This is a genomic window from Algoriphagus winogradskyi (assembly GCF_900182815.1).
Lineage (GTDB): Bacteria > Bacteroidota > Bacteroidia > Cytophagales > Cyclobacteriaceae > Algoriphagus > Algoriphagus winogradskyi.
In genome coordinates, this window is the sequence record NZ_FXUA01000002.1 from 346,029 (window position 1) to 461,371 (window position 115,343).

General features: G+C 40.0%; 118 protein-coding genes (1 of these 118 only partly in view). 54 read left to right on the forward strand and 64 right to left on the reverse strand.

Annotated features, from left to right (window positions below; all coding sequences use genetic code 11):
- Positions 1 to 94 precede the first annotated feature (94 nt).
- The 10 genes from QOL76_RS05835 to QOL76_RS05880 all read right to left on the reverse strand — a co-directional run bounded on the left by QOL76_RS05835 (position 95) and on the right by QOL76_RS05880 (position 11,061).
- Positions 95 to 1,477, reverse strand: coding sequence for a sensor histidine kinase (locus QOL76_RS05835; protein WP_283412092.1), 1,383 nt, complete (start codon positions 1,475 to 1,477; stop codon positions 95 to 97).
- Between the two features lie 139 nt (positions 1,478 to 1,616).
- A complete protein-coding gene (locus QOL76_RS05840) occupies positions 1,617 to 2,684 on the reverse strand; it encodes a DUF3500 domain-containing protein (RefSeq protein WP_283412093.1) in 1,068 nt (355 codons plus the stop codon).
- Positions 2,685 to 2,742: 58 nt separating this feature from the next.
- Positions 2,743 to 2,934, reverse strand: a complete 192-nt coding sequence (locus QOL76_RS05845; RefSeq protein ID WP_283412094.1) for a hypothetical protein — start codon at positions 2,932 to 2,934, stop codon at positions 2,743 to 2,745.
- 60 nt (positions 2,935 to 2,994) lie between these two features.
- Positions 2,995 to 4,302 (reverse strand): APC family permease, encoded by a 1,308-nt coding sequence (locus QOL76_RS05850; RefSeq protein ID WP_283412095.1) that lies wholly within the window; start codon positions 4,300 to 4,302, stop codon positions 2,995 to 2,997.
- A 165-nt stretch (positions 4,303 to 4,467) separates the two neighbouring features.
- Positions 4,468 to 6,165 (reverse strand): gamma-glutamyltransferase, encoded by a 1,698-nt coding sequence (gene ggt, locus QOL76_RS05855; RefSeq protein ID WP_283412096.1) that lies wholly within the window; start codon positions 6,163 to 6,165, stop codon positions 4,468 to 4,470.
- Between the two features lie 113 nt (positions 6,166 to 6,278).
- Positions 6,279 to 7,025, reverse strand: coding sequence for a DUF2490 domain-containing protein (locus QOL76_RS05860; RefSeq protein WP_283412097.1), 747 nt, complete (start codon positions 7,023 to 7,025; stop codon positions 6,279 to 6,281).
- A 126-nt stretch (positions 7,026 to 7,151) separates the two neighbouring features.
- Positions 7,152 to 7,514, reverse strand: a complete 363-nt coding sequence (locus QOL76_RS05865) for a cupin domain-containing protein (protein WP_283412098.1) — start codon at positions 7,512 to 7,514, stop codon at positions 7,152 to 7,154.
- Positions 7,515 to 7,518: 4 nt separating this feature from the next.
- The gene (locus QOL76_RS05870; RefSeq protein WP_283412099.1) at positions 7,519 to 7,896 is read right to left on the reverse strand and encodes a nuclear transport factor 2 family protein; all 378 of its coding nucleotides are present in this window, start codon (positions 7,894 to 7,896) and stop codon (positions 7,519 to 7,521) included.
- A gap of 48 nt (positions 7,897 to 7,944) precedes the next feature.
- Entirely contained in the window at positions 7,945 to 9,939 is a 1,995-nt protein-coding gene (locus tag QOL76_RS05875) for a heavy metal translocating P-type ATPase (protein WP_283412100.1), read from the reverse strand.
- 9 nt (positions 9,940 to 9,948) lie between these two features.
- A complete protein-coding gene (locus tag QOL76_RS05880; protein ID WP_283412101.1) occupies positions 9,949 to 11,061 on the reverse strand; it encodes a DmpA family aminopeptidase in 1,113 nt (370 codons plus the stop codon).
- Between the two features lie 317 nt (positions 11,062 to 11,378).
- On the opposite strand from QOL76_RS05880, the gene nth reads away from it, so the two are divergent.
- From nth to QOL76_RS05900, 4 genes are all read left to right on the forward strand, one after another.
- Entirely contained in the window at positions 11,379 to 12,050 is a 672-nt protein-coding gene (gene nth, locus QOL76_RS05885) for an endonuclease III (RefSeq protein WP_283412102.1), read from the forward strand.
- Positions 12,050 to 13,825 carry an asparagine synthase (glutamine-hydrolyzing) gene (gene asnB, locus QOL76_RS05890; RefSeq protein ID WP_283412103.1) on the forward strand — a complete coding sequence of 592 codons (1,776 nt, stop codon included), beginning with the start codon at positions 12,050 to 12,052 and terminating at the stop codon, positions 13,823 to 13,825. The genes nth and asnB overlap by 1 nt, the downstream gene beginning before the upstream one ends.
- Positions 13,822 to 15,045: a glycosyltransferase family 4 protein gene (locus QOL76_RS05895; RefSeq protein ID WP_283412104.1), complete on the forward strand. Its 1,224-nt coding sequence runs from the start codon at positions 13,822 to 13,824 to the stop codon at positions 15,043 to 15,045. The genes asnB and QOL76_RS05895 overlap by 4 nt, the downstream gene beginning before the upstream one ends.
- Positions 15,046 to 15,270: 225 nt before the next feature.
- Entirely contained in the window at positions 15,271 to 16,227 is a 957-nt protein-coding gene (locus tag QOL76_RS05900; RefSeq protein ID WP_283412105.1) for a fasciclin domain-containing protein, read from the forward strand.
- 99 nt (positions 16,228 to 16,326) lie between these two features.
- Here QOL76_RS05900 and gldB read toward each other — a convergent pair whose 3' ends face one another.
- From gldB to QOL76_RS05935, 7 genes are all read right to left on the reverse strand, one after another.
- Positions 16,327 to 17,343 (reverse strand): gliding motility lipoprotein GldB, encoded by a 1,017-nt coding sequence (gene gldB, locus QOL76_RS05905; protein WP_283412106.1) that lies wholly within the window; start codon positions 17,341 to 17,343, stop codon positions 16,327 to 16,329.
- 63 nt (positions 17,344 to 17,406) lie between these two features.
- Entirely contained in the window at positions 17,407 to 18,783 is a 1,377-nt protein-coding gene (locus QOL76_RS05910) for an alkaline phosphatase family protein (protein ID WP_283412107.1), read from the reverse strand.
- Position 18,784: 1 nt separating this feature from the next.
- Positions 18,785 to 19,996, reverse strand: coding sequence for a metabolite traffic protein EboE (gene eboE, locus QOL76_RS05915; protein WP_283412108.1), 1,212 nt, complete (start codon positions 19,994 to 19,996; stop codon positions 18,785 to 18,787).
- 24 nt (positions 19,997 to 20,020) lie between these two features.
- On the reverse strand, positions 20,021 to 21,175 hold the full coding sequence (locus QOL76_RS05920) for a 3-dehydroquinate synthase (RefSeq protein WP_283412109.1): 1,155 nt from the start codon (positions 21,173 to 21,175) through the stop codon (positions 20,021 to 20,023).
- Between the two features lie 69 nt (positions 21,176 to 21,244).
- The gene (eboC, locus tag QOL76_RS05925; RefSeq protein ID WP_283412110.1) at positions 21,245 to 22,156 is read right to left on the reverse strand and encodes a UbiA-like protein EboC; all 912 of its coding nucleotides are present in this window, start codon (positions 22,154 to 22,156) and stop codon (positions 21,245 to 21,247) included.
- A 3-nt stretch (positions 22,157 to 22,159) separates the two neighbouring features.
- Positions 22,160 to 23,065, reverse strand: a complete 906-nt coding sequence (locus tag QOL76_RS05930) for a TatD family hydrolase (protein ID WP_283412111.1) — start codon at positions 23,063 to 23,065, stop codon at positions 22,160 to 22,162.
- Positions 23,066 to 23,103: 38 nt separating this feature from the next.
- The gene (locus tag QOL76_RS05935) at positions 23,104 to 23,985 is read right to left on the reverse strand and encodes an EboA domain-containing protein (RefSeq protein ID WP_283412112.1); all 882 of its coding nucleotides are present in this window, start codon (positions 23,983 to 23,985) and stop codon (positions 23,104 to 23,106) included.
- 293 nt (positions 23,986 to 24,278) lie between these two features.
- Here QOL76_RS05935 and QOL76_RS05940 point away from each other — a divergent pair, with 293 nt between their 5' ends.
- The 4 genes from QOL76_RS05940 (at position 24,279) to QOL76_RS05955 (ending at position 26,549) form a co-directional block, all read left to right on the forward strand.
- Positions 24,279 to 24,923, forward strand: coding sequence for a transmembrane-type terpene cyclase (locus QOL76_RS05940; protein ID WP_283412113.1), 645 nt, complete (start codon positions 24,279 to 24,281; stop codon positions 24,921 to 24,923).
- A gap of 107 nt (positions 24,924 to 25,030) precedes the next feature.
- Complete coding sequence (locus tag QOL76_RS05945) at positions 25,031 to 25,327, forward strand: type II toxin-antitoxin system HigB family toxin (RefSeq protein ID WP_283412114.1); 297 nt, start codon at positions 25,031 to 25,033, stop codon at positions 25,325 to 25,327.
- A gap of 6 nt (positions 25,328 to 25,333) precedes the next feature.
- Entirely contained in the window at positions 25,334 to 25,702 is a 369-nt protein-coding gene (locus tag QOL76_RS05950; protein ID WP_283412115.1) for a helix-turn-helix domain-containing protein, read from the forward strand.
- Between the two features lie 337 nt (positions 25,703 to 26,039).
- Entirely contained in the window at positions 26,040 to 26,549 is a 510-nt protein-coding gene (locus QOL76_RS05955; protein ID WP_283412116.1) for a hypothetical protein, read from the forward strand.
- An 85-nt stretch (positions 26,550 to 26,634) separates the two neighbouring features.
- Here the strand turns inward: QOL76_RS05955 and moaA are convergent, their stop codons facing one another.
- The 13 genes from moaA to QOL76_RS06020 all read right to left on the reverse strand — a co-directional run bounded on the left by moaA (position 26,635) and on the right by QOL76_RS06020 (position 36,898).
- Positions 26,635 to 27,648 carry a GTP 3',8-cyclase MoaA gene (gene moaA / locus QOL76_RS05960; protein WP_283412117.1) on the reverse strand — a complete coding sequence of 338 codons (1,014 nt, stop codon included), beginning with the start codon at positions 27,646 to 27,648 and terminating at the stop codon, positions 26,635 to 26,637.
- Positions 27,632 to 28,549, reverse strand: coding sequence for a bifunctional molybdenum cofactor biosynthesis protein MoaC/MoaB (gene moaCB / locus QOL76_RS05965; RefSeq protein ID WP_283412118.1), 918 nt, complete (start codon positions 28,547 to 28,549; stop codon positions 27,632 to 27,634). The genes moaA and moaCB overlap by 17 nt, the downstream gene beginning before the upstream one ends.
- Positions 28,550 to 28,584: 35 nt before the next feature.
- Positions 28,585 to 29,208 (reverse strand): hypothetical protein, encoded by a 624-nt coding sequence (locus tag QOL76_RS05970; RefSeq protein ID WP_283412119.1) that lies wholly within the window; start codon positions 29,206 to 29,208, stop codon positions 28,585 to 28,587.
- 7 nt (positions 29,209 to 29,215) lie between these two features.
- Positions 29,216 to 29,644: a molybdenum cofactor biosynthesis protein MoaE gene (locus tag QOL76_RS05975; RefSeq protein WP_283412120.1), complete on the reverse strand. Its 429-nt coding sequence runs from the start codon at positions 29,642 to 29,644 to the stop codon at positions 29,216 to 29,218.
- Positions 29,625 to 30,659 carry a HesA/MoeB/ThiF family protein gene (gene moeB / locus QOL76_RS05980; protein WP_283412121.1) on the reverse strand — a complete coding sequence of 345 codons (1,035 nt, stop codon included), beginning with the start codon at positions 30,657 to 30,659 and terminating at the stop codon, positions 29,625 to 29,627. Before moeB ends, QOL76_RS05975 begins: the two co-directional genes overlap by 20 nt.
- A gap of 1 nt (position 30,660) precedes the next feature.
- Positions 30,661 to 30,897 (reverse strand): MoaD/ThiS family protein, encoded by a 237-nt coding sequence (locus QOL76_RS05985; protein ID WP_283412122.1) that lies wholly within the window; start codon positions 30,895 to 30,897, stop codon positions 30,661 to 30,663.
- A gap of 28 nt (positions 30,898 to 30,925) precedes the next feature.
- Entirely contained in the window at positions 30,926 to 31,738 is an 813-nt protein-coding gene (gene cobA, locus QOL76_RS05990; protein WP_283412123.1) for a uroporphyrinogen-III C-methyltransferase, read from the reverse strand.
- Positions 31,735 to 32,319 (reverse strand): molybdenum cofactor guanylyltransferase, encoded by a 585-nt coding sequence (locus tag QOL76_RS05995; RefSeq protein WP_283412124.1) that lies wholly within the window; start codon positions 32,317 to 32,319, stop codon positions 31,735 to 31,737. The genes cobA (QOL76_RS05990) and QOL76_RS05995 overlap by 4 nt, the downstream gene beginning before the upstream one ends.
- A gap of 25 nt (positions 32,320 to 32,344) precedes the next feature.
- Positions 32,345 to 33,520 carry a molybdopterin molybdotransferase MoeA gene (locus tag QOL76_RS06000; RefSeq protein ID WP_283412125.1) on the reverse strand — a complete coding sequence of 392 codons (1,176 nt, stop codon included), beginning with the start codon at positions 33,518 to 33,520 and terminating at the stop codon, positions 32,345 to 32,347.
- Between the two features lie 182 nt (positions 33,521 to 33,702).
- Positions 33,703 to 34,509, reverse strand: coding sequence for a TPM domain-containing protein (locus tag QOL76_RS06005; protein WP_283412126.1), 807 nt, complete (start codon positions 34,507 to 34,509; stop codon positions 33,703 to 33,705).
- A complete protein-coding gene (locus tag QOL76_RS06010) occupies positions 34,487 to 34,924 on the reverse strand; it encodes a TPM domain-containing protein (protein ID WP_283412127.1) in 438 nt (145 codons plus the stop codon). Before QOL76_RS06010 ends, QOL76_RS06005 begins: the two co-directional genes overlap by 23 nt.
- Before the next feature lie 11 nt (positions 34,925 to 34,935).
- Positions 34,936 to 35,526: a LemA family protein gene (locus tag QOL76_RS06015; protein ID WP_283412128.1), complete on the reverse strand. Its 591-nt coding sequence runs from the start codon at positions 35,524 to 35,526 to the stop codon at positions 34,936 to 34,938.
- Positions 35,527 to 35,644: 118 nt separating this feature from the next.
- Complete coding sequence (locus QOL76_RS06020; protein WP_283412129.1) at positions 35,645 to 36,898, reverse strand: aspartyl protease family protein; 1,254 nt, start codon at positions 36,896 to 36,898, stop codon at positions 35,645 to 35,647.
- A 211-nt stretch (positions 36,899 to 37,109) separates the two neighbouring features.
- Here QOL76_RS06020 and QOL76_RS06025 point away from each other — a divergent pair, with 211 nt between their 5' ends.
- Positions 37,110 to 37,580 carry a Fur family transcriptional regulator gene (locus tag QOL76_RS06025; protein ID WP_283412130.1) on the forward strand — a complete coding sequence of 157 codons (471 nt, stop codon included), beginning with the start codon at positions 37,110 to 37,112 and terminating at the stop codon, positions 37,578 to 37,580.
- Here QOL76_RS06025 and QOL76_RS06030 read toward each other — a convergent pair.
- The 13 genes from QOL76_RS06030 to QOL76_RS06090 all read right to left on the reverse strand — a co-directional run bounded on the left by QOL76_RS06030 (position 37,577) and on the right by QOL76_RS06090 (position 51,205).
- Complete coding sequence (locus QOL76_RS06030; RefSeq protein ID WP_283412131.1) at positions 37,577 to 38,011, reverse strand: SRPBCC family protein; 435 nt, start codon at positions 38,009 to 38,011, stop codon at positions 37,577 to 37,579. The genes QOL76_RS06025 and QOL76_RS06030 overlap by 4 nt on opposite strands.
- Positions 38,012 to 38,017: 6 nt before the next feature.
- Positions 38,018 to 38,632: a cytochrome c oxidase subunit 3 gene (locus QOL76_RS06035; protein WP_283412132.1), complete on the reverse strand. Its 615-nt coding sequence runs from the start codon at positions 38,630 to 38,632 to the stop codon at positions 38,018 to 38,020.
- A 243-nt stretch (positions 38,633 to 38,875) separates the two neighbouring features.
- Positions 38,876 to 40,048, reverse strand: a complete 1,173-nt coding sequence (locus tag QOL76_RS06040; protein ID WP_283412133.1) for a DUF4221 family protein — start codon at positions 40,046 to 40,048, stop codon at positions 38,876 to 38,878.
- Between the two features lie 60 nt (positions 40,049 to 40,108).
- Complete coding sequence (locus QOL76_RS06045; protein WP_283412134.1) at positions 40,109 to 41,257, reverse strand: DUF4221 family protein; 1,149 nt, start codon at positions 41,255 to 41,257, stop codon at positions 40,109 to 40,111.
- Positions 41,250 to 42,368, reverse strand: coding sequence for a DUF4221 family protein (locus QOL76_RS06050; RefSeq protein ID WP_283412135.1), 1,119 nt, complete (start codon positions 42,366 to 42,368; stop codon positions 41,250 to 41,252). Before QOL76_RS06050 ends, QOL76_RS06045 begins: the two co-directional genes overlap by 8 nt.
- A complete protein-coding gene (locus tag QOL76_RS06055) occupies positions 42,361 to 43,536 on the reverse strand; it encodes a DUF4221 family protein (RefSeq protein ID WP_283412136.1) in 1,176 nt (391 codons plus the stop codon). The genes QOL76_RS06050 and QOL76_RS06055 overlap by 8 nt, the downstream gene beginning before the upstream one ends.
- Positions 43,529 to 44,677: a DUF4221 family protein gene (locus QOL76_RS06060; protein ID WP_283412137.1), complete on the reverse strand. Its 1,149-nt coding sequence runs from the start codon at positions 44,675 to 44,677 to the stop codon at positions 43,529 to 43,531. Before QOL76_RS06060 ends, QOL76_RS06055 begins: the two co-directional genes overlap by 8 nt.
- Before the next feature lie 6 nt (positions 44,678 to 44,683).
- Positions 44,684 to 45,811, reverse strand: coding sequence for a DUF4221 family protein (locus tag QOL76_RS06065; RefSeq protein WP_283412138.1), 1,128 nt, complete (start codon positions 45,809 to 45,811; stop codon positions 44,684 to 44,686).
- 4 nt (positions 45,812 to 45,815) lie between these two features.
- Entirely contained in the window at positions 45,816 to 46,949 is a 1,134-nt protein-coding gene (locus tag QOL76_RS06070) for a DUF4221 family protein (RefSeq protein ID WP_283412139.1), read from the reverse strand.
- Positions 46,950 to 46,958: 9 nt separating this feature from the next.
- Positions 46,959 to 48,098, reverse strand: a complete 1,140-nt coding sequence (locus tag QOL76_RS06075; RefSeq protein WP_283412140.1) for a DUF4221 family protein — start codon at positions 48,096 to 48,098, stop codon at positions 46,959 to 46,961.
- Positions 48,099 to 48,103: 5 nt separating this feature from the next.
- Positions 48,104 to 49,246 carry a DUF4221 family protein gene (locus QOL76_RS06080; RefSeq protein WP_283412141.1) on the reverse strand — a complete coding sequence of 381 codons (1,143 nt, stop codon included), beginning with the start codon at positions 49,244 to 49,246 and terminating at the stop codon, positions 48,104 to 48,106.
- Between the two features lie 5 nt (positions 49,247 to 49,251).
- Positions 49,252 to 50,394 carry a DUF4221 family protein gene (locus QOL76_RS06085; protein WP_283412142.1) on the reverse strand — a complete coding sequence of 381 codons (1,143 nt, stop codon included), beginning with the start codon at positions 50,392 to 50,394 and terminating at the stop codon, positions 49,252 to 49,254.
- 505 nt (positions 50,395 to 50,899) lie between these two features.
- Positions 50,900 to 51,205, reverse strand: a complete 306-nt coding sequence (locus tag QOL76_RS06090) for a DUF4286 family protein (RefSeq protein WP_283412143.1) — start codon at positions 51,203 to 51,205, stop codon at positions 50,900 to 50,902.
- Between the two features lie 111 nt (positions 51,206 to 51,316).
- On the opposite strand from QOL76_RS06090, the gene QOL76_RS06095 reads away from it, so the two are divergent.
- From QOL76_RS06095 to QOL76_RS06140, 10 genes are all read left to right on the forward strand, one after another.
- On the forward strand, positions 51,317 to 51,985 hold the full coding sequence (locus QOL76_RS06095) for a carotenoid biosynthesis protein (RefSeq protein ID WP_283412144.1): 669 nt from the start codon (positions 51,317 to 51,319) through the stop codon (positions 51,983 to 51,985).
- Between the two features lie 72 nt (positions 51,986 to 52,057).
- The gene (locus tag QOL76_RS06100; protein ID WP_283412145.1) at positions 52,058 to 52,495 is read left to right on the forward strand and encodes a sterol desaturase family protein; all 438 of its coding nucleotides are present in this window, start codon (positions 52,058 to 52,060) and stop codon (positions 52,493 to 52,495) included.
- A gap of 5 nt (positions 52,496 to 52,500) precedes the next feature.
- Positions 52,501 to 53,391, forward strand: a complete 891-nt coding sequence (locus QOL76_RS06105; protein WP_283412146.1) for a MerR family transcriptional regulator — start codon at positions 52,501 to 52,503, stop codon at positions 53,389 to 53,391.
- A 210-nt stretch (positions 53,392 to 53,601) separates the two neighbouring features.
- Positions 53,602 to 54,114, forward strand: a complete 513-nt coding sequence (locus tag QOL76_RS06110) for an RNA polymerase sigma factor (protein WP_283412147.1) — start codon at positions 53,602 to 53,604, stop codon at positions 54,112 to 54,114.
- 4 nt (positions 54,115 to 54,118) lie between these two features.
- Positions 54,119 to 55,597 (forward strand): phytoene desaturase family protein, encoded by a 1,479-nt coding sequence (locus tag QOL76_RS06115; protein ID WP_283412148.1) that lies wholly within the window; start codon positions 54,119 to 54,121, stop codon positions 55,595 to 55,597.
- Between the two features lie 22 nt (positions 55,598 to 55,619).
- Positions 55,620 to 56,462 (forward strand): phytoene/squalene synthase family protein, encoded by an 843-nt coding sequence (locus QOL76_RS06120; protein ID WP_283412149.1) that lies wholly within the window; start codon positions 55,620 to 55,622, stop codon positions 56,460 to 56,462.
- A 2-nt stretch (positions 56,463 to 56,464) separates the two neighbouring features.
- Entirely contained in the window at positions 56,465 to 57,160 is a 696-nt protein-coding gene (locus QOL76_RS06125) for a lycopene cyclase domain-containing protein (RefSeq protein ID WP_283412150.1), read from the forward strand.
- An 18-nt stretch (positions 57,161 to 57,178) separates the two neighbouring features.
- Positions 57,179 to 58,024 carry a 4-hydroxy-3-methylbut-2-enyl diphosphate reductase gene (locus QOL76_RS06130; RefSeq protein WP_283412151.1) on the forward strand — a complete coding sequence of 282 codons (846 nt, stop codon included), beginning with the start codon at positions 57,179 to 57,181 and terminating at the stop codon, positions 58,022 to 58,024.
- A gap of 23 nt (positions 58,025 to 58,047) precedes the next feature.
- On the forward strand, positions 58,048 to 58,761 hold the full coding sequence (locus QOL76_RS06135) for a fatty acid desaturase (RefSeq protein WP_283412152.1): 714 nt from the start codon (positions 58,048 to 58,050) through the stop codon (positions 58,759 to 58,761).
- A gap of 27 nt (positions 58,762 to 58,788) precedes the next feature.
- Positions 58,789 to 61,191 carry a TonB-dependent receptor gene (locus QOL76_RS06140; protein ID WP_283412153.1) on the forward strand — a complete coding sequence of 801 codons (2,403 nt, stop codon included), beginning with the start codon at positions 58,789 to 58,791 and terminating at the stop codon, positions 61,189 to 61,191.
- Here QOL76_RS06140 and QOL76_RS06145 read toward each other — a convergent pair.
- The 3 genes from QOL76_RS06145 to aqpZ form a co-directional block, all read right to left on the reverse strand.
- Positions 61,188 to 61,646 carry a DUF1905 domain-containing protein gene (locus tag QOL76_RS06145; RefSeq protein ID WP_283412154.1) on the reverse strand — a complete coding sequence of 153 codons (459 nt, stop codon included), beginning with the start codon at positions 61,644 to 61,646 and terminating at the stop codon, positions 61,188 to 61,190. The two genes, QOL76_RS06140 and QOL76_RS06145, sit on opposite strands and share 4 nt — an antisense overlap.
- Before the next feature lie 32 nt (positions 61,647 to 61,678).
- Entirely contained in the window at positions 61,679 to 62,131 is a 453-nt protein-coding gene (locus QOL76_RS06150) for an outer membrane insertion C- signal (RefSeq protein ID WP_283412155.1), read from the reverse strand.
- A gap of 62 nt (positions 62,132 to 62,193) precedes the next feature.
- Positions 62,194 to 62,877, reverse strand: coding sequence for an aquaporin Z (aqpZ, locus tag QOL76_RS06155; RefSeq protein ID WP_283412156.1), 684 nt, complete (start codon positions 62,875 to 62,877; stop codon positions 62,194 to 62,196).
- Between the two features lie 267 nt (positions 62,878 to 63,144).
- Between aqpZ and QOL76_RS06160 the strand changes: the two genes are divergently transcribed.
- Complete coding sequence (locus QOL76_RS06160; protein WP_283412157.1) at positions 63,145 to 64,188, forward strand: zinc-binding metallopeptidase family protein; 1,044 nt, start codon at positions 63,145 to 63,147, stop codon at positions 64,186 to 64,188.
- Between the two features lie 10 nt (positions 64,189 to 64,198).
- Here QOL76_RS06160 and QOL76_RS06165 read toward each other — a convergent pair whose 3' ends face one another.
- The 4 genes from QOL76_RS06165 to zwf all read right to left on the reverse strand — a co-directional run bounded on the left by QOL76_RS06165 (position 64,199) and on the right by zwf (position 68,494).
- Positions 64,199 to 64,567 (reverse strand): DMT family protein, encoded by a 369-nt coding sequence (locus QOL76_RS06165; protein ID WP_283412158.1) that lies wholly within the window; start codon positions 64,565 to 64,567, stop codon positions 64,199 to 64,201.
- A 59-nt stretch (positions 64,568 to 64,626) separates the two neighbouring features.
- Complete coding sequence (locus tag QOL76_RS06170) at positions 64,627 to 65,952, reverse strand: rhamnogalacturonidase (RefSeq protein WP_283412159.1); 1,326 nt, start codon at positions 65,950 to 65,952, stop codon at positions 64,627 to 64,629.
- Between the two features lie 241 nt (positions 65,953 to 66,193).
- Complete coding sequence (gene pgl / locus QOL76_RS06175) at positions 66,194 to 66,922, reverse strand: 6-phosphogluconolactonase (protein WP_283412160.1); 729 nt, start codon at positions 66,920 to 66,922, stop codon at positions 66,194 to 66,196.
- Positions 66,923 to 66,967: 45 nt separating this feature from the next.
- Positions 66,968 to 68,494, reverse strand: a complete 1,527-nt coding sequence (gene zwf, locus QOL76_RS06180; protein ID WP_283412161.1) for a glucose-6-phosphate dehydrogenase — start codon at positions 68,492 to 68,494, stop codon at positions 66,968 to 66,970.
- 195 nt (positions 68,495 to 68,689) lie between these two features.
- Here zwf and gndA point away from each other — a divergent pair, with 195 nt between their 5' ends.
- Positions 68,690 to 70,102, forward strand: a complete 1,413-nt coding sequence (gene gndA / locus QOL76_RS06185; protein WP_283412162.1) for an NADP-dependent phosphogluconate dehydrogenase — start codon at positions 68,690 to 68,692, stop codon at positions 70,100 to 70,102.
- 273 nt (positions 70,103 to 70,375) lie between these two features.
- Here the strand turns inward: gndA and QOL76_RS06190 are convergent, their stop codons facing one another.
- Positions 70,376 to 70,966: a carboxymuconolactone decarboxylase family protein gene (locus QOL76_RS06190; protein ID WP_283412163.1), complete on the reverse strand. Its 591-nt coding sequence runs from the start codon at positions 70,964 to 70,966 to the stop codon at positions 70,376 to 70,378.
- Between the two features lie 76 nt (positions 70,967 to 71,042).
- Positions 71,043 to 71,600 (reverse strand): peroxiredoxin, encoded by a 558-nt coding sequence (locus QOL76_RS06195; RefSeq protein WP_283412164.1) that lies wholly within the window; start codon positions 71,598 to 71,600, stop codon positions 71,043 to 71,045.
- Between the two features lie 101 nt (positions 71,601 to 71,701).
- Between QOL76_RS06195 and QOL76_RS06200 the strand changes: the two genes are divergently transcribed.
- Complete coding sequence (locus QOL76_RS06200; protein WP_283412165.1) at positions 71,702 to 72,631, forward strand: hydrogen peroxide-inducible genes activator; 930 nt, start codon at positions 71,702 to 71,704, stop codon at positions 72,629 to 72,631.
- A 16-nt stretch (positions 72,632 to 72,647) separates the two neighbouring features.
- Here QOL76_RS06200 and QOL76_RS06205 read toward each other — a convergent pair whose 3' ends face one another.
- On the reverse strand, positions 72,648 to 73,151 hold the full coding sequence (locus QOL76_RS06205) for a hypothetical protein (RefSeq protein ID WP_283412166.1): 504 nt from the start codon (positions 73,149 to 73,151) through the stop codon (positions 72,648 to 72,650).
- Positions 73,152 to 73,347: 196 nt separating this feature from the next.
- Positions 73,348 to 73,914: an LOG family protein gene (locus tag QOL76_RS06210; RefSeq protein WP_283412167.1), complete on the reverse strand. Its 567-nt coding sequence runs from the start codon at positions 73,912 to 73,914 to the stop codon at positions 73,348 to 73,350.
- A gap of 270 nt (positions 73,915 to 74,184) precedes the next feature.
- Between QOL76_RS06210 and QOL76_RS06215 the strand changes: the two genes are divergently transcribed.
- The 11 genes from QOL76_RS06215 (at position 74,185) to QOL76_RS06265 (ending at position 84,077) form a co-directional block, all read left to right on the forward strand.
- Positions 74,185 to 74,760, forward strand: a complete 576-nt coding sequence (locus tag QOL76_RS06215; RefSeq protein ID WP_283412168.1) for a non-canonical purine NTP diphosphatase — start codon at positions 74,185 to 74,187, stop codon at positions 74,758 to 74,760.
- Between the two features lie 37 nt (positions 74,761 to 74,797).
- The gene (locus tag QOL76_RS06220) at positions 74,798 to 75,415 is read left to right on the forward strand and encodes a uridine kinase family protein (protein WP_283412169.1); all 618 of its coding nucleotides are present in this window, start codon (positions 74,798 to 74,800) and stop codon (positions 75,413 to 75,415) included.
- Positions 75,416 to 75,527: 112 nt separating this feature from the next.
- Complete coding sequence (locus QOL76_RS06225; protein WP_283412170.1) at positions 75,528 to 75,884, forward strand: hypothetical protein; 357 nt, start codon at positions 75,528 to 75,530, stop codon at positions 75,882 to 75,884.
- A 93-nt stretch (positions 75,885 to 75,977) separates the two neighbouring features.
- Entirely contained in the window at positions 75,978 to 78,950 is a 2,973-nt protein-coding gene (gene secDF, locus QOL76_RS06230; RefSeq protein WP_283412171.1) for a protein translocase subunit SecDF, read from the forward strand.
- A 146-nt stretch (positions 78,951 to 79,096) separates the two neighbouring features.
- Entirely contained in the window at positions 79,097 to 79,492 is a 396-nt protein-coding gene (locus QOL76_RS06235; protein ID WP_283412172.1) for a molecular chaperone DnaK, read from the forward strand.
- 2 nt (positions 79,493 to 79,494) lie between these two features.
- Positions 79,495 to 80,274, forward strand: coding sequence for a histidine kinase (locus tag QOL76_RS06240; RefSeq protein ID WP_283412173.1), 780 nt, complete (start codon positions 79,495 to 79,497; stop codon positions 80,272 to 80,274).
- Between the two features lie 78 nt (positions 80,275 to 80,352).
- The gene (locus QOL76_RS06245; protein ID WP_283412174.1) at positions 80,353 to 81,111 is read left to right on the forward strand and encodes a histidine kinase; all 759 of its coding nucleotides are present in this window, start codon (positions 80,353 to 80,355) and stop codon (positions 81,109 to 81,111) included.
- Positions 81,098 to 81,853 (forward strand): sensor histidine kinase, encoded by a 756-nt coding sequence (locus tag QOL76_RS06250; RefSeq protein ID WP_283412175.1) that lies wholly within the window; start codon positions 81,098 to 81,100, stop codon positions 81,851 to 81,853. The genes QOL76_RS06245 and QOL76_RS06250 overlap by 14 nt, the downstream gene beginning before the upstream one ends.
- Before the next feature lie 55 nt (positions 81,854 to 81,908).
- Positions 81,909 to 82,535: a response regulator transcription factor gene (locus tag QOL76_RS06255; protein WP_283412176.1), complete on the forward strand. Its 627-nt coding sequence runs from the start codon at positions 81,909 to 81,911 to the stop codon at positions 82,533 to 82,535.
- A 2-nt stretch (positions 82,536 to 82,537) separates the two neighbouring features.
- A complete protein-coding gene (locus QOL76_RS06260; RefSeq protein ID WP_283412177.1) occupies positions 82,538 to 83,584 on the forward strand; it encodes a Gfo/Idh/MocA family oxidoreductase in 1,047 nt (348 codons plus the stop codon).
- A 55-nt stretch (positions 83,585 to 83,639) separates the two neighbouring features.
- Entirely contained in the window at positions 83,640 to 84,077 is a 438-nt protein-coding gene (locus QOL76_RS06265) for an outer membrane insertion C- signal (RefSeq protein WP_283412178.1), read from the forward strand.
- Between the two features lie 72 nt (positions 84,078 to 84,149).
- Here the strand turns inward: QOL76_RS06265 and QOL76_RS06270 are convergent, their stop codons facing one another.
- Positions 84,150 to 84,824 (reverse strand): hypothetical protein, encoded by a 675-nt coding sequence (locus QOL76_RS06270; RefSeq protein ID WP_283412179.1) that lies wholly within the window; start codon positions 84,822 to 84,824, stop codon positions 84,150 to 84,152.
- A gap of 131 nt (positions 84,825 to 84,955) precedes the next feature.
- On the opposite strand from QOL76_RS06270, the gene QOL76_RS06275 reads away from it, so the two are divergent.
- Positions 84,956 to 86,422 (forward strand): glycine--tRNA ligase, encoded by a 1,467-nt coding sequence (locus tag QOL76_RS06275; protein ID WP_283412180.1) that lies wholly within the window; start codon positions 84,956 to 84,958, stop codon positions 86,420 to 86,422.
- A gap of 269 nt (positions 86,423 to 86,691) precedes the next feature.
- Here QOL76_RS06275 and QOL76_RS06280 read toward each other — a convergent pair whose 3' ends face one another.
- Positions 86,692 to 87,786, reverse strand: a complete 1,095-nt coding sequence (locus tag QOL76_RS06280; protein WP_283412181.1) for a hypothetical protein — start codon at positions 87,784 to 87,786, stop codon at positions 86,692 to 86,694.
- A gap of 407 nt (positions 87,787 to 88,193) precedes the next feature.
- Positions 88,194 to 88,532 (reverse strand): hypothetical protein, encoded by a 339-nt coding sequence (locus QOL76_RS06285; RefSeq protein ID WP_283412182.1) that lies wholly within the window; start codon positions 88,530 to 88,532, stop codon positions 88,194 to 88,196.
- A gap of 104 nt (positions 88,533 to 88,636) precedes the next feature.
- Here QOL76_RS06285 and crtD point away from each other — a divergent pair, with 104 nt between their 5' ends.
- Positions 88,637 to 90,103 carry a 1-hydroxycarotenoid 3,4-desaturase CrtD gene (gene crtD / locus QOL76_RS06290; protein WP_283412183.1) on the forward strand — a complete coding sequence of 489 codons (1,467 nt, stop codon included), beginning with the start codon at positions 88,637 to 88,639 and terminating at the stop codon, positions 90,101 to 90,103.
- A gap of 258 nt (positions 90,104 to 90,361) precedes the next feature.
- Here the strand turns inward: crtD and QOL76_RS06295 are convergent, their stop codons facing one another.
- The gene (locus tag QOL76_RS06295) at positions 90,362 to 90,877 is read right to left on the reverse strand and encodes a regulatory protein RecX (RefSeq protein WP_283412184.1); all 516 of its coding nucleotides are present in this window, start codon (positions 90,875 to 90,877) and stop codon (positions 90,362 to 90,364) included.
- A gap of 72 nt (positions 90,878 to 90,949) precedes the next feature.
- Here QOL76_RS06295 and tpiA point away from each other — a divergent pair, with 72 nt between their 5' ends.
- From tpiA to QOL76_RS06325, 6 genes are all read left to right on the forward strand, one after another.
- Positions 90,950 to 91,711 carry a triose-phosphate isomerase gene (gene tpiA / locus QOL76_RS06300; RefSeq protein ID WP_283412185.1) on the forward strand — a complete coding sequence of 254 codons (762 nt, stop codon included), beginning with the start codon at positions 90,950 to 90,952 and terminating at the stop codon, positions 91,709 to 91,711.
- 6 nt (positions 91,712 to 91,717) lie between these two features.
- Entirely contained in the window at positions 91,718 to 92,545 is an 828-nt protein-coding gene (prmA, locus tag QOL76_RS06305) for a 50S ribosomal protein L11 methyltransferase (RefSeq protein ID WP_283412186.1), read from the forward strand.
- A gap of 71 nt (positions 92,546 to 92,616) precedes the next feature.
- On the forward strand, positions 92,617 to 92,805 hold the full coding sequence (locus tag QOL76_RS06310; protein ID WP_283412187.1) for a hypothetical protein: 189 nt from the start codon (positions 92,617 to 92,619) through the stop codon (positions 92,803 to 92,805).
- Positions 92,806 to 92,908: 103 nt separating this feature from the next.
- A complete protein-coding gene (gene recJ / locus QOL76_RS06315) occupies positions 92,909 to 94,633 on the forward strand; it encodes a single-stranded-DNA-specific exonuclease RecJ (protein WP_283412188.1) in 1,725 nt (574 codons plus the stop codon).
- Between the two features lies 1 nt (position 94,634).
- Positions 94,635 to 95,372 (forward strand): LPS export ABC transporter ATP-binding protein, encoded by a 738-nt coding sequence (gene lptB / locus QOL76_RS06320; protein ID WP_283412189.1) that lies wholly within the window; start codon positions 94,635 to 94,637, stop codon positions 95,370 to 95,372.
- Complete coding sequence (locus tag QOL76_RS06325; RefSeq protein WP_283412190.1) at positions 95,372 to 96,907, forward strand: GH3 auxin-responsive promoter family protein; 1,536 nt, start codon at positions 95,372 to 95,374, stop codon at positions 96,905 to 96,907. Before lptB ends, QOL76_RS06325 begins: the two co-directional genes overlap by 1 nt.
- 96 nt (positions 96,908 to 97,003) lie before the next feature.
- Here the strand turns inward: QOL76_RS06325 and ccsA (QOL76_RS06330) are convergent, their stop codons facing one another.
- The 4 genes from ccsA (QOL76_RS06330) to ccsA (QOL76_RS06345) all read right to left on the reverse strand — a co-directional run bounded on the left by ccsA (QOL76_RS06330) (position 97,004) and on the right by ccsA (QOL76_RS06345) (position 100,994).
- Entirely contained in the window at positions 97,004 to 99,526 is a 2,523-nt protein-coding gene (gene ccsA / locus QOL76_RS06330) for a cytochrome c biogenesis protein CcsA (protein WP_283412191.1), read from the reverse strand.
- Between the two features lie 27 nt (positions 99,527 to 99,553).
- Complete coding sequence (locus QOL76_RS06335) at positions 99,554 to 99,970, reverse strand: cytochrome c maturation protein CcmE domain-containing protein (protein ID WP_283412192.1); 417 nt, start codon at positions 99,968 to 99,970, stop codon at positions 99,554 to 99,556.
- A 12-nt stretch (positions 99,971 to 99,982) separates the two neighbouring features.
- The gene (locus tag QOL76_RS06340; RefSeq protein ID WP_283412193.1) at positions 99,983 to 100,225 is read right to left on the reverse strand and encodes a CcmD family protein; all 243 of its coding nucleotides are present in this window, start codon (positions 100,223 to 100,225) and stop codon (positions 99,983 to 99,985) included.
- 94 nt (positions 100,226 to 100,319) lie between these two features.
- The gene (gene ccsA / locus QOL76_RS06345; protein ID WP_283412194.1) at positions 100,320 to 100,994 is read right to left on the reverse strand and encodes a cytochrome c biogenesis protein CcsA; all 675 of its coding nucleotides are present in this window, start codon (positions 100,992 to 100,994) and stop codon (positions 100,320 to 100,322) included.
- Positions 100,995 to 101,213: 219 nt separating this feature from the next.
- Between ccsA (QOL76_RS06345) and QOL76_RS06350 the strand changes: the two genes are divergently transcribed.
- On the forward strand, positions 101,214 to 101,408 hold the full coding sequence (locus QOL76_RS06350; protein WP_283412195.1) for a type II toxin-antitoxin system VapB family antitoxin: 195 nt from the start codon (positions 101,214 to 101,216) through the stop codon (positions 101,406 to 101,408).
- Positions 101,405 to 101,797 carry a type II toxin-antitoxin system VapC family toxin gene (vapC, locus tag QOL76_RS06355; RefSeq protein WP_283412196.1) on the forward strand — a complete coding sequence of 131 codons (393 nt, stop codon included), beginning with the start codon at positions 101,405 to 101,407 and terminating at the stop codon, positions 101,795 to 101,797. The genes QOL76_RS06350 and vapC overlap by 4 nt, the downstream gene beginning before the upstream one ends.
- Before the next feature lie 39 nt (positions 101,798 to 101,836).
- Here vapC and QOL76_RS06360 read toward each other — a convergent pair whose 3' ends face one another.
- Entirely contained in the window at positions 101,837 to 102,502 is a 666-nt protein-coding gene (locus QOL76_RS06360) for a heme exporter protein CcmB (protein WP_283412197.1), read from the reverse strand.
- Positions 102,503 to 102,678: 176 nt separating this feature from the next.
- Here QOL76_RS06360 and htpG point away from each other — a divergent pair, with 176 nt between their 5' ends.
- From htpG to metK, 11 genes are all read left to right on the forward strand, one after another.
- Positions 102,679 to 104,565, forward strand: coding sequence for a molecular chaperone HtpG (htpG, locus tag QOL76_RS06365; protein WP_283412198.1), 1,887 nt, complete (start codon positions 102,679 to 102,681; stop codon positions 104,563 to 104,565).
- 377 nt (positions 104,566 to 104,942) lie between these two features.
- The gene (locus QOL76_RS06370; RefSeq protein WP_283412199.1) at positions 104,943 to 105,578 is read left to right on the forward strand and encodes a hypothetical protein; all 636 of its coding nucleotides are present in this window, start codon (positions 104,943 to 104,945) and stop codon (positions 105,576 to 105,578) included.
- A gap of 330 nt (positions 105,579 to 105,908) precedes the next feature.
- Positions 105,909 to 106,325, forward strand: coding sequence for an RrF2 family transcriptional regulator (locus QOL76_RS06375; protein WP_283412200.1), 417 nt, complete (start codon positions 105,909 to 105,911; stop codon positions 106,323 to 106,325).
- Between the two features lie 75 nt (positions 106,326 to 106,400).
- The gene (locus tag QOL76_RS06380; protein ID WP_283412201.1) at positions 106,401 to 106,673 is read left to right on the forward strand and encodes a DUF2061 domain-containing protein; all 273 of its coding nucleotides are present in this window, start codon (positions 106,401 to 106,403) and stop codon (positions 106,671 to 106,673) included.
- Complete coding sequence (locus QOL76_RS06385) at positions 106,648 to 107,352, forward strand: phosphoadenylyl-sulfate reductase (protein ID WP_283412202.1); 705 nt, start codon at positions 106,648 to 106,650, stop codon at positions 107,350 to 107,352. The genes QOL76_RS06380 and QOL76_RS06385 overlap by 26 nt, the downstream gene beginning before the upstream one ends.
- A gap of 151 nt (positions 107,353 to 107,503) precedes the next feature.
- Positions 107,504 to 108,403, forward strand: coding sequence for a sulfate adenylyltransferase subunit CysD (cysD, locus tag QOL76_RS06390; RefSeq protein WP_283412203.1), 900 nt, complete (start codon positions 107,504 to 107,506; stop codon positions 108,401 to 108,403).
- 136 nt (positions 108,404 to 108,539) lie between these two features.
- A complete protein-coding gene (locus tag QOL76_RS06395; protein WP_283412204.1) occupies positions 108,540 to 109,796 on the forward strand; it encodes a sulfate adenylyltransferase subunit 1 in 1,257 nt (418 codons plus the stop codon).
- A 95-nt stretch (positions 109,797 to 109,891) separates the two neighbouring features.
- Entirely contained in the window at positions 109,892 to 111,991 is a 2,100-nt protein-coding gene (locus QOL76_RS06400) for a nitrite reductase (RefSeq protein ID WP_283412205.1), read from the forward strand.
- The gene (gene cobA / locus QOL76_RS06405; RefSeq protein ID WP_283412206.1) at positions 111,988 to 112,758 is read left to right on the forward strand and encodes a uroporphyrinogen-III C-methyltransferase; all 771 of its coding nucleotides are present in this window, start codon (positions 111,988 to 111,990) and stop codon (positions 112,756 to 112,758) included. Before QOL76_RS06400 ends, cobA (QOL76_RS06405) begins: the two co-directional genes overlap by 4 nt.
- Positions 112,759 to 112,885: 127 nt before the next feature.
- Positions 112,886 to 113,461, forward strand: a complete 576-nt coding sequence (locus QOL76_RS06410) for a precorrin-2 dehydrogenase/sirohydrochlorin ferrochelatase family protein (RefSeq protein WP_283412207.1) — start codon at positions 112,886 to 112,888, stop codon at positions 113,459 to 113,461.
- Positions 113,462 to 113,568: 107 nt separating this feature from the next.
- Entirely contained in the window at positions 113,569 to 114,822 is a 1,254-nt protein-coding gene (gene metK / locus QOL76_RS06415; RefSeq protein WP_283412208.1) for a methionine adenosyltransferase, read from the forward strand.
- A 128-nt stretch (positions 114,823 to 114,950) separates the two neighbouring features.
- On the opposite strand, the gene QOL76_RS06420 is transcribed toward metK, so the two are convergent.
- Positions 114,951 to 115,343: the end of a D-alanine--D-alanine ligase gene (locus QOL76_RS06420; RefSeq protein WP_283412209.1), read on the reverse strand. 597 nt of this gene lie beyond the right edge of the window; only the last 393 of its 990 coding nucleotides appear in the window; its start codon lies beyond the right edge, outside the window; the stop codon is at positions 114,951 to 114,953.

Genomic DNA, 115,343 nt, shown 5'->3' on the forward strand with positions numbered 1-115,343 from the left:
TTACTTATTTCAAAAAGTTTGGGTATAAGTTGAAATTTGAAAAGTCCAATTTTGAAAAAGTTAATGGGAAGTTTGTTTTGTACTTGTAGGTCTTTTAATTGGTTAAAGAAATGAAAAATTCTGTCCAAGACTCCTGTCCGGTTTCCACCCCACTTGCCTGACTAGTTACTGCCAATTCTCCTCCATGGGCTTTGACTATATCATAGCTCAAGGAGAGGCCTAAGCCAGTTCCAAGTCCAGATGGTTTGGTCGTAAAAAAAGGCTGAAATATTTTTTCCTTAATAGAGTCTGGCATTCCGGTACCATTATCTTTCACTCGGATCTCTACTCCATTGCTTATTCGTTTCGTACTCACCCAAACCGTAGGTTTGTAGCTCTTCGCCAGTTCTGTATCCTCCAAGGTGCCTAATATCTTTTTCTTCTCAGATACAGCATAGAATGCATTGTTCACCAAATTTAGAATCACTCTTCCTATCTCCTGAGGTATGACATCCACTGTTCCCACTTCTTCATCAAAATCAGTCTCTATGCTTGCATTGAATGACTTATCTTTTGCTCTCAGTCCATGGTAAGAAAGGCGTAGGTATTCATCAGCCAGCTCATTGATATTTGTAGGTTCTTTCACTCCAGTACTGCTGCGGCTATGTTGGAGCATTCCCTTTACAATGGCGTCTGCACGCTTTCCGTGATGAACTATCTTCTCCTCATTCGCCTCCAGATCACTTACAATAAGCTTTATTTCATCCAGATCTCCCTTAGCCAATTCTACTTTTAATTCTTCCAGAAGTTCCTTATTTAGCTCAGAAAAATTGTTGACAAAGTTCAAAGGGTTCTGAATCTCATGAGCAATTCCTGCTGTCAGCTCACCTAGTGATGCCATTTTTTCAGAATGTACTAATTGTGATTGTGCTGCTCTGAGTTCGTGTAAGGTCTTTTCCAACGACTCTTTTTGGGCAGTGATTTCAGCTGTACGTTCAGCCACTTGGATTTCCAGAGCGTCTTTTTGTTTTTGGGACTTCTTGAATTCAAGCTCTTGGGCTGCAGCTTTAATACGCTCAAGCTCTAAGGCCTTTCTTTGCTTCCTATTAATAATGAATTGAGCGACAAGCCATATCCAGCCAAAAAGTGCAGCAGTATCAAACCAATTTTCCCAACTGTGATAAAAATCGCTTGCAACCAGCTTAGTGAAATCCTGAATTACATGAATCAATACTACAGGTAAGAATGCGTATACGTAAGGCTTAAGCGGCGAGAACACATTCCTGTTGTAGGCTGCATAAATAACATAGAGGTTGAGGGAATGAGCAACCCAACGCATCAAAATATCTGTTGAGTTGAAAATTACTTGGATAGCCAAAAAACAACTTACAGCTATCAGACCTTTCAAAAATAAGCTTTGCCATTCGGGATAAAGCTCCTTGGTTTGCGCATGCGTTTGAAGAAATCTAAAAGCAATGATCAGAAGTATAAAATCCATAGAAACTGGGCTAGCATTAAAAAAGCGGGACTAAGCAAGAAGCAAAATAAGAATAATTTCAGTAGAAGAAGTGATAGCTACAACAAGTTCAAGATTACCCTAGTAAATGACCTGCAAGAAATGACAGAAAAGGAACCCACTAATGTTGATGTGCGAGACGATGTTGCTTTAAGATATCCTCGCCAAAGTCATTTCCATTTTCCCTCCAAATAGTATGAATGTGATTGGCATTGTCAAGAAAGCCTACATTGTCATACTCGATGATGAAATCTGGACTATGAATCATATAATAATGAGCTTTCATGGGTTCATAGCTGCCGATCCAGCTGAAATAAACTTCATCCATTCCTCGCGCATGCAGGATGGCAAGATACTCCTCAGCTTTAGGGTGGTCTAGATTATTAACGTATTCCTCGATGAGGTAATGAAGGATTTTCTGCTGGTCGGAACTTAGTTCTGCCCCTTTGATTCCCTTAAATTCCTTGATCCATTGATCTCGACCAGGGCTGGTAAGTATATCTCCAGGGACTTTTTCGCTTAATGTCGCTTTAGTTTTCTGCTCTTCATTGAGTGTATTTACAAACCAAAAACCATAATCTTCTTCCTTACTCAAAGGTCTTAACCCTGCATATTGTGTTACTTCAACCAGTGCAGGATCAGAGCCAAGGAACATAGGCGTCATGGAAAATTTGTCTCCTGAAACAGTCAGATTGAGAGAAAGATGGTGTCCTTCGAATTTCAACCCCCAATTATCATCCTTACTCGGATTACCTAGAATGGCAAGAAAATAATTGCCATAGTCCCAATCCAAGGTTCGGATCATTTTGATAGTATTTTCATTCATCTGACCTTTCTGATAGCCGATTTCCATGATTTCATGCAGGATATCATCTACCTGCATAATTGAAAAAACTTTCAAATAGCCTTGAGAACTTAAAATTGTGCTCAATACCCGATGAAATTGAATCTTGCTTTCATCCGAAAGATCACCAAACCGAACACCACTTCTAGGAGCTAATCCTAAAGGCAAATTGGTCCACGTGGTTCTCAAACTATCAGAAAAGTCAAACTTCACAGCTAATTTCTGCTCTTCAGGCAAGGTCTCTACAAAGGAAACAGCTACGTCTTTTAGAGCTTTGACATCCTGAGCAAGCGCAAGGCTAGAGGTCAGTAAAAATAGAAGGAAATAGAAACTTGATCTATACATGGTCATTTGGGCTAAGTCTCACTAGATATTCTAAGATAGAGTTTTCATCCTAGAAAAATCACCCTATTCTTCCATCTCCATCGATGTCCCTACCAGATTGCTCTTCGAGGATTTTAAGTGTTTTGATTAATAATTCTCTAGTATTTGCTAGTTCCCATTCTAAGTTTCTGACTCTGACCTCGAGTGTTTCAGCTTTTGCTTTATGGTCTTGAATTTGACTTTGCTGGATTAGATCCCAAAATAGTCCCATAGGTAAATCTGTTTTAATTATTAGCTAGTTCTAGCGTATGTTAGATGATTCTTACTCTGGCTATTCTGATTTTAATTTTCCTTTTGAAACTGCTTTTACCAAGAAGTAAATCAGGGTAAGGGAAGCTATAAAAATAAGAATTCCTGTTTTTTCATAGCCAGTCAAATTGGATAGGAAAAAGAGGATAATTCCAGCTGCCAGAATTGGAACTGTATATCCAAATGGAATTTTGAAATCTCCTGAATTAGCTGGTTGCTTCCTCCTAAATTTGATCACAGATAAGGCTACACCAAAATAAACCAATAGCATACTCGCTGATGCAATTACAGCTAGCTGTCGAAATCCGCCAATAGCTGCAAGGGTAAACCCAATTCCCCCATAAAGCAAGATCGAAATATAAGGAGTCTTGAATCTAGGATGGATGGCAGCCAATTTATCCATAGGAATCACCCGATCACTAGCCAAACCAAATAGCACTCGTGGCAAATTTAGAATTTCCCCACTCAGCATTCCAAACATAGAAACTCCCGCTGTAATTAACAGTAGCGTGTAACCAAAGGGACCAAAAACAACATTTGCCACAGATGCTAAAGGAGCTTCTTTGAATTCTGGCAATTGATCTCCTAAAACTCCCTGAGAAATAGTTTGAATTAGAACATAAAGAATCAGTACAAACGTGATTCCTATGAAAATAGCTTTTGGAACAGTCTTTTGAGGGTTTTTGATCTCACCACCGACGGTTAATCCTGCATCTCCACCTTGAAATGCAAAAAATAAAATCAGGGAAGCCGCTCCAAAATTCTTAAATGAGGAGGCATTTTCTATCATCAGATTGGAAAAAGTAACATCTTTCCAGCTGAATAGAATCAGCAAGAGTAGAGGAGTCAATTTTGCAACCGTATTGATTTTCACCAAACCAATTCCTTGCTTGACGCCTATCACGTTTAGAAAGCACAAACCCCCAAAAACCAAAAACAATAATAACACACGGATGTATTGATTAGCGAAAACCGGAAAAGCCAGACCAATTAATTCTATCAATGCATTAGCTACAGCGGCATCTGAAAATGCGCTGCCCATCACCATAAAAACAGCAGCTAAGAATCCTGTATATGGACCAAAAGCCGTTTCAACATAGGCATAAGCTCCTCCGGATCGAGTGACTTTACTCCCTGCCTCTGCAAAACACAGCATGACCAAAGCAATCAGAAATCCACAAAACAGGTAAACAAAGATGCCTGCGGAACCCATGATCTCAGCAACAATCGCTGGCAAGACAAAGATGCCCGCGCCGACAATAATATTAACAATGTTGGCTGAGAGACCCCATACACCAATTTCTCTTAGTAAGCCTGTATCTTTTTCCACAATTATATTTTATCTGTAATTCTTCTACTAAAGAGACTAAATCATTATTGAATTGAAAATTCTGTTGATATCGAGGCTTGTTACACCATGATGTTACTTCTTACATCTTATCCTTAAAGCCATACACTTTTCACATTTACCCTTTTACCACTTACAAAATACACCTTAATAACCTCTCGCTCCACCATCTTCGCTGGAAGAATCAGAAGCTCCGGTATATAATTTTTTGGAAGCATCGTAAGTGATTCCCATCAGTACACCAATATTAGTTGTTGGCGTAAGTGAATGCCCCATTTTTTCAAGCGCTTCTCTTGTATCTGGAGAAAGTAAATTTACCTCATACAAAATTCGATCTGGAAGCCATTGATGGTGGATTTTCATCGCCTCGATAGCCCGATCAATTCGCATATCGTAAGCTAGCACATTCAAAACCGTCTGAAAAACAGTGTTGATAATCGTTCTTCCACCTGGGCTACCAATTACTAAATAAGGTTTTCCATCCTTTGCCACAATCGTGGGAGTCATGCTTGACAACATTCTTTTTTCAGGTGCTACCAAATTGGGATCAGATCCAATTTGTCCAGTAGTAGTCGTTTCCCCGGGAACTGGATTAAAATCCCCCATTTCATTATTGAAAATGAAACCAAGTTTGGAAGAACCCATTTTTACGCCATAAGAATTTTCCAGGGTGTATGTCAGAGAAATGGCGTTGCCGTCTTTATCAACTACCGAAAAATGAGTGGTATTATCTCCTCCATATGGGTGACCAAATTGTGCTGGATCAGAGATAGAGGCCTTGGTCATATCTAGATTTTCAAAGCGAGTTTTTGCAAATTCCTTTGAAAGCAATCTATCCAAAGGCATATCCAAATTGAAATCTGGGTCTCCTAAAAATTCAGCTCTATCTGCGAAAGCTCTTCTCATTGCTTCAGCTACCAAATGCACATAAGCAGTAGAGTTGAATTCCACTTCAGAGATATTGGCTTCCTCCATGAGATTCATCATTTCGATCAAAGCAACTCCGCCTGAACTCGGAGGCGGCATGGAATAAATATCATAGCCATTGAAAGTTCCTTTCACTGGCTCGCGCTCTACGGCTTCATATTTCTCCAAATCTTCCTTAGTGATAATTCCTCCATTGGCTTTCATGTAATCTTCGATCTCCTGCGCTACCCAACCTTTGTAAAACCCATCTCTACCGTGTTTTTGGATTTCTTTAAGGGTTTTTGCCAAAGCAGGTTGCTTCCAGGTTTCCCCAGGCTTAACGATTTGTCCATTTTCCCCTCTGAAGTAATTTTTCATAATGTCCTCCGAAGGATCACGGTCAGTCATTCTTACTGCCGCATTATACAAGCCATAGCTCATGGTAAAGCCTTCTTTGGCTAATTCTACGGATGGTTTTACCAAATCAGCCCAAGGTAATTTTCCGTATTTTTGATGGGCTTGATAGAGGCCAGCGACTGTCCCAGGAACTCCTACAGCCAATAAACCTTGGTGGTTGGAGTTATTTTTGATTTTTCCATTTTCATCCAAAAACATGGTTGGGCTTGCTGCCAAAGGGGCTTTCTCACGAAAATCAAATGTGGTAACCTCGCCTTCTGAGTTTAAATAAACGATAAACCCTCCACCGCCGATATTTCCAGCTTCCGGATGAGTTACTTCCAAAGCAAAAGCGGTAGCGACAGCAGCATCGATGGCATTACCTCCTTTTTTGAGAATATCTACTCCAACTTGAGAAGCTATCACATTGTCAGAGACAACCATTCCATTTTCAGCATAGGTTTGAGCTTGGGTGGTACTGACGAAAAATAGAAGAAGGACTGAGCAGCCTATCGCTACCTTCTGAATAAAGTTAGTTTTCATTGAGTATTAAGGTTGGTAAAGTGTGGTTTGAGTAAAAATAAGAGAAAATACCAGATCATTGGTAAGAGTTCTGATAAGTGGAAAAAATGGAAGTTATTAGATTAGCTCCCTTACTATTTAACCCCCAGACGGTGATTCACTGTAAATCTGACAATATCCCGATTGTAATAGCCACCCGTCTGACGTTGATTGATCCATTTTTGATAGGCAAGCTCCACGTTTAATGCTTGCGAAAAAGTAAAGTTTAACCCTGTTATCAATCGGTTTTGATCAAATGTATATTTCACTTTTTCCCCAGCTTGGACCATCAGCTCATCACCTGCTATTACTTTTAGAAGTTGATTTTCCTTGATTTTCCAAATGGGATAAGAGGCCATAATACGATAACGAAATCTAAAACTCCCGAAAAAATAGCCATCTGCTAACTCTGTTTCATCTAAGTTTAGATTATGAAAAAAGCGGGCCTCTGTTCTGTATCTATGATCAAGAGTGAGTTTGTTGAGCTTTTGTTTATACGCCATTTCTACATGCGCTCTAAGTTCTGGCTCTATCAGATCCAGCTCTGAACGAGGATTATTTGGGCTTTGAAAAAATGAAGCGAAACCAGTTGTGGCGGTCCACCCGCTTTTACCAAGTTTACGATTCAAATGAGCTCTTACAGAGAGTTGATGCTGCGCAAATGGATTTACAAAATGCCTCTCCTGAACTTCCGCCATTATTGACCAATTTTCATCAATCGGCAGCGTGAGAAAGTAGCCATACCAGATGAGTTGCTGGTGGGTAACATCCTTCTGAGCAAAGGTTAATTTTGGCCAAAAACTTAGAAATAGGAAGAGGGAGGAAAATGCAACTGCTTTCAATAGGGCTAATTAAGCTGCAATTTTACGGTAAATCCTAGTAATTTAATAGGGTAATAATTAATTATTTTATTGAGGAAAAATGAAAACTATCGCTAACCTTACTGGTTTTCAAATTAATACTTAACCCTATATTTTTTCAAACTTATCCACAGTCAAATCTGATCTGACATCACCAGTGTGTTTGGTGCTTTGTGGTTCAAAAAGTAGGACCCAGGCTTCCTCTTCGGCTATTGGTCTGTGTTCTACTCCCCGCGGTACGACTACCATTTCCCCTTCGTTCAGAGTGACACTTTCTCCCTCAAAATCAATTTTTAGAGATCCCTTCACAATCAGAAAAAGCTCGTCTTCATCTGTGTGATTATGCCAAACGAATTCACCTTTTACCTTGGCCAACTTTACGTCCTGACCGTTTAGCTCTCCGATTATTTTGGGAGTCCAAAGCTCCTTGATCAAGCCAAATTTCTCGTTAATATTTACCTTTTTTATCATCTTATTAATACATCGTATTCCCATTCGCAGAAGTTGCTGGGATTTGCTGAATAGCATCCCAATGCTCTACGATCTTTCCATTCTCATCAAATCTGAAAAAGTCCATGGTCACATACTGATCATTTCCCGGCCAAGTTTGATGTGTATGAAGAGCAACTAAATCTCCTTCTGCTATTGCTCTGACGAATGAGATTGACTTGTCTGGATATTCGTTTTGCATTCGCTCGAAGTATGAAATGAATTCCTCTTTTCCGTCACCTACGGCTGGATTGTGCTGAATGTAATCTGCTCCTGTGAATAACTCTACAGCTTTACGCGGATTACCTTCATAGGCAGTCTTATAAAAAGTGATCGCGTTCTCTTTATTTTTGGAGGAGTTCATTGTTAAGTTAATTTTCACCGGTCATCCGGCACACTACATCCTACTTTTTCAATCAAACTTCATTTTCTGTATTCTTATCGCATTCAAAATTGCAAGCAATGCCACGCCCACATCTGCAAAAACTGCTGCCCACATGGTAGCCATACCCAATGCACCGAGCACTAACACCACGACTTTTATCCCAAAAGCGAACCCTATATTCTGCCAGACAATTCTTTTGGTCTTTTTCCCAATAGAAATCGCCATCGGAATTTTACTTGGCTTATCATCCTGAATCACCACATCCGCAGTTTCAATTGTAGCATCGCTTCCCAAACCTCCCATTGCTATTCCTACATCAGAAATGGCAACAACGGGAGCGTCATTTACTCCATCTCCAATGAATGCAACTGTTCCTTTTTGAGCTTTGATCTCTTTGACTTTGTTTACTTTATCTTCAGGAAGTAAATCTCCAAATGAATTTGGGATGCCTAATTTGTTCGCTACAAAATTGACCACATTGCTTTTATCCCCACTAAGCATCGTGATACCGACTCCCATAGATTTCAATTGTGCTATCGTGAGCAGAGCGTCGGCCTTTATCCTATCCGCAATGGTCAAATAGCCAGCAAATTTCCCTTCATAGGCAATTGCCACCAAGGTGTAAACTATGCCGGAAGGATCGATAGAATAAGGAATCGAATACTTGTCCATCAACTTGAAATTTCCGACTAGTAATTCCTTGCCTTCTACCTGAGCTTTCAATCCATGTCCAGCAATCTCTTCTACATTTTCCAAGGCAATGCTAGAATCAATCTCGCCTACGTGTTTTTTAATGGCTGTTGCAATTGGGTGGGTACTTTTGCTTTCTAAGGCATTGGCAAAATCAAGAATTCTGGATTCAAGGAATTCAGGCTGAAGATGGACTTCTTGCACATCAAAAACACCTTCAGTCATCGTTCCGGTTTTGTCCATCACTACCTGACTGATCTGAGCAATACTGTCCAGGAAATTACTTCCTTTGAACAGAATACCGTTTTTACTCGCTGCACCGATTCCCCCAAAGTATCCTAAGGGAATACTGATCACTAATCCACAAGGGCAGGAAATCACCAAGAAAATCAGTGCACGATAGAGCCAATCACTGAATTCATAATTGTCCACAAATAGGAAAGGAAGAAAGCAAATTCCAATTGCCAGAAAAACTACAATTGGAGTATAGATTTTCGCGAATTTCCGGATGAAAAGTTCGGTTGGAGCCTTTTGGGCAGTTGCATTTTGCACCAATTCCAGAATTCTGGAAAGCTTACTGTCTGTGTAAGCAGTAGTCACTTTGACTTGGGAAACAGTATTCAGATTCACCATTCCTGCTAGTACCTCTTCTCCTTTTTCTTTGGAATCTGGCTTGCTTTCTCCAGTCAAAGCGGAGGTATTGAAGGAAGCTTTTTCAGATAGCAGCTCTCCGTCCAATCCTAACTTTTCTCCAGCTTTCAATTGAATTATATCGCCAATCTTGGCATTTGCAGCTTTGATAGTTTTGGTCGTATTTCCTTCCACAATCGTCACCTCATCCGGCCGCTGATCGAGTAAAGTTTTGATGTTGGTCTTTGCCCGGGTGACTGCCATGGCCTGAAATACCTCCCCAACAGAATAAAAAAGCATTACTGCCACGCCTTCTGGGTATTCTCCGATTGCGAATGCACCCACCGTGGCAATTCCCATCAGCAGGAATTCTGAGAAAATATCTCCTTTCCGAATACTTCCCCAGGCTTCTTTCAATACTGGTAAACCAACAGGCAAATAGGCTACTAAATACCAACCAAACCGTACCCATCCTTGGAACCATTCCTGTGGAAAAACATAGTCAAAACCTAGACCTAGCATCATGACCACAAAAGAAAAAATCGCTGGGGCAAAGAATCGGAGCATGCTCTCGCCTTCAGGCGCATCGTGGTCGTGATCATGCCCATCTTCTTGGGAATGCCCATGATTTACTTGTTCATCCACAGCGCAGCAATCTTTGTGAGTTGCTTCCAATTGGTTTTTCTGATCAATACTCCCCATGTTTTTGGTTTAATTTTCTTTCATCAGCTTCATCACCTGATCGATAGGTAATTGCTCCACACGGTGCCCGTCCTTTCCTTCCAGAGATTCAGCAGCAAATAAAGAGTTTATAATTGCCTCTTCTGTAGCTTCGATCACTGCCATAAATAAGGAACTCATATCGTCATTTCGAATGAATTCGGCATTTTCCAACGTTCCCGATTTAGCTGAATAGGGAATCCGAAGTCCCTCAGCGGTACTAAAAGCCACCACATAATCCCCAGATCCATTGGAAGCTATGCCTCCTGTTTTTGCCAGGCCCATCATGGCGCGTTTTGCCATTCGTTCCAGATTTCTTTCCAGCACAGGAGCGTCAGTAGCCACAACTATCATGCAGCTTCCATCCGATTTTTCCATCGCGTCCCGAAACGGATACTTACCCATTTTTTCGCCCACGGCAACTCCATCTATTTGCAGGTTTCCCCCGAAATTGGTTTGGACTAGGATGCCGACAGTATAGCCCCCTAGGCTTTCAGGTAGTTTTCTCGAGGCAGTTCCAATTCCTCCTTTCCACCCAAAGCAAACAGTACCCGTACCAGCACCTACATTTCCTTCCTCGACTTTGTCCGATTTAGCAGATTTGATAGTTTGGATGACTTCTTCAGGAGAAATGTGCATCCCACGAATATCATTGAGGTAGCCATCATTCGTTTCGCCTACTACAGCATTTACCGATTGGGCATTTTCATTTTGCTCCAAAGAATATCGAACGGTTCCCTCGATTCCGGCAGCCACACTTAGTGTGTTTGTGAGAATAATAGGAGTCTCAATGTTCCCGAGTTCCTGCACTTGGGTCACGCCAGCGAGCTTGCCAAATCCATTTCCCACGTAAATGGCCGCAGGGACTTTTTGCTGAAAAATATTACCGCCATGAGGTAAAATAGCAGTAACTCCTGTACGGATATTGTCGCCTTCGATTTTAGTTAAATGCCCGACTTTAACACCCGGCACGTCGGTGATGGCATTCAATGTTCCCGTTGGAAGTACTCCAAATATGATCCCTTTTTCCCGTGGTCTCTCTTGTGGAAAAGCAGTAGAAGTCGATAAAAAGAAAAGTACAAATAAGGTTTTGAGGTGTCGCATAGCTGGTGGTTTCCCGAATTTAAACTTTATGTCTTCACCAAAAAATTACCATGGCTATCAATCTGACTAAAACAGCGTATTCTCATTATTTAAGAATATTATTAAACCTATTTCTTGACAAAAATGGGATTGGTCTGCGCATCTTATAAATTAGCATTCCGCTCAGAGGATAGTTGAGAGTTAGACTTCGCTTTGTCTGACTTATAATGTGATCTAAAATTCACTAGTGTTGCGTCAATTTATTTTAAAATAACACTTTATTATAGTGCTCTCCGCGTAAATCTCAGTGTTCCTCTGCGGTTAAAAAAAGAATAAAAATGCTGAAAAAAGAACGATACGAAGCCATCATCAATCACTTCCGTGAGAATATGCCCATTGCTGAAACTGAACTTCAGTATGAAAATCCTTTTCAGCTTTTATGTGCTGTGGTTCTTTCAGCGCAATGCACAGACAAGCGGATCAATATGGTGACGCCGGCCTTATTTGAGAAATTCCCAGGGCCGGAGTTTTTGGCAGCTTCCAATTTTGATGAGCTTTTTCCTTACATCAAGACGGTGTCTTATCCGAACAATAAGACTAAGCACCTTTTAGGTTTGGGAAAAATGTTGATGGAGGATTTTGGTGGGGAGGTGCCTTCCACCGTTCCTGAGTTGATCAAGCTACCTGGAGTGGGTCGAAAAACTGCCAATGTGATCACTTCAGTTGTTTGGAATCAGCCCAATATGGCTGTGGATACGCATGTTTTCCGAGTTTCAAAAAGACTCGGCTTAGTCTCCCAAACTGCCAAAACTCCACTGGAAGTAGAAAAGCAACTTATCCGACATATCCCCAAAGAATATGTGCACATCGCACATCACTGGCTGATTTTGCATGGTCGATATGTTTGTTTGGCACGTAGACCAAAGTGTGAAGAATGTACGCTGACACATTTATGTAAGTATTTTGAGAAAAATCAAGGGAAAATCACAAAACTAGAAACAGAAAAATAATGTGCGGAATCCATCTGATTTGGGGAAAAGGTGCAAATGAAGCAGCTATCAATGCTATGCTTCAGGTAAGTCAGCATCGTGGTCCAGATCAGCAAGGGAGTTTCAGCCCTTGGCCAGGGCTATGGATAGGAGTGAATCGCCTGAAAATTCTTCACAAGGGATATGAAGCAGACCAACCTTTTTGGTCTCCTGATGGAAGATCCTTATTGATTTGGAATGGAGAGATTTACAATTATAAGGAGCTTAGGAAGCTATTGCAGCAGATGGGTGTCATCTTCATCACGCAGTCGGATACGGAGGTAGTTTTGCATTTGTTGCGAGCTTTTGGCGCGGAAGCCCTAGCAAAACTCAATGGTATGTTTGCGTTGATTTATGTGGATTTGATCGAGAAATCTGTCCTCGTTGCCCGGGATCAAACTGGTGAAAAGCCTCTTTATTATGCTCAGAACCCAGATACTCTTATTCTTTCTTCCGAATGCAGAAGCATCCAAAGCTTAAAGTCTTCTGAGCTAAATACTAAGCAATTTGAAAACTATTTCTACCTGAGAGCACCTCATTTGGGAAGTACTTTTTTCCACGGGACCCATGAATGGAAGCCTGAGCGCTACACCAAGATATTAAGTCACACCGCATTTCGATGGGATCAAATCTCAAGTAAGGCTAAATCATCTATTGAACCAACTTTCGACTCATTTAAAACTACGCTAAATGAAGCCGTTCTGAATCAATTTCATGCCGATGTCCCTGTAGGCATGCAGCTCAGCGGCGGAGCGGATAGTTCATTACTTTACTCGATTTGGTATAAGCAAACAGGAATTCCATTACCTACTTTTACCATTCAAGTTGAGAAAAAATACCGAAAGAAATATGCGGACGGAGATGCTGCAACTCGCTTTGCAATCCAGTTTCCGGGCAATCCTCATTTGATAGAAATCAATCAGAAAGTATTCTGGGATAATTGGGAAGCATACCTAAAAAGTGTTGATCAGCCTATTGGGGATTCTGCAGGATTTCTCACGTGGATGATTGGCAAGGAAGCAAGGAAATCTGTTAAAGTATTGATCTCAGGTGCTGGGGCCGATGAGCTTTTTGGTGGATATCAGCGACATAATGCGTTTGATATTTATCAGAAGAGGAAAGATTTGCTTTTAAGATTTCAGGAGATTTTAAAAAAAATGCCTGTAGGAAGAACCTACCAAAAATTCATATTAGGAATTGATACAAGTCCACAGAAGACCTTTCTAAATTTCTCTGGCTTAGAAAATATTCCTGACGAATTAGGAGAGGATTACGATAGGGTTTTTGACAAAAATCTGCCTCTATATTCTCAAATGCTCGATTTTGACAGGCAAGTCTATCTTGTGCAAGATGTGTTGAAGATTCAGGATAATGCCTTGATGGCGCATAGCCTTGAAGGAAGGAGTCCTTATTTAGATGCTTCACTGCTGACATTGTGGAGGAACGTTAACGATGAGAAATCGCTAAAAGGCAAGCCATGGATCAAGCAGTATTTAACTGAGTTGGGGCTTAACTGGATTTCTAACCGGAAGAAATTTGGATTTGGGTTGCCTTTACAAGAGTGGTTTTCTGAAAATGGAGAATTTTCTATGAGAGTTTTCAATTCAATTAAAATGTTCGAAAATTCTCACGGAGAGCTTTTTCCAGATAGAATGCGGGAAATTGTCTCCAGACCTGAGCATTTCGTGAAGCAACATTTTTTAATTCTTTATAACCTGTTCCTTCTTGCAGAATGGGTGAAATTGCACAGGCTATGAGAATTATTTATATCCATCAATACTTTAAAACCCCCTCTGAGGGCGGGGCCGTGCGTTCTTTTCATTTGGCTAAAGGATTAGTGGATGCAGGTCATGAGGTAGAAATGATTACTGGCGGGTCTAATTCCGGCTATGATCAGCGATGGATTGAGGGAATTAAGGTGCATTATTTGCCAGTTCAGTACGAGCAGAAATTTGGATTTTTTAAACGTGTTATGGCTTTCATAAGCTATGTGCGCCAAGCTAAAAAACTGATTAGGAAACTACCTAGGCCAGACTTACTGTATGTTACTTCCACTCCTCTTACCACCGGATTGCTTGGGCTTTGGGCAAAAAAGACCTTGGCAATTCCTTATATTTTTGAAGTACGCGATCTCTGGCCGCAGGCACCGATTGAAGTTGGAGCGATAAAGAATCCTGTGTTGAAAAGCAGTTTGAAGAGGTTGGAGAAAAAGATTTACCTACACGCTATGAGTTTGGTTGCGCTTTCTCCAGGAATCGCATCTCATCTTAGAAAAGTTACTCCTCCACAAAAGATTCACTTGATTCCGAATTTCTCAGATTTAGACAGGTTTTATCTGATGGAGAAACGAAAAGAGATCCTTGATAAGTATGAGTTGACCAATAGTCTGACCATTGCCTATACTGGAGCTTTGGGAAAAGTAAACGCAGTAGAGGAGCTTTTAAAGCTTGCTGAAATGGCTCAAAACCGAGGTAAAAACTGGCAATTTTTGATTATGGGAGAGGGTAGCCATGAAGCTCAATTGAGAAAAATAGCCTCGGAAAAATCTCTTGAACAGGTTCGGTTTATTTCCTTTGGTTCTAAAGAAAAGGTGAACGAAGTTCTGAGTTTGGCAGATTTTGCCTGGATTTCCTTCGCGCATTTACCCGTTCTTAAAACGAATAGCCCAAATAAATTTTTTGATGCCTTGGCAGCTGGTAAAGTGATTTTGGTGAATCATAAGGGCTGGGTTTATGACTTGGTGAAAACCCATCAGCTGGGTATTACCTGCCTTCCATCTAAGATTGAGTCGGCCTTTATTCGCCTTGAAATTTTAGAAAGTAATCCTGAACAACTGGTAAAAATGCGAAAAAATTCGCGCAGGTTGGCTGAGCTACATTTTACTAAAGAGCTAGCGATTGCTCATTTGAAGCAGGTAATAAGTACAAATAAGGATCTCTCATCATCCAACGAGGAATTCATAAGATTGACTAGTTGAGAGGCTTCAGTGTGCGCTTTTTTATATAAAACTTTGGTTTCTAAAGTTTGCAATAGCTACCTGCATCATTTTACCAATATCGTGATTATTTAGTCTTGGAGGGGTTTGTAATTCAAGGTTGGATAATTGGGCAGTATAGGAAAAGCAAGAACTTCAAAAACAATATAGGCATGGGTTAGTTGTTTACGTTGAACTGATTTCCAACTAATAACTAACTAAATAAAAATGAAAAACTTGCAATTAAACACAAAGCGGCTACTAACTGTAGCACTTTCAATCTCAATGCTTGCTGGATTTTCTTCCTGCGATGACGATGACGATGATCAAATGCCAACTTCACAGAATGTTGTTGAAGTAGTAGTAGCTGACGACAATTTTTCAATCTTAGAGACAGCAGTAGTTACTGCAGGATTAGATGACGATCTTAGTGCTACTGGCCCTTTTACAATCTTTGCTCCGACGGATGCAGCATTTGGAGACTTCATTACCGAAAACAATATTTCAGCAGCAGATCTTCTGGGTAATTCAGACTTAGCGAATATTTTAAGCTATCATGTAGTTTCTGGCAATATAACCTCTGCTAATGTAACTGCTGGACCTGTAACGGCACTGAATGGTGAGATTTTCTACGTGAGTGTCGATCCCAATGGAGGCGTCTGGATTAATGGCAACACCATGATTACAGCTGTAGATAAAATGGCTAGCAATGGCGTGATCCATACATTAGATTATGTAATCACCCCGCCTACAAAAAGCATCGCTGAAATAGCAGTTGAAACTTCCACTGCTTCTTCCCCAGAATTTACTCAATTAGTTGCAGCCCTTTCACGTGCAGGACTAGTAGATGCGGTAAGTGGTGGTTCAAATGATAATTTGACGGTTTTTGCACCTACCGATGCTGCTTTTGAAAATTTATATGATGCTCTAGGTGTGAGTGGAGTCGATGAAATTGATGTTGATTTATTGACAGATGTACTTCTATACCATGTAGTGCCTGCAAGAGCATTCTCTCAGGATTTAAGAGATGGTGCGAGCTTGCCTACCTTATTGGAAGGAAATAATTTATCTGTTGATCTTGCAGGTTTGAGTATAAATGAAAGTGGATTAATTCCTTCTATGTTAAACATTCATGCAACTAATGGAGTTATTCATGTAATTGACCAGGTCATCGTACCGGAGTAACAATGAAATTGAGTACCACAATTTTATAGGATAGGGTTTATTGGTGAAAAACGAGTCTAGATTTAGACTCGTTTTTTTTGTCCTAGAGGCAATGAATCCTTATTCAGTTGGCTTCCTGGGCCTGTATGCTGATTCTCTAAAAATTTTCTCAGCATCAGGTTCTGCCATCAAGATATCCAGAGGTACATCCTGATTGAACTGGTAATCATCCACAATATTCCATCCCAACCATCTTCCTAATCTGCCAGGAGCTTTGGTACTAATGGCATCAGTAAATGGCGCTTCTCCTATGTATTTTCTGATTTCAAAAGGATTTGTCTCGTATAGTAATTCATTTTCCACAAAGTGGGACCAAATCAATTCCTCATTATCAAAACTCTCAGAAATAGCCTCCGGTGTATACCCGATGATGTATTGATCTGAGGTACAAGGCAAAATTGCTTTAGTGAAATGGTAAGTTTTACCGTAATAAATCATTTCGGCTAGCAATCTATTATCCTGAGGATTAGTTACGTTATACCGAGCAGAAATTGCCATGACGATCATCGGTACGATGTACGGTTTATCGTAGCGCTCAGCCATATAGCGTGGTAATTCTGGCTGAAAAGAATGCGTGGGTGGCAAAAAGTAGTCTAGTCCAATTACAATCACATCATCTGTGACAATCAGGTCAGAATTAAACCCAGAAGTGAACGTGTAAACCTTTGGGATTTTAAATTGAGGAAAGTAATATTTGATTGCTTTAAACGCATTTTCAAGATCTTTTTCCACATCAGAGAAATCGCTGAATATCACCTGCACTGAATCATATAGTACTCGCATGGAAGAATCTTGGTGAATAGCCAACAGCTCAGCTGCCAGCGTATCAGGACTTGGATAAAGGTCCATTTGCAAGTATTCAGCAGTAAATTCCGGGTTTTCTTCAAATAGATATTTGAATTCCTCAATGGATTTGGCTTCGAAAAAATCCTTTTCTAATCTTATAATATTGACCGTCAGATCTTGGTCTAAAATTTCAGGTGAAAGCTCACAGCCTTCATTTTCTTTTTTGCCGCAAGCGAAAGCTAAAATCAAAAAAAGAGAAAGGGTTATTTGTCGATAGCTGGAAATACGCATGAATGAATTTTTTTCAAAAATAGGAATTGAAATGGTAACAGAATCAACGAAATACTTGACAGACTATTTTCCCCTCACTGCTTTCAGGATTAATTCATAGACATCAGTAGGCTGTATGGTGTCCGCCTTCACCAAGTTTTTATCCTGAGACACAAGGAGAGGCTTATCTAAGTCATCTTCGCTTAATCTCCCATGCGCACCTTTTACCAGAGTGGCATCCAATGGAATGACGTCCATCAAGTAGCGGAAACCAAGCTTTTTCTTCAGGACTTTGGAACCTACTGTGAGCAAAGGTATCTTAATAGCTGGATCAAGTATTAACTCCACCGGATCATAGCCTGGCTTTTTGTGGATATCTACACATCGTGCATAATCTGGAGCTTTAGCATCGTCTAGCCAGAAGTAATAAGTAAACCATGACTCCTTATCTGCCATTACCACCAAATCTCCAGATCGCTCGTGGTCTATATGATGCTCCTTTTTCCCTTCTTTATCAAGGACCAGTTCTACTCCAGGAGTAGCCTCAAGAAGCTTTTTGACCTGAGGCAAAATGCTTAAGTCGTTTACATGAATATGGGCAACTTGATGATCTGCCACGGCAAAAGCTTTGGAAGTTCCGGCGTCTAAGGTTTCCAATCCCTGCTCATCTTTTACCTGAATCCAGCCTTGTTCTCTAAAAATCCTATTTAAATGAATTGGCTTACTCACAGTGGTAATCGCATATTCTGACAGCAAAATCACCTGAGTCCCTTGCTTTTCGAAGTAGGTAATCAGATCCTCTGCAAGCTCATCTACTTCTTTCAAGTATTTTCCGATTTTGTCAAAATCTATCCCGTACTTCTGAAGAGAGTAATCCAAATGCGGTATATAAATCAGATTTAAAGTCGGGTTGTGCCATTCATCTACCTTTTTGGAAGCCTCGGCTATCCATTTACTTGAGGCAATGTTTGCATTTGGTCCCCAAAAAGAGAAAAGAGGAAATTGACCCAGTTCTTTTTGAAGTCGATCACGTAACCCCATAGGTTGGGAATGACAATCGGGTTCTTTTCTGCCATCAGCAAGATAGAGTGGTCTTGGGGTGACTGCATAATCCACACTGGAGTACATGTTGTACCACCAAAACATATTGGCTACAGTAAATTCGGAGTTTTCTTCCTTGAGTGTTTCCCACACTTTCGGTGATTGTACCAGCTTATTAGATTGGCGCCAAAATTTGATTTCACATTCGTCTTGGAAGTACCAGCCATTTCCTACAATCCCGTTTTCAGTAGGCCATTTTCCAGTCAAATATACAGACTGAGCGGAGCAAGTAACTGCTGGTAATACAGGTTCTACGACTGCGCGTTTTCCTTTTTCTATCCATCTTTTCAAAAAAGGAGTATGCGCTCCAATCACTCGTGGAGAAAGTGCAACTATATCTAAGACAACTGTCTTTTTCATTTTAATTCAATTTTTCGATTACCCATGCCAGCTCCCTAGAAATGGATTCGCCTAAGTTTAAGCGTGTATCTTCCGGTAATACTTCCCAAGTATAGGTTTCCACTTCAAGATGGTTAGCGATTGAAGGGTTTTTTAAAATTTCATTGAGTACAATTGAAATTTGATCCTGTGTGGATGCCAAAGCCCCGTAATTATCTAAAAAAACAGGCACATGAAAATGGATTCTCCATTCCTCTTCATCTGTAGTGTCCAAGACTTTGAGAGCCTCAGGCAAATCAGAATAAGAATTCAACGTACCATCTTTCCTTTTAGCAACAACTTGATGTAGGTAGGTCGATTCTTCGAAAGGTAGTAGGTTCACCTTGAGCAAATCTCTAGCTGCTGGCTCATGAGGGATGAGCACTCGTAAAGCTGCAGAAATTTGGATCTTACCGATGTTGATTCCAGCCTTTTCAAATTTGGCAAAGGTATCGGCAGGCTTTTCATAAACGATTGCAAAGTGGCAAACATCATAGCAAACTTGGATATGCTCTTTGATTCTATTTTCAGCCTCATCTTCAGAAATTCCTAATTTTTCAGCGAGCCAAGGTTTACCAATTGGCAGAAGCCAGTCCGAAAATAGCCAGATCATCTCGTCAGAATTTTCCAAAATCCCATCTGGTTCTGGCTCTATATCCAAATGCATAGACTTGCCTGTTTGTTTTTTGATTTCAACAAGTTCCTCGACTACTTCCAACAAGTGTTGGGTGGCGGTTTTCATTCCAGCATTTAATGCTGATTCGGATTTGAACCAATGTCTATAAGAAACTGGAGAAGTTGAGATTCCTCCATCAATGCTTTCTGGTAATAATTGCGCAAGAATTTTGAAAGATCTGACAGTGTAATCTCTTCGGTCAGTTGTAGTCCAATCAGGAAAATGAACCTGGTCTTTTACAGCTGTTCTATGGAAATCACCGTAAGGAAAGCCATTTAATGTAAAAACATATGCGCCCTCTGCTTCAAGCCAATTCTTAAATTCAGCCAGTTGTTCTGGTTTTTCTAGAATGAGACTTGCTTCATTAGAAAGCCTGAGGCCTATACCAAAGGGCTTATCTACACTTAATCGATTCTTTACTTCAGGAATATATTTTGTTAAGTTTTCAAATGTTGCTTCCCAGCTCTCTCCGGGGTGAATATTGCTGCAGTAACTGAGTTGAAATCCTTTGATTTCCATGAATAAAGTTGATTTTGTTCTGAATTAACTTGTGACCAAATTTTGTGTTTGGTTGTAACTTTTGAGCAGATCTATAGCCTGATGGATTAGCTGATGATCCATTTCATGCACTTCTTCTCCTTTGCCCAATGCCTTCAAAAGCATGATGGTTAGTTGACCTCCTAAGTGCTCTTGGAATTCTTTCAAGCCTTTGATTAGGTTTTCTCCGCCTAGCTCAGGAGCAAAAAGGTCAAACCCTAAGGTTTTAAATACGGAGATTATTCTTACCAGATCGTCTTCTGTAATCCATCCTTTCAAAAATGAATATGTTGAATCCAAGGCAATACCGATTGCTACAGCTTCTCCATGACGAATTCGGAAGTCACTTAAATGCTCCAATTTATGAGCCGCCCAATGGCCAAAATCCAATGGCCTTGATGAGCCAAACTCAAAAGGATCTTTTCCGGATATATGATCCAAATGCATTTGCGCACAGCGGATAATCAGCTCCTGCATGGGAGCCATTTCTCTCCCGGCTAGAGCCGAGGAATTATCCTCAATCCAGGAAAAGAAAGTTAAATCCTTAATTAAGGCCACTTTTATCGCTTCGGAAATCCCGGACCTCCAATCTCTATCATCTAGCGTTTTTAGGAAATTGAAATCGTTTAGAACTGCATATGGTGGAGTAAAAGTGCCTAGGTAATTCTTTTTCCCAAATAGGTTTACAGAGTTTTTCACCCCGACTGCTGAGTCATTTTGGGAAAGAACTGTAGTGGGAATACGAATTAGGCGAATCCCACGGTGAGATATAGCAGCTGCGAAACCCACCATATCTATCACAGCACCACCACCTATCACGGCGATGTATGAATGTCTGTCTATTCCATACAGATGGGTTGCTTTAACAATTTCATTATAAATGGCATCATCATTTTTAGATGCTTCTCCACCCACTACTACAATAGGGTCCGATGCTAGTGTAAATGATTCCGAATGTGCTTGTGAATAAGCTTTCAGTTGGCCTAACAGGTTTGGGTGAGCATTTTTAACCCCTTTGTCCACTACGAAAAGGACTTTGGACTTTCTTTCTTTAGAAAGTATATCGACAAATAACTTATTCTCAGGAGTGAAAATTTCTTCTGAAAAACAGACTTGATATTTGAAGGGTACAGAAAATGATTGTTCAATAATCGTATTCATAATCAACAGGGTATGGGCTTAAGCTGCTAGCTGGAATAAATACAATTCCGAGCCCCTTTTAGTTCTTTGTTAGGTAACTGCGAATTTCTTGGCTAGCCAAAGAGAAATTGGCAACAACAATAACACAAATAATCCAATCTGCCATCCTGCAAAAGCCGAAGCTAATGAGGCATTGACAATTATTAGGGAAATAACGGCAGCTTTCACGGATTTGCCTATGAGTTTTGGGTTTTGGCTACGAATAGCTCTGATCAAAGGCGGGAAAATCATGTAGCATAGTAAGGCTATGAATGGAAGTACTTCCCAACTATTAGTATTATGTAGGAACGGAATTGAGCCTATTACTGCGATGACAATTACGTACATTAACAGCCCACCATACAACGCATTCCTGTTTTTTCCATGAACTTCACCACGGCTGATCATGGTGATCGCGGCTACAAATATTAGTGGGATCAGACCTAAAGGCCAAAAAGTAGATAGTAATTCTGGAGTTACACTGACACCCAAAAGCAAATTACCAGAACGGCAAAGTCCCATATTTATTGGGCCTATCAGATTCTGGTGCTTTCCCCAGTAATCATACAATACTGCTAGAAGGGCAACCACCGAAGCTATTCCAGCGGAAATCAAATTTACTTGAGCTGCAGCTAGTACTCCAATGAGGAGAAGCGTGAAAGACATCCATGCGGCTCTACTTTTAGATACTCTACCACTAGGAATGGGTCTTTCCGGCCTCTCAATTGCATCAAGTTCGGCATCGAATACATCATTGAAGGCAACACCTCCAGCATACAATCCAATTGTACTCAATGAAAGCCAAGCTAGTTTGGTAAGTAGTATGTTTCCTCCTTGCCCACCTTCCAATAGATAAAACCAAGTGCCTGAGATAGCAAAACCCGCCCAAATGTCAGCTATTGCTGTGACTACATTTGCTGGGCGGGTAAGTTGTAAATAGGCGAAAAGCCGAGTAGTTCGCATTTATTAATTTTCTACAATATTTGATTTACCTTCCACTCGTGGAGTTTGTCCACCACGAAGAACAGAATTACCACTCATTTTTTTGGTTTGGTCCAGCGGTGCAGCATTCAACCAATCCTGCTCATCCATTTGTCCACTTTGCCCAAAAGCAGTTAATGCATTTTGATAAGTTACCAATTTGATATGTTCTTCTGGGATTCCAGATTTACGCATGAGGTCAGCTGTTTTTGGCACAGCCAAAGGGTCTGAAATTCCCCAATCTGCAGCGGAATTGACGATTATTCTTTCTGGCCCGTATTGCTTCACGATTTCTACCATGCGCTCAGAACCCATTTTGGTATGTGGATAAATGGTAAATCCAGCGTAATAGCCCCGATCCAACACTTCCTTTACGGTCTCTTCATTGTTATGATCTACGATCACCATTTTCGGATCCAACCCATGCTCTTCGGATACATCCATACTGCGAATTGTACCTTTTCTTTTGTCTCTGTGAGGAGTGTGGATAAGCACAGGGAGATCCACTTCTTTTGCCAGTTCCAACTGAAGTCTATAAAACTTGTCCTCAGCTTCAGTCTGATCATCGTACCCTATTTCGCCTATTGCCACCACACCTTCTTTGCCCACATATAAAGGCAAAAGCTCCATTACTTGTTCAGCTAATGGTTCATTGTTCGCTTCCTTAGAGTTTAACCCCATCGTGCAGTAATGTACAATGCCGAACTGACTGGCACGAAAACGCTCCCAACCTACGAGCGTGCTGAAGTAATCTTTGAAGCTTCCAACTTCTGTTCTTGGCTGTCCTAGCCAAAACGCTGGCTCAATGACGGCAACAATTCCAGCTTTTTGCATGGCTTCATAGTCGTCAGTAGTACGGGATACGACGTGGATATGTGGATCTATATACATGATTATTTATTTTAGAAAGGGTAATGTAAAATTAGGGATTAAACGCGAGTTCGCTGAAACTCCGAGCCAATGCTTTCCCAAGCTATGGCATCCATATCAAGAGCGGCAACTTGGTCAGGGTAAGATTCGAGCAAAGACTTTGCCTCTGTAAACGCCGATTCCCTTAAGGTCAATAATGCTGCTTTTACTTGAAGATCATCTCCAGTTGCCAAAGTTTTTTTCAGATCCTCTAAATACATTTCATTGACAAAGGGAGCAACTAGTCTCCATATTTCTGGCATCACCTCTCTGCCTGCTGCCCAGCGCTCATGAGCAAAATCCCTTGCAATCGCTGCCAAAGCTAGGTTTCTTCTCCCCTCTAATCCTTGAATTCTATAAAGTGGGCGTTGCATAAATATTGCTTTAAGAACCATTTGATTCCAATTGGCTTCCGGGAAATACTTTGCTGGAAAAGGATTGTTTAAAGCAATCGCATCAAAAACAAGGGAAATATTAGTACGAAGGCCATCAATGGCTCTAGGAATTAAATCCTCCTGAAAAGGCATAAGTGGTAAAGCCGCGAAAAGTGCTTGATGCTCATGCATGTCAGCCGTTTCAAAAAGCTGATTCATTGCTGCAAACCAAGCTACTTTTTCCTGTGGATAACTTAACATCAATACAGTTCTGGCAGTTTGTAATTCATCCCAATGCTCAGGTTGAAACCCTGTGGCCAGTTCGTTTGCTTGAGCAAGTTTATCCTGTGAAAGCGTGAGTTTTTCCTTTTTGAAGAATCTGGATGCTTGGCTGAAGGCGAGAAAAAACTTCGAAGGAGTTCCTTCGGAGCTGATCTTTTCAACTTGTTTATTGAGCCAATCCAAGCCTTTATGATTAGCTGAGGTATCTAGCAGTTGGGTTAGATAGCTTATTAATTGATTTTTCATAATGAAGAGTTGCCGTTTAGGGCTTAGCGTCAACTTTGCTTTTATTTTATAAAATACGCTGAAATCTACCAGAATATCCACTTAGATAATGCTCAGCGGTAGGAAAAAGTGCCCTACCTGACAAAAATCACTTTCTTACATAATCAACCCTCAGATATTTTCTTTTTCCTTAACTTGCCAGCCTTTTAGAAGGAGATTTGCCCGTCAAAAAGTAGCTTGGGGCACTATTTTGTGGGTATTCATCCTCAATTTCTACCTAGAATGAGTTTCATGTTCGTGATTAATAATTCTTTATGACAACTAGTACCATCCTGCTTTCTATCTGTGGAATAGGCTGGATTATTACATATATAGAGGCTTTAAGGGTAGGGTATAAGGACAAGTCCTATGGTATTCCTTTTATAGCACTTGGTCTTAATTTTACTTGGGAGCTGTACTATACTGTTCCTGGCTTCTTTGAGTTTGGGACCCATGTGTCTAGCTTTTTCAATGCCTTCTGGTTACTTCTGGACTGTGGTATTCTGTACATGTATTTTAAGTATGGAATTAAGGAAGTATCTACCAAAAAGAGCACTTTTTATATTCAGGCAATAGTATACCTAATAGGCTGCCTAGTCTTACAGCATTTCGTTTTTCAATGGGTTGGAATAGTACTTGGAGCACTTTACATGGGTTTTCTTCAGTGTATTTTGATGTCCTTCCTATTCATTAGAATGTATTACCGAAGACCTGGTTTGCAGGGGCAATCCCTAACCTTGGCGATTGCAAAATTTATTGGAACCCTGCCATTAACGATATTATTTGGAATAATCGGTTCTAATAGAGGCGGAGGCGTACATGAACCAATTCTTTATATAGGTTCAGTCATTTTTGTTTTGGATGTGGCTTATATCTACCTAGTGGCGAAAAGGAGAAGCGGTAAGAAGGCAGCAAGGTGAAACCCTAACCTTATGCATATGACTAAGAAATAGGGAAATATAATACTTTCCGAAATGTTCTCGTTTTACGAACTTTGGTTTTATTTTTGTTATTCTAACACTATTCAATGGAGAGGATTTTTGCAAAACGAACCTTACGCGAATTTTGGGAAAAGCATGCTGACTCAGAGCAATACCTAAAGACATGGTATGAAACAGCAATGGGAAGTAGTTGGAAAACGCCCAACGATGTTAAGAAAAGTTATGCAAATGCAAGTGTTCTTAAAAATGAAAGAATAGTCTTCAACATTAAAGGAAACTCATATCGCCTAATTGTAAAGTTCAACTTTGAAAAGCAATGGATTTTTATTCGCTTCATAGGTACCCACGCAGAATATGACAAAATAAATGCTGATACAATCTAACTAGCCATGACTCTAAAACTCATAAAATCCGAACATGAATATCAAACCGCTCTAGCACGACTTGATCAACTTTTTGAAGCTAAAGAGGGGACAGCAGAAAGTAATGAAGCTGACGTATTAGCCCTACTTATTGATGAGTATGAAAAAACTAATTTCCCAATTGAAGCTCCAGATCCTATAGAGGCTATTAAAATACGAATGGAAGAAATGGACTTAAAGCAAAAAGACTTAGTTGGAATAATTGGAGGTAAAAGTCGAGTTTCTGAAGTGCTGAATCGTAAGAAAAAATTGACCGTGGAGATGGTCAGAAATCTTGCAGTCCATCTCAATCTCTCTACTCAACTTCTGATAAACGATTATAAATTAGTGAAATAACTTGTTCAAATCATGACTCCTACAGTAAAACATATCTAAGAAATAACAGAACTACTTGACTGTGGCATGCTCTATTTTTACCCTATTTAAACTGGAGCAATAGAATGTGTAATAGTTAGTGAAAATGGAATTAAAGTAGAAGTTACAAAGAACTCTGTGCCCCAAGTCTGTGTCTTCACAAACCGGAATATGGAGCACTTAAGTCCCGTGAGGACACAGGCCACGAAAACAATTGGGTTTTAATAAAAGCCAATCAAACCATGTACAATTGAGTATTGACGAAATTAGTAGAGTGGTTTGGTAGGGGTAAGTATGACTGTTGATAAGAAGCATAAAAATGAGATTACCCGTAACAATTATTATTCTTATTTTGAGCTTTTTGTCTTGTAAGGAGAAGAGGGAAGGAAAATTTGAACACAATAAAGAAGTCGATTTAGCAAGGGTTCCTGACTCATTGGAATTGGTAGCTAATACATTCTTAAAAGGAGATTTTAACGGTGATAATATAATAGATTTTGCTTCTCAAGTAAAAAACAAAAACAATCAAAAGAATGGGATTTTAATAATTCATAATTCAGAGAATCAAGAAACCTATGTTTTCGGAGCTGGTAAAGAAGTCGACAATATGACTGACTTAAAATGGATTGAAATATTTGAAACAATTCCAAAAGGTGAAATAGTAGCGCCTGAATTAGTTGATGAAGAAACCGGAGATTTGCTCGGACCTGACGAATCTCAAAATTTCAAACTTACTGGAGACGGAATTTATATGAGTGTAACTGAAACTCACGGTGGTGGAATTATATTCTGGAACGGTAAAAAATATCAATGGTATCACATTGAATAAAAGGCAAATTGCTAACGATTTATAAACAAAAATTTCAAAGACTTTAACTAATCAAAATCAAAAAATTGCTCATCTAAAATCGTCCTCACCCCCCAATCGCAATCATACTTCTATTATCAGAATGAAGTGTTGGGTCGGAGATTTTTTCCATACTATCCATTCCTGCACGCACAGCCTTTTTATTTAGGATGGATTCTAAAATCAGCGTTTCCACATCTTCCCCAGCACGCATAGCTGCTAATAAGTCAGTTTCCTGATTTGAAAAAAGACAGTTTTTGATACGACCATTCGCCGTAAGTCGAATTCGATTGCAGGTGCCGCAGAATGGGTTGGTAACGGAAGAAATGATTCCAAAATCTCCTTGGTAGCCGGATATCTTAAATTTACGAGCGGTGAAATTGTCCTCATTTGGAAGAGCAGAAATCTTCTCGGCACCGAAGTAGGAACCTAGTTGGCTGAGAACTTCCTTCTCTGAAACCATCTTGGAGCGATCCCATTGATTGCCATCAAATGGCATGAATTCTATAAAACGAACCGAAACCTGATAGTCCTTGGTCATTTCCACAAAGTCAATTAACTCATCATCATTGATGCCTTTGATCAGTACAGCATTAATTTTCAGATCGAAGCCATTGTCATGAAGTAGTTCAAAGTTGTCTAGGGTTTTTTGGAAACCTGTTCTTCTGGTAAGTTCTTGAAAGCGTTCTTCCTTCAGTGTATCCAGACTGAAATTGATCTTTTTAATACCTAGTTTTTGGAAGTTATCCACATGTCTATCGATCAATAATCCGTTGGTTGTAATCGAAAGATCCACGGGCATTTTTGAAAGTCCATCGAGTATCACCCCGATATCTTTCCGAAGCAGAGGCTCTCCGCCAGTGAGTCGAATTTTATTCACTCCTAAGCCTACAAAGATCCGGGCAAATTCCAGCACCTCATCAGCACTCATCAAGTGAGCTTTTGGACTTAAGGGAATTCCTTCAGCGGGCATGCAGTAGCTACAGCGCAAATTGCACTTCTCAATTAAGGAGATCCGCAGGTAATTGTGGATCCTCCCAAATTTGTCTTTTAGCTCCTGAATATTACCCGATTGGGTCATGATTAGCTCCTTTTAGTATTTTAAAAACATGCAATAAATGTGGAAAAACCGCATCCATTGATTCTTTTGCGCCATTCGTAGATCCTGGTAAAGCCAAGACTATGCTATCCCCAATAGTGCCAGCCACCGATCTAGAGAGCATAGCAAATGGCATAATCCTCTGTCCATAGCTACGAATTGCTTCCTCCACACCTGGTATTCTTCTCTCCAAAATCGGCTCTAAGGCTTCCGGTGTAACGTCTCTTTGGGAGAGTCCAGTTCCCCCAGTAAAAATCACTAATTGATTACTCTCTGTAAGTTCAAAAGTCCGGGCCCGGATCAGTTCCAACTCATCAGGAATTACCTCATAAGAAGTCACGTTCACACCATGCGTCTTCAACTTATCCACAATAACTTTTCCTGCTTTATCTTCCTTGATTCCCTTAGAAATGGAGTCAGAGCAAACCACGACAGCAGCTTGGATTTCTTTCGGGTTTTTGTCTTTGAAACTTGATTTTCCACCCGTCTTTTCCACCAAACCAATTTCCCGAATTACAATTCCCTTGTCAATGGGCTTCAACATATCATACATAGTAAGCGCAATCACTGAAGCTCCATGCATGGCTTCTACCTCTACTCCTGTTTTATATACAGTCTTTACCGTGATAAAAATCCGTATTTCCAATCCATCAATCTCGTATTCCACTGCGGTATATTCCACAGGAAGTGGATGACAATCAGGAATAGTAATGTGGGTGTTTTTCACTGCGAAAAGCCCCGCCACTTTAGCCATTTCGAACACATTGCCTTTTGGAACCCGGTTTTCCACCACAGCTGCAATGGTCTCAGCTGAACTGACATGTACAATCGCCTGAGCTTTTGCCGTACGAAGTGTGGTGACTTTATGTGTGATATCTACCATTTGTTTCTTTTAATCTTATTCTTCTGGTAATTAAGTTATTTCCAATAATGACTGAACCTAATTCTATATGTTTGATTACCAAATATCAAGTTCAGTTTTGAGTATGTCCTTTTGTTCTCCCAAATCGTTTCCTTAGAATAAGTAGGTGTATCAGAGTAAGAAGGTGTATCATTTTTTTTCTTAACCTCTAGAGGAATTTCATCATAGAAGGATGGAATACCCAGTTCACCCATTAGTTCACTTTTGATTTTTTCGTATTCAAAAACATATAAATCAAGTTTTTTACTCTCTATTTTCCACATTTGAGATTTCTGCTGATAACTACTGTATCTCTCTTTCTCCCAATCATAGCTTATGTACCTAAGAATAGAATCTTTTTCTGAAAAGAAGTATTCTGTATGTAGAGTTAAAAACTCATTATTACTTCTTTTAAAAATTAAAGGTTGAGCAATCTCGAATTCATCGATCTTTGGAAAAACACTTTCAGATAGAAATGCTATTTGTTCTATTTTTTCAACGGATCGTGTTATAGATTTCTCGAAATTAAATGCGTCGCTAACTTTTGACTGATTCAACCAATATTTTCCAACGACTCTTTTCTCACAACTTAATAAGGTCAAAATAAGTAGTGAACCAATTAGGGAAATAACACTCTTCATTTAATGTTCAACTATTTACCTTCCACTGATGATCTGCATTATCAAGAATCTCCTTGCCGAAAATCGGAACATGCTCTTTCACTTGATTCACGAGCCATTCTGTGGCCTCATACACTTGCTTTCTTCGTGGAGAGGAAACGAAAACAAAAATGCAAATATCTCCGACTTTCACCTCACCCAGACTATGATAAATGTGTAGGCAAGTCAAATTGAATTTCTCGAAAGCCGCTTCTCGGATTTCATACAGCTTTTCATTTGCCATTTCCTCATAAGTCGTGTATTCTATGGCAACCACTTTATTATCACCAACTTCATCTGCACGAACCTGACCAAGGAAAATGTTATGTGCACCAATGCTATGCTTGCCTTGATGCTTCGCAATAGAATCAGCTATAAATTCAGGAGAAATCGCTCCTTCAAGAAATACTTTTTTCATATTCAATCAATTTCAATATATCTTTTGCTCCACCTCTGACGGCTCTAATTTTATTGAATCCTGCTTTTTGAAGCAATCTTCCAGCTTGAATCGCTCTTCCTCCAGCTTGGCAGAACAACGTAATTTCACTCTCCTTATTTAATTCGGAAAGCCTACTTTCCAGCTCAGAAAGAGGGATATTTAAGCAAAAACCGGAAGGGATTTCGGGTTGCTCCCCAGCTTCCCTCACATCAAGCAGTAATCCTTCTTGTATCAAAATAAGCTCTGGATCAGTCAAAACCACCTGTGCAGATGCAGTGTTTTTTGCATCTCGAATTGGCTCATCCGCCAAGTGGAATATCTGCTGATCATTAGTGAGCATGTTATAAACCAAGATTTTCCCTGAAAGTACCTCACCAATTCCGAGTATGATTTTCAGCGCTTCATTTGCCTGAATCATTCCTATCATTCCTACAGTAGTTCCTAACACACCAGCTTCTTCACAGTTCAAAACCACTTTGTCTTCCTGTGGAAATAGGCTAATATAAGAAGGACCTCCTTGAAAATTGAAAACTGAAACCTGGCCCTGAAATCTGAATATAGACCCATAGATCATAGGCTTGCTGTGGCGGATACATGCAGCATCTAAAGTATAGCGCACCTCAATTGTATCCGTTGCGTCGATGACCAAATCATAGGATTCAAGCAAGCTATCCACGTTCTCTTCAGACAGAAACTCAGGAACTATCTCAAACTGAGTGGTAGAATTCAATCCCAATAGAGCCTTCTGAGCCGATTCTACTTTTAGTGAACCAATAGAATTCTCTTGATATAAAACTTGCCTGTGAAGGTTGCTTTCTTCTACACGATCTCCATCCACAATCCCAATTCTCCCTACCCCGGCAGTAACTAAATATGGTAAAACCGCACAGCCCAAACCACCTGCTCCCACCACCAAAACGCTACTTGACTTAAGCTTTTGCTGACCGGAAGTTCCGATACCTGGAAGAATGATTTGTCGCTGATATCTTTCCATTTTATCCTCCTGCAAATGGTGGAAGTAGTGCTACTTCGTCTGAATCAGAAATATTCAGAGCTTGTTGCTTCGAGACAATTTTTCTATTGACTGCTACCTGAAAAGGGAATTGGGCTATGGAATATTTAGAGTCTAACAACTCAAGCAGATCAACCAAACTCATAGAGTCATGGTCCAAAGTCTCCGAACTGCTCTGCGCTGCTTCTGCGATATTTCCAAAATAATTCACTGTAATCATAGCTTCAAGTTAATACAGATCGATCGTATTAATTACTAAACGGCAAGGTATTCAGGTTTTGGAAAATAAATTCGTCTTCTAAAACCCAGTCTTCTTTCAATTGTTTTTTCACTCGTGCCAGATGCACCACTTCGCCAATGACAATAACGGCAGGCGCTGCTATTCGTTGGTTCTCGCTGATTTCTACGATGTTTTGAATAGTTCCTACCACTTCTTTTTGCTCCGATTTGGTACCGTTTTGTATGATGGCTATAGGTAAATCCTGCTTGCTAAAGGAAGTATAAATCGCAGCTATTTCTTTCAGTTTGCTCATACCCATGAGTACCACCACTGTTGCTGAGGATTGGGCGGCTAGGGTCAAATCATGTGATAGCTCCCGATTGCTAGTGGTGCCGGTAATCACCCAGAAGCTTTCGGCCACTCCACGCGCGGTCACTGGAATTCCTACCGAAGCAGGAACGGCCACACTGGAAGAAATTCCTGGAATCACTTCTACTTCAATTCCATGTGACAAAGCATAGTTTTCTTCCTCTTTTCCTCTTCCAAAAACAAATGGGTCACCACCTTTTACCCGGACTACATGCCCAAATTCAGTTGCATAATTCACGATGAGCTCATTGATCTCGTCCTGTGTATGGCTGTGATTACCTTTTCTTTTTCCCACAAAAACCAACAATGCCCGATTGGCATGTTGTAGGATTTCCTCATTAACCAGCGAATCATAAAGCACCACATCTGCATGGCATAGCGCTTTCACGGCTTTTAACGTAAGTAGCTCTGGATCGCCAGGGCCAGCACCAATTAGCGTAAGTTTCGGCGATTTGCCAGTGATAGTTTTCATAGGTCTAGTAGGTTGAGCGCATGTAATTCTGCTTTACTATTGATATTCTGAACGAGTGACTTTTCTTCAGTATTGATTATGATTTTATGATGCGAGATCGAATTCACCAGCGGACAGAGCTTCAATTTTTCTGCTGAAATAGCATCAGAAAATGTTTTTAAGGCCTTTTTTTTATAAACACCAATCAAAGGATAATCATTTTTGTCATCGCTAAGAAAGGTGATCAGTGCATCTTTTTGTTTTGATTCTGTGGTTAGTTTTGCGAGAAGGCTAGTTGTAATCTTAGGCACGTCACAGCTGAGAATTAGATTTTGCTCGGTATCTGTATGATTGAGAGCGGTAAAAATCCCTCCAACAGGGCCTTTGTCTGCATAGGTATCTTCTATCATCGGCAATCCCATAAAGGTATAATCCCCATTACTCGTGACTAAGATGATATTGGACGTGATCGGCATGATTGCTTCGACTATCCATCGTATAAAAGGTTTCCCTTTGTAGAGGACGAGTCCTTTTTCAGACTGCATTCTTGTGCTTTTTCCTCCACAGAGTACGTAAGCCGATATGTTTGCTGAATTTTTCATTCCTCGATTCTCTATAAATCCCTTGCTAATGTCTGTTTATCGGTAAGTAAAGAACAGACTCTCCAGCTTCAAGGATTTCTTTTTCTGCCGGGACAAGTACTAACGCATTTCCCAAAGCATAGGAAATCAACATGCTAGAGGCTTGTTTTGGATATATATCCAAATCCCCATTTTTCTCTGTTCCAAGTATAAAAAGAGTCTTTCCAAACTTGTTATATGTACGATGCTGTAGCACTCCAGACTGGAAGTTTAAGTCGTAATCAGGGTCGCCTGACATGATTTTCAGCGCCGAAAGAGCATAAATCAAAAAGCAAGTAAGTGAGGAAGCAGGATTCCCTGGCAAAGCAAAAACCAATGTTTTATCTGACCGGCCAAACCATAGTGGTTTTCCTGGCTTTTGGTTGATTTTATAGAAAATTTTCTGAACTCCATTTGCCTGCAAGGCCTCCTCGACAAAATCGTAATCACCAACTGATATACCTCCTGAGATCAACAACAGGTCACTCTCGAGCCCAGACTTAATAGCTCGTTTGGTCGCCTCCAGGTCATCAACGACTTTTAAAAGCTGCACTGAATCATATCCTCTTGATTTCAGTGCAGCTTCAAGCATGATCGCATTGCTCTCGTAAATGGCCCCGGGCCTGAGAGGGCTTCCTGCCTCCTGAAGCTCGTTTCCCGTAACGATCAGCGTAATTTTGGGTTTGTTAGTGACTAAAACCTCTGTGATCCCAAAACTGGTCAAAAAACCAATGATGGATTCGGTGATTCTGGTCCCGGCTGGCAATACTTGTTCGCCAGCTTGAATTTGTTCGCCTATTTCCCTCACATTTGTGGATTTTTCAGGCATTTTTTGAATGGCTATTTTAGGTCCATTCACTACCACATGCTCTTGCATGATTACTGTATCTGCTTGGTCAGGCACACGAGCTCCAGTGAAAATGCGCACGGCTTGATCTGCTAAAATCTCAAAATCGGTCGCATCTCCTGCCTTGCACTCACCCACCACTTCTAGCTCTTCTATTTCTCCTCTTCGAAAGGCATAGCCATCCATGGCAGACTGACGAAATGTAGGCAAACTGATCGGAGCTAAAATTTCTTCTGCCAAATAGCAGCCATAAGAATCCCTAAGGTGCCTTTTTACACTAGGCAACTGGCTAGTGTGAGTTTTGATTAATTCTAAAGCTTCAGAAACTGAAATCATCTTGCTGTGGTATCTTGGCTAAACTTATGAAAAAATACGTATTAATACTTACTTTACTACGTAATTTATTCTCTTGTTAAGTGTTTTTATGATCAAAAGCACTTTCTTCGATGAAGCTCTGCCATTTTTGGCGCAAAAAAAAACGCTAATCAAAGCGTTTTTTAAAATCTCAATTTCTATCCTTACCAGCTTCCTCCAGCTCCACCGCCGCCGAAGCCGCCTCCTCCGAAGCCGCCGAAGCCTCCGCCTCCGCCGCCACCAAATCCTCCACCGCCGCCGAAGCCGCCAGAAGATCTACCACCGCCACCTAGCATGTTAGCGAGCATAATCGTAGTCCACAGGTCTACTCCTCCGCCTCTGCCTCCCATATGATTGTTATTGTCGTTGCGATTTTTCAACATTGGAAGAATTACAAAAATGAAAATGAGGAATAAAATCATAAAAATTGCTCCTCCGCCATTTCCAGTCGATTCAATATCCTCAGCCTTATATTCTCCTGAGGCGAGTTTGAAAATCATATCTGTAGCCTCATTGAGACCTTCATAATAGGCTTCCTTCCGGAAATTGGGAAGGATCAAGTTTTCCACAATTCGCTTTGCCAATGCATCAGGAACTGCTCCTTCCATTCCATATCCAGTAGCTATGAAGACTTTTCGATCGTCCATAGCAGCAAGAATCAAAATCCCATTGTCATTTTCTCCTCCGCCAATTCCCCAAGCTTGTCCTAGGCGAAAAGCATAATCAGAAATGTCGTATTGCCCCACAGATCGCATCATCACGATGGCTATCTGCGTGGAAGTGCTGTCATTGTATGCGACTAGTTTACTCTCTAACTGTCCTAGTTCGGAAGCAGAAAGTGTGTTGGTGAAGTCGGTCACTAACCTAGGCGGGTTAGGTACAGGAGGGAAGTCCTGCGCCTGAAGGCCAAGTGAGAATAAAAGATAAAGTAAGGTGATAGGTAGGATCTTATGATCCAAAAGAAATCTCATCAGGAAGTTCGTTTATGTCTGAATCCCCCTGATAGGGGAAATGCGCTCCAAGTTGCTCACCGGCCATGTGGATGCCGTCGATCAGACCTTGTGTAAATTGACCTTGCTTGAATAAGCCGGTCATGTGTTCTTTTATTTTTTCCCAGAAATCCTCCGGAACTACTTCGTTGATGCCTTTGTCACCGAGAATGGCAAAGCGCTTATCGACAACAGCCAAGTAAAATAGTACGCCGTTTCGATCTTTGGTCTGGTGCATTTTGAGGGTGTCAAATACCTTCACCGCGCGATCGAGTACCTCGCCTTTGCATCGACTTTCTATATGCACTTGAATTTCTCCAGAGGTGGAAACTTCAGCAGACCGGATCGCATTAACTATCGCTTCCCGATCTGCTGTTGAGAATAATTTCTCAGCCATGATGAGTTGTATTAAAATTGAACGGAAGGTGCATTCTCAGCTCCTGCGGATGCCTCGAAGTAACCTTTCTGCTCAAACCCGTACCAACCTGCAAAGATGTTGTTCGGGAAGGTTCGAAGATTTGAATTGTAATCCTGAACGGACTGATTGAAATTACGTCTGGCGACAGCAATTCTATTTTCTGTGCCTTCCAGCTGAGCCTGAAGCTCTAAGAAATTTTGGTTTGCCTTTAATTCAGGATAGCGCTCCACACTTACGAGCAATCTGCCCAAAGCGCCGGAAAGGTTGTCCTGTGCTCCTTGGAATTCAGCAAGTTTTTCAGGAGTAAGAGTAGAAGCATCCACATTCATAGAAGTTGCTTTAGCTCTTGCTTCGATAACTGCTGTCAAGGTTTCCTGCTCGAAATCTGCATAGCCTTTTACCGTATTTACCAGGTTAGGAATCAAGTCAGAACGACGCTGATATTGAGTCTCTACCTCAGCCCATTGGCCGTTGATCACTTCCTCTGTTTGCACAAAAGTATTATAGGTTCCTACAGCCTTGGTGTAAATGAAAATACCGAGCACCAACAGGATACCAATAGGAATAAGAAATTTTTTCATGTGTTTATATTGATTTTTAAAACTAGAATACTCACGTAATTGTGACTGGGAGGTTTGACTTTTTCACCTTCCTTCTCTCAAAATTACCGCTTTTATCTTAATGGAACCAATTAGGACCTTAAATCTGCTGCCTGAGAATCAGACTGAACTTTAGATCTTTGTATTTAGTAAGGTCATCTGACTCATATCTACGAATCTCCAGTTCGATTTTCTTCCCAGGTACAGACCTGAGCAATTTGTTAATTTCTGACAGTTCCCAGATGAACGTTGGAACTTTATTAATAACAAGTATTTCATCATAGGCTTGTAAGCCAGCCCGACCTGCAGGAGACCCTGCACGTATCTCAGAAATATAAATCCTATTATCATCATCTATTATTTTTTTCAAAGACATCCCGCTCATATCAAATTGGAAGGGAGCGTAAAAATTATCTGCCTTCCGAACGAGTAAACGGTTTCTTTGATAATCAAAAATAAGTCTGGTGCGTCCTAGCACCTCTGCACCCAAGCTTCCCGAACGTCCGGATTCTTTGATCACATAGCTGTAGGGGGTTTCATTTGGATAGGATGTGAGCACTTCGTCTAGTTTGAAATTTGCCAGCTTCATGTAATCTACCCGACCAATGAAGCCGTAGAGTACTCCCCCGAGACTTTGCCCCAATGCAGATTCTATAAAAAGCGGAGGCATGGTAATGTTTTCGGACGTTTCACGGTTTAGCAAAAGACCGTGATTTGCCCCCGTATCGATGAGTAGTTTTGGTTCCAGTATAGAGCCGTCCTTTTGTTTTACCATTACATTGATGTAGGGCTTATTATCTTGAACTTCCATGTTTAGCTTTCGGTAGAAAAGCGGTCTCCACTTTAGTGCGCCGGGCTCATAAAAAATTATTTTTCCGTCGTCGTAATTAATTTTCACTGGGTTATACTTGAAAAACTCGTAACCCAAGATCCCGTAAACTGGCACGCCGATCACAGACTCCAGCTCCAAAAACTCCTGTTCAAGCACAAGTAAACTTTGAAAAATTCCTTCAATTGGGCCTAAATCAAAGTTGTTTATTGGAGATACTGAAGCCATCAAATCTTCAGCCCCGTCAGCACCAACCAGTTTTATCCTACGTGTATATTCCAGATTAAGCGCGTCTCCTAGGGTTTTGCTAAATAGAATATTAGATCGTACCCCAGTATCAACCAAGAAATTTAATGGTGTATTTCCATTGATTGATACAGGGATTATGATCAGGCTATTTGAAGAATAGAAAGGTAAGGTCACCTTGCGTTTATCCTCTTTCATGAAAAAACCAGGCACCTGACCATTACACAGAAGCTGCGCAGCTAGCAAAAATATAAGGAGTAAGGGTAAGCGTTTATACATAGAATATTGAAAACCCGGATCGTTCTAATAAGTTAATCTGTTTTGTGAATATTATAAGGAAACTTACAAAAACAACCAATTTAACTGGATCTGTATACGGATTATATCGGTATTGTTTTAATTAGACTGAAACCAAATTACTGACTTTAGTCAATCCTGTTTGTCAAAAAAATGAGAATGACTCATCTTTAATTTAAATTATTTTGACCCCATGGCAGACAAGGCCCTCATAGAAAAGGCTAAGAAAATCTTCGAAAATTTTCTAACCAAGCAAGGAAGTAGGAAAACGCCCGAGAGATTTTCAGTAATAGATGAATTGTACTCTCTTCCAGAAGACGAGCATATGGACGTGGAAGGGCTTTTTTTGAGTATGAGAAACAAAGGCTATACCATCAGCCGAGCCACTATTTATAATACGCTGGATCTATTGGTGGAAAGTGGACTCGCTGTAAAGCATCAGTTCAAAGACAAAGTAGCACTCTACGAACAAGCACTTACTTACAAGCATCATGATCATCATGTATGTAATCAATGCCGTAAAATCCGGGAATTTTCAGATCCTAAAATCAATGAGATCAAAGAGGAAATAGGCAAAACTTTTAAATCAGCTATCAGAACGCATTCTCTTGTTCTTTACGGGGATTGTGAGATTGAAAACTGTGAAAACCTTCCGGTGATCTAAGCAAAAATCTTTTTGTAGATGGGTTTGCGGTACAAAAACTGTAAATAAATCGCTGGATATAAAAGCACAGTAGCCAGACCAAAAGGTGCTGAAAACTCGATTTCATCCCGGATAATCGAATTATTACCCTCTTTGATTATTCTGTGCTTATGTCGCCATTTCTTCAGGAAAAAAGGAAGTTGTGTCCCAATATCCACAAAGTAATATTCCGTGGCGGTAGTTTGGCTCTCTGAGATTTCGCTCGTCCATTGTTGCTTGAAAAGTAAAAAGTCCAATTCCAGTGACACCAGATCCCCAACCTTAGATCCATCGAATCTCGCCAGTTTCACAGGTGGAAATGGCGGACTTAGTTTCGAGAAAAGGGTCTCGTCAAAGCCGTTTTTCACAGACAGGTAGTCTTGGTTGACTTGAGTGGATAGGTTTATTTTCATGATTTGTTAGAAGCTAAGGACGAATAAAAGAAAGAGAATCAACCAAATTCCATCCATAAAATGCCAATAAAAAGTAAACAGGCGGACACGCATTTTCTCGAAGGGATTGGTGTGAATTATTAACTTTTTTATTTCATCGGTTCTACTTTTTTCAAGTTGAAAATAAAGAATCAAGCCAAAAATCATGGCTCCTAATAGGTGGAAAATATGGATGCCACTGAGCACATATAGAAAACTTCCACTAGGGATCCCTGTAAATTCTATGCCTTTTTCTTTCAACTCAAACCAACCGATTACTTGCAGGATCGTAAAGGCGGATCCTAATAATACCGTATTTCTAAGGGTGCTGAGTAACTTTTCAGTGTTTTCTTCCTGATAAGCGATTCGTATAGATGTAGCCGAAAACCCACTCAATACCAATAAAAAAGTAGAAACAACAAAGGCTACCGGCACTGTTTGGTTCATTCCAGAGAGGAGATTTCGGGAAGAGACCAAAAACGCAAAAGTCAGAAACAGAAATATAAGTCCGCTACCAAACATTCCCAAGTAGAGCATGGTCTCATAGGGATGAAGTCTTTCAATCCGCTGAAATAGGGTGAGTTGTTGCTTGGACGTTCTCATTATTCTGAAAACAGTCAACTGAGGCGAAGGTTCAGAAAAATATCAAACAACTTGACTTTTATTGTTTGGAAATTACCCTTGCATCTGTTCGTTTCCCACAAATGGATAATTGATGTTGGGGGAGAAACGAAAAGAGTCGGTTTTGAGCTACTGATTTTATTTTTTTTTAGGTCTGGCCTGTGAGGACACAGACCACGGGGATGGCATCTTTAAAGACACGAACATCGGCGACGAGCCTAGGCATTAGTCATTTTCGAAGCTTGGCTTTAATCGGATAAAGGCCAGCTGATTCTCTTTTTTCAAGTAGGTATAGATAGAGCCGTTGTGAACAAATGTTTTTTCTTCGAAGTATTTGCCAATAATCGGAATGTAATTTTGAAGCTTTTGCTCATGGATCTGCTCCAGTGTCTCATCAAAAACTGTCAACACGTAGATATACTTAGGTCTCTGTGGATTGCTCTTGTCCAGTTCTCGGCTGTAGCGATAGAAGCGCTGGGCATTTTGATCCTTGAGTAACGGCCCAAAGGTTACCTCATCATTCTTGCGGTTTACCCAATACATAAAGAGGCGTTGATTGGTAATGTCTTGTCTGTAGTTACCAGATTTCTTATCCGAAGTGATTTGGCTGTGGTATGTTTTATTGGTGACCGTGCCGCTTTCTGCATCATAATACCATAATTCATTGCTGGCAGAGGTGGACAAAATGATATCCGGTCCATTCAGAAGCAAGTATTTCAATTCGGGCGAACTATTTCTCTTACCGATATCATAATCTACTGTGATGGTATATTGCTTCAATTGATCCCAAAAGTCAATTGGAATAAGCTTTAAAGACCTATCCACAAGACTGACTTTAGCTATCCCCAGTACGTTCCCCCCAATTTTGAAATTACCATAAAAGCTTGCTAAATAGGAGCCGTCCGTAGCGATTTCTCCTAGTCCATCGATCTCAGTATCAAAAGGCAAGCGATCTCCCGATAGTTCTCGGTTAATGAGTTCATAGCTATCTATCTTCTTACCCTCCGCATTGAGCTTGTGGATTACTTTGTATTCTTTAAAAAATGTATTGTCAAATAAGGTTTTCTTGAGTCCAAAGGGGAAATATTGCTTGACACTGTTGGGTCCATTGATCTTATAGTTGATGATACTATCCAATTTCAAAGTCTCCATATTGATTACTTCTACTCTGGCGCTTTCTGGAGTTAGGTTATATAGGATGCCTTCTCTCGCCGAATAATCCGACATGCTGAGATCCATTTCCAGATAAATCTGCTCCTCCCCGGCATCGATAAAAACAGTATCGAGCACATAATTAAAACCAGGAGAAACATTGGCTGTAGCAAGCTGTACTTCCACGGGTTTCTCACTGCAGGAGGCAAGCATGAGTAAAAGTACCAGAACAGAGATTTGCTTCATTCCCTAAAAATTAAAGTCAAAAATCCATAAAGCCAATTTATTGGTACGTTTCATTTATTCTTACTTCTCCATAAAAGTTGGTTTCAGTCTGATAAAAGCCATTTCGTCTTCGATATTGAGAAAACTATAGAGCATACCGTCCTTAAAGAATGGTTTTCTGAAATTATAAAACTCTTCAAGTTCTTGCTCTTTGAGCATCTTAAAATCAGCATCAAAAAAGGTGACTACCTGCTTGAAAACAACAGAATCCGCAATCATGCGGTCTTTGTCTATACTCAGTCTCCAGAAACTATTTTGCTCAGGTAATTTCAAAAATTCTTCAAAAGAAACTTGTTCGTTTTTTGCTTTCTCAGCATCCGCCCATTCTTTATTTGAGTGTACCTCATTAGGGTAATTTGCTTTTTTTTCGTTGGCTGTAAGGCTTGCGCTAAAACTGAAGTGATCAAGGCTGTCCATGTTGACATCATAAATATACACTTCGTTGTACGCCGAAGATGAAATAATCAGATTATGATCAATGAAACTCAAGTATGAATATTCGCCAATACTAATACCCGGGGCATTGCCTTCTTGATGCATGATTTCAAATTGCTTTAGCTCTTGGAATAAGTCCATTGAAACATATTTATTCAAGCCCGAAGCTAAATCAATCACAACAATTCCTTGTGCTGGAGTTTTGTAATCAAAGTTGACTAAAGTGCTCGCGAGTAATTTGCCATCATCGGAAAGTACGCTGGTCCAGCCAATTTTCTCTTCCTCTTTTTGATCATTATTTTGAATTTTGATTTGATCAAATTCAATGGTATTGACCAGTTTCCCTTGCTCAGAGACGAGGTGGATTTTAAACTGACCAAGCAAATCGATGTTACCATTTTCCAATACCTGAATTTTCCCATAATAAGGGAGCCCAATTCCATCAGGACCTTCTTTTTCCAATTGGACTGTCTTCTCTAATTTGAGGTCGTCCAAGTTTACAATCTCAAGCAGGAGCGATTGAGGATTAAGATTATACAGGTATTTCCGGTCTGGGGAGACATCAGATAAACTCAAATCCCAATTGAGGAAAAAGAAATGCTCCCCGGCATCCACTATGACTGTGTCTACTGTGTAGCTGAAATCAAAGTCCTCATCTGCCGTGTGTTCAGATTTTTTCTCCGAAGAGCAGCTGGCGACTAAGATTGCGAGAATTAAACAGTTGAATTTATTCATAGTTAATTTTTGGTGTTAAGACTTCAAAAGCCATTTCGTCATTGCTATTGATGAAGCGGTAGATTTTACCGTCCCGGATGAATTTGAATCCATGATAATCTCCTAGGCCTGCTTCTTCATGGATCAGATTAAAGTCTGTATCGAAAATGGAAAGAATACCTTTTTGATCTAGAAAACTGATCCTGTAATACAATTGACGTTCGAAGTCATACATGAATTTTCCAAAATTAGGCTCTTTGGCCCGAGCTCTTGCGGACTCTTCATATCCCTCCATGGTGGCTACTTTTCTTTCAAATTTCCCCGGCTTTTGGTCAGGCAAAAGATCAGTTTGGAAGTCGTAGGTTAGCAGGCTGTCCTTTTCAATATCGTAAACAGATACACTATTGATTGAATTCTGAGAAATGATAATTTTAGAATCGTTTAGCAAAAGGCTGAAATTGTCCCCTTTAGTCATTGGCATCATACCATCTATTTCCGCTGTTATGGTAAATTCCTCCAGCGCAGCCAGTTTGGGAACTTCGATTAATTTCAATTCGAATGTATTCAAATCTATAATTGCCAACCCATCTGCCATGCTGGATCCTCCCCTGCCTTTACCGGAATAGGTGCCATAGAATTTAGAGCCGTCAGATGAAATGATTCCATCAAAACTAATCAGCTCACCCGTTCCCAACTGCTCCTGGATACGCTCATCGCCATCCCAATTCAAGGATCTTTTCAGAATCCCATTTGCATCTACATGTCTCAGACCTGTGAAAGAGGAAAAGAACAATTCACCTGAATCGGTTATATTGATCATGTCTACCCCGAAGGTTCCTATACCTGTGGGGCCTTCTTTCTCAAACTTGATAGTATCGATCAACTCTCTTGTATCCAAGTCTATAATATCTATTCGGTATTTAGGATGGTTGAATGTGTAGAGCTTGTCTTCATTGGTGAGGGTGGAACCTGCCAATCCTCTGTTCAAAAACAAAAATTCCCCCTTAGAGTCGATGTAAACTGTGTCCAGCTCATAAGAAAACTGGAAGTTCTTGTTTTCCCCATCAGCTTTTTTTTCTGAAGAGCAGCTTGCAGAAGCAAGGAGTATCAGTAAAAGTATAACCCTATTCATCTTTAAAATTTGGTTTGAGCCTCACAAAGGCCAGTTCGTCTTCTAAATTTAAAAACATATATAGATCTCCTTTTCTGAAAAAACTAAGGGAAGGAAGTCCTTCAAAAGGCAATGCATCTCCCTCATCTAATTCAGTTTCAGCTATCTGGTTCAGGCCACTGTCCAGTACAGTTATAAAAAAAGAAAAGATAGGGTCGGCAGCGCTTCCCCCATTTCTCTCCCGACTGATTCTCCAGAAGTATCCTCGCTCATCATCATGACTCCAAGGACCAAAAGTCACTTCCTGCTTCTTCAGGGTATGAAATTCATCAAACTGCTCCAATGAATTTGCCTTTTTAGGATACAGCCCCGGCTTTTCATCAGGCAAAAATTCACTGGCAAGTTTAATTTCACGATACTCTCCAGATTCCAAGTTTAGACTTAAGAGTCGATTATGTGCTGAATTGGAATGTAGAATTTCAGTTTCTGTAAGTGTTATAAAACTCCGTTCTCCAGCCCTCGCGCCAGCCCGCTCGCCGTCTGGTGAAGATAATTCGTACTTCTCGAGCGATTGAAATACGTCCAACTTGATTAAGCGCTTGCTTAGCTGCTCCAGGTCTAAGATAGCTAAGCCTTGAAGTCCTTCACCATCCAAAAGATAATCTCCATAGTGACTGACGAAGTATTTCCCTGAGCGGTTGATTTTACCCATGCCGTCAATTTCCATTTTGTCTGGAAGGGTATCGCCCGAAAAACTTGCGTTGCTGAGCCGGAACTGACCCACTTTTTCACCCGCCGCATTGAGATGAATAATAGATCTATAATCTGTAAACCACTTCTCTCCAGAATCAGTAATTTTGGTACCAGAAGTGAACATTTCTTTGACGGAATTTGGGCCGTCTTGATCGTACTGGATGATTTCTAGTAGTTCCCCCTTTTTCATATCGATCACTTCCATCCGGCTGGTTTGTGGATTAAGGTTGTATAAAAGGTCAGTTTTGGGATCGTAATCGGATATGTAAAGTCCCATATTCAGGAATAGAAACTCGTCCTTGGCATCGATGTATACCGTGTCGATTTGATAGCTGAAAGAGATTGATTCTACCTGCGTATTTTCAGCACCGTCTTTAGTGCCGCAGCTGGCTAAAACTGCCAGAATAATCGGGGCAAGTAGTCTAAGTTTATTCATAGGTAGGTTTGATTCTGACAAAACCAAGCTCATCTTCTAGATTAATGTAGGAGTAGAGCATGCCGTCTTTGAAGAATGTGAGTGAACCCTTTTCAGAATAGTCCACCTTTTCTTCGTGAAGTTGCGTGAGATCTTTGTCAAAAATTGTAAGTACAATATCGTAGGTGGCTGAATCGCCAATCATGCGATCGAGTGAAGTACTAAATCTCCAGAATTTCTCATTTTGATCATCGTAATGAAACTTGAGGAAATGAATCTCTTTTACTTTTTCCATTGCGAGATCCATTAGCTCTTTATCAGAACCAGCAGTTTTCTGAAAATTACCTTGCTTGGCATCGTCGGTAAGTTCAGAGTGGAATGATTTTTTTTCTACGCTGCCATCAGAAATGCTTACTTGATAGATTTCATTATATGCTGTAGTTGAAATAAGAATTTTGTCCTCAAATGGGAGGTAAAAAACTGTCTCTGAGACAGACGTTTTAGAATCCTCATTAGGTCTAAATACAATTTCAAATTGTTCGATTTTTTCAAAAATATCCAGTGGCACTTTTTTTAGTTCCTTGGAATTGAGATTCACTATGGCGAGACCATTTTTGTGGCTATTATCCTGCTTTCCATAGTTGCTAAAGTAGAATTTTCCATCATCTGACATAAATCCCTCAGGGTATATCTTTTCAACCTCTGACAATGATTCTCCTTTCAATGAGTCTGAAGAAAACCAATACCTACTTTTCTTATCCTTCGCTGCATTGAGTTTAATCATGTGAGACCAATTATTCAGGAAGAGTTCGCCGGAGTCAGAGACATGAACCATAGGTATATATGAATTCGCAGCGTTAATTCCTGTTGGTCCTTCATTTTCCAGCTTTATCACCTCCTTGAGTATTAACTCATCTAGGTCAATAACTTCCAATTCGGGAACGGCGGGGTTGAAATTATAGAGTGTTTTCTTATCTGAGCTGAGGGAAGATGAACGTAAAAACTTAGCCAAATAAATAAAATGATCATCGCCTGGATCTACCTGGACTGTGTCTATCTCTACCGTGAAGTCCAGATTGGATGAGTTGGTTGATTCTGAGCTGTCTTTTTCACCGCAGGATGCAAGAATAATTAGAGATAAAAATGGTAAGAGTTTTTTCATAGTTTATTAAAAATCAAAAGTGAATACAGCAAATCCCAATTCGTCTTCGACATTTACTTGGGAATAGAGCTTTCCATCTTTGAAAAAGCCATTCGGGGTTTTGGATAATCCTTCCAATCGAGTCTCACCGATTAGTTCCAAATCTTTGGAATAAGCCATAAAGAATATTTCATAATCCTTTGCCCAGCCTTCTTGATCAAACCCAATAGCTCTACTTGCAAACCTGAAATAGCGCTGAGACTTTTCATCCCAGATGAAGCTCCAGTAGCTGATTTTTTGGTTTAGCTTTCTTATTTCTTCTTCAAACTCTGCTCTGCTCCCCACCTTGTTTTTTACCTCTCCTGTTTTTTCTAAGGGCACAAGCTCATGTGGAAATTCCCTATAAAAAAGGCTGTCTAAACTTGGATTGTAGATGTAGGTGCCATTTCCCACAGTACAGGATATAAGCACAAGCTCATCAAACTGTTGTAGGTGTAGAAATTCACCTTTTTGCTCGCTATCGCTTCTAACCAAGTATTTATTAGCCCATTTAAACTCTGTGAGCTCTTCCATCTTTTTCCTGTTTTCCAGTGAGTCTATTACAGCAAAATAATGGTCTCTTATTTCAAAGTTCATCGGCAAAGAATACAAGTTGAGACGCTTTGAGTCCAGAATTACTCTATTTCCAAGGGAGAAAGGCTCGACAGGAAATCCTTCTACCAATTTGTCTTGATCAAGATTCCAAGTCTTGATTTTCAGGCCTTGGTCAGAAATAATAGAAGGTCGATGTAAGGTTGGGAAAAAGAAGCCACCATCAGAAAGTGCATAAAAACTAAAGGTATGACCGGGACTGTTTGGACCATCTTTCTCTAGAGAAAAGGAATCTATTAGATTCAGATGGTCCAAATCAATTTTCTGCATTTTTAAGTTTTTGTAGAAATAGAAAAAGCGGCGGTCTGGCGTTGGAGAGGTATTAAAACCGAAGGAAAAATCTAAAATTTCATCTCCAGTATCCACCATCACTGTATCGACCGAATAGGTCATGTTTTCCAGAATATTCTTGGGCTCCTCTACGACAGAAACTTCCTCAGATTTAGGCTTTTCACCACAAGCTGAAAGTAGCGCAAGAATTGAAATCGTTAAGAGCTTTTTCATGCCTCTAAAAATCAAAAGTGAAAACCGCGAAGCCGAGCTCGTCTTCGACATTGACATAGGAATAGAGCTTTCCGTCTTTGAAGAAGTAACTTTTGGGAACTTGGTTGAAGTCAGGAATTAGCGTTTCTCCCATTAATTCCAAATCCTCGGAATAAGCCAGTAAAAAAACCTGGTAAGAAATGGGCTCCAGTTGTTGGTCTCCCAAAACACCTTTGTATGCAAGTCGGTAAAATCTGGAAGTTTCTTCATCCCACATCAATTTAAGATAGGAGATTTGACTGGCTACTTTTCTATATTCTGCATTGAATTCCTTTTGAGAATACACTTCATTGATGATTTCACCGGTTTTTTCATTTGGAATTATTTGATGGTTGAATTCAATATATTCCAGATCATCTGTGGCTGGGTTGTAGCGGTAAACTCCACTTGTGACTGTGCAAGTGATATAAATTTTTTCAAGAATAAGTGAAAGAGAGTACTTCTCCATTTCAATGGCTTTGTCATTTTTAGTATTAAAGAAAACTCTAAAATTTCCTGCTTTTTCCAATTCAGGAAGCTTGACTACCTTCCCTTTGTTGGTAGTAGCGTTTATTATTGCCAGTTCACGAATACCGGAAGTGTAATTCCCAGGTAAGGAATAAAAAACTCCAGATTTTGGATCAAAGTGGATTTCATTCAAGAGTGTAAATTCATCGATGTTGCTCGTATGTTCTAGCTCATCGGTTATTAGTTTTAAGTTGGAAATTAATTCTCCTTGCAGATTATAAATGGCAGTTTTTGTAACACTGGGGATCATTAATTTTCGATCAGGAAAAAGTTGAAAGATCCCGCCCTTTCCAATTCCGTTAGGCCCTTCCATTTCAAATGGATATGTTCCTAGGAGTTTCATTTGATCCAGATCTACTTCTTGAAAAGAAAGGCGTCCTCTATCAAAAATGAAAAGTGACTTTTTGTCTTCTGATACATCTGAAAAATTTAAACTTAGGGACAGATTAATGAACTCTTCTCCGGAATCCACTACCAAAGTGTCGATAGTGTATGTTAGATTCTCAAGGATATTCAAGAAAGAGTCTTTTTTGTCTTTTTCAGAACAAGAAAACAGAAGGGCAATCAAAAAAAAGATAGGCAGTTTTTTCATTGAGGAATTTTAAAAATCAAAAGTGAATACTGCGAAGCCGAGCTCGTCTTCTACATTGACATAGGAGTAGAGCTTGCCGTCTTTGAAGAAGGGAGAGGAAGGAATCAGGTCAATATCCTCTAGAAATTTTTCTCCAATCAACTTCAACTCAGCATCGTAAGCGAAGAGATACACTTCCGCTTTTGCTGGAGATTCTTCATTTTCTTTTGGGAGTAATTTTCTGCCAAATCTGAAAAATCTTTGGCTATTATCGTCCCATAGCAATTTCTCAAATCCTATCTGACTGGAGGCTTTCTCCATTTCGCTTCTCCACTCATCTTCCGAGGATACTTTGTTTTTGATACTACCTGTTTTGGCTGAGGGAACTAGCTGATGAGGAAAAGTGATGAGTTGCAAGGAGTCTCTTTGGTAGTCATATCTATATATATCCGAGGTAACAGAAGTATTGATAAAAAGGTATCCTTCTATTTCCTGAAGACGCACTTCTTCTATGTAGATAGACATCATTTTGTCACTTTGGAGCAAAATCCTGAATTCTGAAGCTTTGTCCATCGCTGGAATATCAATGATTTTTCCTGAGCGGCTTGCTAGGTCTAGCACAGCTAAGTCTCTGGATCCTTCCATGAAATTTCCGGGAAGGGAAAATAATAACTTACCATCCGCTGAGGAGGTGAGGTTATTATTCATGGGAGATTCACCTTCTAAGTCTATTCCCTCGAAATCAGTAGGCTTGAGCTTGAGATCTTCGGTTTTGACTCCATTTCTATCGTAGATACCTGAAGTTTGAAAGCTTGAAAACAAAAACCTTTCTCTGTCAAGCTTTTGCATAGTTCCCACGTATTGACCTATGCCATTCGGGCCTTCCACTTCGAAGGGCAGAAATTCCTCTAATTTCAATTGGTCTAAATTGACGATGGCAACTTGATGTTCCTTCTGGGTAAAAAGGTATAGTTTACTTTTATTGTCTGAAAGGCTTGAAAGTCTCAATCCTCCAGATAAGTCTATGATCTCCTCCCCTGGATCCACCACCACCGTATCCACAGAGTAGGTCAGGTTTTCGAGGATATTTTTCTGTTCTGTGGATTCGGATTCTTTCCCACCGCATGATGCAAGTAGGATTAGCAAGGAAATCGTAAGTAGCTTTTTCATGGTTTTTAAAAATTAAATGTGAATACAGCAAAGCCTAGCTCGTCTTCTACGTTGACATAGGAATAGAGCTTGCCGTCTTTGAAAAAGGGAAAGTCCGGCACATAGTTTAATGACACCATTTTTTGCTCTCCAATTAGATTAAGGTTTCTATCGTAAGCAAAGAGAAAAATATCCAAACCTCTACTGGATGCTCCGCCATTGTCTGGCGGCAGAACATTACCAAATCGGAAATATTGTCCTCGAGAATCATCCCATAACAATTCATTAAAATGAATCTGACTGGATACCTTTCCCATTTCGGTCTGAAACTCCTCCATTGAATTAACCTTTTGCTTCACTGCTCCTTCTTTTTTTGCGGCTACCAGTTTATGAGGAAATGATTTCTCTGAAATCGATTCAGTTTGGGGATCAACAATATAAATCCCACTAGTGACGGAATTCCACAAGATTACATTTCCATCAATCTCTGAAAGTCCAATCTCAGGCAAATAAGCTGTGGAACCCTCATTTGAATTGTATATAATAGTGAATTTTGAAATTTGGTTTAATTCTGGCAACGGTATTACTCTTCCAGATAAATCCGGAGTTTTGGCCATCAAAAATCGTCTTTCCCCCTCCCAAAAAGTGCCAGGAATTGCGAATATTTTTTCTCGATTCTGAGTTACCAGAAGATTTTGGGCTGCATTTGGCTCTAATTCGACAGTTAGACTGTCAATTTTCGAAGATTCTAATTTGATTGAAACTTCCTTTTCTCCCTTCAGACTAAAAATGCCATTATTTTGATAAGAAACGATCAGAAGTCGGTCATCACTTAGAGATTGAATGCTTGATACATATTGCCCTGTCCCGTTTGGACCTTCCTTTTCAAATTGAGTAGATTCCTCTAATTGAAGTCTATCCAGATCAATAGTTTGAAGAATTTGATTGGTTCTGTCAAAAATGTAAAGCTTGTTTTTCTGAGAATTTACCGTTCCTAGGTTTAAGCCATTCCTTAAATTGATAAGGTTATCACCACTATCTACTAGCACCGTATCCACGGAGTAAGTGAGATCTTCAAGAATATTGTCCGGATTAGTGTTTTCAGAACTGCCTTTGTCTCCGCAGGAAGCGAGGAGAATGAGAGATAGTACAGGAAATAGTTTCTTCATGTTGGTTAAAAATTAAAGGTGTAGACAATAAATGCAGGGTTTTCATCGACTACCCACTCCATATAGAGTTTGTTGTCTCTGGCAAAACCGTAAGTAGGCATGAAGTCCAAACCCTGGACTTCGGTTTCTCCAGTCAGGTTAAAATCTTTATCATAGGTAAATAGATAAGTGTCTGACGAATATGTTTTAGTTACTTCATTCAACTCCCTGTTCATTTCACCCATTCTGAAATAAATCTGATGCTTTTCGTTCCAGAAAAATTGAGAAAAACTGATTTGCTTACGGATCTCATTCATCACCTCTCTACGTCTTTCATTTGAATCAACTTCGGGAGGAAATTCTCCTGTCTTTGCCTTTGGTACCAGCTGATGAGGAAAGGTCACTAGTCGCAAGGAATCGCTGACTTGATCATAGAAATAGATATCTGAGGTAGCACCGCTATCTATGATAAAATGCCCGTTGATTATATAAAGTCTCTGATTTTCACCTGAGGAAATGGCTCCATTTCCTTGTTTGAAAAGCACCCTAAAATTTTTGGTCAATTCTAAGGCTGGAAGCTTGAGGAATTTGCCGCTCTTATCTTCCAAATTCAGAATTGCAAGACCTTCTGCTGTTCCCAAATTCTGATTAGGTAAAGTCAATACTGTTTTTTGGTCAGGACTGATTTGTATGGAGTTTCCCAGCTCAAAAGGAAATTCAGGATCAAGGCCAGTGTAATCTTCTGGTTTTAGAGAGATAGATTTTACTTTTTCTCCAGTCTTTTTGAATACACCAGCTTGATTAGAATTTGCGAAAAATAGTTCAGTTTCATTGAGATTCTGCATGTAGTTTAAATACATAGGAATCATATTTGGCCCGTCTTTTTCAAATTTGTGGCGATTCACAAGTTTCATCGCATTCAGGTCGATTTCGTGAACTTCAAACTCAGGCTCAAAATAGGTGAAGACATGATCGCTGGACTCACTCAACTCAAATTTGTAATAAGCCCCCGGCATGAAGAGTTCATCTCCGACGTCCACCATTACAGTGTCAACAGAGAAAGAGAAGTTTTCAAGTAGGCTCGTGGTGGTGGAGGATTCTGAGTTGTTCTTGGTTTCGCAGGAAGAAAATGAAATAATAAGTGCTAATGGAAAAAATAGTCGCTTCATTTACAGTAGGGTTAGCTATAAAACTAAAAAAACTGTAAATGAAAACCGACCCCCAAATGTTAATTAATCAAAAATTTAGTGGGATATGGCAATAAAATGGGGTGTGATATTTATGATCTGGAAACCATAAGTATGTGTGATTTAAATTTGCCTTCAGCGTATAGTTTCTTTTTTTAGTAAAGTGAAGCCTTGTAAATAAAAGTTCCGCCCCTTCAGGGCTACTTAACTAACTCATTGCAAGCTACAATGCACTTCGTACAGGGTCATGAATGGTTTGGCTCCTTCGGAGCTGGCTGAGGATTAGTTCTTATGTTTTCAAGATAAACAGATTATGATGTTTCCACAGAAAGATTTGCAACCTCATAATTTCTTGGATGACCCAATTTATTCAAAAAAAATCCGAAGGATTGTGACTTTTCATAACCCTCGGCAAAGCCGGGGGTATTTCGGTAGGACTTGTAAGATAGCCCCAATGGGGCGAAACTAGTGTCTCTCTACTATTCCCCTAATCCACCGATTCCATCAAAGTGCGGAAAGGCATTGCCTTTTCGCCGTACCTAGCCTGTGTTTCGTAGCGAAGCGCATTCGCAAAGCGGCTTTCGTATTCAATGAGCTTGCGGGTGTTTTCAGCAAAAAACTGGACAGCATAATTCGTTACACTGTCATCTGGACTATTGAGCAGCCTGAAGAATTTATGTTCTAAGAATAGACCTGTGGCGAAAATATCAGGGATATGAGTGCCTCTCATCCACTGGACAAAATCCTCTTCGATGTCGTTGGTTACAGTAAAAGTGATGTTGTAAAGAATCATATCAGGGGATTTTGGAAGGAATTTCGTTTTTTTGCAAACAGATTTGAGATTCCAAAGTTAGGAATCCAAACCCGAAAAAGTGAATAATCATCCATCAAAGCACCCTAATAAATGCACAAAATAGCCAAGGCACCTCCAGAGGCACAAAATAAAAGCGTGATTATTGCGAAGGTAGTAATAGTGGCGCTCTATGCAGTGGGTGCTATAGGATTGAGTTTGCCAGAATACCGCGAATATTTTCTGATGCTTACTCCAGCGCAGCTGATTGTTACCTTGCTGTTGGTTTTGGGATTTCATCGAGGGTGGGCTGAGGCTTTCCCGATTTTCGCAGCCGTTGCTTTTTGGATTGGTTTTGGAGCAGAACTCATAGGAATTCATACCGGTTATATTTTCGGAGATTATGTCTATGGTCCTACACTTGGCCCTATGCTGTGGCAGGTTCCAATAGTGATTGGGATCAACTGGTTTTTACTAGTTTACCTTACAGGGGCAGTATTCTATAAGGTTACAGACAATGATGTGTTTGCTGCCTTCCTCGGCGCAGGTGCAATGACTGTGGTCGATTATATCATGGAGCCTGTAGCGGTAGCGTTGGATTTTTGGTATTGGAAATCGGATGTTATTCCTACAAGTAACTACCTGACTTGGTTTGTAGTAGCCTTTTTGATTCATTTGATTTATAGAAAAGGCAATTTTGAAAAAGGTAATCCCTTAGCGGCATTGATGCTTACCGCGATGATACTTTTTTTTACAATTCTTAATTTCACATTGGGTGTTTAATTTTTCTATCAAAGTGGCCGTTTATTTTGACAGATCCTTAAACAAAAATTCACCACTAAGGTTATTACAAAGATGATTGAAGCGATAGGGTTCAGCATTTTAGGTTTTGTCTTGATGGAATTGTCAGGCTGGGCAATTCATAAATTCCTAATGCATGGTCCGTTGTGGTCGATTCATAAAACACACCATGAACATTCAGATTCATTTTTTGAACTGAATGATTTATTTTCTCTTTTGTTTGGAAGCATTGCTGTAGCGCTGATTCTCCTTGGAGTTGAAGAGTTTGACTATAGGTTTTGGTTAGGCATAGGGATAAGTATATATGGTATGTTGTATTTCTTTCTACATGATGTGCTTATTCATCGTAGATTGAAATGGCTCGATCGACCTCGCAACGGCTTTTTAAAAGGTATATTTGCAGCACACCAAGCTCATCATCACAGTAGAAAAAGGGACGGAGCAGTTTCGTTTGGGCTGTTTTTGGTGCCGAAGAAATATTTTAAGAAATAAGAAAGGTGAGCAACTACTCGATAAAAGATCTAGAGCAACTGTCAGGAATAAAAGCGCATACGCTTAGGATCTGGGAGCAACGTTATAATTTGGTTACTCCCAAAAGGACGGATACGAATATCCGCTACTATGACGATGAAGATCTCAAGCGTATCTTAAATGTCGCGATGCTGAATGCCCATGGTATGAAAATCAGCAAAATCGCCGCGATGACCTGTAATGAGGTCAGTGAAGAAATCATTAGACTCACAGACCAATCCTTAGATCATAATGACCAGATCCAAGCACTCACCATTTGCATGATAGAAATGGATGAGGATAGATTTGAGAAAGTCCTCTCCACCAGTATCATCAAATTGGGATTTGAAGACACTATTCTAAAAGTAGTCTATCCTTTCCTAACCAAAATTGGAATTCTCTGGCTCACAGGAGCGATTACTCCTGCTCAAGAACATTTCATCTCTAATTTGATCAGACAAAAGTTGATCGTCGCTATTGATGGAGAAGTGGGAAATAATACCGGTAAAACCTTTATGCTCTTTCTTCCAGAAGGTGAGTTACACGAAATATCCCTTCTTTTCAGTTCGTATTTGATCAAAAAACATGGGCATAAGGTCATCTACTTGGGACAAAATACTCCAGATGCAGATTTGGTTTCGGTCTATAACATGCAGCGACCTGACTATTTACTCACGGTGATTACCACTTCTCCATCAGGCGAGAAAGTACAAGAATATGTGGATATGCTGGGGAATGAGTTTCCAGAGGCAAAGGTTTTCGTTGCTGGATTGAATGCCACGGAGCATCCCTTATCTCTTCCTTCCAACATTTCTGTACTAGCTTATGCTAAAGAGATAAAGCGCTTTTTAGTCCAATTGGAAGAACAGATTGTTTAGATAAAGCACAAAACTGTTAAACAAAAGTATTCCTAGTGAATACTTTTTTTATGCCCAAATATTGCCAAAATGGCCTTTAATGTTGGTTTTATGACCTTTTCCAGGGCCTTGGCAATCATTTTTGTTTAACAAAAAGAAAAAATAATTAAACAAAGGTTTGGATATTTGTTTAACGAATGTTAGGTTTGTTTAAACAAAAAGGGCAAAACCATGACTTCAATTGAATTCAGTTACTCATTAAATCAGCTTTCAGGTGTATTAAAGCCATTCGCGCTAAAATTGACACGGGATCTCGATGATGCAAATGATTTGCTTCAGGATACAATGGTGAAAGCATACACGAATCAGGATAAATTCGCTGAAGGTACTAACCTAAAAGCATGGCTTTACACGATCATGAAAAACACCTTCATCACCAATTATCAGAAAATGGTGAGAAGGGCTACTTTCGTAGATACCACTGATAATCTGCACTTCATTAATTCAAGTGGCGCATTGATTGAGAATTCTGCGTATGGAGATTTTGCCATGGATGATATCTATGAGGCAATAGATAGATTGGACGAAATTTTCAGTACTCCCTTTTTATTATATTATAGAGGTTTTAAGTATCACGAAATTGCGGATAGATTGAATATTCCGATTGGAACTGTTAAAAATCGAATTCATATTGCTCGCAAATACCTAAAAGAGGACTTAACAGTTTATAAGCACGTAAATTAAAAAGATGAATCAAAAGCATGCGGTGGTAATAGGATCTGGTTTTGCAGGCCTTTCTGCTGCAACCCATCTTGCTGACAATAATTACTCGGTTACTCTTCTGGAGAAAAATGAATCTCCAGGAGGTAGAGCAAGGAAATTTTCAAGTAATGGGTTCACCTTCGATATGGGGCCAAGTTGGTATTGGATGCCCGATGTGTTCGAAGATTATTTTTCTCATTTTGGTAAAAAGCCATCCGATTATTATGATTTAATACGTCTTGACCCTTCCTATGCAGTGATTTATGGTCAAGATGATGTTTTGGATATTCCTGCAAACTTGGACGAGTTCAAGGCAAAGCTTGAAGAAATAGAGCCAGGTTCAGCAGTTCAACTTGACGAATTTTTGGCGCAAGCAAAATATAAATATCAGGTTGGAATTCACGATTTGGTAAAAAAGCCAAGTCGTTCCCTTTTAGAATTTACATCTTTATCGCTTTTAAAAGATATCATGCGTATGGATGTTTTTCAATCCATGTCCTCCCACGTTCGAAAGTTTTTCAAATCTGATAAAATCATTCGTTTGATGGAATTTCCTGTGTTATTCCTTGGAGAAACTGCTGAGAATATTCCTGCCCTCTACAGCTTAATGAACTATGCAGATATTGCTTTGGGAACTTGGTATCCGAAAGGAGGAATGCATGAAATCATCGCGGGGATGGTAGCCTTGGCAGAAGAAAAAGGGGTGAAAATAAGATATAACGCTGAAGTTGAGGAAATACAAATTGTAGATGGGCTTGCAAGTGGTGTACGAATGAAATCTGGAGAAGTAGTATCTGCAGATGTGGTGATAGCTGGTGCGGATTATCACCATGTGGATAAGCATCTGATCAATCCGAAATACAGTAATTACAGTGAAGCATACTGGGATAAGCGAGTAATGGCGCCTTCCAGTTTATTGTTTTACCTAGGGGTGGATAAGCGACTAAATAATCTACGCCATCATAATCTGTTTTTCGATGAGCCCCTTGGACCTCATGCTGATGCAATCTATACCAATCCAAGATGGCCAGAAGCCCCTTTGTTTTATGCATGCGTACCTTCTATAACTGATTCTACAGTCGCACCTGAAGGAATGGAGAATTTGTTTCTGCTAGTTCCGTTAGCACCTGATTTGGAGGATTCTGAAGAGACTAGAGAAAAGTACTACCACATAATCATGGACCGACTTGAAAGAATTTCTGGTCAGGAAATACGTTCTCATGTACTCTACAAGCGATCTTATGCACATTCAGACTTTAAAGCTGACTATCATGCCTATAAAGGAAATGCTTATGGATTGGCCAACACTTTGAAGCAAACTGCTATTCTAAAACCTTCACTTAAAAACAAAAAAGTAAATAACCTGTTTTACACTGGTCAGCTTACTGTTCCGGGGCCAGGCGTTCCTCCGTCTTTAATATCCGGCTATGTCGTTGCAAAAGAGGTCATTCGGGAAAATTCGTAATTAAATAAGTATATTAAGTTTCATGGACGCAAAGGAATTATTCGACCAAACTAGTTTGGAGTGTGGCAAGCTAATCACGCAGCGCTACAGTACCAGCTTTACCCTTGGTATTCAAACCCTAGACAAAAAATTCCACCAGTCCATCTATGCTATTTATGGTTTTGTCCGTTTTGCGGACGAGATCGTTGATACTTTTCACACTCATGACAAATCCCAATTGTTGGCTGAGTTCAGGCATGAAACCTATAAGTCTATTGAACTTGGGCTTTCTTTGAATCCAGTATTGCATGGTTTTCAGATGATTGTGAATAAATATGATATTGACCACGAGCTCATTGAATCCTTCTTTAAAAGCATGGCAATGGATCTGGATTTCAATACTTACAATGACGATCGCTACTTAGAATACATTTATGGTTCGGCTGAGGTAGTTGGTTTGATGTGTCTTAAAGTATTTGTAGATGGGGACGAAGAAGCTTACCAAAAATTGAAGAGACCTGCTCAAATGCTTGGGTCTGCTTTTCAAAAAGTCAATTTCCTTCGCGATATCAAGAGTGATTTTGAAGAACGAGGTAGAGTTTATTTCCCTGGAGTTGCTTTTGAGCAGTTTGATAAATCGGCCAAGGAATTGATCGAAGAAGATATTCAGAAGGATTTTGACGAGGCCTTAATAGGTATAGCTCAACTTCCCGATGGAGCCAAACTCGGTGTAAAAGTAGCGTACTTATATTATCAGAAACTTTTCGATAAAATCAAGGGGCTTTCTGCCGCAAAAATCACTCATGAGCGTATCAGAATACCGAATTCACAAAAATTTAGCTTGCTCATTGGCACTTATTTCGGAAGTAAATTAGGACTAAGTTGACAATGGAAAAATACCTCTATTTGGCGGTAAACATTTTCGCAATTTCCTTTCCCCTAGTTCGATCGTTCGAGCCGAGAATCAAGTTTGCCACAAAGTGGTACGCCTTGTTTCCAGCCATACTTATCACTGCTATTTTCTTTTTGATCTGGGATCACTGGTTTACAGTTATTGGAGTTTGGGAATTCAATCCACGCTACATTCTTGGGATATATCTATTCGAACTACCGATTGAAGAATGGCTGTTCTTTTTCACGGTGCCATATGCTTGCATGTTCATTTATGAAGTATTGATTTACTTTTTTCCAAAGGATATTTTCAAACCGGTTGGAAAGTACTTCATTTTCACTATGATACCGTTCTTGCTGCTTCTTGCATTTGTGAATTTTGATAAGATGTATACAGCAGTTAATTTTAGTTTAGGCGCAGTAGCATTAGCAGTTCACTGGTTGATTTTCAAGGATGAATACCTGGGTAGATTCTTATTTGCCTATTTAGTTCACCTCATACCTTTTATCCTTTGTAATGGTGTATTAACGGGAGGTTTTACCCCGGAACCTGTAGTTATTTATAACAATGCTGAAAATCTGGGTATTCGAATATGGACAGTACCAATAGAGGATACGATTTATTCTATGACAATGCTTCTCATGAATGTTTCGTTTTTTGAATTTTTCAGAAAGAAAAAAACAATTCAATAAGCTTTAAGTTATTTGATTATGAAGAATCTTCACGTTCAAATTGATATGCATTCAGGCTTCTGCTTTGGGGTAGTTTATGCTATCGAGATGGCAGAAGATATTCTTGATGAGTCAGGACATTTGTATTGTCTTGGAGATATTGTCCATAACGACGAAGAAGTAAACCGTCTCAAGAGAAAAGGGTTGAAGATTATTGATCATGAAGTCTTAAAGGATTTGCGTGATGAAAATGTATTGATTCGAGCTCATGGAGAGCCTCCAACTACTTATGAGTTGGCTATCAAAAATAATCTTACGCTGATCGATGCAAGTTGCCCTGTAGTGTTGAAGTTGCAGCATAGAATCAAGAATTCATTTGATAAAGGAGATTCCATTTATATCTATGGCAAGCACGCTCATGCTGAAGTGATAGGGCTTTTAGGTCAAACAAATAATGAGGCGGTGGTATTTCAGGATATTTCTGAGCTTGACTTAGAAACTCTTCCTAAAAACATCACGCTGTACAGCCAAACTACCAAGAGCACAGATAAATTTTACGAGATTAATGGTATTCTCAAGGACAATGGCATCACTGTCAATACCAACGATACCATCTGTAGGCAAGTGTCCAATCGGGACAAAGAGCTTCGCGACTTTGCTACAAAGTTTGATAAGATTGTATTTGTCAGCGGCACGAAATCTTCCAATGGTAAAGTGCTTTTCAACGTTTGCAAAGACACCAATCCAAATACCTATTTCGTTTCTAACTCTGATCAAATAGAAAGCGATTGGTTCACCGAAAATGATCAAGTTGGAATCTGTGGCGCTACTTCGACGCCTATGTGGCTCATGGAGCAGGTGAAGGAAAGAATTCTGACTTTTTGAGAAAACATTCCCAACTTGCCAGTATGAAGTCAAGAATCAACGATGCGACTGTTGACCCCAAAGGTGTTTTGATTGCTTTAGTAATTATAGGCCTGTGGTTTTCAAGCTTAATTTTTCTTTTGAATTATCAGATTTCCTGGCTCGATCCCCTTGTTTATTTTGGGGTTTTAATTCAAATGCACCTCTACACTGGGCTTTTTATCACGGCACATGATTCGATGCATGGACTAGTATCTTCTCATAAAAAACTTAACAAAGCGATAGGTTGGTTTACTGCCTTACTTTTCTCCTATAATTTCTACAGCAGGCTCTTTCCAAAGCACCACGAACATCATCGTTTTGTAGCTACTGACCAAGATCCGGATTACCATGATTCTGACAATTTCTTTGCCTGGTATTTCAGCTTCATCAAACAATACGTGACTATTTGGCAAATTCTCCTGATGGCGGTGACGTTCAATATTCTGAAACTTTATCTTCCTACCGAGAATTTGATCGTATTCTGGATGCTTCCAGCTGTGCTTGCTACATTTCAACTTTTTTATTTTGGAACCTACCTCCCCCATAAAGGTGAAAATGACAACAAGCATCACTCAACAACACAATCTAAAAATCACTTCTGGGCTTTTCTAACCTGTTATTTCTTTGGATATCACTACGAGCATCATGATTCTCCGGGTACTCCTTGGTGGAGGCTTTGGCGGATAAAAGAAGCTCAAACTATTGAAAAAGGGTAATTCCACATCACTTATCTAATATTTTAAATGAGGTCATTTCTACTTGTATTATCTCTTTTTTCTATATCAACGATAGCTCTTTCCCAAGGCATCATTCGTGGTAAAATCACTAATCCAGTCAACAACGAGCCAGTTGCTTTTGCAAATGTGCTTGTATTAAATACTGAATTAGGAGCCATTTCAGATGAAAATGGTTTATATGAAATCTCAAATGTTCCTCCCGGTTTATATAATGTGCGAGCGAGTTTTGTTGGATTCAAAACCAAAACGCAATTCGAAATCCAAGTCACGTTGGCCCGCCCGGTTCAATTAGACTTTGATCTTGCGGAGGATGCTTCTGAGCTCTCAGAGGTAGTAGTCAGTTCTGAGTTTTCCAGATCAGAAGAAACTCCTCTTTCAGTCCGAAGACTTAATTCTAATGAGATTGAACGTTATCCTGGCGGCAACAGGGATATTTCAAGAGTAATACAGTCTTTGCCTGGGGTGGCGAGTACGCCTAGCTTCAGAAATGATATATTGATTCGTGGAGGTGCGCCAAATGAGAATAAGTTTTTTGTCGATGAGATAGAAGTTCCGGTCATCAATCATTTTGCCACCCAAGGATCATCTGGAGGACCAGTTGGGATATTGAATGTCAATCTGATTAAAAATGTGGACTTGATTGCGGGTGGATTTCCCGCCAATCGTATGAATGCGCTCAGCTCTTTTTTTGAATTTCAACTTAAAGAAGGACGTAGAGATAAAATGGCTACTCAGTTGACTGTGGGAGCTTCAGAATTGACTTTGTCTAATGAAGGTCCACTTGGAGAAAAAACAACGTATTTGCTATCAGCTCGACGTTCCTATTTACAAGGTCTGTTCAAGCTGATTGGTTTACCCTTTCTCCCAACTTTCAATGATTTTCAACTGAAAACCACTACTAAAATCAACGATAAAACAGAGCTTACTTTCATCGGAGTGGGAGCAATAGACAAGTTTGTGTTGAATGAGGATATTCCCGATGATGAAACGGAGGAGGAGCGGGAAAACCGCCTTTATCTTTTGAATGTGCTACCTGTTCAGAATCAGTGGAACTATGCGACGGGAGTCAGGTTGAAGAGATTTAGAGAAAATGGTTTCTGGACGTTTGTGCTCAGCAGAAATATGCTCAACAATCAGTCGGTGAAGTATGCTGGCAATGACAACAGCAGCGAAGACAATTTGCTTTATAACTACCTGTCTCAAGAATCTGAAAATAAATTTCGGGCGGAGAACAGTATTTTCAAAAATGGATATACGTTCAAATATGGAGTTAACTACGAGTACTCCAGGTATTACATCAATAATTTTGACCGAGCCACCCTTGCAGGTAGCGGACAGGTGATTTCTGTTGAGTCTACTAGTAACTACAACACGTACGGTGGCTTTTTATCAGCCAGTAAAAATCTCTATGACGAGCGTTTATTGATCACGGGAGGAATAAGAGTGGACGGAGCTGATTTTGGAGAAACCGCCCAAAATCCCCTCAATCAGGTCAGCCCTAGGATTTCTTTTTCTTATCAGTTGAAGCCTAATCTCTTTGCTACCGCCAATGCAGGGATTTATTATCAGAAGCCTTCGTATACTGTTTTGGGATATCAGGATAATGATGGGCAGCTAGTCAATCAGCTCAATGATGTGCTTTTTATTAGAAATTCTAAATTGATCGGTGGAATAGAGTGGCTGGTCCCTGAGAAAAACCGTCGTTTTACCGCAGAGGTATTTTATAAGAAATACAGTAATTACCCATCCTCCCTTCGAAATGGAATTTCTCTGGCAAACCTAGGCGCTGATTTTGGGGTAATTGGAAATGAGCCGGTGGAGTCCAACTCAGAAGGTAGAGCCTATGGATTGGAAATGCTTGCCCAGCAGCGTCTTTTCAATAATTTCTATGGAATAGCTGCACTTACATTGGTTCGCAGTGAATTCACCAATCCTAATACAGATGGCTATGTGCCCTCCTCCTGGGACAATAGATTCATCGTCAGTTTGACAGCCGGTAAGCGTTTTGGGAAGAATTGGGAAATTGGGGCGCGATGGAGATTTTTAGGTGGCACACCTTACACGCCATATGATTATGATGAATCAAGTTTGATTAGCAATTGGGATTTGAGAAACCAACCTATTTTGGATTATTCTCAAATCAATGCCATTCGATTGAATGGTTTTCATCAGTTGGATCTAAGATTGGATAAGAAGTATTATTTCAATAAATGGAATTTGAACTGGTATGTGGATATTCAGAATGTGTACAATTTCAAAGCTGAGCAACCGCCTCTATTAGTGCCGACACGAGACGCTGAAGGAAATATTTTAGTAGATCCAGCGGACCCAAGTAGATACCAATTGAAATTCATCAACAATCCAGCAGGTACTGTTTTACCTACAGTAGGGTTAATTGTAGAGTTTTAAGTTAACCCTAGTTGGTAGAGTAATTTTATTATTCGATCGGACCTTACCTCGATTTTATCGCTGCTGTAGATGTATTCTATCCAATGTTTTTGCTCCGGTTTGGGCAAGTTTAAAAAATGGTCATACTTCCCAGGATCATCTTTGAGGCAAGCAATAAGTTCTTGAGGAAGTTTTTCTGGGACTTCTTCCTTATACAAACGTATTAAAACAGTATCCCCCTCATTTTTGCCAATTTTTGATCGAATGACTTTAGCTAGAGGCAGGAAAATATATCCATTTCCCATCGGCATAAGGTGTTTCCCCTCAAAGGAAAAATCATCGATCGTACCTGAGACTTTCATCATTCCAAAAGCTTTGGAAGAGGTCATAATTTCTTGGGGAAATTTCACATAGCTCCAGCCACCTTTTCCCTCCATTCGCTCAATAAAAAATTCACCTTCAACTAATAGTAGCATAAAAAAAGAGCAGGTATTACCTGCTCTACTTATTAGTTTATATTACCAAATCGCCATCTGATATTGAGTCCGAATACATCTGCGAAAAAATCTGTATCCTCAATTATACGAAGTGTAGGTCTCCAGTCAGCTCCAATTACGATAGGCACATCATCAAAAGCATATTCAATACCTACTTCACCAGCCACTCCCAAAGAGAATGGATCATCGATGTAGAGTGAAGGACCAAAACCCGCATACCAGTTGAATTCACTTGAGCCTACAGGTCTGTACAAGGGGTTCCAAATTAGGTCAATGCCTACACCTGAACCAAAACTTACGTCGCCGTGAATTCTACTGAATTCCCCAAGTGCAAATACACCATCGATAGCCACGTTATTTCCGCCGAATTGACCAAAACGGATACCTAGTTCCTGAGCATTACTTTCAAGAGATGCTCCCAATCCAAAAAACAATACCAGAGTTAAAATCTTTAAATACTTCATTTTAATATGGGATATATTATAAATAGAAAATACTACTTACAAATATTCACTTTTTTCTTTAATTATTCGTTTGGGGATAGATATTTATAAACAATTCCAGCTAAAACGGCCCCTACTATAGGAGCTATCCAGAAAAGCCATAATTGCTGTAAATAAATGCCTCCTGCGAAAATAGCCTGTGATGTACTTCTAGCAGGATTTACTGAGGTGTTTGTCACAGGAATGCTGATTAAATGAATTAAAACTAAGGCTAAACCTATAGCAATTCCAGCGAATCCAGCTGGTGATTTAGGATAAGTTGACCCGAGGATTATCGTTAAAAACATAAAAGTCATCACTACTTCTGTGATGAGTGCTGAAGTTAAGTTATATCCTCCTGGAGATGCTTCACCATAGCCATTTGCTGCAAATCCACCTAGTTCAACTCCTGCTTTGCCGGTAGCGATCAGGTATAAAATAGATGCACCTGCCAATCCACCTAGTACTTGGGCAATGATGTAGCCAAGAACATCCTTACTCTCGAATCGCCCACCTATCCAGAGCCCAACGGTCACAGCTGGATTGAGATGGCAACCTGAAATATGGCCGATTGCATAGGCCATGGTCAATACAGTGAGACCAAATGCAAATGAGACGCCGACAAACCCAATTCCCAATTCGGGGAAACCTGCCGCTAAAACGGCACTGCCACAACCCCCAAGCACTAGCCAGAGAGTCCCGATAAATTCTGCTACGAGTTTTTTCATAAAAATATGGTTTATTGTTAGTGTACATAATTTAAAAATAATATTTGTAATATAGTTTATATGTATGCTTAAAATTTTGTAAAATACTATTTATCGATTTATGGTTTGGTTTTCTTTCTGTTATGTTTCTCTATTTCCTGATTACTATTTTTAGCTTTATAAGGCTTCTCCGTGGAATTGCTGACTGAGTTCCAACATTCTATTTAGATGGCTCGAAATGTGAGTAATACTTCTACCTACCTATCTTACCAAGACTAGTAAAACAATATGAAAATTTTTGAATGTGGGAATTGTGCTCACCCCCTTTATTTCGAAAACGATCACTGTGAAAAATGTGGACATCTTACTGGTTATTCCAGCATTACCTCTACAATGCTCACTTTTGATCCCAGCAAATTTCCTCTTATTTCTGATCGAAAAGGGAAGGCTTATAAATACTGCGAAAACAAAGATCTGGGAGTATGCAATTGGCTGATTCCAGCAGAGGAAGACCATGAGTTTTGCACGGCCTGTGAGCTCAATCGGACTATTCCAGATTTATCTGATGCAGAAAATTTTCCCAAATGGCAGAAGCTTGAGGTTGCAAAACACCGACTTGTCTATCAATTACTCAAACTTGGACTAGCCATCCCACCTCAGGAGACAAATCCCGAGGTTGGGCTTTCCTTTGATTTTATTTCCCGGCAGGGAGACAATCAGATCATGACCGGCCATGCAAATGGATTGATCACAATCTTGCTTTCTGAGGCGGATTCTGTCCATAGAGAGCAGATGAGAAAGCAAATGTCTGAACCTTATCGTACGCTAATCGGGCATTTTCGCCATGAAGTAGGTCATTACTTTTGGGATAGATTGGTGGCTACCAATGAAAAAAGACTCACAGAATTCAGAGAACTATTTGGTGATGACCGCTTAGATTATGGGGAAGCGCTAAAGAATTACTACCAAACGGGGGCTCCTGCAAATTGGCAACAGCGATATATCAGCCAATATGCCAGCTCGCATGCTTGGGAGGATTGGGCTGAGACATGGGCACATTATTTACACATTATGGACATGGCCGAGACTGCTTATTATTATGGAATATCCGTTAATCCAAATGTGAAAGAAAAGAGTTTAAGCGGGTCATTCACTTTCGATCCCTATGAAAAAAGAGACTTTGAAAAAGTCTACCAAAGTTGGGCACCTATCTCATTTGCTATTAATAGTCTGAACAGAAGCATGGGAGTACCAGATGCGTATCCGTTTGTGGTAAGCTCTGCTGTGGTGACTAAAATGAAATTTATCCATACGCTCATTTTTAATCTCTGAGCAGGCATTGCTACTTTTTGAAAAAAAAGTAAACTGCTAAAATTAAGAATATAGAGCCAATAAGGTGATTCAGGCGGAAGGTTTCGGTTTTAAATGCGATTAGGGAAAAGATCATAAAGATTACTAAAGTGACTACTTCTTGAATCACTTTCAGTTGTACTAATGAAAATGGACCGCCATTTCCATCAAAACCAATTTTATTGGCAGGAACTTGGAAGCAATACTCGAAGAGCGCAATTCCCCACGAGATTAAGATGATCGATACCAAGCCAAGCTTGCTAAACCATTTCCATTCAGCAAACTTCAGATGGCCATACCATGCCAAAGTCATGAAGGTATTGGAAAGAATAAGCAGTACAATCGTGAGGAGGGCCTTCATTTGCGAGTAGTTATAACCGCGCGAATTTCCACATTTTAACGATCGCTTGTATACAGTAGTTAGTCCAATTTTTTACCGTTTACTACCACATTTTTCACTTCAAAACCTTTTACAAAATCTGGTTCGAAATCAGCTTTTGCTGCACGAATATTAAGATTTTCGAAGGTAAAGTCTGAAAGTCTATCATGCCCTGTGATCGCTACATCGAAAAATATGTCGCATTCCAAGTCCATATTTTTCATAGTGATATGATCGGAGTAGGAAAGCGGTACTTCCTCTTTTCCTTTGAGATCAAAGAACTGAGTCCACGGCTTAACATAAATGAAGCTGCGAACTTTTCCTGTAATATTCTCCAGAGTTATGTATTCATAATGCTGCGGGGTGTCTGGGCGCATTTTCAGCCACAGTAATCGAACAGCATCCTGCACTTTGATATTCCGCATGATCACATTCTTGTTGTGAATCGATTCGCTTCCATTGGTTAGCGCACCATGGCAAAATCCAAATTCGCTGTCTTCTATGATGATGTTGGTATTTTCCCCGTTGTTTGGATCCTCATCTGCCCATGGACCTTTACCGCCCTTGAGCGCTATGGCATCATCATTTACGGCGAGATAGCATCCTTTGATCAACACGTTTGATACTACATCTAGATCAATGGCATCGGTGCTTGGAGCCTTCACAGGTTCATGAGGCGAAGTGATCGTGAGATCGAGTAATTTGATGTTTTTGCATTGATAGTAATGACTACTCCAAAAACCTGCATTGATGAGGCTTACATCTTGAACTTGAACATCATTACTTTTCCATATAAAAACTAAGCGTGGTCTTGATACTTCCAGATTGGTACAGTTCGGATCCTCTTTTCTTCTTTGCCAGAAAGCCTCCCAGAATTTTAGCCCATTTCCGTTGATTGTTCCATATCCAGAAATTGTAAAGCCATCGACTCCGTAGGCATTTACGAGAGCAGCATAATAGTCCAAGTTTTGACCTTCCATTCGTGAGGGAATCAAAGGATAATGAGCGATATCGTCCGAACCTTTCAATACCGCACCTTCTACTACATGCAAATGCGTGTTAGGTTTGAAAAATAGAGCACCGCTTAAAAACGTTCCTTTTGGTACAATCACCACTCCACCACTTTTCGCTGCTTGATCTATTACTGCTTGGATTTGCTGCGTTTGTAAAATGCTACTATCATTCTTTACTCCGAAATCAGTCAACACATATTGCTTGCCTAAGTCTTCCAATTTGACTTTGGAATAGTCATGAAACCATGAAGATATTGGCGTTCCATCTGGCCAGTATTCAGTAGATTGCTGTTGAGCAAAGGCAGTCTGAAATAACAATAGCATATACAAACATGCCGAAAGTAGGGTGCGCATTTAGGGTTTATTTTTTGATTAGTTATCTAGAAAATGATAGTCAATTTACAAGATTAGTATAAAACCTGTCTTTGCTATCAGGTAGTGTCCTGTGAAAAGGTGCTTATTTGCTGCACACCTTGTCATTCAACTGTCGTAGGCGTCATTAGTCCTGCATGCTTAATACCAATGAAACTGCGTAAACAAAAAAAAGCGACCGGGAATCTAATCTTAGTCGCTTTTTAGCTAGTCCATTTTCAGGCTAATCCTCTGAAGTGAACTCTAAATTTTTAGCAGAATCTTGATCGAGGTACCAGGTGAGTTCCTCACTAGATGGTTTAACCAAGGATGCTGGATAGTTGGCATAATCTCCTTCCAACATGACAATTTCTTTCACCTTGTCCGCTTTGTTCGCTCCAGTGACAAGGAAGGCAACTGCTTTGGCGTTATTCACAATTTTACCTGTAATCGTTACACGCTTTTGCCCGGAATCCGGATGAACTGCGACCACGCAATTCTCTTTCGAGTCCCATAATTCAATATTGTAAGGAAAGATAGAAACCGTATGTCCATCATCTCCCATACCTAACATGACCAAGTCAAATTGAGGAATACCGTTGACTATGGGTAATTCACTTTCTAAGACTTCGCTATATCGAATTGCTTCTTCCTCAGGGTCATTTTCTCCCAAAACCCGAAAGATATTTTCCTCCGGCATATCAATTTTGGACAATAGATGATCCACTGTCATTTTGTAATTGCTTTCAGAGTCAGTAGGAGGAACACAGCGCTCATCACCCCAGTAAAAGTTGATGTTATCCCAAAAGATTTCTTCACCAAGCTCCTCAGCGATGTAATCAAAAATAACTTTTGGAGTACTTCCGCCAGAAAGGGCCACATGGATTTTTTCTCCAGTGTCAGACATTTCCTTGAGCATGTATGCAAATTCTTCTGCCAAGCTTTCTTTCGAACTTGAAACGATGATATTCATTTTGGGATAGTTTTCTTAAAAATACATTAATTCAAGGCTTTCAACTTAGAGAATGCAGAAGCCAGTTTCGTCGGTAAGACGTTTTCCAGGATTTCTCCAGCCAAAATGCCCTTCAAACATGTCGTCTGAATTTCTTGGTCCCCAAGTTCCTGCTGCATAGCCATAGGTTGGAACATCCTCATTTTGCCAGTATTTCAAAATTGGATCTACGAACCTCCAGGCAGCTTCCACCTCATCAGCACGAGCATAAAGAGTTGCATCTCCTTGCATAGCATCCAGAAGCAATCTTTCGTAGGCATCCATAATCTCTGCAGAGTCAAGATCGGAATAGTAGAAATCCATATTTGCCTGCTCCACATGGAAGCCTAGGCCAGGGACTTTCACTCCAAATTTGATCAGAATTCCCTCGTCTGGCTGAATACGGATGATGATTTTGTTGTCTTTTTTATAGGCATCTTGGCTTTTGAAAACCTCATGCGCTGGAGACTTAAAGTGGATTACCACTTCAGTCACTTTTGTCGGCATATACTTAGCTGTTCGCACGTAGAATGGGACATCTTTCCAGCGCCAGTTGTCTACAAAAAACTTAACTGCAGCAAAAGTCTCTGTTTTAGAATCAGGATCAACTCCATCCTCTTCTCTATAGCCTTTTACTTTTTCACCGTTGATAGTCGAAGCTACATATTGGCCCTTCATGGTATGCTTTGAGAGCTCTTCATCACTTGTCATTATTCGAAGTGATTTCAGCGCCTTGACTTTTTCATCACGGATTTCTTCCGCACTCGAATTGATAGGCGGTTCCATCACGATCAGTGATACCACCTGAAGCAAATGGCTTTGGAACATATCCCGAAGTGCGCCAGACTTATCATAATAGCCTCCACGCTTTTCTACGCCTACGGTCTCGGCATTGGTGATTTCCACATGATGAATGTATCTGCGGTTCCAGGTAGGTTCGAAGAGGGAATTGGAAAAACGAGTAACCAATAAGTTCTGGACAGTTTCCTTGCCCAAATAATGATCAATTCTATAGACTTGAGGTTCATTGAAATACTTGTGCAAACCTGCATTCAACTCCTGAGCAGTTGCCAGACTGTATCCAAATGGTTTCTCAACAATGATTCGCTTCCATCCATTTTCTTCCGTTGTAAGACCCGCTTCGCAAAGATTCTTGGCTATTACTTCGTATAAACTTGGAGGTGTAGAAAGGTAAAATATGTAATTATGGTCACAGCCTTTTTCTTCGTTCAGCTTTTTAATTCGTTTAGCTAAACCATTGTATTTGCTATCATAATCGTCTCCTAAGTCTTCATAAAATAGCTTTTCTGCAAAAGCTGAGATGTAGTCTTTTTCTTCCTTACTGATTTTATCCTTCAAAAACTCGCTTTCCTGAACTACTTTCTGTCGGAATTCCTCATCCGTCATCGCACTTCGGCTAGCACCCAAAACCACAAAATTTTCTGGAAGATGCTTTCCCTTATAGAGGTTATATATTGCCGGAACCAGTTTTCGTGCAGTCAAATCACCTGACGCACCAAAAATTATAAGCATCTGGTTTTGTGTTTTTTTCATTTCTTGAGGCGTATTTTTATGGTTTTTGTATCAAAACCCTGCTTTGGGCGGTCACAAATTTATCAATCTTACTAGAAAGCCAACCTTCAATCCATTAATTTTGGAGGCAATAGACGCAAAAATAACCCATATTTATTTCTAACCTTGCAAGCTGGTAGGCTTAGAAGCAAATTTGAAAAACAACAGAAAGAAACGATGGAGTATAAGAATTACGATTTTGGATTAGTTGGCCTTGGAGTGATGGGGCGAAATTTTATTTTGAATGTTGCTGACAATAATTTCAGCGCCTTTGGATATGATTTAAGCGAAGCTCAGGTGAAGGCTATGGAAGTGGAAGCTGAGGGCATGGACAATGTGAAAGCTACTACGGATGTCAAAACTTTTATTCAGGCTTTATCCACTCCGAGGAAAATCATGCTTCTAGTGCCAGCTGGAAAAATCGTAGATAGTGCGATAGAAAACCTACTTCCGCTTTTAGACAAAGGTGATATCATTATAGACGGCGGAAATTCATTTTTCACGGACACAGATAGAAGAGAAGCTTATTTGAAAGAGAAAGGAATTCACTTCTTTGGATCTGGAGTTTCTGGTGGAGCTGAGGGTGCGAGAAAAGGCCCTAGCATCATGCCAGGTGGGGACAAAGAAGCTTACGAATATGTGAAGCCAATTTTCGAAGCAGTTTCTGCAAAATACCAAGGCGAACCATGCGTGGCTTACCTAGGACCAAAATCAGCAGGTAACTATGTGAAAATGGTTCATAATGGCATAGAGTACGCCATGATGCAGCTGACTTCAGAGATTTACGATTTGCTGAAAAAGTCCTGTAATCTATCGAATGAAGAACTTCATCAAGTTTACGACACGTGGAACAAAGGCCGTTTGCAATCATTTTTGGTAGAAATCACAGCAGAGATCTTCACCCAAAAAGATGAGTTGACTTCAGCTGATTTGGTGGATATGATTTTGGATAAAGCCAAGCAAAAAGGCACAGGTAAGTGGACTTCTCAGAATGCGATGGATTTGGGAATTCCTGTTCCAACCATTGATATGGCTGTGAGTATGCGTGAGATTTCTGCCTTGAAAGACGAGCGAGTTCAGGCGGACGAATTGTATACTCGACCAGAAGTAGCTCATGTCAAGAAAGAGGATTTAATCGCTCAAGCAGAACAGGCCTTATATTTCTCCTTTATCATCGCTTATGCACAAGGATTGCATCAGTTGATGTATGCTTCCAAAGATTACGGCTATGATCTGGATATGTCCACCATTGCTAAGATCTGGAGAGCAGGTTGTATCATTCGTGCTGGATTGTTGGCCGATATCGCGGAAGCTTACACTGCGGATAATTCCATTCCAAATTTGTTGCTTTCTCCTTCTTTCGTTCCTAAGGTGCAAGGTACTTTGCCAGCAGTTCGTGAGGTAGTTGCTTTTGCTGCGAAAAACGGAATTCCTGTTCCGGGACTTTCTTCAGCATTGAGTTATTTTGATGCCTATACCTCTACAAAACTTCCACTAAACCTGATCCAGGCTCAGCGAGATCACTTCGGATCACATACCTACGAGCGAACTGATCGTGAGGGAATTTTCCATACGGAATGGGGGAAATAGGAGTTGGCAGATTTTAGAGATCAGTTTTCAGTCACAGTCTCCAAAACTACTAGTATCAATAATACAAAAGTTCGCTAGGAGTATTGGCGAACTTTTGTGTTATCATAGTCGCTAGTCCTGCTTCTGGAGAAGCAGGACAACAGCATCAAAATTTCTCCTTGTGCTCGCTGCGAAACCTCCGTGTTCTCTGCGGTTAAAACCACTCTGCTGAAAAGCAAAAAAACCTCCCGATCGCTCAGGAGGTTTTTGCGTTTATATACCGGACTATAATTCTTAATAGATCACTTTTACCATGCTCGTGATGACAGAAGCCATACGGATGGATTCGAAGATTCTTTCTTCAGTAGTTCCCAATTCGATTAGGTGATTCTCGTGAGAAGCCACGCACATTTGGCAGCCATTTACAGCAGAAACTGCCGTAGAGATCAATTCGAAGAACTCTTTTCCTAACACAGGATTCATCATAATGTTCATGCGAAGTCTGGCAGGGATTTGACCGTACTTTTCCTTTTCCACAAAGTGACGGAATCTGTACAATACGTTATTGCTGCTAAGCAAGGAAGCACAAGCTACTGCTTCACCGATCTCGGCAATAGTAGCTTCGTTTTCCTCGGCTAATTTTCTAAAAAATACCTGAAGGGGATTGTTTGCCGCGTTAGCTGCAAGTGCCAAGCCCATCAAAGCAACTTCCTTTTGGTTTAGCTTATCCCCTTTGAGGATAGTCTTGAAGTTAAGTTTCAAATCTTTCACATATCTGGAATCAGCATCGCCCAGATTTCTCAAAGATTCATTGGTAAATTCTTCATTCAAGCCAACTACCTCTAATAGTTCGGCTACTGATTGATTAATATTTAATACTTCCATGGTGTCAGATTAAGGTTTGAAACAAGCAAAGGAGACCTTAAGACCTCCTTTGCTGCTTTTAGGTTTGAGATCTGAATTAGTTCAGGTTCAATGTAGCTTCTCCTTTTTCCCAGTTGCATGGGCAAAGCTCGTCAGTCTGAAGCGCATCAAGTACTCTCAATACTTCTTCTACATTTCTTCCTACAGAAAGATCGTAAGCAGATACCCAACGAACGATTCCTTGAGGATCGATGATGAAAGTAGCTCTATAAGCGATTTTTTCAGATGCTTCCAGGATACCTAGCTCTTCTGCAAGAGACTTAGAAGTATCGGCTAGCATTGGGAATTTAAGGTCACGAAGATCTTCGTGGTTGTTTCTCCATGCCAAGTGAACGAATTCAGAATCAGTAGAAGCTCCTACCAAAACTGCATCTCTGTCTGCAAATTCACCTGCATTCTTGTTGAATTCAGCGATTTCAGTTGGACATACAAAAGTAAAATCCTTTGGCCACCAGAACATCACCATCCACTTGCCATCGGCAGTGTGAATATCGTTGCTGATCGTCTTGAATTCTTGTCCTTTTTCTCTAGAAACTACTGCGGTTTTTTCGAAGGCCGGGAATTCAGCTCCCAAACCAAGCATACGGCTTGTCATAATATTGTAAGGTTTAGTTTTCAAATTTCTTACACAAAGTTGTCTCACATTTTCTCATTAATCAAATTAATAATTGTTATCTCTTTATAACTTTGAGTTATATGACCCTGTATCAATTAGAGTATATCGTCGCCTTAGATAATCACCGCCATTTTGTGAAAGCTGCTGAAAGCTGCCATGTCTCCCAGCCAAACTTGACTACGCAGATAAAAAAATTGGAAGAAGAGATTGGAGTCAAAATTTTTGATCGCGATGCCAAGCCTGTAAAACCCACAATAGCTGGCGAGCAAATCCTTCTAAAAGCCCGCCAAATTCTTAGTGAAGTGGCCGATTTAAATGAATTTGTCCAAGATGAAAAGGAGTCTTTAGATGGCACCTTTACCATTGGGGTGATTCCCACGATTGCCCCTTACTTACTTTCGCTGTTTTTGCCAGAATTTGTCCGAGCAAATCCAAAGACAAAACTGAAGATCCGGGAGCTTCAGACTGTGGAAATCATCTCAGAACTTCAAAAAGGCACACTGGACATCGGGATTTTGGTCACTCCGATTGAGGAGAAATCCATTCGGGAGATTTCACTTTTCAATGAGCCATTCTTGCTCTATTTACCAAAAGATCATCCGCTTTGTAAAAAATGGCATATTACCCCGTCAGTTTTGGATCCAAATCAAATGCTGGTTTTGGATGAAGGACATTGTTTTAGAGAGCAGACCTTAGCGATCTGCGAAAGTGACAGAACTAGAAATAACTTTGGTTTTGAATATCAAAGTGGATCGATTGAATCTTTGATTCGATTAGTGGACAAAGGAGTTGGGTACACACTTGTACCGGAGATGGCAGTCCTGTCTGAATTTGGGAATGAAAGAATCCGAAGATTTGACTCTCCGGAGCCCGTTCGTGAAATCAGTCTCGTTGTACACAGTAGCTTTACCAAGGAAGCTTTGATCGAAGTTTTACGAGCGAGTATACTAAAATCAATCCCAGAAAGATTTCAAAAGATAGATCAATACATCAAAGTAAAATGGCGTTGAGACAGCAAATTTTGGTTTACCCAACTTTCAAACGAAGTTCCCCTTGTCTTTTTACCACCTTCAATTCGAAGTGTTGGTTGATAAAAGCTTTGCAATGATTTTCTGCCCATTCCGCTCTGGATTCGGTATCAAAAAGTAAAGTCATTCTAAGCATGGTTTTCACATACTGCTCATAGATCCCAAGCTCACGGGCATAAACTACCAAAGCAGCCGACCAATCCTCTTGAAACTTCTCCAAGTGAGTTCTTCCATCAAAAAGCATTTCCAATTGATTATCTCCATGCTTATAGCGATAGATACCACAAAGTTGACGGTAGATTAAGCGAACCCGATCTCTAGGGAATTCGAAAGTATCAAGTATCTGAACATAAGTCTCATCCATCAACTGAAGCGGATTATACAGGGACGTATAAGATAGCTTCAATTCAAAAACCATTCGATCAATTAGTTCTTCTTCAAGCACAGACTGTGCCTGACGAAGGATGTAATTTTTGTCTAATGGAAAGAGTTTTTGGATCATGCTGCGCAAAAATACGAAATTATCTTTTTAGGATGGTTTTAAATTATGCTTTTTGCCCATCATTCGAACTTCAACATTTTACAATTATTATTAAAAACCTTCTCCAGAAGAAGAAACTACTAAGGCTGTCTTTGCCTTCGCTCAGGCAGACACCAGACATCCAACACCCGACATCGGGCATCCGGCACCCAGCATCTCACCCCCAATCTGCTGGTCTCCTCGCTTCATACTTTTCAATCTGATCTAGTAAATCCACTGGATCGTCCGAGACAATCAGTAACTCATCCTGCTCAGGGTACATGAACCCTTCTTCCATTGCATGGCTCAAAAAAGCTAGGAGTTTATCATAATACCCATTCACATTATAGAGTGCCAGAGGCTTCTGGATGTAATGAAGTTGGTTTAGCGTCATGATTTCAAAAAGTTCTTCCAGGGTGCCTATCCCGCCCGGCATTGCAATAAACGCATCACCTCGCTCTGCCATCAGCCATTTTCGATCCCGCATAGTCTCAACTATGATAAGTTCAGTACATCCTCGGTGTGCTACCTCTCGATCTACCAATTTCTGGGGAATGATCCCTAACACTTCCTTTCCAGCTCCAAGCATTTCATCCGCGATCACACCCATCAAACCTACTCTTCCCGCTCCATATACTAGTGTGTGATCCCGTTTGATCATTTCCTGAGCAAGTGCTTTTGCTCCTTCTTCATAAACTGAACTTTTGCCTTTTCTGGATCCGCAATAAATGGTGATTTTCTTCATGATTTTGATCAAACGTTAAATTCGAAATTACATGTTTCTATTTTTTAATTCACAGGCATAAGGAAGGTTTTACAAAAGCTTAATGGTACTGAATGAAATGGTGTTTGGGATTAGTATTGAATATAAAAGTTTTCAAAAGTATCCTGAAAAGCGTCTTCATTGATAGTAAATACTCATATTGAGTCCGCCTTCGCTCTTCTAGCCCATCAATCAAGGGAATTATATTTAATGGTATCATGGCAGGTATTCATTATCCACTATTTTTGAGGTATGAAAATTTGCTTTGCTACAAACAACCCGAAGAAAATTGAAGAAGTAAAGGCTGCCCTGGGTGATAGCTTTGAAATTGTATCATTGAAAGATATTGGTTGTCTGGATGAGCTCCCTGAGACTGGCGATACGCTGGAGCATAATGCTTTTCAGAAGGCAAAGTATGTCAAGGAGCATTTTGGGGTGGACTGCTTTGCAGATGACACAGGGTTGGAAGTAGATGCATTGGAAGGCGAACCAGGAGTTTATTCCGGGCGCTATGCCGGTGAGCCTAGAAGTGATGAGCGAAATATAGATCTCTTGCTTAAAAAGCTTGAGAATACTTCATTGAGAACGGCTCGATTTAAGACGGTCATTGCGCTTTTGCTTGGTGAGGAAGAGTACAAATTTGAGGGAGTTGCTGAGGGAGAGATTTTGCGAAGCAGAACTGGAGCGGGAGGATTTGGATATGATCCTGTTTTTCTTCCGACGGGATATCCAAGATCTTTTGCTGAGATGAATTTATCCGAAAAGAACGCAATTTCTCATCGCGGAAAAGCCGTCGCTGAGCTTATTTCCTTTTTGAGCCATATATAATTCTGTAAAAAGAAGAAAATCACCTTAACTTTGCCTCATGCAAAAACCATTCATCGTCGGTATCACAGGAGGATCAGCTTCAGGGAAAACACTTTTTTTAGAGCGATTGCTTAGTTCATTCGAGGCTGGTGAGGTTTGTCTGATTTCTCAGGATAATTATTACAAGCCGAGAGAGATGCAGCCGATAGACGATCATGGAGTTCATAATTTTGATCGGCCGGAAAGCATAGATTTTGAAGAGTATGCAGCTGATATCCGCAAAATTCAGGCTGGAGAAACGGTTTACAGAGAGGAATACACTTTCAATAACGCAGCTAAAAAGCCAAAAATGTTAACTTTTTCCTCTGCACCTGTGGTAGTTGTGGAAGGGATTTTTGTGTTGTATTACCCAGAATTGGCTAGTCTTCTAGACCTTAAGGTTTTTATAGATGCCAAAGATCACATTAAGCTGAAGCGAAGAATTATTCGTGATAAAGTGGAACGCGGATACGATTTGGATGATGTGCTGTATCGCTATGAGCAGCACGTGATGCCGACTTACGAGAAATACATCAAGCCATTTATGAACGATGCCGATTTGATCGTCCCTAATAATCATAATTTTGATAAAGCACTCGAGGTTATCCGCACCTACTTACGTGTTAGGACATCTTAATTATACTGTTAATTGCCTGATTTACATCATTTTGTTCTGAATTCGTAATCCATAATCAGAAAATCTAAGATGAGAAATGGTCAATTTAAATAATTGGCTATATTTGCGCCGCATGAAAGCAACAAAACGAAATAGCAACTTATTCCAACAGCGCATTACTGTGATGCTGGCTTTGCTGTTCTGTTTATTTATTTCAAGCGTAGAATATGTACCTGAAAATGTTGCAGTAGTCAAAGTTGAAAAACAAGACAAAGCTTCCTCAAATGATCAGGAGCAAACTTTTTTAAATGTGGCGGTGGATGCCGTGGTCCCATTTGTAGTTCATGTATCTCACAGCTTACTTTACCTAATTCAGGATGTCGTAAGATTTGATGGAGGTACATTCATCACCGAGTCCACCTCAGTCTTTCAAGCAAACCAGCTCGTAGAAATACTTTTTGAGCGAATAATATCCACCAAAGGACCCTGATTCCAAGTACATCCCGAATCATCCAAACGCTTACCTTTTTATAGGTTAAGCTATAAATCTGTATTTACAATCAATTAATAATTTCAATTTCTCATGCAAAACAAAGGTGTCATTGTGTTTTTGACAGTGATTGTTACAGCATTATGCTTGTACTATCTGTCATTCACATTTGTATCAAACAATATCCAAAAAGGGGCTCAGGAATATGCGACTGACGCATCTGGCAACGTGGATTTTTCTAAAAGACAAAGCTATCTTGATTCTATCTGGAGAGCTCCGGTTTACAGCTTTTTAGGAGCTGATTATACTTTCCAAGAAGTAAAGGAAACCGAACTAGGATTAGGTCTTGACCTTCAAGGCGGTATGCACGTTACTTTGGCAGTTTCCCCAGTGGAAATCGTAAAAGGACTTGCTGGTAATCCTAAGGATGCGGCTTTCAACAAATCTGTAGAAGAAGCTCGTGAAGAAGCTAAGACTTCGACAGCAAAATATGTGGATCTATTCTATGCAGCTTTTCAGAAGAATAGCCCAGGTCAAAAATTGAGCGGAATCTTCGCTACTGCAGCCAATAGAGGCCGAATTTCTTTGGAGTCTTCTGATTCTGAAATTTTGGAGATCATCGATAACGAGATTGAAAACGCAATCGAGCGTTCATTCAACATCCTTAGAACTCGTATTGATAGATTCGGGACTTCTCAACCAAACATTCAGAGAATTCAAGGATCTGGTCGTATCCAGATCGAATTACCAGGTGTAGACAATCAAGAAAGAGTAAGAAACTTGCTTCAAGGCGTAGCAAAGCTACAGTTTTGGGAAGTAGCTGAAACAAATGAAATCGGTGCAGCGCTAGAAGCTGTGAATAGTGCCTGGGTAGCTGCCAATCAATCAGCAGAACCTGCAGCTGCAGACACTGTATCTACAGAAAATCTGACAGGTGAGGATTCTCTAAGAAATGCCTTAGAAAAGCAATTGGCAGAGATCGATCCGTCTAGATCTGGTGATAACAGTGTTTCTCCTCTCTTCAGCTTACTTAAGCCTAATTACGGACTAGCATATGAGCTTCGTGATACGATGGCAATCAACCGTATCATCAAAAATGAGGATTACAAAAACCTATTACCAAGAGATATTAAGCTCCTATGGGCAGTTAAGCCTTTTGAGGCAGAAGATGGTACTGAAACGTTGGAGCTTTTTGCAATTAAAGCTGAAAGAGGAACGGACGAAGCACCGCTTGAAGGTGATGTAGTGACTGATGCTCGTCAGGCTTTGGATCAGACTTCCAGACCTGCAGTGTCCATGCAGATGAATGCAGATGGTGCTAGAAAATGGAGAAAATTAACTTCTGAGAATATCGGAAGACGAATTGCCGTGGTATTAGATGACTATGTTTACACCGCTCCGGTAGTAAATGGCGAAATTCCTTCAGGACAATCTGAAATTTCCGGCAACTTCACCCTACAAGAGGCTCAGGATTTGGCAAACATCCTAAAATCAGGTTCTCTTCCAGCTCCTACGCAAATCGTAGAAGAAAGCATCATCGGTCCAACCTTGGGTAAAGAAGCATTGAACCAAGGTTTGATCTCCATGGTGGCAGGATTAAGTATTGTGGTGTTATTCATGATGGCTTATTATTCAAAAGGTGGCTTGGTAGCTATCGCAGCATTGGTGTTCAACATCTTCTTTATCTTAGGTATCCTGGCTCAGTTAGGAACTGCCTTGACTTTGCCAGGTATAGCAGGTATCGTATTGACGATAGGTATGTCCATTGATGCGAACGTATTGATTTTTGAACGTATCAAAGAGGAGCTTCGAAATGGCGTTGGCTTGATCGCTGCGATCAATGCAGGTTACAACAAAGCTTTCTCAGCGATTCTCGATTCAAACGTAACGACTTTCCTTACAGGGGCTATTCTTTATGCATTAGGCCAAGGCCCAGTAAAAGGTTTTGCAATCGTATTGATGATTGGTATTGCTTCCTCCTTCTTCTCTGCTGTATTTATCACTCGAGTGATTGTATCTTGGATGAGTAAGAAAGGCGATAAGAGCTCCATCAGTTTTGCGACTCCATTTGCAAAAAATTCATTGAGCTCATTGAATCTTGATTTCTTGGGTAAAAGAAAAGTTGCTTACCTTATTTCCTCTTCCATCATTGTGATTGGATTGGGAATAGCTGCTGTGAATGGCTTGAAATTCGGGGTTGATTTCACAGGCGGACGTTCTTATATCGTTGCATTTGATGAGCCAATGGCAGCTTCAGATTTGAAATCAGGTTTGGATAGGGAGTTTGACGGATCGGTAGAAGTGAAAACTTACGGTTCAAACAACGTCTTGAAAGTGACAACTTCCTATTTGGTAAACGAAGATGATGCTGAATCTAACCTAGAAGTTGAAAGTAAAGTGAAAGAAGGAATTGCCTCAGTTACTGGACTATCATTTACTGAAGATGCTGAAGCTTTAGCTTCAGGTCAATTTGCCATCACAGGTTCTTCCAAAGTAGGTGCTACAGTAGCGGATGATATTAAAGCATCTTCCGTTGAAGCTATGGTTGTAGCATTGATTGCGATATTCCTATACATCTTGCTAAGATTCCGTAAGTGGCAATTCTCCTTGGCGTCTATCATTGCCTTGATTCACGATACCTTATTTGTGATTGCAGCCTTTGCTATTGCGAGTGCTTTTGGAGCTACATTTGAGATTGATCAGGTGTTTATTGCAGCGGTATTGACAGTGATTGGTTATTCTATTAACGATACCGTGATTGTATTTGACCGTATTCGTGAGAATATCGAAAGCAGAGGAACACATAAATTGGTAAAAGTCTTCAATGACGCAATCAATCAAACCTTAGGCCGTACCTTGATTACTTCATTTACTACGTTGATCGTAGTGATTGTCTTGTTGATATTTGGTGGTGAAGTGTTGAGAGGATTCTCATTTGCATTATTTATTGGGGTATTGGTAGGTACTTATTCTTCTATCTACATCGCTACGCCAATTGTAGTGGATTTGATGAAAAGAGAAATCGAAAATGAAACTGCTTCGAAAGAAGCTAAAAAGCTTGCTTAATTCTCCAGAATAGCAGCGTTTTTTTAAAGGAGCGGGTAGTGTACTCGCTCCTTTTTTATTGTCTTATAGGAGATAAAATCCTTATCTTTTGGGGAATTATTTCTACAGCTTTTAATTATCTAAAATTTTTACAAACGTAATTTTACATGAAAATTTCAAAAGAAGACTTCGAAAGTATGAAGTTAAAGTATAGTAAGGAAGTGAAGAAAGGAAAGCCAGCTAAGGACAAAAAAGGCAAGGATAAAATCGACCAAACAAATTGGATTTTTTTCAACAGAGAAACTCTAGAGGGTTTATTGGCAAAAGCTGATAAAGATCCTAAAAAAGGAGGTATTCAATTTTATATCACTGAATATACAGAAGAAGTAGCAGCTAAATATCACCCAAACGAAGTGGAACAATTAACGGGTGCTTTAACTGTAGTAATGAGAGCGGCTAACCTAAACGAAGATCAAATTACCTTGGAAAATCCCGAAGAGGATTATCAAAACAATGGTGTATTATGCCCTCCATATTGTGATCCAGAACCAACTGATTCCTAAGTATGGAAAGTAAATTTTGGCATGCTTATGTAAATTACTATACAATTACGGTGGATGTCCTGCTTTTAATTGGAATCTATTTCTTCTTGAAACTGCCGAAGGAGAAAAAGGCCAATAGTCTCTATTGGCTTCCTTTAGTGATTTTGGGCTTTTCTGTTATTTATGAGGCCTTAGGAGGATATGTCAATTCCAATTTCGAGTTTAAAAAAGCTGTAAATGAATTCTTAGGAAACACCGAGAATCCCATGTATAATATTTGGTTATACAACATTTCCAATAAACAAATCACTACAGTTCTGTTCCTGTTTTTAATTAAAATATGGATTGAACCTTCCAAGAAAAAATACATCAATTGGATGATTTCTATATTTTTGATCACAGCTGTAGTTTTTCAACTGACAGGCGTCGAACCATTGTATTTAGATCAGCCTTTTATTGCAGCTTTGGCTGCTAATATAGTTTTGGTTAGCTGTGGATTATATTTTATAGGAATGATCACCAATGATCACTATTTAGATTCCCATCCGCTTAGATTAATCTCTTTTTGGCAAACTACCATACTCTTATTCACTTATTCCTTGATATATATAAACTCCGTGGCTCGGATCTATATTTTTGGCATTAGCAGAGAGTTAGCAATTAACATGGCAAATATTGATAGAGTTTTAGGGATTTCTGTTAGAGCAATGCTGTTGTTGATAATTATTTCTCCATTTCTTAATAAGGTATTTGACAGAGAACCATTCTATGTGCCTAGTCGAAAATCCGATTTAATTTCATGATAATTTTAGGGTTGAAACTTGAGTTGTTTTAGGTGGTATTTGGCAAAAATTTAAGACCATTTATTCCAGCATTGACTTATGGATAGTAGATTGTTGGAGGCATTTAACCACTGGTTCACCATCTCCTCAAACCTATTAGTGATGGTGGGATTGATTTTTTTTATCAAGCTACCCAAGAGTCAGAAAACCAACATTAAGTTTTGGTTTCCATTTATTATTTTGGCGTTTACAGTTTCTTATGAGAACCTAGGCGCTTATACAAACTATAACTTTGAGTTTAAAAAATCAGTTAATGCCTTTTTAGGAAACATTGAATATCCACGGTTTAATCTATGGCTTTATAATGTTACAGAAAGGCAGATTGGTGCATTGCTTTTTTTAGGACTGATCAGAATGTGGTTGGCTCCTTCCCAAAAGAGATATATTACCTGGATGATGTATGCCTTCTTAGCCGTTGTCTTATTTCTTAAGCTTACAGGCATGGAATTGATGTATCTACATCAACCCATCATATTTGCTTTAGGTGCAAATATGATTTTAATTGGATGCGGCCTTTATTTCATTGGAATTATCACCCAAGAGCAATATTTGGAAAGCAATCCATTGAAACTGATCTCCTTTTGGCTGATGACATTTATTATGTTCACATTTTCTTTGTCATATATCTCCTCCGTTACTTTGTTATACCTATATTTTGTCAACCCTGTGTTAGGTAAATTCCTCCAGAATATTGGGAATTTTATGACCTTAATGAATCTGGGAGTTTTGACATTGACTATTGCCTCTCCTTTTTTGCCAATACAATTTGAAAAAGAACCATCTTATGAATCCAACTGAAGACCAGATTTACGTTATCATTTTTGCCACCTTATTTCTGGGTGGGATCATGTCCACTTTCGTTATTTCCATGGTTTTTATCCACAGACAGCGGCAGGTACAAAACCGTCAAAAAATGGATCAAATCAAATCTGAGCATGAAAAAACCTTATTAAATATTGAAAATGAAATCCAACAGGAAACTTTAACATATATAGGTAGAGAGCTGCATGACAACATAGGTCAATTACTTTCTCTTGCTAAGCTGAACTTTGGTTCTCTCAAAGAAAACAAACGGGAAGAAGGGAAAGAAATCCTTAGTCAGGCTATTCAAGAAGTGCGTGGATTATCCAAACAACTGAATCTTGATTGGGTAGAAACGCTTAGTATCAATGAATTCATTGCCCAGCAATTGGAGAGGATTCAAAATACAGGCTTCTGTGAAGCGTCTCTAGAGGCTGATTTGGAACTATTGGATTTACCCAAAGACCACAAACTTGTGTTAATTCGAGTAATCCAAGAATCTCTCAATAATGCGATCAAACATGCTTCTCCTGATAAAATTCACGTTAGCATCTATGAAAATGGGAGTAGTAAGCATATCTTAATCAAAGACGATGGAAAAGGCTTTGATACTTCCCAAGACTCGCAGGGCAGTGGAATGTTCAATCTCAGGAAAAGAATGGAGACTATTGGGGGTCAATTTGAACTGAATTCTGTTATTGGGAAAGGAACAGAAATCACTTTAACCTTGCCAAATTAGATTTTAGGATATAATTTGAAGTTGAATTACCCTGAAGTACTAATCTCCCCTACCAATGATCAGGATTGCCCTGGCTGATGACCACAAATTATTTGCAAAAGGAATTGAAGGAATTCTCGAAGAAGAGGATGATCTTTTAGTTACCGATATATTCCCCAATGGCAAAGAGCTATGCAATTATTTGCAAGAAAATGAGGTAGATGTGGTTCTTACCGATCTGAATATGCCAATCATGGATGGCTTTGGAGTTTTGGAATATTGCAAAGAAAACTTACCCCATCTAAAGGTGATTGTCCTTTCGATGTACGATGAGGAGAAGATTTACAAAAAATGCATCGATCAGAGGGCTGATGCCTTTATACTAAAAGATGCTGATCCGGATGAGTTAATTTTTACTATTCGTGAAGTTTATGAAGGTCGCCATGTATTGAATTTTGACCGAGTAAAAAAACAGGCTCTACAAGGTGCATATTTTGATGCATTCCGCTCCCGCTATAAACTTTCGCGTCGCGAAACAGAAATAATTCATCTGATCAAAGATGGTATTCAAAATAAAGAAATTGCTCAAATGCTCAATTTGAGCAAGCAAACTATAGAGACCCATCGCAAAAACATCCACTTGAAGCTGCAGGTTAGCTCGAGAATCGAGCTGGTGAATAAGGCACATGAAATGAATATTTAATTATGAGTAATTCTATAAGGACAGCTATCGTTGGCTTCGGCTCTGTAGCTGAAAAAATGCATGCACCACTTATTGATGTGTGCCCAGACCTTGATCTCGTAGCATCAGTTGAGCGACGCACCAATCGATGTGAGGAATTGTATTCAGGTGTGACTACGTATAGAAGTCTTGAGGAATTGCTTGATGCTGACGTCGCGGATTTAATTGTGATTACTACTCCGAATGAATTTCATTTTCCAATGGCCATGCAATGTTTGGATGCTGGAAAGCATGTGGTGGTGGATAAACCCGTGACAATCTATTCCCACGAAGCCGAGGCTTTAAATAAGAAGGCAGACGAAAAAGGGTTGATTTGCTCAGTCTTTCATAACCGTCGCTACGATGGAGATTTCATGACCTTGCAGAAGTTAGTTCGAGAAGGAGATCTTGGGGATTTAGTCTATTTGGAATCACATTTTGATCGTTTTCGCCCTGATGTTTCGGAAAATTGGAGAGAGAAAGAAGTTCCTGGAAATGGCATCACCTATGATCTTGGAGCCCATTTGATCGATCAAGTTATATTGCTTTTTGGTTTGCCCAACTGGATTCAGGCTGATATAAGAAAGCAAAGAAAAGGTGCGGTTGCTGACGATTACTTTGATATTACGATGGATTATGGTTCGCTCAAAGCGAGAGTAACTGCTGGAGCTTTGGTGAATGCGCCGACTCCTAAGTTTTTACTTTTAGGGAAAAATGGTTCCTATCAAAAGTTCGGTTTGGACGTGCAAGAGGCAGAATTTAAGCTAGGTAAAAAACCGGAAGGGCCTGACTGGGGTGTGGAAACTGAGGAGAAGTGGGGGAAATTATTCCTCAGTGAGGAAATTAAACTTTACGAAACAATTCCGGGAGATTATAGAATTCTTTACCAAAATGTAGCTGATGCTATTCTGAAAGGTTCTGATTTATTTATCAAAATACCTCAAGCTATCAGCGTTTTGAAGATAATTGAGGCCTCTTTTTTAAGCTCAAAAGATAAACGTACGATTACAAAGGAAGAAGGGAATTGGTAAGGAATTAAGTTTGGCTCTTTTATGGGGTAGGGGAATAGAAATAATCTAATACACCATGAAAAAAGTATTCTTATTAGTATTCACAGTTTTTTCATTTATCTCGATTTCACAAGCCCAAGTTTCAGTAGGTCTTAATTTTCAGACTTCAGATACATTTATTACAGTTGGTACCGATCCAGATAAAGAATTCTTCGGAGAAGCTAGACTTGGAATCGGCCATGATATCGGACTGGAATTGATGGGCGGCTATAACTTCGTTCGAAAAAGCGAAGTCAATGCCTATGTAGGGGCAGGCCTTGGATTGCTGGGAGACCATCACCACAAGCATCATGACGATCACAATGATATCTATGTTGCTATCCCTGTAGGCGTATTGATCAAACCGTTTAATACCAAAAACCTAGGCTTTTTGATAGAAGCAGCTCCGGTTATAGCAAACCATAACGATACTTATCTAAGAGGAGGAGTAGGAGTAAAATATACCTTTAGATAACACACATAACCACCAACCAACCAAAAAGGTCAACTCATCGCTGAGTTGACCTTTTTCAGTTTTAGAGAAGGCTTATTTGTTGTTTAGGAAAAAAGAGACGCCAAGGTTTAGAGTGGTTGCATCAAGATTAAATCTCCAAGAATTTGTCGGTCCTGAGGTGGAATAATCCTCTGTTTCAAGAGCACTAATATGAGTATATGCAAAGAAATTTGTTGATAGCTCAATTGCTAGCCAGTTTTTTGGGAAAAATGCTAAACCAGTAGATAGACTACCAGTAAAACGAAATTGTGTATTAGTAATAGATGTAGGATCTGAATTACCATCAGTCTGAGAATTCTCATTCTTAGACCAATTTGGACCAAAATCAATTCCACCGAAAGCAGAAAATTTATCCGATAGAGAGAAATACTTCTTTGCAAAAACAGAACCTCCAAAAATATAATTAATAGTTTCACTACTCCTTAGAGGGTTTGAGTTATTGATCTCGATTTTTGACTTATAAGTATTTGCCAAAAATGATACCCCAACTATCCAGTTTTCAGCAATTGAGTAACCTATTTTAGGTTCAATTCTAAATTCCTTATACCTCCTATTATTTGTATTTTGAGTTTGATAATAATAATCTTCTGTATTGCCGCTACTATAATTCATGCTTCCTCCCAGCATAATACTTCCTTTTTGGATCTGGGCATTAGCTGCAAAAGTGAAGAGTTGAAATACGAGTAAGCCAAGTAAGAATCTTTTCATTGGTAAAGGATTTAGTTTAGGTTTCAGAGTTACACGATATCTATAGTTTTTTAGTTATAGCATATTCTTCCAAACCCTCAAGACTTTCATTTTTCTACGTGAATTCATTCATTTTCCCTATTTTTGCGCCTATGGCAAAAACAGAAACTCCTGCGGAAAACGCGCAATTGAAAGATATTATTTCCCATGCCAAAGAGTATGGATTTGTTTACCCTAGTTCTGAAATCTACGACGGCCTTCAGGCTGTTTATGATTATGGAGCTTATGGTGTAGAGTTGAAAAACAACCTGAAACGCCTGTGGTGGGAAACCATGACAAGAGTTCAGGATAATATCGTAGGGATCGATGCAGCGATTTTTATGCACCCTACCACTTGGAAAGCTTCCGGTCACGTAGATTCATTCAACGATCCTATGATTGACAACAAAGACTCCAAGAAGCGCTACCGTGCGGATGTTTTGGTGGAAGAGCATGCTGCAGTTTTCGAAAGAGCTGGCGATATAGAAAAAGCAAATGCACTGACAGGCGCATTGGCAAGATTACTTGAGGCTGAGGATTTAGATGGCGTAAGAGATCTAATCACCAATGAAGGCATCAAATGCCCCATCAGCGGTACTTCCAACTGGACAGATGTTCGTCAGTTCAACCTGATGTTCTCAACTCAAGTAGGTTCTGTGGCTGAAGATTCCACTACAATTTACCTGAGACCAGAAACTGCTCAGGGTATCTTCGTGAACTTCCTGAATGTGCAGAAAACTGCCAGAATGAAGGTTCCTTTTGGAATTGCTCAGATCGGAAAAGCTTTCAGAAATGAAATCGTAGCCCGCCAGTTTATCTTCCGTATGCGTGAGTTTGAGCAGATGGAGATGCAATTCTTCGTCCGTCCTGGCACTGAGTTGGAATGGTACCAAAAATGGGCTGATATGCGTATGAAGTGGCATTTGGCACTTGGAACTCCTGCCGAAAAGTTGAGAAAGCATGATCACGAGAAGTTGGCTCACTATGCTAATGCAGCGATGGATATCGAGTTTGATTTCCCATTTGGATTCAAAGAAGTGGAAGGTATTCACTCCAGAACTGATTTTGATTTGAAATCACACCAGGAGTTCTCCAGAAAGAAGCAGCAATACTTTGATCCTGAGGTGAATCAGAATTACATCCCTTATGTGATCGAGACTTCAATCGGTGCTGATCGTTTATTCTTGTTGACGCTTTGCAATGCCTATACAGAGGAAAATACAGAAGAGAAAAGCAGAACTTATTTAAAACTTCATCCAGCTATTGCGCCTGTAAAAGCAGCTATTCTTCCTATTACGAAGAAAGATGGACTTCCAGAAAAAGGGAAAGAGATTGTGGAGTTGTTGAAATACGATTTCAATATCATCTATGAGGATGCTGCTTCTATAGGTAAGCGATATGCACGTCAGGATTTGATTGGTACGCCATTCTGTATTGCAGTAGATCATCAGACCCTAGAAGACAATACCGTGACCATCCGTCATCGTGATAACACTGAGCAGGAGAGGGTTCAAATCTCTGAGCTTCATGGAAGAATCGCTGAGGCGACTAGCTTTAGAAGAGTTTTTGAGAAGCTTTAATGTAGGATGCTTATTGTCCGATGACTGATGCAAAAGCCCGTTTGATTCGTCAGACGTGCTTTTTTCGGTTTCGTAGACTTATGCTTTGCCTCCTGTTTTAACTGAGTCATCAGGACATACTACAGAGCAATAACGAGTGCCAATCTAAAAGCTTCATGGCAGAATCGCTGAAGCAACTAGTTTTAGAAGGATATTTGAGAAGTTGTAAGAAACTAAAAGGCATAAAAAAACCTCTGAGATTACTCTCAGAGGTTTTTTTTAAACAAAAATTATGGTTTTGTAATTGGGCAACCAGAATAAACAATATTATCTAGATCTCCTTTTAATGAATATTCACCTTCATTAATATCTATAGTTCCTGGATCATCAACCAGTTCTACGCCATTTATGGCTACTACTTTAGCACCAGTCCAAATATTTGCCTTACCATCTTTTGCAGTAGAAGGACCACAATCAGGAACCAATCCTTCAAAAGCAAAAGTGGTAGGGTTCTCTGAAGAACAGCTAACATCACCTGTCCAATGGAATACAGTTCCATTTCCTGTTACTCTATAAATTTTTCCATCAGCACCTGTATATGAACCATTAGTTGGAATATCATTAATGATTTGTGGAAAAGTGAAGTCAATAGATACTTCAGCTTCTTCACTATAGTTATAAGAGAAAATTACATCTACATCTGACTCTCCAATTACTGGGGCAGAATAGGAGAAAGACTCATCGTCACACTCTTCGCTACAAATCTCATACAAATATCGAGTACCGGAGAAAATAACTGGATTATCCTCAGCAAAACTTGTTTCTGTAATAGTGAAGTCAAAAGAATCACCACATTCAACTTCAGAATAATCAAATTCAGGAGATTTATAATAAAAATTTACTGAGCTTGCCTCTTGGAGATAATTTCCAACTTTCTCTGTTGTGGAGCCAAATCCATAAACTCCAATAGATCCACTAAAAAACACAGCAGATTGTGCTTTTCCTGCTGTTTTAGAAGAAATTCCACTAACTTCATAATAAGCCATGTTATTTGGAAGAACTGTTAATTGCATCTGTAAAAAGACAGTTTTTTCATTTTGCCCTGATACTCTTACTTGATTTTTGCCCTCACCCCAATTATTTATGCCTTCTCTTTCTGCAGGAATACAAAATGCAGTTTCACAATCTATTTCATTTCCAAATGCAACGAATGCATTCTCAAATCCACTACTCGTTCCATAAGGATTCAATTTGAATCCCGACTGATCTGCTTTTTCCAAGGAATTAGTAAGATCTTCATTTTCGTAGGTAGCCATTTGGCTACAGGCTCCTAAGAGCATTGCTGACGTCACTAACGCCAACAATTTTGTGTTAAAAATTTTCATATAGGACAGTGTTATTTTAGGTACAACCGAATGTAAATGTTTTTTAAACGTAAAAAAATGCTATTCATAATATTTTCTTAAAATTATCTAACCTATTATGCTTTCTGTCTAAATAATTCTATCCTAATCTGGAAAAAAGGAAATTTCTATGTTAGCATTCATATGCTAGCCTGATTTCATAAATAGTAAACCCAGGACTAATATTTCTAATTTTTCACTTTAATAAATAGGAAGGTATCATCGTATTCATTTTGTAGGGAAGAATCGCTGAAGAAACTAGCATTAAAAGGGTCTTAGTGACTCTTTAATCAAATGAAAAAACCTCCCAAATTAGTTTAGGGAGGTTTTGTAGACTCTATGTCAGATTGAGCTAAGTATACTATTTGGCAAATTATTTCACTATTTCATTACTTTACCCACAAAGCACCATCCCGCTCATTTTTAAGTGTGGAGTTATCTATATATCGAAAAACGAATTGGTCTATCACCTCATCGGCTTTGGCAACAATAATTTTTTCTCCTCTTATTTTAAAAGTGGTTCTAAATATGATGTCTCCACTTGGGAGGATGTCTGCAACTCCATCAGGAGAAAGTGTCAGCGTGCTAGCACAACCTAATTCAGGATTATCGGCTGGATTACATCCTTCAGGAATGTAGGTATAGGTTCCTAAGATCTCCGGCTCGTCTATTTTTTCACAGGAAAAGAAAATTAATCCTAAAAGAGAAAGCAGTAGTAAGTTTTTCATAAAAAAGCAGTTAGGTATATTATTCATACGGAACCGACAGCTCGCCCGCTACAATCGGCCTAACTTTTTTAAAAATTCCTAGTTTAGGGTTTGAATAGAGTTTCATGACTAAGAAAGCACTCATCATAGGTTCGGGAATAGCTGGTATTGCAGCTTCAATAAGATTAGCGATAAAAGGCTACCACGTTGAAGTGTTTGAAGCTAACTCGTATCCTGGCGGAAAGCTTTCTGAAATTGAAATAGAGGGCTATAGATTCGATGCTGGGCCTTCACTTTTTACACTTCCTGAGCAAGTGGATGAGCTTTTTCGGTTGGCTGATAAAAGACCTGAGGATTACTTCGTATATAAAAAACTCGAATTAACCTGCCAATACTTTTGGGAAGATGGAACAAGCTTGAAAGCTTATGCTGATCTGGATCGATTTGCTGAGGAAGTGCAAACCAAGCTTGGAGAGCCAGCATCAAGCATTCGTGATTCACTCAGACAATCAGCCTTTATTTACGACAGTTTAGCTCCACTATTTATGAACCGCTCGCTTCATAAATTGGATACCTGGACTAATCCCCAAGCATTGAAATCCTATATGAAGATGGGAAAGTTGGGGATTTTCTCTACTATGAATGAGGCGAATAGAAAGCAATTTTCTCATCCGAAATTGGTGCAGCTATTCAATCGATATGCTACTTATAACGGGTCAAATCCTTTTGAGACACCGGCGACGCTGAATATTATTCCTCACTTGGAATTTAATATTGGGGCATTTTTCCCAAAAAAAGGCATGCATGATATCACGCAAAGTCTTTATAAGCTTTCATTAGAACTTGGAGTGAAATATCATTTTGGCCATAAAGTGGAAAAGATCTGGGTAGAAAATGGCGAGGCAAAAGGTATTAGGGTAAAAGGGAAGGATGAGTTCGCGGATCTGGTGGTGAATAATATGGATATGGTCAATGCCTATAAGACCATTTTGAAAGAAGAGAAGCAACCTAAGCTTTTACTCAAGCAACCAAAATCTAGTTCTGCTCTTATTTTCTATTGGGGAATAAAGCGGGATTTTCCTGAGTTGGATCTCCACAATATTTTCTTTTCGGATAATTACTCCTTGGAATTCGAGCATATTTTCAAACGCGGTACGATCTACGACGATCCCACGATCTATGTGAATATCACTTCTACGCATAAATCTGACGATGCTCCAGCGGGATGCATGAATTGGTTTACCATGATCAATGTTCCTAATAACCAAGGTCAGGATTGGGATAAAATGATTGAAGAGGCCAAAAGAAACATTCTGCACAAACTTAATCGTATCCTGAGAACTGATGTGGAGTCGCTGATCGAAGTAGAGGAAATCCTTGATCCAAGGGCAATTGAATCGAAAACATCCTCAGCTCAAGGTGCACTTTATGGTAATAGCTCCAATAACAAGTTTGCGGCTTTCCTTCGCCATGCGAATTATTCTTCTTCGATAAAAAATTTATACTTCTGCGGAGGATCTGTGCATCCGGGCGGTGGAATTCCTCTTTGTTTGCTTTCGGCGAAAATTATGAGTGAGATGATAGAAGAGTAGTAGGCAGTTTACAGTCACAGTCGCAGAACAGGGAGAAATAGTTTTTACTTCATTGCGAGGAGGAAGTATGGCGACGTGGCAATCTCACAATGGTTCAAGCCTCATGACTTGGACCTAAAATAATGAAGTCTTCAGACTTCTATCAGTTTAGATAATCAGCGGCAGTCTGAAGACTGCAATGAAATAGGCGCAAGCCTGCCTGCTGCAGGCAGGTATATAGACTTGCGCCAAACCTGCGGACAACAAAACTGCGACTGATCACTGCGACTGATCACTGATCAATCCCTCAATTGCCTCTTTCACCAAATCCATCTCAAACCCCTTGCTCATCAAATACTGCGTGACTTTAAATTTCTTCTTGTAAGTCTCGGGTTCACTTGTGGTTTCCCACTTTTTTTCTGTCTGGGATAAAAGTGTGTCGTAATACTCTTCAGGATCGATTTCAGTCATGCCTTTTCGGATGAGGTCTTCTGAGATTTCGCGCATTTTCAACTCCATGCGAATTCTGTTCCTGCCCCATTTTTTCAGCCTGAATTTGCCACGTGCAAAAGATCTCGCATAACGCTCCTCATTCACAAATTCTTCTGCTATCAATTCCGAAATTATTTTCTCCGCAGGTTCATCTTTGATACCTTTTTCATAAAGTTTCCGCCGAACCTCCCATGGACAACGCTCCTGATAGGCACAGAAAGTTGTTAGCTTTTCAAAAGCTTCTTCCTGCGACCAGGAGTTTTTTCCTGACTCATTTGGCTTATATTTTCCCCAACTGGACATTTTCCGTAATTTTAAACCAAATTATAGCGAATCCCTTTTTTATCAAACCTTATTAAATTTTCAAAATTCATTATGCGTAAGAAAATCGTAGCCGGCAACTGGAAAATGAACATGACTTTCGAAGAAGGTCAGACCCTTACTTCCGAAATATTAAACATGATGAAGGACGAGCATTCCGGCGAAGCTATCGCTGTGCTTAACCCTCCTTTCCCACATATTTTCCCAGTCAAAAAACTTATAGGACAAGCAAAAGGTGTTTTTATCGGAGCTCAGAACTGTTCTGATAAAGAAGCTGGAGCATTCACAGGTGAAGTTTCTGCAAAGATCCTAGCTTCTTTTGGAGCACAATATGTGATCATCGGTCATAGCGAACGCCGTGAATATTTCAAAGAAAGCAATGAGATGCTTGCTGCCAAAGTAAAACTCGCTCTTGCGAATGGCTTAACTCCAATCTTCTGCTGTGGGGAATCTCTTGAAATCAGAACTGCAGGTACCCATGAGCCAAATGTGAAATTCCAATTGACAGAAGGTCTTTTTGACTTGAGCCCTGAGGATTTCTCCAAGATCGTTATTGCGTATGAGCCGATCTGGGCAATTGGTACGGGCAAAACAGCAAGCTCTGAGGAAGCTCAGGACATGCATGCGGCCTTGAGAAGACACATCGCTTCTAAATACGGAAAAGACATCGCTGAAAACACTTCCATCCTTTATGGAGGTAGCTGTAATCCAAAGAATGCACAGGAGCTTTTCGCAAAGCCTGATGTAGATGGAGGATTGATCGGTGGAGCATCGTTGAAGTCCCGTGACTTCGTAGATATTATCAAATCATTCTAAGAAAAAATGGATTACCTGGAGTTTAAAATCAAGTGCCTGGAGCAATTCCGGGAAATCCTTATCGCCGAACTATCCATGATAGGCTTTGATTCCTTCCTCGAAACTGAGGAGGGAATCGATGCTTATACACTAGAGTCAGATTTTGATCGTGCAGCTTTCGATGAAGTGATAGCTCAATATAAAGTTGATGCCGAAATCACTTTGGAAGAAGGCCTGATGCCTAAGGTCAACTGGAATGAGGAATGGGAAAAAAATTACGATCCCATTGCCGTTGATGATCTGGTTTACGTGAGAGCGTCTTTTCACCCAAGCAAGCCTGAGTTCAAACACGAGATTGTAATCAATCCCAAAATGTCTTTTGGGACAGGTCATCATGCGACTACTTTCCAGATGCTTCGTCATCAAGGTCAGATAGACCACCAAGGAAAGCGTGTGTTGGATGTGGGTTCAGGAACTGGAATCCTTGCCGTAATGGCGCATTTACTCGGAGCTAGTGAAATCGAAGCTTTTGATATCGATGATTGGTGTGTGGATAATGGAAATGAGAATTTTGACTTGAATGGATTAACCACCCGAATGGAGTTGGGGACGATCAGAGAAGTAAATCCGCAGCGTGAATTCGATATCGTTTTGGCCAATATCAATAAGAATGTGTTGCTAGACGAGATGAACATTTATGCTGGTTTGTTGAAGCCACAAGGGTTTTTGTTACTCAGTGGGTTTTACACAGAGGATATTGATGATTTGGATGCTTGCGCAACGCCACTTGGCTTGGAGTTGATTTCTCAGGAAAGCAAGGACAACTGGGCAGCATTGATTATGAAGAAAGCTTAAGTGAGACATTAGACTTAAGACGAAAGACTTAAGACTTTCCCACATTAACACTTTACAACTTTATAACCTTAATGACCGAACTGATTATTTACGCCGTCGTTTTTGTCTTGCTAATTGGACATTGTCTTTTTGCAGGAAAAATGTATCGTGCTGTGCATGAGGATTCCAGCTTAACTTTGACTGAGAAAAACGACTGGAAGCTTAAAGCACTTATTTTCCCGGTATATTTTTGGGGAAAATATAAAAAAGCAAAAAGCTAGTATTTTTTGCTTTCAAGTAAACTTTTAGGCTGCTATAGCCGATTATAGAACCAGTACTTTTAATTATAAAATCACAAGAAACTTAGTTTACTAAATTAGCTTCATGGAGTACCTCTGGAAACAAAAGCCCAAAACCTCACAACCAGCAATAGATCAGCTGAGCAAGGAGATCAATGTCAATCCGACATTGGCCAATATGCTGATAAACCGAGGGGTGGAGAGTTTTGAGCAGGCGAAGAGTTACTTCCGCCCTTCCTTGGTGATGCTTCACGATCCTTTTCTGATGAAGGATATGAGGGAGGCTGTGGATAGAATTCAGGAAGCCATTGCTAAGGAGCAAAAGATTATGGTCTATGGTGACTATGATGTGGATGGCACGACTGCAGTTGCGCTGATGTATGGATTTTTGAAAACCTTCTACCCTGATGTGGTATTTTATATTCCAGATCGTTACAAAGAGGGTTACGGTATTTCTGAGAAGGGCGTTCGTTTCGCAGCAGATAATGATATTAAGTTGATTATCGCGCTCGATTGCGGGATCAAGGCAATTGAAAAGGTGGCTTTGGCTACTAAATTAGGTGTTGATTTTATCATTTGTGATCACCATACGCCTGGCGAGGAGCTTCCCGCGGCAGTGGCAGTTTTGGATGCCAAGCGTAAGGATTGTGATTACCCATATAAGGAATTGAGTGGTGCAGGCGTTGGTTTCAAACTGATTCAAGCTATTGCCATGAAGCGTGGGATGGAAAGTTCCCAGTTGGACGCCTATTTGGATTTGGTTGCGGTGAGTATCGCTGCCGATATCGTTCCTATTACAGGAGAAAACAGAATTCTTGCCTATTACGGCCTGGATCGATTGAATAATACCCCACGTCCAGGATTGAAGGCATTAATGCTAAGTAGCAATCTCGAAAAGGACATTGGGATTTCTGATGTGGTTTTCAAAATCGGTCCGAGAATTAACGCTTCCGGAAGACTCGAGCATGCAAAAGCATCAGTAGAATTACTAATTTCATCAGACTTGGAAGGCGCGATGGAGCGAGCCAAAGTCGTGGATGAAGTGAATGCAACCCGAAGGAATTTTGACGAAAATATCACAAAGGAAGCTTTTGAAATGATTGCTTCCCGGGAGGAATTGGTAGAATGGAATTCTACCGTACTCTTCAAAGATGATTGGCACAAAGGCGTAATTGGAATCGTAGCTAGTCGTTGTATTGAAAAGTATTATCGACCTACTATTATTTTGACGGAGTCAAATGGCAAAGCTACAGGAAGCGCCAGATCGGTTGTGGACTTTAATATTTACGAAGCAATAGAAGAATGTGCTGATTTGCTTGACCAATTTGGAGGGCATATGTATGCGGCAGGATTGACACTTCCGGTGGAAAATGTACCAGCATTTCAGGAGAAATTTGAGGCGGTGGTGAAGAGTAGAATCGAGGAAGTTCATCGCAAGCCAGTGATAGAAGTTGACGATGAATTGCTTTTAGATCAGATTAATTACAAGTTTTATAATATCTTGAAGCAAATGGCGCCATTTGGTCCAGGAAATACAGAGCCAATTTTCCGAATCTCAAATGTTTACGCGGAAGATGTGACAGTCTTAAAGGATAAGCATCTGAGGTTCAAAATAGTACAGGATGGTCAGGTGACTACACCGGTTTGTCTGGGATTTGGAATGGCAGATCGGACCAAAGATCCTGACTTGACCACCGTAAATATGCTTCGCGGAAAAATGCGATTTGATATAGTTGCTGAAATGAGAGAAAATGTATTTCGCGATAAGAGCAGTTTGCAACTCTACGTGAAAGACATCAAATTTGATTGATATGATTCTTCGTGCCGAACATTTAGTAAAAATCTACAAAGGTCGCCGGGTGGTGAATGACATCTCTGTGGAAGTTAGTCAAGGTGAAATTGTAGGACTTTTAGGACCTAATGGTGCTGGAAAAACCACTTCATTTTACATGATTGTAGGCTTGATTCAGCCGAATGAAGGCAAAATTTTTCTCGAAAATGATGATATCACGAGTCTTCCTATGTACCGCAGAGCAAAGCAGGGAATAGGATATTTGGCTCAGGAAGCGTCGGTTTTTCGTAAACTTTCGGTAGAAGAAAATATCATGGCTGTCTTGGAAATGACCAAAATGCCAAAGCAACAACGCAAAGAAAAAGTAGAGAGCCTTCTGGAGGAATTCAGCTTAACTCACGTACGCAAAAATTTGGGAATGGTACTTTCCGGAGGTGAAAGAAGAAGAACTGAGATCGCTAGAGCATTGGCTGTTGACCCGAAATTTGTGCTGTTGGATGAGCCTTTTGCAGGTGTGGATCCCATTGCTGTGGAGGAAATCCAGACTATCGTTGCAAAGCTAAAAACCAAAAATATTGGTATTTTGATCACTGATCACAATGTGAATGAGACTTTGTCCATCACTGATAGAGCATACTTAATGTTTGAAGGTAAGTTGCTAAAGGCTGGAACGGCGGAAGAACTTGCCGCCGATGAGCAAGTGAGAAAAGTGTATTTAGGATCTAATTTCGAGTTGAAACGAAAAGTTTTTAATTAATGGCGGTTCTGAATTCCTTTATGACCTGGATTTTTAGGAGTCGTCTTGGTCAAATCGAAAATTTCAAGCACAATCCAATTGCTGTTCAGGAGGCAATTTTTAAGGAGCTTTTGGAAGCTGGAAAAAATACAGATTTTGGAGTTGAGCATCGATTTTCGGAGATAAAGTCCTATGCAGATTTTGCACGCAGAGTACCTATAAGAAACTACGATAGCTTCAAGCCATTCATCGATAAGACGATGGAAGGTAAGGATAATGTGATATGGAATCGGGAAATAGAATGGTTTGCTAAGTCCTCGGGAACAACTGCAAGTCGTAGCAAGTACATTCCAGTGACACATGAAAGCCTGGAAGAATGTCATTATAAAGGAGGAAAGGACATGGTGGCGCTTTACATGGCCAATTATCCTGACTCCAGAATGTTTGCCGGAAAGACATTAACCATAGGTGGAACTCTTGATAACAACCCACTGAATCCTCAAGGAACTGCAAGAGCTGGAGACATCTCTGCGGTGATCATGGAGAACCTACCATTTTGGTCGTATTTTGTCCGAACTCCATCCAAGGAAACTGCTTTGATGGGAGAATGGGAAGCCAAGATTGAAAAAATGGCTCGCGAAACCATGGATGAAGATGTGACGTGCATGGCTGGAGTTCCTACTTGGACTATTGTTCTTTTGCAAAAAGTCTTGGAGCTCAAGAAAGCCAAGAACATTACAGAAGTTTGGCCAAATCTTGAGATTTTCTTCCACGGTGCGGTTGCTTTTGGGCCATATAGAAGTCTTTTCAAGGAGCTTATTCCTTCAGAAAAGATGCGTTATATGGAAACCTATAATGCTTCGGAAGGATTTTTTGGGATTCAGGATCAGAAAGATTCTGATGAGTTATTACTGTTGTTGGATTATGGGATTTTCTATGAATTTATTTCCATGGAAGAGTGGGATAATGAAAATCCAGAAGTGATTCCTTTGTCTCAAGTAGAAGTTGGTAAGAATTATGCTTTAGTGATAACTACTAACGGTGGACTTTGGCGATATAAAATTGGTGATACGGTGAAATTCACTTCCACCTCACCTTATCGATTTAGAATTTCAGGACGGACACGTCATTTCATTAATGCATTTGGCGAGGAAGTGATTGTGGAAAATGCCGAAAAAGCGATCCAATTCGCCGCTGAGCATACAGATGCTATGATTTCTAATTTCACAGCTGCTCCAGTTTATTTTGATGGTTCTGGATCAAAGGGGGCTCATGAATGGGTTGTGGAATTTCAAAAAGAACCTGCTGATCCAAATGAGTTTAACAGATTAGTGGATGAGCATTTACGAGAAATAAATTCTGACTACGATGCCAAGCGCCATAAAGGCCTGGCATTGATAGAACCAATCATCCATCATGCTCCACATGGCTTATTTGAGAAGTGGATGCGGAAACGAGGTAAACTCGGAGGTCAACATAAAGTGCCTAGATTGTCTAATTCCAGAGAATACCTTGACGAGCTTTTGGAAATGATTCAAAGCGCAGAAGCACAGTAGTACTTTTCTAGTTAGCCTAGAACAACGAAGCCCGACGATTAATCTCGCCGGGCTTCATTTATAAACTTTCAGCTTTTAGCATTTAGCTTTCAGAATTTAAACCTCCATTCCTTTATCCCGCATCTTTTTAAACTCATCAAATCTTCTGAAGATAGCTACGGTGAATCCAGCAAGCATAATGATTGTTCCTATCCAAAGGATATTGATATAAGGCTTCACTATAGCCTTCATTACCACATAGTCTTTTTGATATTGATTGACCTTGAAGACAAACTTATTTTCCTCAGGCAAGATGTTTTCAAGACTTACTTTGATCCCAAGCTCATTATCTACTACTGGTAGCTTCCCAACTTGGTTGTTTCTGATAATGAATGTTGGCTGAATCGATTTCTCTACGTCGTAATCAAGAATTCGAAGATTCGCTCGTACTGCTACGTCGCCTTCTTGCAGCACATATCCATCCAATTCCTTCAGGACATCAGCTCCGTCAAAGTAGGTAACATAATCTGCGATGTGGAACTGCTCACCTGGAGCAACTTCATAAACCTCATCTTCTTTCCAATCCGGATCCTCAGAATCATTCATGGCAGCCACATACGTATAAAGATCCTTGTCTATAAAGATCCTAGACGCTGGGGACGAAATCAATCCCCCCATGCCTTCATTGAACTGAGACATTGGGCTAAGCGAAAACTTCAGTACTTCGTTTTGATAATATTCGATCTGGAAGTAGTCATTTTCTTCCAAGACGATGTCTACTTTATCGCCTTTCTTGAAGTAATCTTTATAATCCTCCAAAGCGAGGGCTTCATTTACTTTACCTGTTGGTTCCAAAATCTTGGCAGGAACATATTCTGAGATACCTTTTACCTTCTTCTGACGACCACGGTAGATCACTGTATAGTCCTTCATCTGAGTTGGTTTATTGATCCAAAGCAACACATGCTCCTTATTCAATTCATCTTCCCAACTATTACTATAAGTCAAGCCTGACATATTTATAGAAATGGTATCTGAATACCCAGAGCTAAACATGATACCTATTAGAATCATACCCAAACCAATATGTGCCAAAGAACCACCTGCTAATTTGAAAGTTGATTTCTTTAGGATTTTGGCTAAAATCACCGAATTGGCAGTGATCGTAAATGTACCGGCAAGTACGATGATCATGTATTGCCAATCAAAAACTTTCGCCAAGACTATAATCGCTGCAGAAAGTAAAACCGAAATGATGTAAGGAGTCAAAAGCGCGTCTTTTAGTGCTTTCTTATCCATTTTTTGCCACCAGAAAAACTGACCAACAGCAGTAAGCATAGCTAGAGCCACGGCAAACCAAAGTTGGAATTTTGTATAAAACTCAATCTGATCGGCTGGGGGAGCCATATTGGAAATGCCTCCAAAGCTTTCCACCATCGCATTCCATGCAGGAATAGAAGTAGGAAGAATTACCTGAAACGCCATCAAGGCAAGCGTTGTTGCACCGATAAACACCCAGAATTCACGGGAGTAAACAGAGGCTTCTTTTTCTGAAGTAGGAATATTTTTCCAATGAATCACGCAAAGAACCACTGCTACCACAAGGAAAAATAGCATATAAATTAGTAACTGACCAGAAAGCCCAAGGTCGGTGAATGAGTGAACTGAAGCATCTCCCAATACACCTGATCTCACTAGGAAAGTGGCATAAAGTACCAAAATGAAAGTCATGATCACCAAGACAATGGAAGTCTTCAGCGCAGTTGCACTTTTCTTATAAGTGATCATCGTGTGAATGGATGCCACTAAGATTAGCCATGGTACATATACCGCATTTTCCACTGGGTCCCAGTTCCAATAGCCTCCAAAGTTCAGGGTGACATAGGCCCAATAAGCACCCATAATAATGCCCATACCTAAAATCATGGCAGAGAAAATTGCCCATGGTAAAGCTGGACGAATCCATTCAGAGTATTTTTTGGTCACCAATCCACCCATCAAAAAGGCGAAGGGAACCAAAGTAGAAGCATATCCTAAGAATAAGGTTGGCGGGTGAATCACCATCCAGATATTTTGCAAAAGCGGATTTAAGCCTGTTCCGTCTTCAGGAACGAAATCAGGATTCATCTGGAAAATCGGCGCCTGAGTAGCATCTCTCAAGAGAATGAAAGGAGAACTACCGATTTTCAAATCACCAATCACCACGCCCAAAATCATGGAAACCAAGAATGCCTGAACTAGTGCAAAAACCACCATTACAGGAGCTTCCCAGAATTTATTAGTGAAAATAAGGATGGTTCCTAAGACTACATTCCAAAAGATCCAAAGAATAAAAGCACCCTCTTGACCCTCCCAGAAGCTGGAAATCATGTAGTGAACTGGGAGCGCTTCAGAACTGTGGGAATACGCATAAAAATACTCAAATCGGTGATTGTAGATGATCTCAAAAAGTGAAAAAGCAATCATCACAGCAGAGATGCCGTGAACTCCAAAGCTGATTCTGCTGAATCTTCTCCAACTGGCTTTCTCTAGTTCGTTAGCTTGGAAATACTGAATGTAAGCGTATGCGGTAGTCAGTGCACTGACAAAGGCCACTATGGTCATGAAGTGGCCAAGATTACCGATAAAGGTATTGATCATGGATTTGTTATTCTAACTGAGCTTAACTCACATTCCTGCCGACTGAACTTCAGTTTCTTGGTATTTGGAAGGGCATTTCATTAGGATCTTATCGGCAATAAAGATTTCATCATTCTTATAAGAACCAATTACTACCACAGATTCTGAACGGGTAAAATCCGCAGGTACTGGCTCATTGTAAAACACTTCCTGCTCCACTCCTTCGTTGTCAACCAACATGAAAGTGAAAGAAACCTTGTCTTCTCTTACATTTAATCCAGTGACTTCTCCACTCGCGTCTTTTTTCAGCTGACCTACGACATGGATAGCTTTGTCGTTTCCGTCCTGCTTCATTTCTTTAGCAGTGGTGAAGCTTTCGTAGCTACTTGCATCACCTATAGAAGTCATGATGATTACAATGGCAACTGCAATAATTCCTAATCCTATTATATGTCCTGTTTTCATCTTTATTGAATTTTAGGAATGAAGATTTTTTTCAAGCTTACTGATCTTGCGGTCAGTGCTGATTAGATAAACAGTGATTCCTGCAAAGATTATCACTATCACACCCACAAGAACATAAATTTTGCCGTTGGAGCGCATGACGTCTGCCATTTCCACTGAATTATTTGAGTAGTCAGCTTCTGTGACAGGAATTTTCTCTTGTGCCAAAGCAGAAAGACTGAAAACCAAAAGAGCTATAGTTAATAATTTTTTCATGTGTTTATTATTGATTTGAATTGGCCACATGGAATCTCGCATGGTTTATTATCATTCCTACTTGTCTTGTTCCTATCATGCTCGATTTCATCAATCAGGAATTAATCATTCTGTCTTCAATTGTCCTTTCCACCCTACGCATTCTGACGCGTACAGTTGCGATCCAGCTACCTAAAAGTGTCCATCCGATAATCGCCGGATAAAACACTACACGAAGTTTGGAATCCAAATCATACGCATTGAAGCCGGGGTTTCCACCATTTCCTGGGTGCAAACTGTCTGTTAGTCTTGGTAATACGAAGATAAGGGGAATAAAAGCAGCGAATGCGAAAATGTTATAGATGGCTCCGATTCTAGCTCTCTGCTGAGAATCAGAAAGAGAATTTCTTAACACTAAATATGCGAAATACATTAGTATCCCAATGGCCGCAGCATTTTGCTTGGGATCGCTACTCCAGTAATCTCCCCAGGTAAATTTTGCCCAGAGCATTCCGGTTACTATTCCCAAAACTCCAAAAAGAATTGCTGAGTTGGTGAATTCTATAGCCAAATCATCATTTCTAATGTCATTAGTTCGGAGATACTTGATGCTGTAGTACACTGAGATCACCAGCATCAGGATCATTCCAAACCACATGGTCACGTGGAAGTGAAGAGCACGGATTGTTTCGTTGAGGATAGGAAGTCGAGGTGCTTCCATCAGCAAGCCTGCGATTAGCGTGTACAGCAGCAGGGCGATTGCAAGAATTTTCCACCAGGATTGGCGCATAGGGCATTTTTGCTAATTCAAGCGCAAAAATAAGTCATAAGTTCCTGAAAACGCTGCTTTTTGTGAAGTCTTTTGAGGGGATTTAGGATATTAGATTTACGATTTACGAGATCTACAGAACTTCAAGCATTCTTATTTATCTCAGACTTTCTCTGGAAAGAATTAATGCTTGACAGTAAAATTATTTTTATGTGTATATTTAGTGAAATCGTACACATTATGAGAACGAATATTGAAATAGATGAAAAGTTAATGGATGAGGCCATGAAGGCTTCTGGTTTGACTACAAAAAAGGCCACTGTAGAAGAAGGTTTGCGGTTAATTCTTAGGTTGAAAAAGCAGAAACGAATCAAAGAGTTTCGCGGAAAAATGAAGTGGGAAGGTGATTTGGATAAAATGAGAATCGATTCATGATTTTGGTGGATTCTTCTGTTTGGATAGATTACTTCAACGGGCAAGAGAATGTGCAAACAGATTTTTTAGATAGGTCACTAGGAACAGAAATTATATGCACGGGCGATTTGATTATGACTGAGGTTCTCCAGGGTTTTACTTCTGATAAAAGCTTTTCAGAAGCATTAGATATTTTTGAAGACCTGCATTTCTTCCATTTTGGAGGAAAAGAGTTAGCGGTTGAAACGGCCGTACATTTTAGACTTTTAAGAAAAAAAGGAGTTACTGTGCGAAAAACTATTGATTCTGTCATTGCTACCTTTTGTATAAAAAACGAAATTGAGCTTTTACACAACGACAAAGATTTTGAACCTTTTGTGGCTTATCTTGGGTTGAAGTCGATTTTTTGAAATTTTAAATAATGAATGATGAATTTCCAATAGCGAAGACTACGATCTCCACAAATAAGGAAACAGAATATATCCTGTCACGGCAACTATCGCATTGATCGCTAAAAGTGTAAAAAGATAATCCATACTTACACTCCAATCTAATCCGTCCATCGCATTTTTGGAAATGCGGATGGCCATAAGCAAAATCGGGATAATTACTGGAAAACTAAGAATCGCCATTAGCGTTGCATTATTCCCTGCTTTGGAAGCAATTCCACTAACCATCGTCAAACTTGCTGAAAAGCCTAAAGCACCCAAAACTAAATTCAGGATAAATAAGCCTTGGTCCTGAACTGGATTTCCCAAGATCACTGAAAAAACTCCATAGCCCAGAAGTGCTAGTATGAGAGTTAGACCGGTATTATAGATTATTTTAGAAAGGATGATTGATTCAGGAGAAGCAATCATATAGTAATAGAGTTGGCGACCTTGATGCTCCTGGACAAAGCTTTTGGCAACTGCATTCACAGCAGAAAACAGAATAATGATCCAATACAAGGCATTCCAAGTGGGTTCTGAAATATTCCCCTCTCTAGCTCCTACACTTAAATACGTGATAAAAACTGCCGAAACCACATAAAGCAAAATCCCATTCAGCGCGAATTTCTGTCGCCACTCTAAGGTGACTTCCTTGCTAATCAGAACTGAGATTTCTTTCCACATCGCCCAAAGGTAAGTCAGAAGTATGAAGTGAGAAATCTAAAATCGTGAAATTTCAGATTTTTCACTTTTGATTTCTGACTTTCGTTTCTGCCAAATTGACATCAATTCTCCTTTGGAACAACAGTTGCAATTCTGAGCCCGACAAACATTGTGTTTAACTAAACTAATTTATAGCCATGCAGGAAAAAGGCACGATCTCGATCCATACCGAGAACATTTTCCCGATTATCAAGAAGTTTCTCTATTCTGATAACGAGATTTTTCTAAGAGAACTCGTTTCTAACGCTGTCGATGCGACTCAAAAAATTAAGCGTTTAGCGACATTAGGTCAGTACACAGGCGAACTTGGTGACACTACGGTGGAAGTAAGTTTCGATGAGAAAAAGAAAACCATTACCATCTCTGACCATGGTCTTGGGATGACTGCTGAGGAGATTAAAAAGTATATCAACCAGGTGGCATTCTCCGGAGCAGAGGAATTTGTCGAGAAATTCAAAGACGCTAAAGATGCCAATGAGATCATCGGTAAGTTTGGTTTAGGTTTCTATTCGGCATTTATGGTCGCTGATACTGTAGAAATTGATACACTTTCATACCAAGAAGGAGCAGAAGCTGCTAAGTGGACTTGTGATGGTTCTACCTCTTTCGAAATTTCCAAAGGAAAGAGAAAAGAGCGCGGGACGACTATTACCCTTCATATCAATAAAGATTCTGAGGAATTCCTGGACAAATGGAAGCTTCAGGGAATTTTGGACAAGTACGCGAAGTTCCTTCCTGTTCCGATCAAATTTGGTACTAAAACCGAATCTGTAGAAGATGGAGTGGATGACAAAGGCGAGAAGAAATGGAAGTCAGTAGAAGTTGACAACTTTATTAATACTACTGCTCCGATCTGGACTAAGTCTCCAAGTGATCTGACTGATGAGGATTACCTTAAATTTTACAAGGAGCTGTATCCAATGTCCGAGGATCCACTTTTCTGGATTCACCTGAATGTGGATTATCCATTCAACTTGACGGGGGTGTTGTATTTCCCGAAAGTGAAAAACGAATTCGAACTTCAGCGAAACAAGATCAAATTATTCAGCCGTCAAGTGTTTATCACAGACGAAGTGAAAGACATCGTTCCTGAGTTCCTGATGTTGCTTCATGGGGTGATTGACTCTCCGGATATTCCACTGAACGTATCCCGAAGCTTCTTGCAGGCGGATAGCAACGTGAAAAAAATCAACTCGTACATCACGAAGAAAGTAGCGGATAAGCTTGCTGAGCTTTATAAAAAAGACAGAACGGCTTACGAGCAAAAATGGGGGGATATCGGACTTTTCGTGAAATACGGAATGATCTCTGAGGAGAAATTTTACGAGAAAGGGAAAGACTTCGCATTACTTAAAAATACAAATGGCGAATTCTTCACTATCGAAGAATACCAGTCTAAAATAAAGCCAAATCAAACAGACAAGAATGAGCAAACGGTCATTTTGTATGCAACTGATTTGGAAAAGCAGGATGGATTTATCCAATCTGCCAATAAGAAAGACTACGATGTCTTGGTGATGGATTCACCGATTGACAGTCACTTTATCCAAAACTTAGAATCCAAACTGGAGAAAACGCAACTCAAGCGTGTGGATGCTGATGTGGCTGAGAAGCTGATCCAGAAAGATGAAACTTACGCCAACTTGCTAACTGAAGATCAGAGCAAGGAAGTGAAGGAAATCTTCGATAAAGCGATCAACAACAAGACTTACTCGGTAGAAGTGGAAGGCTTGAGTCCTGAGGAACTTCCAGTGACAATCACCATGGAGGAATTTATGAGAAGAATGAAGGAAATGGCCGCGACTGGTGGAGGAGGAATGGGCTTCTACGGTTCTCTTCCTGACGCTTACAAAGTAGCGGTGAACGGAAATCACCCTGTAGTGGACAAAGTCCTGAAAGCAACGACTGAAGAAGAAAAGATCAAAATAGCTAAACAGTCATTTGATCTGGCACTTCTTTCCCAAGGCTTGCTTACTGGTAAAGACCTGACTGCATTTGTGAAGAGAAGTGTGGAATTGTTATAATAGATACCGGCAAATCTCCAAAGGTTTTGAACCCTTGGAGAGTTTGATTATCTAAAAATCCCCGAGAAGCTCGGGGATTTTTTGTTGTATTGATTTTTCAAACTTAAAACTATGCAGTTTAAAACCGGTTTTGTGTTTTTGTTAATTAATTGAACTATAATAGGTTATGAATATCATTATACTGTGAACTAAAAATAAAATTGCTGATTATCAGCTGGTTAACTAAAACTCTAAAATATTTTTAAACTAAAATTTGGTTTTATAAATGGGGGGGGTATGTTTAGTTCAGGTTTAAGGCGCTGAGGACTTTTTAATCAATCTTTGTAATTTTTAATCAATGAGTCTATGTTAAACGAACTAAGAAAAACATTTGTTATTTGTGGAATTTACGTGACCTTCATTCTATCATTTTCTTTTATTCAATCTCAGAAGAAGTAGAATTTGAGTCGTCAATGGATGAAAGAAAAAGGTTAGAATTGTTTGATACTTTTAAAAGAAGCATTAGTGTAGCACGCAATGAAATTATGGCGTCAAATAATGTAAGTAATGTTTCCCGTTTGAATCAAGAAGAGCTTGCTATGGTATTAGAAGGAGAAATCAGACCTGTGGCAACTAATATTTTGTACTATTACGGATTTTCTGACCAAGAGATCATTGAAGAATTTGGTAGCCTCGATTCACCTGATATTTCATTGACAGCACAAGTAATTGTTCTTCTGGAAGAAGAATTGGCTCAAAATAGGTTGATTTATTTTTTAGATGAATCTGATATATACTATTCCAGTTTATTTGGAATAAGTTCTGCACTTGCTCAATCAGATACAATTGGAGGTTGCTTAGCTGATGCAGTAGGCATATCCGCTGTTTTCGCTGTTCTGGAAGGTGGAGCAAACAAAAAAATGAAAAAGGCAGCAATCAGAAAGGCAATCCGGAAGGTGGTTGGTAGGAGTCTGGGGGTTATTGGAACTACCTTGGCTGTATATGACTTTTCAGACTGTATGGGTTGGTTATGATTGAGTATATGAATTGGGAAAATTTTAAGTTGATACTTTTTATAATTGGATTGATTCTTTCGTCAATTCAGCTGTATGAAAGAAAAAAGGAAAAAAAGAAGGTTTCATTTCTTTCCATTTCTCTAGTTATCTTATTCTTAGCTTTGATCCTAGGGAGATTTTTATAAAATGGTTACTGCTTTTGTAAAGAGAAGTGTGGAATTGCTTTAAGAACAAGCTATTATTTATAAATATTAAAACGGGTATGGTTTCATACCCGTTTTTTTTGCCATATTTATTAAAGCCTAGTACGGTACTAGGGTATTCCACGAAAAAGAGTATTTTTGATCTATGCTTTCTAAAAAGACCAAATACGCCCTACATGCCCTGACTTATCTTGGAAGACACAAAGATGAGAAGACAGTTCTTATTCAGGAGATTGCCGAAGAGCATGGGATTTCCCATAAGTTTTTGGAGAATATCCTTTTGGAACTCAAAAAAGCAGGAATGCTCGGAAGTAAAAAAGGAAAAGGCGGAGGCTATTACTTAATCAAGGAACCCAAAGATATTCCGCTTTCGCGGGTGATCCGCTTATTGGATGGCCCAATTGCTTTACTTCCTTGTGTGAGTTTAAACTACTACGAACCATGCGATGAGTGCAAAAATGAGGCAGTTTGTGGGATAAATCGGGTGATGATTCAAGTGAGAGACGAGACTCTTAAAATACTGGAAAACAAAACCTTAGAGGATATTTTGAACGAGGAGTAAAATTTTTTTACCATAAACCCTATATATTTTATAGGGTTTATATACTTTTGTGCTTTACGCTCGTAATAAACCTGTATGATTTTAGACCAGCCACTCAAAAAGCTATTCACTAGCAAGTCCGGAAGGGACAGCAACGCCAAGAGCTTGCTTAAGTCTATTTCTTGGAGAATTGTCGGGACCATTGATACCATGATCATATCCTATTTCGTCACAGGCGAATTAGTAATGGCCATTTCTATCGGTTCGGTAGAAGTCTTCTCCAAGATCATCCTGTATTATTTCCACGAGAGAGCATGGGAAAGCACTCCAAAAGCACAAGCGAATGACACTGAAAAAAAATATGCATGAACTGGAAGCTCAGCTGTCTCAGTTGAGCGCGCAGGAAGGATTGGCTTTGATAGCTGATCTTTTTCCGGGTAAAGTGACTTTTTCCACTTCCCTAGGTCAGGAGGATCAGGTAATCACTCAATTGATTGCTGATGCTCATTTGCCTATTTCTATCTTTTCTTTGGATACTGGTAGGCTTTTTCCAGAAACCCTAGACTTACTTTCCAGAACAGAAGCTAAATACAAGCAGAATATAAAAGTTTACTATCCGACTACTTCCTCTGTGGAGAACTTGGTAAGTGAGATTGGAATAAACGGATTTTACGACTCTGTTGAAAATAGAAAATCTTGCTGCTTTGTGCGCAAAGTAGAGCCACTTCGAAGAGCTCTATCGGGAAATGAAGTTTGGGTGACTGGACTTCGTGCGGAGCAATCCGCTAATAGATCAGACATGAAGCGCGTCGAGTGGGATGAGGTAAACCAAATCCTAAAATTCAACCCGCTTTTGGATTGGACTTTTGATGATATGATTGCCTACATCAGCGAAAAGAATATCCCTTACAATCCACTCCACGACAAAGGTTTCATCAGCATAGGTTGCGCGCCATGTACTCGCGCGATTATGGAAGGTGAAGATGCCCGAGCAGGCCGCTGGTGGTGGGAAGATTCGAAGAAAGAGTGTGGCTTGCATGCTAAGTAAGACTCAAGATTTTAGATATAAGATTCAAGACTTAGGCAGAGGTAGTCAGTCTTAGCGAAGTCGAAGACAATTAAAGAGAAAAGCTAAATAGAAGATATAGTTTGAGGTACGATTTCACCTCGTAAATCGTAATTCATAAATCATAAATATCATGAACAACCTATTAATACCTAATCCGAAAGAAGCAGAATCGATCCACATCATCCGTGAAGTGGCAGCGCAATTTGAGCGTCCGGTTTTGCTTTTTTCCGGAGGAAAGGACTCTATTACACTAGTGAGACTGGCCCAAAAAGCCTTTTATCCAGCTAAAATTCCTTTCCCTTTGTTGCACGTAGATACGGGGCATAATTTTCCTGAGACTATAGAATTCCGGGATAGGCTGGTGGAAGAATTAGGATTGGAGCTTATCGTACGAAATGTACAGGACGCAATCGATCAGGGGAAAGTTCGTGAGGAAAGAGGAAGATATTCCAGTAGAAATTCCCTTCAGACTACCACGCTTTTGGATGCCATCGAAGAATTCAAATTCGATGCTTGTATCGGTGGAGCGAGAAGAGATGAGGAAAAAGCCAGGGCAAAAGAAAGAGTATTCTCGGTAAGAGATGACTTTGGTCAGTGGGATGAGAAAAATCAACGTCCAGAGCTTTTTGACATGCTAAATGGTAAAATCCATAATGGACAAAATGTTCGTTGTTTCCCGATTTCCAACTGGACGGAACTGGACGTTTGGGAATATATCAAAACTGAAAATATTGAGATTCCATCGATCTACTTTGCACATGAGCGTGAGGTATTCCTTCGTGATGGGTTGATCTGGACTGCCAATGAGCATGTGTTTCGTGAGGACCACGAAGAAGTGATGGTGAAAATGGTGCGATTCAGAACTGTAGGTGACATGACCTGTACTGCCGCAGTTCTTTCAGAAGCTGTGTCGCTGGATGATGTAGTCGGTGAAATCAGAGATTCTTCCATCTCCGAGCGGGGTGCCAGAATCGATGATAAGCGATCCGAAGCAGCTATGGAGACGAGGAAGAAAGTCGGATACTTTTAGAAAAAGTACAAGGTCTCAAGTACAAAGTACCAAGTAGACTCGGCTCACACGTTATGCTACTTTTCCAAAAGCAGCATTAAAATCGAGTCCAGCTTCTGGAGAAGCAGGACAACAGCAAAATAAAAAACTGAACAACATGTCTGAAAATAGAAAACTTATAAAAATCGCTACTGCAGGTTCTGTCGATGATGGCAAGAGCACGCTGATCGGACGATTACTATACGATACTAAATCATTGACTACAGATAAAATCGAAGCAATCGAGCGCAGCTCTAAGCAGCGAGGATACGATTACCTGGATTTCTCTTTGGCTACCGACGGATTGGTCGCTGAGCGGGAGCAGGGCATTACGATTGATGTAGCTCATATTTATTTCAATACAGCTAAGACCAACTTTATCGTAGCAGATACTCCAGGCCACGTGGAATACACCAGAAACATGGTGACGGGAGCTTCCACTTCTCAGGTAGCGATCATCTTGATCGATGCAAGAAAAGGTGTGATTGAGCAGACTTATCGCCACTTTTTCATAGCCAATTTATTACGCATCAGCCATGTGGTGGTAGCGGTTAATAAAATGGATCTGGTGGATTATGATGAGGAAGTGTTTTTGAAGATCAAGGCGGATTTTGATGTGTTGGTAGCAAAGTCAGATTTCAGTGAAGATCAAATTAACTTCATCCCGGTATCTGCTTTGAAAGGAGAGAATATTGCCAGGAAATCTTCAGAAATGCCATGGTATGTAGGAAACACTTTATTAGATCATTTGGAAGTGTTGGAGACCAAAGATCTCGAAGAAAGTACCGTAGCTAGATTTCCTGTTCAGTATGTGATCCGTCCAAAAACTGAGGCTTGGCATGACTTCAGAGGTTTCTCAGGAATGCTTTACGGAGGAAATCTGAAAGTAGGTGATGAAGTAACGCTTTTGCCTTCATTGAATACTTCCAAAATCAAAAGTATTCACTACTTCGATCAGGAAATCCAAGAAGCAGCTCCAGGTAGCTCTATTGCAGTAACATTGGAAGATGAAGTTGATTTGAGCCGAGGAGATATGTTGGTGAAAAGCTCAGCAGTTCCACGTAGCGAAAAGCAAATTACAGCTACGATTTGCCAAGTAAATAGTAAGGCCCTAACAGTAGGTAAAAAATACATTTTGCAACACGGAGTGAATCGTGTGATGGCGAAAGTCGATCAGATAGAATCCAGAATTCACACGGATTTCTCTGGGGGAGAAGATGCGCATTCGCTTAAGTTGAATGACATCGGGCGGGTTCATTTCCGCTTAAATAAGCCGATCCATTTTGATACCTATAAGTCAAATAAATCAAATGGAAGCTTTATTCTGATTGATGAAGCAGAATACGATACTGTTTCGGTTGGATTCATTGAATAGACTGAAAAATGAAAATTTGGATAGTAGGCCATTAAGCTGATCAACTTTCTAACCTTATCACTTTTCAACTCCAAACCTCAAAAACCTATTAAGCCATGCAGAGTTTCAGAACAGAACTTGAAAACAATATAGTAGAACAAGATATCATCGATTTAGAAAAGAAAATTGCACTTTTCAATGGTGGTAATATAGACGAGGAAAAATTCCGTAGCCTTCGTCTGGCGCGAGGCATCTACGGCCAGCGACAGCCAGGTGTGCAGATGATCCGGATCAAACTGCCTTATGGTCGTGTTTCTTCCGATCAGTTACGCAGAATCTGCAAAGTATCCGATGAATATTCTACTGGACGTTTACACATCACCACTCGACAAGACATTCAAATTCACTACGTGAGCTTGGATAGGACTCCTGAGCTTTGGGCTGAATTGGAGCGGGATGATGTGACCATCCGTGAGGCATGTGGAAATACGGTAAGGAATGTCACTGCTTCGGAAACAGCCGGAATCGATCCAAATGAGCCATTTGATGTAACGCCTTATGCTGATGCGACTTTCAAATACTTTTTAAGAAACCCAATTTCTCAGGAAATGGGAAGGAAATTCAAAATTTCTTTTTCCTCTTCTGATGAAGATACTGGATTGAGTTACCTGCACGATTTGGGCTTTATCCCAAAAGTGAAAGAGATTGACGGCAAAGAAGTTCGAGGGTTCAAAGTGATGCTCGGTGGAGGTCTTGGATCTCAGCCTCGTCATGCGGATGTATTCTCTGAGTTTGTGGAAGCAGATCAGATTATTCCGTTTGCAGAAGCTGTGATCAGAATCTTTGATCGCCATGGTGAGCGGGCAAAAAGAATGAAAGCCAGAATGAAATTCCTGATCAAGGATATTGGGTTGGAAGCATTTTTGGAACTGGTTGAAAATGAGAAAAAAGCACTTCCATTTAAGTCATATCCTATAGCTTTTGAAGCATATGATGCTGCCCAAATTCTTCCTGATGCCCCTTCTGCAACTGTAGAAGAGGAGCTTGGGTTGGACTTTGAGCATTTCAAGCTCACGAATATTTTGCCGCAAAAGCAAAAAGGCTTTGTATCTGTCGGCGTTAGAGTTCCTCTTGGAGATTTCTATACAGATCAGGCAAGAAAACTGGCTGATTTGGTAGAGAAATACGCAAGTGCTGAGGTACGTTTTACCCTTCGTCAAAACTTCCTGATCCGTGATGTTCGTGAGGATTTGGTTCCATATTTCTACAAAGAGTTGAAGGAAATTGGTTTGGCATCTGCTGGATATAATTCTTTGGGAGATATTACCGCTTGCCCAGGTACAGATACTTGTAACCTTGGCATCGCTAGCTCAACTGGTATTGCAGCAGAATTGGAAAAAGTGATTTTAGCTGAATATCCTCAATACCTGAAAAATCAGGATTTAGTGATCAAGATTTCAGGCTGTATGAATGCCTGCGGACAGCACAATATGGCTCATATTGGTTTTCAGGGTATGTCCATGAAATCCGGAAAAGTTGTAATCCCTGCGCTTCAGGTACTGCTTGGAGGTGGAAATATGGGTGATGGAAACGGTCGTTTTGCAGATAAAGTGACAAAAATTCCAAGTAAAAGAGGTCCTCAGGCATTGAGAATCTTACTGGATGATTTCGAAGCCAATGCAAATGGTCTGGATTTCTTGAGTTATTATGACGAGAAAGGTCAGATTTATTTCTACGAATTATTAAAAGAACTTGGTGATGCTTCTACGGTGACTCCAGCCGATTATGTGGACTGGGGAAATACGGAGGAATATAAGATCGCAGTTGGTGTGGGTGAATGTGCCGGAGTGGTACTTGACTTGGTTGCTACTCTGCTTTTGGAGGCGAAGGAGAAAATTGATATCGCTCAAAAATGCCTAGAAGAAGGTCGCTGGTCAGATAGTATTTACCACCATTACGCAGGCTTGATCAATGCTGCAAAGGCGATCTTGCTCAGCGAAAGTGTAAGCACTAATTCTTATGCGAATATCATCAAACAATTTGATGAGGTGTTTGTAGAATCTGGTAAAATCAACTTGGGAGGAACTTTTGCAGAGAAAATCTATCAGATCAATCAGAATGAGCCAACTGAAGAGTTTGCAAATGCTTATGCTGCTCAGGCATTGGAAATTTACGGACTGCTGAAAAGCTACCGTGAGGAAGAGGTGACTGCATGAACACCGTAATTCAACCGAAAGTAACGCTTGTTGGCGCAGGTCCTGGAGATCCTGAATTGATTACCCTAAAGGCTGTTTTGGCACTGAATAAGGCTGATGTGGTGTTATATGATGCATTGATAGATCCAGTATTGCTTGATCATGCGCCTGATTCCGCATTAAAGGTATTTGTGGGAAAAAGAGTTGGGAAACATTCTTTCCCACAACAAGATACCAATCAACTATGTGTCAGTTTAGCCAAAAAGCATGGACATGTAGTTCGTCTGAAAGGTGGAGATCCATTTGTTTTCGGACGCGGATCAGAAGAAATTGAATACATAGAAGCATTTGGCGTCCCAACTGAAATGATTCCCGGGATTACCTCGGCTATTGCTGTTCCAGCTTCGGCGGGAATTCCAGTGACCAAACGAGGAGTTTCAGAAAGCTTCTGGGTAGTAACTGGCACAACTTCAGCGGGAGAACTTTCCAAAGATTTGGCACTCGCAGCGCAATCTACAGCAACTGTTGTGGTGCTGATGGGAACCAAGAAATTGGCTGACATCGTATCGGTTTATCGGGAGTTTGGCCAACGAGATTTGCCAATAGCAATCATCCAAAGCGGCACAACCATAGATGAAAAAATCACTGCTGGTTTTATTCATGATATAGAGGAAAAAGCTTTTGAAAACAAAGTAGAAGCTCCTGCGATTATTATCATCGGAGAAGTAGTGCGAGAAAGCATTAAATTAGCTGAAGTTTACCGAGAAGCGGTGAAGTATAACCTTTGAGGTTTTTAGAACCTCGAAGGTTTTGTTAATAAAATAGTGTACGGTGTCTTAAAGGTATTAAACCTTCGAGGAGATTTCTCACTCGTCCCTCGCTCGAAATGACACCTCAAAGGTTATCCTAAATCACATGAATCATTTATACCCTATTTTCCTAAAAGTACACGAACTCAACGTGCTCCTGATCGGAGGAGGAAATGTGGGTACGGAAAAGTTGGAATTCCTCTTAAAATCAAGTCCTAATGCTCAGGTGACTGCGGTTTCAAGAGAATTCTCCCAGAGTTTTATTGATTTGGCTGAAAAGTCAGACACCGTCACGATGATCGAGGATGTGTATCATAACAAATATCTAGGGGCCAAACATATGGTGATCGCAGCAACAGATGACAAGGCTGTAAATCGGCAGATTAGAGACGAAGCGAAAGAACGCTTTTTGTTGGTGAATGTAGCTGATACTCCGGAATTATGTGATTTCTACTTGGGCGGAATTGTCACTAAAGGAAACTTGAAAATAGCCATTAGCACCAATGGTAAATCCCCAACTGCTGCCAAGCGGCTTCGACAATTATTGGAAGATGTACTTCCGGAGGAATTGGATGATTTGCTTAATAATTTAAACGCTTACCGTGAAACTCTCAAAGGAGATTTCGAATACAAAGTGAAAGCAATGAATGAAATTACTGAGGGGTTGGTAAAGAAGAGCTAAACCATCGAAAACAATATTCATTAATCCCTAGAACCCTAAGTTTTTTATTTCCTCCAGTTCCCGTATTTTTGGGCTTCCTTTAAAATACGCATTACCAACTTATATTTATGGCATATCTATTTACCTCAGAGTCTGTTTCTGAGGGGCATCCAGATAAAATCGCAGATCAAATCTCTGACGCGTTAATTGACAATTTTTTAGCCTTCGACCCAAATTCCAAAGTAGCCTGTGAAACTCTTGTGACGACAGGTCAGGTGTTCCTAGCTGGTGAGGTGAATTCTGACATTTACCTTGACGTGCAGAAAATCGCCCGTGACGTGATTAACAGAATCGGTTACACAAAGAGTGAGTACATGTTTGAAGGAAATTCCTGTGGAGTACTTTCAGCTATTCATGAGCAATCTTCAGAGATTAACCAAGGTGTAGTTCGCCAGAGTCCGGAAGAGCAAGGTGCAGGTGATCAGGGAATGATGTTTGGTTATGCCACCAATGAAACTGAAAACTACATGCCTTTGGCTTTGGATCTATCGCATATGATCCTTCGTGAATTGGCGGAGCTCCGAAGAGAAAATAAAGATATTACCTATATCCGGCCTGACTCCAAAGCTCAGGTGACTATAGAATATTCTGACGATAATGTGCCCCAGCGTATAGAAGCAATAGTGGTTTCTACTCAGCATGATGATTTTGATGAGGAAGGCAAAATGCTCGCAAAGATCAAATCCGATATCATCAATATTTTGATCCCAAGGGTAATTGCTAAGCTGAAACCGGAAATCCAAAAGCTTTTCACTTCAGAAATAAAATATCACATCAATCCTACCGGTAAGTTTGTAATAGGTGGGCCGCATGGTGACACAGGTTTGACCGGAAGAAAAATCATCGTAGATACTTACGGTGGCAAAGGTGCACACGGTGGAGGAGCTTTCTCTGGAAAAGATCCTTCAAAAGTTGACCGTTCTGCAGCTTATGCTACTAGGCATATTGCAAAAAACATGGTTGCTGCTGGTCTTGCAGATGAGGTGTTGGTGCAGGTTTCTTATGCGATTGGAGTTGCCAAGCCTATGGGTATTTATATCAATACATATGGCACTGCCAAAGTTGATCTGAATGACGGGGCTATCGCGAAGAAAATTGAAGAAATCTTCGATATGCGTCCGTATGCTATCGAGCAACGATTGAAACTGAGAAATCCTATCTATGAAGAAACGGCTGCTTATGGCCACATGGGTAGAAAAAATGAAGTGGTAACCAAGGTGTTTGTATCTCCATATAGAGATGAGATCAAGCTCGATGTGGAGTTATTCACTTGGGAAAAGCTTGATTACGTGGATAAGATTAAATCTGCATTTGGACTATAAAAATAAAGGCTTCCGGTTTTAAATCGGAAGCCTTTATTTTTAGTAGTAAGATTTTTAGAATTCTCAATACAAGATTCTGAGATGGGAGGAAGTGTCAATCTAGCTACTTATGTCTACATACTTATGTCTTAAATAATAAACATCTCCTCAATCAACTCAGTATAAAAATCCCTCACCTCCATGCCGATGGCTTTCACTTGCTGGGAAATCAAACTGGTTTCAGTTTGGCCAGGAACTGTATTTACTTCGATGAAGTAAAATTTGCCTGTTTCGTGTTGAAGGAAGTAATCTACGCGGATCGCGCCTTTGCAGTTTAACTTTTCATAGATCTTTGCAATAATCCGATTTACAAGGGCAACTTCTTCATCAGACATTCTTCCAGGGGTGATTTCTTCAGTCACTCCTGCCACGTATTTGGCTTCATAATCGAAGAATTCTTTGCTGCTCACAATCTCCGTTGCAGGAAGAACAGTGATTTCTCCTTTACCTTTATAGCAGCCAATAGAAAACTCCCGCCCTGA

Coding starts and splice junctions, on each gene's coding strand:
- metK (WP_283412208.1), top strand. CDS start 113,569: ATGGCATATCTATTTACCTCAGAGTCTGTTTCTGAGGGGCATCCAGAT.
- lptB (WP_283412189.1), top strand. CDS start 94,635: ATGATTCTTCGTGCCGAACATTTAGTAAAAATCTACAAAGGTCGCCGG.
- QOL76_RS05955 (WP_283412116.1), top strand. CDS start 26,040: ATGAGATTACCCGTAACAATTATTATTCTTATTTTGAGCTTTTTGTCT.
- moaA (WP_283412117.1), bottom strand. CDS start 27,648: ATGACCCAATCGGGTAATATTCAGGAGCTAAAAGACAAATTTGGGAGG.
- QOL76_RS06065 (WP_283412138.1), bottom strand. CDS start 45,811: ATGAAAAAGCTCTTAACGATTTCAATTCTTGCGCTACTTTCAGCTTGT.
- vapC (WP_283412196.1), top strand. CDS start 101,405: ATGATTTTGGTGGATTCTTCTGTTTGGATAGATTACTTCAACGGGCAA.
- QOL76_RS06210 (WP_283412167.1), bottom strand. CDS start 73,914: ATGAAGAAAATCACCATTTATTGCGGATCCAGAAAAGGCAAAAGTTCA.
- QOL76_RS05945 (WP_283412114.1), top strand. CDS start 25,031: ATGGAGAGGATTTTTGCAAAACGAACCTTACGCGAATTTTGGGAAAAG.
- QOL76_RS06270 (WP_283412179.1), bottom strand. CDS start 84,824: ATGAAAAGATTCTTACTTGGCTTACTCGTATTTCAACTCTTCACTTTT.
- prmA (WP_283412186.1), top strand. CDS start 91,718: ATGGATTACCTGGAGTTTAAAATCAAGTGCCTGGAGCAATTCCGGGAA.
- QOL76_RS06350 (WP_283412195.1), top strand. CDS start 101,214: ATGAGAACGAATATTGAAATAGATGAAAAGTTAATGGATGAGGCCATG.
- QOL76_RS05880 (WP_283412101.1), bottom strand. CDS start 11,061: ATGCGACACCTCAAAACCTTATTTGTACTTTTCTTTTTATCGACTTCT.
- QOL76_RS05910 (WP_283412107.1), bottom strand. CDS start 18,783: ATGAAAAAGACAGTTGTCTTAGATATAGTTGCACTTTCTCCACGAGTG.
- QOL76_RS06030 (WP_283412131.1), bottom strand. CDS start 38,011: ATGAAAATAAACCTATCCACTCAAGTCAACCAAGACTACCTGTCTGTG.
- QOL76_RS05940 (WP_283412113.1), top strand. CDS start 24,279: ATGACAACTAGTACCATCCTGCTTTCTATCTGTGGAATAGGCTGGATT.
- QOL76_RS06205 (WP_283412166.1), bottom strand. CDS start 73,151: ATGATCCAAAAACTCTTTCCATTAGACAAAAATTACATCCTTCGTCAG.
- pgl (WP_283412160.1), bottom strand. CDS start 66,922: ATGAATATCATCGTTTCAAGTTCGAAAGAAAGCTTGGCAGAAGAATTT.
- QOL76_RS05970 (WP_283412119.1), bottom strand. CDS start 29,208: ATGAAGAGTGTTATTTCCCTAATTGGTTCACTACTTATTTTGACCTTA.
- QOL76_RS05975 (WP_283412120.1), bottom strand. CDS start 29,644: ATGAAAAAAGTATTTCTTGAAGGAGCGATTTCTCCTGAATTTATAGCT.
- ccsA (WP_283412191.1), bottom strand. CDS start 99,526: ATGATCAATACCTTTATCGGTAATCTTGGCCACTTCATGACCATAGTG.
- QOL76_RS05900 (WP_283412105.1), top strand. CDS start 15,271: ATGAAAAACTTGCAATTAAACACAAAGCGGCTACTAACTGTAGCACTT.
- QOL76_RS06220 (WP_283412169.1), top strand. CDS start 74,798: ATGCAAAAACCATTCATCGTCGGTATCACAGGAGGATCAGCTTCAGGG.
- recJ (WP_283412188.1), top strand. CDS start 92,909: ATGGAGTACCTCTGGAAACAAAAGCCCAAAACCTCACAACCAGCAATA.
- QOL76_RS06075 (WP_283412140.1), bottom strand. CDS start 48,098: ATGAAAAAGCTACTTACGATTTCCTTGCTAATCCTACTTGCATCATGC.
- gndA (WP_283412162.1), top strand. CDS start 68,690: ATGGAGTATAAGAATTACGATTTTGGATTAGTTGGCCTTGGAGTGATG.
- eboC (WP_283412110.1), bottom strand. CDS start 22,156: ATGCGAACTACTCGGCTTTTCGCCTATTTACAACTTACCCGCCCAGCA.
- QOL76_RS06255 (WP_283412176.1), top strand. CDS start 81,909: ATGATCAGGATTGCCCTGGCTGATGACCACAAATTATTTGCAAAAGGA.
- QOL76_RS06010 (WP_283412127.1), bottom strand. CDS start 34,924: ATGGCTGAGAAATTATTCTCAACAGCAGATCGGGAAGCGATAGTTAAT.
- QOL76_RS06080 (WP_283412141.1), bottom strand. CDS start 49,246: ATGAAGAAACTATTTCCTGTACTATCTCTCATTCTCCTCGCTTCCTGC.
- QOL76_RS06120 (WP_283412149.1), top strand. CDS start 55,620: ATGGACGCAAAGGAATTATTCGACCAAACTAGTTTGGAGTGTGGCAAG.
- QOL76_RS05875 (WP_283412100.1), bottom strand. CDS start 9,939: ATGGGGAGTATTGATCAGAAAAACCAATTGGAAGCAACTCACAAAGAT.
- QOL76_RS06070 (WP_283412139.1), bottom strand. CDS start 46,949: ATGAAAAAACTGCCTATCTTTTTTTTGATTGCCCTTCTGTTTTCTTGT.
- QOL76_RS06395 (WP_283412204.1), top strand. CDS start 108,540: ATGTCTGAAAATAGAAAACTTATAAAAATCGCTACTGCAGGTTCTGTC.
- crtD (WP_283412183.1), top strand. CDS start 88,637: ATGACTAAGAAAGCACTCATCATAGGTTCGGGAATAGCTGGTATTGCA.
- QOL76_RS05920 (WP_283412109.1), bottom strand. CDS start 21,175: ATGAATACGATTATTGAACAATCATTTTCTGTACCCTTCAAATATCAA.
- QOL76_RS06060 (WP_283412137.1), bottom strand. CDS start 44,677: ATGAAAAAACTCTTACCATTTTTATCTCTAATTATTCTTGCATCCTGC.
- QOL76_RS06360 (WP_283412197.1), bottom strand. CDS start 102,502: ATGTGGAAAGAAATCTCAGTTCTGATTAGCAAGGAAGTCACCTTAGAG.
- QOL76_RS06160 (WP_283412157.1), top strand. CDS start 63,145: ATGAAAATTTTTGAATGTGGGAATTGTGCTCACCCCCTTTATTTCGAA.
- QOL76_RS06025 (WP_283412130.1), top strand. CDS start 37,110: ATGGCAGACAAGGCCCTCATAGAAAAGGCTAAGAAAATCTTCGAAAAT.
- QOL76_RS05930 (WP_283412111.1), bottom strand. CDS start 23,065: ATGTATATAGATCCACATATCCACGTCGTATCCCGTACTACTGACGAC.
- QOL76_RS06090 (WP_283412143.1), bottom strand. CDS start 51,205: ATGATTCTTTACAACATCACTTTTACTGTAACCAACGACATCGAAGAG.
- QOL76_RS06125 (WP_283412150.1), top strand. CDS start 56,465: ATGGAAAAATACCTCTATTTGGCGGTAAACATTTTCGCAATTTCCTTT.
- QOL76_RS06410 (WP_283412207.1), top strand. CDS start 112,886: ATGAATCATTTATACCCTATTTTCCTAAAAGTACACGAACTCAACGTG.
- QOL76_RS06150 (WP_283412155.1), bottom strand. CDS start 62,131: ATGAAGTATTTAAAGATTTTAACTCTGGTATTGTTTTTTGGATTGGGA.
- QOL76_RS06325 (WP_283412190.1), top strand. CDS start 95,372: ATGGCGGTTCTGAATTCCTTTATGACCTGGATTTTTAGGAGTCGTCTT.
- QOL76_RS06110 (WP_283412147.1), top strand. CDS start 53,602: ATGACTTCAATTGAATTCAGTTACTCATTAAATCAGCTTTCAGGTGTA.
- cobA (WP_283412123.1), bottom strand. CDS start 31,738: ATGAAAACTATCACTGGCAAATCGCCGAAACTTACGCTAATTGGTGCT.
- QOL76_RS06095 (WP_283412144.1), top strand. CDS start 51,317: ATGCACAAAATAGCCAAGGCACCTCCAGAGGCACAAAATAAAAGCGTG.
- QOL76_RS06100 (WP_283412145.1), top strand. CDS start 52,058: ATGATTGAAGCGATAGGGTTCAGCATTTTAGGTTTTGTCTTGATGGAA.
- ccsA (WP_283412194.1), bottom strand. CDS start 100,994: ATGCGCCAATCCTGGTGGAAAATTCTTGCAATCGCCCTGCTGCTGTAC.
- QOL76_RS06310 (WP_283412187.1), top strand. CDS start 92,617: ATGACCGAACTGATTATTTACGCCGTCGTTTTTGTCTTGCTAATTGGA.
- QOL76_RS06000 (WP_283412125.1), bottom strand. CDS start 33,520: ATGATTTCAGTTTCTGAAGCTTTAGAATTAATCAAAACTCACACTAGC.
- QOL76_RS06295 (WP_283412184.1), bottom strand. CDS start 90,877: ATGTCCAGTTGGGGAAAATATAAGCCAAATGAGTCAGGAAAAAACTCC.
- cysD (WP_283412203.1), top strand. CDS start 107,504: ATGAACAACCTATTAATACCTAATCCGAAAGAAGCAGAATCGATCCAC.
- QOL76_RS06145 (WP_283412154.1), bottom strand. CDS start 61,646: ATGCTACTATTAGTTGAAGGTGAATTTTTTATTGAGCGAATGGAGGGA.
- QOL76_RS06260 (WP_283412177.1), top strand. CDS start 82,538: ATGAGTAATTCTATAAGGACAGCTATCGTTGGCTTCGGCTCTGTAGCT.
- QOL76_RS06165 (WP_283412158.1), bottom strand. CDS start 64,567: ATGAAGGCCCTCCTCACGATTGTACTGCTTATTCTTTCCAATACCTTC.
- cobA (WP_283412206.1), top strand. CDS start 111,988: ATGAACACCGTAATTCAACCGAAAGTAACGCTTGTTGGCGCAGGTCCT.
- eboE (WP_283412108.1), bottom strand. CDS start 19,996: ATGGAAATCAAAGGATTTCAACTCAGTTACTGCAGCAATATTCACCCC.
- QOL76_RS05835 (WP_283412092.1), bottom strand. CDS start 1,477: ATGGATTTTATACTTCTGATCATTGCTTTTAGATTTCTTCAAACGCAT.
- QOL76_RS06215 (WP_283412168.1), top strand. CDS start 74,185: ATGAAAATTTGCTTTGCTACAAACAACCCGAAGAAAATTGAAGAAGTA.
- QOL76_RS06280 (WP_283412181.1), bottom strand. CDS start 87,786: ATGAAAATTTTTAACACAAAATTGTTGGCGTTAGTGACGTCAGCAATG.
- QOL76_RS05845 (WP_283412094.1), bottom strand. CDS start 2,934: ATGGGACTATTTTGGGATCTAATCCAGCAAAGTCAAATTCAAGACCAT.
- QOL76_RS06285 (WP_283412182.1), bottom strand. CDS start 88,532: ATGAAAAACTTACTACTGCTTTCTCTTTTAGGATTAATTTTCTTTTCC.
- QOL76_RS06130 (WP_283412151.1), top strand. CDS start 57,179: ATGAAGAATCTTCACGTTCAAATTGATATGCATTCAGGCTTCTGCTTT.
- nth (WP_283412102.1), top strand. CDS start 11,379: ATGCTGAAAAAAGAACGATACGAAGCCATCATCAATCACTTCCGTGAG.
- QOL76_RS06045 (WP_283412134.1), bottom strand. CDS start 41,257: ATGAATAAATTCAACTGTTTAATTCTCGCAATCTTAGTCGCCAGCTGC.
- QOL76_RS06195 (WP_283412164.1), bottom strand. CDS start 71,600: ATGACAAGCCGTATGCTTGGTTTGGGAGCTGAATTCCCGGCCTTCGAA.
- QOL76_RS05895 (WP_283412104.1), top strand. CDS start 13,822: ATGAGAATTATTTATATCCATCAATACTTTAAAACCCCCTCTGAGGGC.
- QOL76_RS06240 (WP_283412173.1), top strand. CDS start 79,495: ATGGAAAGTAAATTTTGGCATGCTTATGTAAATTACTATACAATTACG.
- QOL76_RS05995 (WP_283412124.1), bottom strand. CDS start 32,319: ATGAAAAATTCAGCAAACATATCGGCTTACGTACTCTGTGGAGGAAAA.
- QOL76_RS06035 (WP_283412132.1), bottom strand. CDS start 38,632: ATGAGAACGTCCAAGCAACAACTCACCCTATTTCAGCGGATTGAAAGA.
- QOL76_RS06245 (WP_283412174.1), top strand. CDS start 80,353: ATGGATAGTAGATTGTTGGAGGCATTTAACCACTGGTTCACCATCTCC.
- QOL76_RS06385 (WP_283412202.1), top strand. CDS start 106,648: ATGACACTGAAAAAAAATATGCATGAACTGGAAGCTCAGCTGTCTCAG.
- moaCB (WP_283412118.1), bottom strand. CDS start 28,549: ATGGTAGATATCACACATAAAGTCACCACACTTCGTACGGCAAAAGCT.
- QOL76_RS05985 (WP_283412122.1), bottom strand. CDS start 30,897: ATGATTACAGTGAATTATTTTGGAAATATCGCAGAAGCAGCGCAGAGC.
- QOL76_RS06135 (WP_283412152.1), top strand. CDS start 58,048: ATGAAGTCAAGAATCAACGATGCGACTGTTGACCCCAAAGGTGTTTTG.
- QOL76_RS06265 (WP_283412178.1), top strand. CDS start 83,640: ATGAAAAAAGTATTCTTATTAGTATTCACAGTTTTTTCATTTATCTCG.
- QOL76_RS06015 (WP_283412128.1), bottom strand. CDS start 35,526: ATGAAAAAATTTCTTATTCCTATTGGTATCCTGTTGGTGCTCGGTATT.
- htpG (WP_283412198.1), top strand. CDS start 102,679: ATGCAGGAAAAAGGCACGATCTCGATCCATACCGAGAACATTTTCCCG.
- QOL76_RS05950 (WP_283412115.1), top strand. CDS start 25,334: ATGACTCTAAAACTCATAAAATCCGAACATGAATATCAAACCGCTCTA.
- QOL76_RS06020 (WP_283412129.1), bottom strand. CDS start 36,898: ATGTATAAACGCTTACCCTTACTCCTTATATTTTTGCTAGCTGCGCAG.
- secDF (WP_283412171.1), top strand. CDS start 75,978: ATGCAAAACAAAGGTGTCATTGTGTTTTTGACAGTGATTGTTACAGCA.
- QOL76_RS06340 (WP_283412193.1), bottom strand. CDS start 100,225: ATGAAAAAATTATTAACTATAGCTCTTTTGGTTTTCAGTCTTTCTGCT.
- aqpZ (WP_283412156.1), bottom strand. CDS start 62,877: ATGAAAAAACTCGTAGCAGAATTTATCGGGACTCTCTGGCTAGTGCTT.
- QOL76_RS06050 (WP_283412135.1), bottom strand. CDS start 42,368: ATGAATAGGGTTATACTTTTACTGATACTCCTTGCTTCTGCAAGCTGC.
- zwf (WP_283412161.1), bottom strand. CDS start 68,494: ATGAAAAAAACACAAAACCAGATGCTTATAATTTTTGGTGCGTCAGGT.
- QOL76_RS05840 (WP_283412093.1), bottom strand. CDS start 2,684: ATGTATAGATCAAGTTTCTATTTCCTTCTATTTTTACTGACCTCTAGC.
- QOL76_RS06380 (WP_283412201.1), top strand. CDS start 106,401: ATGATTTTAGACCAGCCACTCAAAAAGCTATTCACTAGCAAGTCCGGA.
- QOL76_RS06085 (WP_283412142.1), bottom strand. CDS start 50,394: ATGAAGCGACTATTTTTTCCATTAGCACTTATTATTTCATTTTCTTCC.
- moeB (WP_283412121.1), bottom strand. CDS start 30,659: ATGGAAAGATATCAGCGACAAATCATTCTTCCAGGTATCGGAACTTCC.
- gldB (WP_283412106.1), bottom strand. CDS start 17,343: ATGCGTATTTCCAGCTATCGACAAATAACCCTTTCTCTTTTTTTGATT.
- QOL76_RS06190 (WP_283412163.1), bottom strand. CDS start 70,966: ATGGAAGTATTAAATATTAATCAATCAGTAGCCGAACTATTAGAGGTA.
- QOL76_RS06055 (WP_283412136.1), bottom strand. CDS start 43,536: ATGAATAAACTTAGACTACTTGCCCCGATTATTCTGGCAGTTTTAGCC.
- QOL76_RS06040 (WP_283412133.1), bottom strand. CDS start 40,048: ATGAAGCAAATCTCTGTTCTGGTACTTTTACTCATGCTTGCCTCCTGC.
- QOL76_RS06335 (WP_283412192.1), bottom strand. CDS start 99,970: ATGAAAACAGGACATATAATAGGATTAGGAATTATTGCAGTTGCCATT.
- QOL76_RS05935 (WP_283412112.1), bottom strand. CDS start 23,985: ATGAAAAATCAATTAATAAGCTATCTAACCCAACTGCTAGATACCTCA.
- asnB (WP_283412103.1), top strand. CDS start 12,050: ATGTGCGGAATCCATCTGATTTGGGGAAAAGGTGCAAATGAAGCAGCT.
- QOL76_RS06115 (WP_283412148.1), top strand. CDS start 54,119: ATGAATCAAAAGCATGCGGTGGTAATAGGATCTGGTTTTGCAGGCCTT.
- QOL76_RS06375 (WP_283412200.1), top strand. CDS start 105,909: ATGCTTTCTAAAAAGACCAAATACGCCCTACATGCCCTGACTTATCTT.
- QOL76_RS06140 (WP_283412153.1), top strand. CDS start 58,789: ATGAGGTCATTTCTACTTGTATTATCTCTTTTTTCTATATCAACGATA.
- QOL76_RS06400 (WP_283412205.1), top strand. CDS start 109,892: ATGCAGAGTTTCAGAACAGAACTTGAAAACAATATAGTAGAACAAGAT.
- ggt (WP_283412096.1), bottom strand. CDS start 6,165: ATGAAAACTAACTTTATTCAGAAGGTAGCGATAGGCTGCTCAGTCCTT.
- QOL76_RS06225 (WP_283412170.1), top strand. CDS start 75,528: ATGAAAGCAACAAAACGAAATAGCAACTTATTCCAACAGCGCATTACT.
- QOL76_RS06005 (WP_283412126.1), bottom strand. CDS start 34,509: ATGAGATTTCTTTTGGATCATAAGATCCTACCTATCACCTTACTTTAT.
- QOL76_RS06170 (WP_283412159.1), bottom strand. CDS start 65,952: ATGCGCACCCTACTTTCGGCATGTTTGTATATGCTATTGTTATTTCAG.
- QOL76_RS06275 (WP_283412180.1), top strand. CDS start 84,956: ATGGCAAAAACAGAAACTCCTGCGGAAAACGCGCAATTGAAAGATATT.
- QOL76_RS06200 (WP_283412165.1), top strand. CDS start 71,702: ATGACCCTGTATCAATTAGAGTATATCGTCGCCTTAGATAATCACCGC.
- tpiA (WP_283412185.1), top strand. CDS start 90,950: ATGCGTAAGAAAATCGTAGCCGGCAACTGGAAAATGAACATGACTTTC.
- QOL76_RS05865 (WP_283412098.1), bottom strand. CDS start 7,514: ATGATAAAAAAGGTAAATATTAACGAGAAATTTGGCTTGATCAAGGAG.
- QOL76_RS06235 (WP_283412172.1), top strand. CDS start 79,097: ATGAAAATTTCAAAAGAAGACTTCGAAAGTATGAAGTTAAAGTATAGT.
- QOL76_RS06250 (WP_283412175.1), top strand. CDS start 81,098: ATGAATCCAACTGAAGACCAGATTTACGTTATCATTTTTGCCACCTTA.
- QOL76_RS05870 (WP_283412099.1), bottom strand. CDS start 7,896: ATGAACTCCTCCAAAAATAAAGAGAACGCGATCACTTTTTATAAGACT.